The 84,045-nt window shown below is 66.8% G+C and carries 73 protein-coding genes, 1 tRNA gene and 1 pseudogene (1 of these 75 running past the window's edge); 34 read left to right on the top strand and 41 right to left on the bottom strand.

What is annotated here, in order from left to right:
• The first annotated feature begins 419 nt into the window (after window positions 1–419).
• Window positions 420–1,517, top strand: coding sequence for an adenosine deaminase (locus tag ACFWUP_RS21120; RefSeq protein WP_379236764.1), 1,098 nt, complete (start codon window positions 420–422; stop codon window positions 1,515–1,517).
• A 44-nt stretch (window positions 1,518–1,561) separates the two neighbouring features.
• Here the strand turns inward: ACFWUP_RS21120 and ACFWUP_RS21115 are convergent, their stop codons facing one another.
• Genes ACFWUP_RS21115 through ACFWUP_RS21095 form a run of 5 tightly spaced genes read right to left on the bottom strand, consistent with a single transcriptional unit; the run spans window position 1,562 to window position 4,968 of the window.
• The gene (locus ACFWUP_RS21115) at window positions 1,562–2,794 is read right to left on the bottom strand and encodes a primosomal protein (protein WP_379236762.1); all 1,233 of its coding nucleotides are present in this window, start codon (window positions 2,792–2,794) and stop codon (window positions 1,562–1,564) included.
• Between the two features lie 14 nt (window positions 2,795–2,808).
• Window positions 2,809–3,168: a YbaB/EbfC family nucleoid-associated protein gene (locus tag ACFWUP_RS21110; RefSeq protein ID WP_379236760.1), complete on the bottom strand. Its 360-nt coding sequence runs from the start codon at window positions 3,166–3,168 to the stop codon at window positions 2,809–2,811.
• Window positions 3,165–3,518, bottom strand: coding sequence for a hypothetical protein (locus ACFWUP_RS21105; protein WP_379236758.1), 354 nt, complete (start codon window positions 3,516–3,518; stop codon window positions 3,165–3,167). Before ACFWUP_RS21105 ends, ACFWUP_RS21110 begins: the two co-directional genes overlap by 4 nt.
• On the bottom strand, window positions 3,515–4,654 hold the full coding sequence (locus ACFWUP_RS21100) for a C40 family peptidase (RefSeq protein WP_379236756.1): 1,140 nt from the start codon (window positions 4,652–4,654) through the stop codon (window positions 3,515–3,517). Before ACFWUP_RS21100 ends, ACFWUP_RS21105 begins: the two co-directional genes overlap by 4 nt.
• Window positions 4,651–4,968 (bottom strand): hypothetical protein, encoded by a 318-nt coding sequence (locus ACFWUP_RS21095; RefSeq protein ID WP_379236754.1) that lies wholly within the window; start codon window positions 4,966–4,968, stop codon window positions 4,651–4,653. Before ACFWUP_RS21095 ends, ACFWUP_RS21100 begins: the two co-directional genes overlap by 4 nt.
• 146 nt (window positions 4,969–5,114) lie before the next feature.
• Between ACFWUP_RS21095 and upp the strand changes: the two genes are divergently transcribed.
• On the top strand, window positions 5,115–5,738 hold the full coding sequence (gene upp / locus ACFWUP_RS21090) for a uracil phosphoribosyltransferase (protein ID WP_379236752.1): 624 nt from the start codon (window positions 5,115–5,117) through the stop codon (window positions 5,736–5,738).
• Between the two features lie 53 nt (window positions 5,739–5,791).
• Here upp and ACFWUP_RS21085 read toward each other — a convergent pair whose 3' ends face one another.
• A complete protein-coding gene (locus ACFWUP_RS21085; protein ID WP_379236750.1) occupies window positions 5,792–7,291 on the bottom strand; it encodes a phospho-sugar mutase in 1,500 nt (499 codons plus the stop codon).
• Window positions 7,292–8,071, bottom strand: a complete 780-nt coding sequence (locus tag ACFWUP_RS21080) for a purine-nucleoside phosphorylase (protein WP_379236749.1) — start codon at window positions 8,069–8,071, stop codon at window positions 7,292–7,294.
• Window positions 8,072–8,164: 93 nt separating this feature from the next.
• Between ACFWUP_RS21080 and ACFWUP_RS21075 the strand changes: the two genes are divergently transcribed.
• The 3 genes from ACFWUP_RS21075 to ACFWUP_RS21065 all read left to right on the top strand — a co-directional run bounded on the left by ACFWUP_RS21075 (window position 8,165) and on the right by ACFWUP_RS21065 (window position 11,420).
• Window positions 8,165–8,866, top strand: coding sequence for an enoyl-CoA hydratase-related protein (locus ACFWUP_RS21075; RefSeq protein ID WP_379236747.1), 702 nt, complete (start codon window positions 8,165–8,167; stop codon window positions 8,864–8,866).
• 50 nt (window positions 8,867–8,916) lie between these two features.
• Window positions 8,917–10,119 carry a M20 family metallopeptidase gene (locus ACFWUP_RS21070; RefSeq protein WP_379236745.1) on the top strand — a complete coding sequence of 401 codons (1,203 nt, stop codon included), beginning with the start codon at window positions 8,917–8,919 and terminating at the stop codon, window positions 10,117–10,119.
• 128 nt (window positions 10,120–10,247) lie between these two features.
• Complete coding sequence (locus ACFWUP_RS21065) at window positions 10,248–11,420, top strand: M20 family metallopeptidase (protein ID WP_379236775.1); 1,173 nt, start codon at window positions 10,248–10,250, stop codon at window positions 11,418–11,420.
• A gap of 217 nt (window positions 11,421–11,637) precedes the next feature.
• Here ACFWUP_RS21065 and ACFWUP_RS21060 read toward each other — a convergent pair whose 3' ends face one another.
• Entirely contained in the window at window positions 11,638–12,099 is a 462-nt protein-coding gene (locus ACFWUP_RS21060; protein ID WP_379236743.1) for a gamma-glutamylcyclotransferase, read from the bottom strand.
• Between the two features lie 223 nt (window positions 12,100–12,322).
• On the opposite strand from ACFWUP_RS21060, the gene ACFWUP_RS21055 reads away from it, so the two are divergent.
• From ACFWUP_RS21055 to ACFWUP_RS21035, 5 genes are all read left to right on the top strand, one after another.
• Window positions 12,323–13,723, top strand: a complete 1,401-nt coding sequence (locus ACFWUP_RS21055) for an NAD(P)H-quinone dehydrogenase (RefSeq protein WP_379236742.1) — start codon at window positions 12,323–12,325, stop codon at window positions 13,721–13,723.
• A gap of 288 nt (window positions 13,724–14,011) precedes the next feature.
• On the top strand, window positions 14,012–15,010 hold the full coding sequence (locus ACFWUP_RS21050) for a hypothetical protein (RefSeq protein ID WP_379236740.1): 999 nt from the start codon (window positions 14,012–14,014) through the stop codon (window positions 15,008–15,010).
• A gap of 424 nt (window positions 15,011–15,434) precedes the next feature.
• Window positions 15,435–16,598, top strand: a complete 1,164-nt coding sequence (locus ACFWUP_RS21045) for a hypothetical protein (RefSeq protein WP_379236738.1) — start codon at window positions 15,435–15,437, stop codon at window positions 16,596–16,598.
• Window positions 16,599–16,689: 91 nt separating this feature from the next.
• Complete coding sequence (locus ACFWUP_RS21040; protein ID WP_379236736.1) at window positions 16,690–17,868, top strand: PLP-dependent aminotransferase family protein; 1,179 nt, start codon at window positions 16,690–16,692, stop codon at window positions 17,866–17,868.
• Between the two features lie 41 nt (window positions 17,869–17,909).
• On the top strand, window positions 17,910–18,380 hold the full coding sequence (locus ACFWUP_RS21035) for a hypothetical protein (protein ID WP_379236735.1): 471 nt from the start codon (window positions 17,910–17,912) through the stop codon (window positions 18,378–18,380).
• A 433-nt stretch (window positions 18,381–18,813) separates the two neighbouring features.
• Here the strand turns inward: ACFWUP_RS21035 and glpK are convergent, their stop codons facing one another.
• The gene (gene glpK / locus ACFWUP_RS21030) at window positions 18,814–20,310 is read right to left on the bottom strand and encodes a glycerol kinase GlpK (protein ID WP_379236733.1); all 1,497 of its coding nucleotides are present in this window, start codon (window positions 20,308–20,310) and stop codon (window positions 18,814–18,816) included.
• Between the two features lie 203 nt (window positions 20,311–20,513).
• Between glpK and glpD the strand changes: the two genes are divergently transcribed.
• Window positions 20,514–22,304: a glycerol-3-phosphate dehydrogenase gene (glpD, locus tag ACFWUP_RS21025; protein ID WP_379236731.1), complete on the top strand. Its 1,791-nt coding sequence runs from the start codon at window positions 20,514–20,516 to the stop codon at window positions 22,302–22,304.
• Between the two features lie 3 nt (window positions 22,305–22,307).
• Here glpD and ACFWUP_RS21020 read toward each other — a convergent pair whose 3' ends face one another.
• From ACFWUP_RS21020 to ACFWUP_RS21010, 3 genes are all read right to left on the bottom strand, one after another.
• Complete coding sequence (locus tag ACFWUP_RS21020; RefSeq protein WP_379236729.1) at window positions 22,308–22,688, bottom strand: VOC family protein; 381 nt, start codon at window positions 22,686–22,688, stop codon at window positions 22,308–22,310.
• Window positions 22,689–22,805: 117 nt separating this feature from the next.
• Window positions 22,806–23,579, bottom strand: a complete 774-nt coding sequence (locus tag ACFWUP_RS21015; protein WP_379236727.1) for an Fpg/Nei family DNA glycosylase — start codon at window positions 23,577–23,579, stop codon at window positions 22,806–22,808.
• A gap of 4 nt (window positions 23,580–23,583) precedes the next feature.
• On the bottom strand, window positions 23,584–28,509 hold the full coding sequence (locus ACFWUP_RS21010; protein WP_379236725.1) for a DEAD/DEAH box helicase: 4,926 nt from the start codon (window positions 28,507–28,509) through the stop codon (window positions 23,584–23,586).
• 10 nt (window positions 28,510–28,519) lie between these two features.
• Here ACFWUP_RS21010 and ACFWUP_RS21005 point away from each other — a divergent pair, with 10 nt between their 5' ends.
• On the top strand, window positions 28,520–29,179 hold the full coding sequence (locus ACFWUP_RS21005; RefSeq protein ID WP_379236723.1) for a histidine phosphatase family protein: 660 nt from the start codon (window positions 28,520–28,522) through the stop codon (window positions 29,177–29,179).
• 41 nt (window positions 29,180–29,220) lie between these two features.
• Here the strand turns inward: ACFWUP_RS21005 and ACFWUP_RS21000 are convergent.
• Both ACFWUP_RS21000 and ACFWUP_RS20995 read right to left on the bottom strand, forming a co-directional pair.
• Window positions 29,221–29,294, bottom strand: a tRNA-Met gene (locus ACFWUP_RS21000).
• 52 nt (window positions 29,295–29,346) lie between these two features.
• The gene (locus ACFWUP_RS20995) at window positions 29,347–30,864 is read right to left on the bottom strand and encodes an aldehyde dehydrogenase family protein (RefSeq protein ID WP_379236721.1); all 1,518 of its coding nucleotides are present in this window, start codon (window positions 30,862–30,864) and stop codon (window positions 29,347–29,349) included.
• A gap of 118 nt (window positions 30,865–30,982) precedes the next feature.
• Between ACFWUP_RS20995 and ACFWUP_RS20990 the strand changes: the two genes are divergently transcribed.
• The 3 genes from ACFWUP_RS20990 (at window position 30,983) to ACFWUP_RS20980 (ending at window position 34,199) form a co-directional block, all read left to right on the top strand.
• Window positions 30,983–31,435, top strand: a complete 453-nt coding sequence (locus tag ACFWUP_RS20990; RefSeq protein ID WP_056818059.1) for an Lrp/AsnC family transcriptional regulator — start codon at window positions 30,983–30,985, stop codon at window positions 31,433–31,435.
• A 66-nt stretch (window positions 31,436–31,501) separates the two neighbouring features.
• Complete coding sequence (lat, locus tag ACFWUP_RS20985; RefSeq protein ID WP_379236719.1) at window positions 31,502–32,842, top strand: L-lysine 6-transaminase; 1,341 nt, start codon at window positions 31,502–31,504, stop codon at window positions 32,840–32,842.
• Window positions 32,843–33,083: 241 nt separating this feature from the next.
• Window positions 33,084–34,199, top strand: coding sequence for a hypothetical protein (locus ACFWUP_RS20980; RefSeq protein WP_379236717.1), 1,116 nt, complete (start codon window positions 33,084–33,086; stop codon window positions 34,197–34,199).
• A gap of 22 nt (window positions 34,200–34,221) precedes the next feature.
• Here ACFWUP_RS20980 and ACFWUP_RS20975 read toward each other — a convergent pair whose 3' ends face one another.
• The 5 genes from ACFWUP_RS20975 to ACFWUP_RS20955 form a co-directional block, all read right to left on the bottom strand.
• On the bottom strand, window positions 34,222–34,566 hold the full coding sequence (locus ACFWUP_RS20975) for a hypothetical protein (RefSeq protein WP_379236715.1): 345 nt from the start codon (window positions 34,564–34,566) through the stop codon (window positions 34,222–34,224).
• A gap of 51 nt (window positions 34,567–34,617) precedes the next feature.
• Window positions 34,618–35,580, bottom strand: a complete 963-nt coding sequence (locus ACFWUP_RS20970; protein WP_379236713.1) for an SMP-30/gluconolactonase/LRE family protein — start codon at window positions 35,578–35,580, stop codon at window positions 34,618–34,620.
• A gap of 111 nt (window positions 35,581–35,691) precedes the next feature.
• Window positions 35,692–36,663, bottom strand: a complete 972-nt coding sequence (locus tag ACFWUP_RS20965) for a patatin family protein (protein WP_379236711.1) — start codon at window positions 36,661–36,663, stop codon at window positions 35,692–35,694.
• Window positions 36,664–36,870: 207 nt separating this feature from the next.
• Window positions 36,871–38,670, bottom strand: coding sequence for an acetyl/propionyl/methylcrotonyl-CoA carboxylase subunit alpha (locus ACFWUP_RS20960; protein ID WP_379236709.1), 1,800 nt, complete (start codon window positions 38,668–38,670; stop codon window positions 36,871–36,873).
• 189 nt (window positions 38,671–38,859) lie between these two features.
• Complete coding sequence (locus ACFWUP_RS20955) at window positions 38,860–39,738, bottom strand: sulfurtransferase (RefSeq protein WP_379236773.1); 879 nt, start codon at window positions 39,736–39,738, stop codon at window positions 38,860–38,862.
• 148 nt (window positions 39,739–39,886) lie between these two features.
• Between ACFWUP_RS20955 and ACFWUP_RS20950 the strand changes: the two genes are divergently transcribed.
• A complete protein-coding gene (locus ACFWUP_RS20950) occupies window positions 39,887–40,651 on the top strand; it encodes a helix-turn-helix transcriptional regulator (protein ID WP_379236707.1) in 765 nt (254 codons plus the stop codon).
• Here ACFWUP_RS20950 and ACFWUP_RS20945 read toward each other — a convergent pair.
• The 3 genes from ACFWUP_RS20945 to ACFWUP_RS20935 all read right to left on the bottom strand — a co-directional run bounded on the left by ACFWUP_RS20945 (window position 40,577) and on the right by ACFWUP_RS20935 (window position 43,314).
• Complete coding sequence (locus ACFWUP_RS20945) at window positions 40,577–41,218, bottom strand: Maf family protein (RefSeq protein WP_379236705.1); 642 nt, start codon at window positions 41,216–41,218, stop codon at window positions 40,577–40,579. The two genes, ACFWUP_RS20950 and ACFWUP_RS20945, sit on opposite strands and share 75 nt — an antisense overlap.
• Complete coding sequence (locus ACFWUP_RS20940; RefSeq protein ID WP_379236703.1) at window positions 41,215–41,544, bottom strand: acyl-CoA carboxylase epsilon subunit; 330 nt, start codon at window positions 41,542–41,544, stop codon at window positions 41,215–41,217. Before ACFWUP_RS20940 ends, ACFWUP_RS20945 begins: the two co-directional genes overlap by 4 nt.
• Before the next feature lie 129 nt (window positions 41,545–41,673).
• Window positions 41,674–43,314: an acyl-CoA carboxylase subunit beta gene (locus ACFWUP_RS20935; protein ID WP_379236701.1), complete on the bottom strand. Its 1,641-nt coding sequence runs from the start codon at window positions 43,312–43,314 to the stop codon at window positions 41,674–41,676.
• A gap of 123 nt (window positions 43,315–43,437) precedes the next feature.
• Here ACFWUP_RS20935 and ACFWUP_RS20930 point away from each other — a divergent pair, with 123 nt between their 5' ends.
• Entirely contained in the window at window positions 43,438–44,226 is a 789-nt protein-coding gene (locus ACFWUP_RS20930; RefSeq protein WP_379236699.1) for a biotin--[acetyl-CoA-carboxylase] ligase, read from the top strand.
• 35 nt (window positions 44,227–44,261) lie between these two features.
• Here ACFWUP_RS20930 and ACFWUP_RS20925 read toward each other — a convergent pair whose 3' ends face one another.
• Entirely contained in the window at window positions 44,262–45,230 is a 969-nt protein-coding gene (locus tag ACFWUP_RS20925) for an acyl-ACP desaturase (protein ID WP_379236697.1), read from the bottom strand.
• 128 nt (window positions 45,231–45,358) lie between these two features.
• On the opposite strand from ACFWUP_RS20925, the gene ACFWUP_RS20920 reads away from it, so the two are divergent.
• Genes ACFWUP_RS20920 through ACFWUP_RS20910 form a run of 3 tightly spaced genes read left to right on the top strand, consistent with a single transcriptional unit; the run spans window position 45,359 to window position 47,931 of the window.
• Window positions 45,359–45,892: a PH domain-containing protein gene (locus ACFWUP_RS20920; protein ID WP_379236695.1), complete on the top strand. Its 534-nt coding sequence runs from the start codon at window positions 45,359–45,361 to the stop codon at window positions 45,890–45,892.
• Window positions 45,893–45,921: 29 nt separating this feature from the next.
• Entirely contained in the window at window positions 45,922–46,620 is a 699-nt protein-coding gene (locus ACFWUP_RS20915) for a response regulator transcription factor (RefSeq protein WP_056818039.1), read from the top strand.
• Window positions 46,621–46,623: 3 nt separating this feature from the next.
• Window positions 46,624–47,931, top strand: coding sequence for a sensor histidine kinase (locus ACFWUP_RS20910; protein ID WP_379236693.1), 1,308 nt, complete (start codon window positions 46,624–46,626; stop codon window positions 47,929–47,931).
• Window positions 47,932–47,946: 15 nt separating this feature from the next.
• Here ACFWUP_RS20910 and ACFWUP_RS20905 read toward each other — a convergent pair whose 3' ends face one another.
• Window positions 47,947–48,483 carry a GtrA family protein gene (locus tag ACFWUP_RS20905; protein ID WP_379236691.1) on the bottom strand — a complete coding sequence of 179 codons (537 nt, stop codon included), beginning with the start codon at window positions 48,481–48,483 and terminating at the stop codon, window positions 47,947–47,949.
• A gap of 39 nt (window positions 48,484–48,522) precedes the next feature.
• Here ACFWUP_RS20905 and ACFWUP_RS20900 point away from each other — a divergent pair, with 39 nt between their 5' ends.
• Together ACFWUP_RS20900 and purE are read left to right on the top strand one after the other, a co-directional pair.
• Entirely contained in the window at window positions 48,523–49,746 is a 1,224-nt protein-coding gene (locus ACFWUP_RS20900) for a 5-(carboxyamino)imidazole ribonucleotide synthase (RefSeq protein ID WP_379236689.1), read from the top strand.
• Window positions 49,747–49,849: 103 nt separating this feature from the next.
• Entirely contained in the window at window positions 49,850–50,356 is a 507-nt protein-coding gene (gene purE, locus ACFWUP_RS20895) for a 5-(carboxyamino)imidazole ribonucleotide mutase (RefSeq protein WP_379236687.1), read from the top strand.
• A gap of 46 nt (window positions 50,357–50,402) precedes the next feature.
• On the opposite strand, the gene ACFWUP_RS20890 is transcribed toward purE, so the two are convergent.
• The 5 genes and pseudogenes from ACFWUP_RS20890 to ACFWUP_RS20870 all read right to left on the bottom strand — a co-directional run bounded on the left by ACFWUP_RS20890 (window position 50,403) and on the right by ACFWUP_RS20870 (window position 53,157).
• A complete protein-coding gene (locus ACFWUP_RS20890) occupies window positions 50,403–50,714 on the bottom strand; it encodes a hypothetical protein (RefSeq protein ID WP_379236772.1) in 312 nt (103 codons plus the stop codon).
• Window positions 50,654–50,926, bottom strand: a complete 273-nt coding sequence (locus tag ACFWUP_RS20885; RefSeq protein WP_379236685.1) for a hypothetical protein — start codon at window positions 50,924–50,926, stop codon at window positions 50,654–50,656. The genes ACFWUP_RS20890 and ACFWUP_RS20885 overlap by 61 nt, the downstream gene beginning before the upstream one ends.
• Complete coding sequence (locus ACFWUP_RS20880) at window positions 50,926–51,384, bottom strand: excisionase family DNA-binding protein (protein WP_379236683.1); 459 nt, start codon at window positions 51,382–51,384, stop codon at window positions 50,926–50,928. Before ACFWUP_RS20880 ends, ACFWUP_RS20885 begins: the two co-directional genes overlap by 1 nt.
• A 140-nt stretch (window positions 51,385–51,524) precedes the next feature.
• Window positions 51,525–52,211: pseudogene (locus ACFWUP_RS20875) on the bottom strand (alpha/beta fold hydrolase); the annotation flags it as partial.
• Window positions 52,212–52,224: 13 nt separating this feature from the next.
• Entirely contained in the window at window positions 52,225–53,157 is a 933-nt protein-coding gene (locus tag ACFWUP_RS20870; protein ID WP_379236681.1) for an alpha/beta fold hydrolase, read from the bottom strand.
• A gap of 85 nt (window positions 53,158–53,242) precedes the next feature.
• Here ACFWUP_RS20870 and ACFWUP_RS20865 point away from each other — a divergent pair, with 85 nt between their 5' ends.
• From ACFWUP_RS20865 to ACFWUP_RS20850, 4 genes are all read left to right on the top strand, one after another.
• Window positions 53,243–53,818, top strand: coding sequence for a TetR/AcrR family transcriptional regulator (locus ACFWUP_RS20865; RefSeq protein ID WP_379236679.1), 576 nt, complete (start codon window positions 53,243–53,245; stop codon window positions 53,816–53,818).
• 35 nt (window positions 53,819–53,853) lie between these two features.
• The gene (locus tag ACFWUP_RS20860) at window positions 53,854–54,513 is read left to right on the top strand and encodes a TetR family transcriptional regulator (RefSeq protein ID WP_379236677.1); all 660 of its coding nucleotides are present in this window, start codon (window positions 53,854–53,856) and stop codon (window positions 54,511–54,513) included.
• A gap of 164 nt (window positions 54,514–54,677) precedes the next feature.
• Window positions 54,678–55,835 carry an acyl-CoA dehydrogenase gene (locus tag ACFWUP_RS20855; RefSeq protein WP_379236675.1) on the top strand — a complete coding sequence of 386 codons (1,158 nt, stop codon included), beginning with the start codon at window positions 54,678–54,680 and terminating at the stop codon, window positions 55,833–55,835.
• A 312-nt stretch (window positions 55,836–56,147) separates the two neighbouring features.
• Window positions 56,148–56,774, top strand: coding sequence for a hypothetical protein (locus tag ACFWUP_RS20850; RefSeq protein WP_379236673.1), 627 nt, complete (start codon window positions 56,148–56,150; stop codon window positions 56,772–56,774).
• A 1-nt stretch (window position 56,775) separates the two neighbouring features.
• Here the strand turns inward: ACFWUP_RS20850 and ACFWUP_RS20845 are convergent, their stop codons facing one another.
• Complete coding sequence (locus ACFWUP_RS20845) at window positions 56,776–57,060, bottom strand: GNAT family N-acetyltransferase (RefSeq protein ID WP_379236671.1); 285 nt, start codon at window positions 57,058–57,060, stop codon at window positions 56,776–56,778.
• Window positions 57,061–57,080: 20 nt separating this feature from the next.
• On the bottom strand, window positions 57,081–58,454 hold the full coding sequence (locus ACFWUP_RS20840) for an FAD-binding oxidoreductase (protein WP_379236670.1): 1,374 nt from the start codon (window positions 58,452–58,454) through the stop codon (window positions 57,081–57,083).
• 351 nt (window positions 58,455–58,805) lie between these two features.
• On the opposite strand from ACFWUP_RS20840, the gene ACFWUP_RS20835 reads away from it, so the two are divergent.
• Window positions 58,806–59,117: a hypothetical protein gene (locus ACFWUP_RS20835; protein WP_379236669.1), complete on the top strand. Its 312-nt coding sequence runs from the start codon at window positions 58,806–58,808 to the stop codon at window positions 59,115–59,117.
• 66 nt (window positions 59,118–59,183) lie between these two features.
• On the top strand, window positions 59,184–59,684 hold the full coding sequence (locus ACFWUP_RS20830) for a GtrA family protein (protein ID WP_379236667.1): 501 nt from the start codon (window positions 59,184–59,186) through the stop codon (window positions 59,682–59,684).
• Here the strand turns inward: ACFWUP_RS20830 and ACFWUP_RS20825 are convergent.
• The 3 genes from ACFWUP_RS20825 to ACFWUP_RS20815 are packed head-to-tail and all read right to left on the bottom strand — an operon-like array spanning window position 59,674 to window position 61,603.
• Window positions 59,674–60,315: a Type 1 glutamine amidotransferase-like domain-containing protein gene (locus ACFWUP_RS20825; protein ID WP_379236665.1), complete on the bottom strand. Its 642-nt coding sequence runs from the start codon at window positions 60,313–60,315 to the stop codon at window positions 59,674–59,676. The genes ACFWUP_RS20830 and ACFWUP_RS20825 overlap by 11 nt on opposite strands.
• On the bottom strand, window positions 60,315–61,157 hold the full coding sequence (locus ACFWUP_RS20820; RefSeq protein ID WP_379236663.1) for a maleylpyruvate isomerase family mycothiol-dependent enzyme: 843 nt from the start codon (window positions 61,155–61,157) through the stop codon (window positions 60,315–60,317). Before ACFWUP_RS20820 ends, ACFWUP_RS20825 begins: the two co-directional genes overlap by 1 nt.
• Window positions 61,154–61,603 (bottom strand): HIT family protein, encoded by a 450-nt coding sequence (locus ACFWUP_RS20815; protein WP_379236661.1) that lies wholly within the window; start codon window positions 61,601–61,603, stop codon window positions 61,154–61,156. Before ACFWUP_RS20815 ends, ACFWUP_RS20820 begins: the two co-directional genes overlap by 4 nt.
• A gap of 407 nt (window positions 61,604–62,010) precedes the next feature.
• Between ACFWUP_RS20815 and ACFWUP_RS20810 the strand changes: the two genes are divergently transcribed.
• From ACFWUP_RS20810 to ACFWUP_RS20790, 5 genes are all read left to right on the top strand, one after another.
• On the top strand, window positions 62,011–63,129 hold the full coding sequence (locus ACFWUP_RS20810; protein ID WP_379236659.1) for a Re/Si-specific NAD(P)(+) transhydrogenase subunit alpha: 1,119 nt from the start codon (window positions 62,011–62,013) through the stop codon (window positions 63,127–63,129).
• Window positions 63,129–63,431 carry an NAD(P) transhydrogenase subunit alpha gene (locus ACFWUP_RS20805; RefSeq protein ID WP_056818017.1) on the top strand — a complete coding sequence of 101 codons (303 nt, stop codon included), beginning with the start codon at window positions 63,129–63,131 and terminating at the stop codon, window positions 63,429–63,431. Before ACFWUP_RS20810 ends, ACFWUP_RS20805 begins: the two co-directional genes overlap by 1 nt.
• A 17-nt stretch (window positions 63,432–63,448) precedes the next feature.
• Window positions 63,449–64,867: an NAD(P)(+) transhydrogenase (Re/Si-specific) subunit beta gene (locus ACFWUP_RS20800; RefSeq protein ID WP_379236770.1), complete on the top strand. Its 1,419-nt coding sequence runs from the start codon at window positions 63,449–63,451 to the stop codon at window positions 64,865–64,867.
• A gap of 165 nt (window positions 64,868–65,032) precedes the next feature.
• Entirely contained in the window at window positions 65,033–66,862 is a 1,830-nt protein-coding gene (locus ACFWUP_RS20795; RefSeq protein ID WP_379236657.1) for a hypothetical protein, read from the top strand.
• Window positions 66,859–67,635 carry an ESX secretion-associated protein EspG gene (locus ACFWUP_RS20790; protein ID WP_379236655.1) on the top strand — a complete coding sequence of 259 codons (777 nt, stop codon included), beginning with the start codon at window positions 66,859–66,861 and terminating at the stop codon, window positions 67,633–67,635. The genes ACFWUP_RS20795 and ACFWUP_RS20790 overlap by 4 nt, the downstream gene beginning before the upstream one ends.
• On the opposite strand, the gene ACFWUP_RS20785 is transcribed toward ACFWUP_RS20790, so the two are convergent.
• A complete protein-coding gene (locus ACFWUP_RS20785; protein ID WP_379236653.1) occupies window positions 67,615–68,160 on the bottom strand; it encodes a hypothetical protein in 546 nt (181 codons plus the stop codon). The genes ACFWUP_RS20790 and ACFWUP_RS20785 overlap by 21 nt on opposite strands.
• Before the next feature lie 141 nt (window positions 68,161–68,301).
• On the opposite strand from ACFWUP_RS20785, the gene ACFWUP_RS20780 reads away from it, so the two are divergent.
• Entirely contained in the window at window positions 68,302–70,359 is a 2,058-nt protein-coding gene (locus tag ACFWUP_RS20780; protein ID WP_379236651.1) for a hypothetical protein, read from the top strand.
• 23 nt (window positions 70,360–70,382) lie between these two features.
• On the opposite strand, the gene ACFWUP_RS20775 is transcribed toward ACFWUP_RS20780, so the two are convergent.
• The 6 genes from ACFWUP_RS20775 to ACFWUP_RS20750 all read right to left on the bottom strand — a co-directional run.
• Window positions 70,383–70,928: a hypothetical protein gene (locus tag ACFWUP_RS20775; RefSeq protein ID WP_379236649.1), complete on the bottom strand. Its 546-nt coding sequence runs from the start codon at window positions 70,926–70,928 to the stop codon at window positions 70,383–70,385.
• A 190-nt stretch (window positions 70,929–71,118) separates the two neighbouring features.
• On the bottom strand, window positions 71,119–71,454 hold the full coding sequence (locus tag ACFWUP_RS20770) for a hypothetical protein (RefSeq protein ID WP_379236647.1): 336 nt from the start codon (window positions 71,452–71,454) through the stop codon (window positions 71,119–71,121).
• 241 nt (window positions 71,455–71,695) lie between these two features.
• Window positions 71,696–72,601: a hypothetical protein gene (locus tag ACFWUP_RS20765; protein ID WP_379236645.1), complete on the bottom strand. Its 906-nt coding sequence runs from the start codon at window positions 72,599–72,601 to the stop codon at window positions 71,696–71,698.
• Window positions 72,602–72,683: 82 nt separating this feature from the next.
• A complete protein-coding gene (locus ACFWUP_RS20760) occupies window positions 72,684–73,046 on the bottom strand; it encodes a hypothetical protein (protein ID WP_379236643.1) in 363 nt (120 codons plus the stop codon).
• Window positions 73,047–73,181: 135 nt separating this feature from the next.
• Window positions 73,182–74,087: a hypothetical protein gene (locus tag ACFWUP_RS20755; protein WP_379236641.1), complete on the bottom strand. Its 906-nt coding sequence runs from the start codon at window positions 74,085–74,087 to the stop codon at window positions 73,182–73,184.
• A gap of 34 nt (window positions 74,088–74,121) precedes the next feature.
• Window positions 74,122–84,045: the 3' portion of a toxin glutamine deamidase domain-containing protein gene (locus tag ACFWUP_RS20750; RefSeq protein ID WP_379236639.1), read on the bottom strand. It continues 321 nt past the right edge of the window; only the last 9,924 of its 10,245 coding nucleotides appear in the window; the start codon falls outside the window, past its right edge; the stop codon is at window positions 74,122–74,124.

Raw genomic sequence — 84,045 nt, 5'->3', positions numbered from 1 at the left:
GTTAGCCGCCGTTGCTCGCGCTTCGCGCATGCGCAACGGCGGCTAACTCGCGGCCGGGCCGCTACCGCCGCTGCGCGGCGGACCCTCCCCAGGGGTCGGGTGTGCGGGGCGGGAGTGTGGTCATGGCGGAACCGGGGTGTGCGGGGCTGGTAGTGCGGTTATGGCGGAACCGGGGTGTGCGGGGGCTGGTAGTGCGGTCATGGCGGAACCGGGGTGTGCGGGGCTGGTAGTGCGGTTATGGCGGAACCGGGGTGCGCGGTGTGGCTGGGAGTGCGGTGGGGCTGCGGCCTTGGGGTGTGTGGCGGGTGTGGAGGCGGCGGGTGACCCGTAGTAGTCCTTCTTGGGGCGGTTTATCAACGAGACGGTTGCCACGTGGGGACTTCGCTGCCGGGATCGGCTCGGAGAGCTACCGTCTGTACATGACTGGACCGGCGCCCTTAGACCTTGCTTCGATCCGACGCGCACCGAAGGCATTGCTGCATGATCACCTCGATGGTGGTCTGCGGCCCGCTACGGTGCTGGAGCTGGCCGCTGATTGCGGCTATGACGAGTTACCCGCTTCCGATGCCGAGAGTTTGGGGGCGTGGTTTCGTGACGCTGCCGACAGTGGGTCGTTGGAGCGGTACCTGGAGACGTTCGCGCATACCGTTGCGGTGATGCAGACCCCGGAGGGGCTGCGCAGGGTGGCGCGGGAGTGCGCTGTCGACCTCGCCGCTGACGGGGTCGTGTATGCGGAGGTGCGGTTCGCGCCCGAACAGCACCTCGAAAAGGGCCTCACGCTCGACGAGGTTGTCGAGCACACCCTTGCGGGGTTCCGGGAGGGGGAGGCGATCGCGGCGGAGCAGGGCAATGTCATTCGGGTGACGTGTCTGCTCACGGCGATGCGGCATGCGGCCAGGTCGCGGGAGATCGCGGAGTTGACCGTGCGGTTCCGGGATGCGGGTGTGGGCGGGTTCGATATCGCGGGTGCCGAGGCGGGATTCCCTCCCACCCGGCATCTGGACGCCTTCGAGTACCTGCGAGCCAACCACGCGCACTTCACGATTCACGCGGGTGAGGCGTTCGGGCTGCCGTCGATTCACGAAGCACTGGCCTTCTGTGGCTGTGATCGGCTCGGTCACGGGGTGCGGATCACCGATGACATCAGCGTCCCCGGCGACATCGAGGACGCGCAGCTGGGCCTGGTCGCGAACTATGTGCGCGATATGCGGGTGCCGCTGGAGCTGTGCCCCTCGTCGAACGTGCAGACCGGCGCGGTGCCCTCGCTCGACAAGCATCCGTTCGACCTGCTCGCCCGCCTGCGCTTCCGCGTCACCGTCAACACCGACAACCGCCTGATGAGCGACACCTCCATGAGCGAGGAGATGCTCAAGCTGGTCGACACGTTCGGCTACGGATGGAGCGACCTGGAACGCTTCACCATCAACGCCATGAAGTCGGCCTTCATCCCATTCCCGGATCGGCTGAAGATCATCGACGAGGTGATCAAACCCAGGTACGCGGTACTTGTCGGCTGAAACGAAATCAGGGGTGGCGCCTTGTCGGTGCCACCCCTGAACTCTTATTCGCTGACGAGCCGCGCTTCGAACGTGCGCTGCATGTCGCGGAACTGCTGGGCCTCCGACGCGTACGGCGGGTTCGGCGCCATCCGGTTCGGGTCCGGGTTGAGCAGGTACGAGACGTACCAGCCGAGCGGGTTCGACGGCGCGAGCGCTGTTTCCACACTGTCGTCATCGGCGTAATCGGCTGCGTCGCTGAACAATTCGACCGCGAGATCGAGCTGTTCGGTATCGACCGCCTCCGGTCCCTCGGCCAGATCCTCGACCAGGCCGGTGAGCACGTAGACGTTCTCGTCGGTCACCTCGACCTCGAGCGAACCGTCCACCGCCGCGGTCTGCACCTCGGCGAAGGTCGACACCCGGGCCAGCTCGTGCTCGTGATCGTCGGCCAGGTAGCGGGCCAGGGCACGCTCGGAGCCGAAGACGGTGATGGTGGTGCCGTTGCCGAGGAAGATCGGCTCGTCGTCGAGGTAGCAGCGCAGGGTGAAGTGCTCGCCGTCGGAGGTGACGATCTTGACGGGGTCGATGCCGACCTCGTCCCAGAACGTTTCCTCTTCGTCGGGGGCGTCGAGATCGACGGTCTCGAACTCCTCTTCCTCCTCGGCGACATCGTCGGCGTCGACTTCGTTCTCCTCGGCCGCCAGCAACTCCGCCTCGGCGACCGCGACCGCGGCCGCGTCGACCTCGGGCGTGCTGACGACGCTGTCGATCGCGTCGAGCACATCGTCCCAGCCCTTGACGATCGCGGCACCGACCTGATCCCACAGCTCTTCACCATCGCGGCCGACGAACGTCGAAGCTCCGCTGGCCAGTGCGCCGAGCACCGGGTTGTTGCCGAAGAACTTGGTCACCACGTCGAGCTCGCACACCTCGGCGATATTGCGCACCATCGCCAGGGTGTCCTCGAGCTCGCCGACGACCTCGCCGTCGGGATCGCCCGCGGCCAGTTCCGGCACGGAGACCAGATCGAAGCTGAAGTTCTCCTCCGGCTCCAGCTCAGCGGCCGAAAGTCCGGCGATGACCGCCCAGGACGGGTGGTCGACGAGGTCGTTGTCGGAGTTGGTGCGGATGAACGCCGCCAGCTCCGCAACGGACTCGAAACCGTAGAGGTCGTCCTCGTGACCGAGGAACGCCTCCCACTCATCGTCACCGTCGCGCCAGCGCGGTGCCCACAGGGTGACGAGATCGCCATCGGTCAGACCGAGCTCGATCGGGACGATGTCTCCAGAAGCCATGACGCGAAGCCTAGCTAGCTCGAGCGCCGCGCACTATCCGGCCCGGGTGCTAAGTGCCCGTCGGGCTGTGCACTCGGGCCGGCGAGCGATTCGTTCAGTGTCGCAATGATGTTGGAACGCGCCTCACCGGCGGTCGTGGTGGCCTGTTTGCAGGCCGCCAGGATGAGCGCGGCGGCCTCGGGGGGAGCCAGCGCGGTGATGCCTTCGTCGAGCCGCAGGGCGACGAGGGCGCCGTCGCTGTTCACCTCGGCGGTGACCAGCCCGTCCTCGGTGGTGAACTGCCCGTTGACCTGCTTCAACCCGTACAGCGCCGCCTCGAGCGCTTCGAGCTTTCCGGTGACGCCCGCGACCAGGGCATCCATTTCCGCACTCACAGTGGCCTCATCCAGCTCGTCTGACCGGTGTCGGCGTCGTCGATGCGGTCGAGTTCGTCGACCGCCTGGCGCCGGGTTGGCAGGTTCATCTTGTCGAGCAGTTCGTCAGGGATCTGCGCCTGCTCGCTGTAGACCTCGCGCAGTTTGGCGGCGGCGGCGATGGTCGAGCGCCTGGTCAGGCGCAGGATCTCATCGGCAAGCGCCTGCGCGCCGAACTGGTACTCACTGCGCTCGAACTTGAGCGCGATCGGCAGACCCATGCTGGTCGCGCGGACCGAGATGGTGCCGGAGCGGTTGGTGCTGACCGCGGACTCCACATTGGGCACCTCGGGGATCGGCGTGCCGCTCATTCGGTGGGCCTGTAGAAGCCGTAGAACTCCATGCCACTGTTCTCCGTTCGAATGGAACTGATCGAAACCGGATCGCCGGCCTCGACGAGCTGCCCGTTGCCCACCACCATGGCGACATGGCCGTCCCACACGGCCAGATCGCCCGGCTGCAGGTCACCGGGGGAAACCTGGGGATTGCCGATGTGTTGTTCCTGGGCGAGGCGGGGGAGTTCGACTCCGGCCTCACCGTAGGCGTACTTCGTGAGCCCACTGCAGTCGATGCCCGACTGCGGGTCGTTGCCGCCCCACACGTACGGGGTGCCGCAGGCGCTGATCGCCGAGCGGACCGCTGTCGCGGCCTTCTCGTTGGGCGCCTCGACCACGCTGCCGTCGGGCAGGGTGATCTTGACGCCGGTGCCCCCGGCCGAGCCCGTCGAAGACCCGGCGTCGGTCTTGCCGCCGGTGGTCCCGCCGGTGGTTCCACCGGTCTTCGAACCGCTGCTGGTGCTGCCGCCCATCGCGGTCGACATCGCCGACCCCACGGAGCTGAGCACGGTGCTACCGGTGCTCGCCGCCGTCGACAGCAAGCCCGAACTCGACGCCGAGGACAACAGGTTGCTCGCGCCGGACGACACGCCCGCCAGCGACGTGCTCGACGGGGCCGGGGTGAGTTCCTGGATCGCGGCGGTCTGGGTGCCCAGTTCCTCCTGCACCCGGCCGACCACGCCCATGCCCTGACCGATGTGGTCGATCGCCGAGGCGATCACCGTGGTCAGACCCACGGGTGTACTCACGGCGGGGCCGAGCGCGGACACCTGCGACACGAACGAGTTGACGATCCCGTCGAGTTCCTTCTGCCCGGTCTGCACATAGGCGGCGGCCTGGTCGACCACGGTCGCCATCCCGGTGCCGTTGTCGGACAGGGTGGCCGAGGAGTTCTGCACGCGCAGGGCCTTGGCGGTGACCGCGTCGACGGCCTGACCGTCCCACGCGGTGTTCACGTTGTTGATGCTGTTGCGACCCTGTTCGTAGATCTGGTCGAGATTGGTCGAGGTCGAGCGCAAGCCGTCGGACGGGCCGCCGGTGGCGAGTACGCCGGTGCCGAAGCTCGACAGCAGATCGAGGAGGGGCTGAGCCAGCCCGCTGAGGTCGATCATGCGTCGTCACCGAGCGCGGTGAGGGGTGCGGCGTTGTTCAGGTCGGTCTCGACCAGGGTGGTCGCGGCGCTGGCGGTGGCCGCGCCCATGCTGCTCATGACCGCGGACAGCTGGGCGATCGACGCCACGTGACCTGCGTGGGCGGCGGAGTACGCGGCGGTGAAATCGCCGCCGATGAGGCCCATGACGGGGCCGAGCAGGGTGGGGTCGGAGGCCACTGAACCAGCCGCGGCCGTGGCCAGTTCCGTCGACATCCCCACGGCAGCCGCGCTGTACGCGGTGATGCCCTCGGCATCGGCTGACATTTTACGCATCGAACTTCCCCCAATCCTCGAGTTCCCGGGCAGAGTACGTCCCTCATTGTCTTGGACGCACCGGCTCCGCATTCGGTTCCCTGCTTCCGCGAAAATTTCCCCAGCGGTCGTAGGCGCGAAGCGCCAAACGACCCTATCGTCTTTTCATGCGCACCGACACCGTCGACCATCCGCTCGCCGCGACCCTGCTGAGCACCATGCGGGACGTCCGTACCGATAACGCCACCTTCCGCAATGCTCTTGCCGACCTCACCGGCATCCTCATCTACGAGGCCCTGCGCGACGCGCCCGTGGTGCGCACCCCCATCGACACGCCGGTCGCGGTCACCGACGGCGTCCGATTGGCCGCGCCGCCGCTGCTGGTTCCAGTCCTGCGGGCGGGCCTCGGGATGGTCTACGCCGCCGCCGAACTCGTCCCCGAAGCCCGCGTCGGCTTCGTCGGCATCGCCCGCGACGAACAGACCCACGAGCCGGTGCCCTACCTCGAATCCCTGCCCGCCGACCTGAGCGGCCTTCCGGTCTTCGTCCTCGACCCGATGCTGGCCACCGGCGGTTCCATGCGCCACACCATCGAACTCCTCGTCGCCCGCGGCGCCACCGACATCACCGCGATCTGCGTGGTCGCGGCCCCGGAAGGCGTTGCCGCCCTGGCCGACTCGGGCCTACCCGTCCGCCTGATCACCGCCGCTGTCGACGAGAAACTCAACGACAACGCCTACATCGTCCCCGGCCTCGGCGACGCGGGCGACCGCCAGTTCGGCCCCCGCTGAATCGCCGAGCCGCGGAAACGGTGTCGGACCACCCGCGGTGTCCTCAGCTGGATTCAGTCCGCGAGCGATCGGCAGTAGTCGGAGATCGCGGCGAGCCGGATTTCGGCGTCGGCGCGGGCGGCCGGAAGGGTAGCGGAGTCGGCGACGGGAGCGACTACTTCGATGTAGCACTTGAGCTTCGGTTCAGTGCCCGACGGGCGGACGACGATGCGGAAGTCGTCGGCGTCGAAGATCAGTGCGTCGGTGCGTAATCGACCGCGTACCTGCGCCTGATCGGTGAATTTCACCGGGGTACCGGCTATTTCGGTGGGCGGGTTCGCGCGAAGGCCTGCGACCAGCAGACTCGCGGCGGCCTGGTCGGGCAGGCGCAGAGACACCTGGTCGCCGGCGTGCAGGCCGAATTCGATGGCATAGGAATCGAGTTCGTCCTGCAACGTCGTGCCCTTGGCCTTCAGCAGGGCGACGAGGTCAGCGGCGGCGACGGCGGCGGAGATGCCGTCCTTGTCGCGGACCTTCGTGGGATCGACGCAGTGTCCGATGGCCTCCTCGTAGGCGTACACGAGACCCTCGCCCGCCCTGGCCAGCCACTTGAAGCCGGTGAGGGTCTCGGCGTAGCGGGCCGAGCGCGCGGCGGCCAGCTTCGACAGTAGCCGCGAGGACACGATGGTGGTGGCGACCAGGGGATCGTTCGGCGAGGTGCGCAGCACGTAATCGGCAAGCAGCACACCGGTTTCGTCACCACGCAACATGTGCCAACCATCGGGACCTGCTACGCCGAGAGCGCACCGATCGGCGTCGGGGTCGAGCGCGATCGCCACATCGGCATCGATCCGCGCAGCCAGCGCGAGCAGCAGATCGGCTGCCCCGGGCTCCTCCGGATTGGGAAAACTCACCGTCGGGAAGTCGGGATCGGGCGCGAACTGCTCGTCGACCACATGAACATCGGTGAAACCCGCCCCGGCCAGCGCGCGCACCGCGATCGCACCGCCGACGCCGTGCATCGCGGTCAGCGCGATCCGCACCGGCGCTCGCTCGCCGGGTCCACCGAGCAGACCGGGCAATTCGGCGACCCGCGCGACATACCGATCGACCAGATCATCACCAGATAGCGAAACAGCTTCCCGCGCAACAGGTTCGACAACCGCCTCGATGCACTTCTCGATCTCGCTGTCGGCAGGCGCGATCAACTGCGAACCACCGTCGAGATACACCTTGTACCCGTTGTCGGCGGGCGGATTGTGCGAGGCGGTGATCTGCACCCCCGCCACCGCACCCAACTCCCGCACCGCGAACGCCACCACCGGCGTCGGCACCGGCTCGGGCAGCAACGTCACGGGAAACCCTGCCGCCGTGAAGATCTCAGCGGTCGCGGTGGCGAACTCCGCCGACCCGTGCCGAGCATCGCGCCCGACGACCACGGCCCCACCGCCTAGGCACCTCTCCCGCAGCCAGTCGGCCAGCCCGGCCGTGGCCCGTGACACCGTGGTCACGTTCATCCCGTCCGGGCCATCGCGCAACGGTCCACGCAGGCCCGCGGTCCCGAAGCGCAGCATCTACACGCGCTCCAGAATGCCGCGCAGCAGCTTGCCCAGCCGGGGCGCCGCGGCCTGCCCTTCGGCAAGTACCTCCGCGTGCGAAAGGTGTTCGCCGGTCACGCCCGCGGCCATATTGGTGACCAGCGAGATGCCGAGCACCTTCGCGCCGAGCGAGCGCGCCTGGATCACCTCGAGCACCGTCGACATGCCGACCAGATCGGCGCCGATCGTCGACAGCATGCGGATCTCGGCGGGCGTCTCGTACTGCGGACCGGTGAGCCCGGCGTACACACCCTCGGTCAGACTCGGGTCGATTTCCCTGGTCAGCGCGCGCAACTCGGGATCCCAGGCGTCGACGAGGTCGACGAACCGCGCACCTTCGAGCGGTGTGCGCGCGGTGAGATTGATGTGGTCGGCGATCAGCACCGGTTCGCCGACGGTCAGCCCCGGCCGGAGCCCGCCCGCGGCATTGGTGAGCAGCACGATCTCGGCGCCCGCCGCGATCGCCGCGGTCACCGGATGCACCACCTGCTGGGGTGTATAGCCCTCGTACAGGTGCTGGCGACCCATCAGCAGCAGCACGTTGTTGTCGTTCACGGTGATCGAATGCACCATGCCCCCGTGCCCCTGCGCACTGGGTTTGCCGAAGCCGGGCAGCTCCGTCATCGGGATCGAGGCGTGCGGCGCGCCGATCTCGGCCGCTGCCTCCTGCCACCCCGATCCCAGCACCACGGCCACGCGATGACGCGGCACTCCCGTACGTTCGGCAATCGCCGTAGCGGCCTGTTCGGCAGTCATGTGGAGAGTGTATTGCGGCCGGCCGACAAGTGCGGATCCGCGCTCGCTACCCGCGAGTAACGGTCACCGGCGACCGCGGTTTATTCTCGCTGCATGCCGTATTTGGAGCGCTCTGGTGATGTTTTCGTCCTGTACCTCGGCAACGAGGGCGAGACCGACAACGAGAACCGTTTTTCGCCGGACTGGATCGATGCCTTCCACGGCGCACTCGACGAGGTCGAGGCGTCCGAGGGTGCTGCCGCGCTGGTCACCGTCGCGACCGGCAAGTTCTACAGCAACGGCCTCGACACCGATTACGTCTTCGGCAACCTGGACAAGATCCACGGCTACCTCGACCGCGTGCACTCCCTGTACACCCGCCTGCTGACCTTCCCGATGCCGACGATCGCCGCCGTGAACGGTCACGCGTTCGGCGCGGGCGCCATGCTGGCCACCTCCCACGACTTCCGCGTGATGCGCGGTGACCGCGGCTTCTGGTCGCTGCCCGAGGTGCACCTGGGTATGCCGTTCACGATCGGCATGAACGGCTTGCTGAAGGGTCGCCTGAGCAACCAGGTGTGCGTGCAGGCCATGACCACCGGCCACCGCTTCGGCGCCGACGAGGCCATCGCCGCGGGCATCGTCGATGCCAAGGCCGACGGCGACGAGGTGCTGCCCACCGCGATCGCCCGCGCCGCCGCGCTCACCGGCCTGCGCAAGCCCATCACCCCGATCATCAAGACCGCGCTGCACGCCGAAACCCTCGCCGCGCTGGCCACCCCGGTCACCCCGGAGAACCTCCCCTTCGGCAACTGAGCTGGCTCGCCGGTGCGCCGCTGTCGGGCTCTGATGCAAGACTGGGGGGTATGGCACCCTCGCGCACCGGCGAACTCACAGCCACCGCCTCCGACGCCGCGATCGTGGCGGCCACCGGCGAGCTGATCGGGCTCTCGCACGTGATCCACGCCGAGCCCGAACTGGCCTTCGCCGAAACCCGTAGCGTCGCCAAGGTGCTCGCGCCGCTGGTCGAGCGCGGATTCGCCGTCACCACGGGCGTCGCCGGGCTCTCGACGGCCTTTCGCGCGGTCTACGGCAGCGGCCCGCTGACCGTGGGCATCTGCGCCGAATACGACGCGCTCCCCGAGATCGGGCACGCCTGCGGCCACAACATCATCGCCGCCTCCGCAGTCGGCGCCGCGATCGGTCTTGCCGCGGTGGCCGACACCCTCGGCCTGACCGTCGTCGTGCTCGGCACGCCGGCGGAGGAGAGCGGCGGCGGCAAGGTGCTGATGCTGGAAGCGGGCGCCTTCGACGACATCGCGATGGCGATGATGGTCCATCCCGGTCCCGCCGATATCGTCGGCGCGCGTTCCCTCGCACTGGCCGATCTGGCCATCACCTTCCACGGCCGCGAAGCGCATGCCAGCGCCGCGCCCGAACTCGGCCGCAACGCAGGCGACGCGGTAACCGTGACCCAGGTAGCTGTCGGCTTGCTACGTCAGCATTTGCGCCCCGGCCAACAGCTGCACGGTATAGTGTCCGACGGTGGTGTAGCCCCCAATATCGTGCCCGGACGCGCGGAGTTGCTGTACTACCTCCGCGCTGCCGATTCCGGCTCACTCGACGACCTGATGCGCCGAGCGAAAGCCTGTTTCGAAGCGGGCGCCCTGGCGACCGGCTGCACCCACGACATACGGACGCTCGCGCCCACCTATACCGAGCTCACCCCCGATCCGGTTCTTTCCGCTGCCTACCGCGCGCAGATCACCGGGCTGGGACGGGTGCCGATCGCGCCCGAGCTCGAGGTGCTGCGGCCGCTCGGGAGCACCGACATGGGCAACGTCACCAACGTGATCCCCGGTATCCACCCGGTGATCGGCATCGATGCCGGTGGCGCGGCGACGCACCAGCCCGCGTTCGCCGCGGCCGCCGTGAACGCCTCGGCGGACCGCGCGGTGCTCGACGGGGCACTGGCGTTGGCACGTACCGCTGTCGCCGTAGCAGGCGATGAAGTACACAGGGACAGGTTGTTGCAACGGCTGATCGACCGACAGGAGGATATTCGGTGACCATTTCCGGCCATCCGGGCACCGCACGCGCAGGCTCCGAGGCGCTATCGATGAGTGTGGGTACGCACTCGATCGCGCGGGAGAACGCGGCGTGTCCGACGATGCCGGACACCGAACCAACTCTGATGATGTCGGGAACCGAGATCGTTGACGCTTGGCTGGCCGAGCACACCGGTGACCTGGTGCAGTGGCGCAGGCACATCCACGCCAACCCCGAACTGTCGCGCGCGGAGTTCGCCACCACCGAGTTCGTCTCCGGCTGGCTGACGAAGGCCGGGCTGAGCTGGGAGGTACTGCCGGGCGGCACCGGGATCCTCTGCGATTTCGGGCCGACCGACCGTCCGCGCATCGCCTTGCGCGCCGACATGGACGCGCTGCCGATGCAGGAATTCACCGGGCTGACCTTCGCCTCGACCGTGCCGGGGGTGTCGCACGCCTGCGGTCACGACGCGCACACCACGGTGCTGCTCGGCGCCGGGCTCGCGCTCGCCGAAGCGCAGGACAGGTTACCGGTGGGCGTGCGTTTGGTGTTCCAGCCCGCCGAGGAAGTGATGCCAGGCGGTGCGCTCGATGTGGTCGCGGCCGGGGGGATGACCGGAGTGGACCGGATCTTCGCGCTGCACTGCGATCCGCGCCTGGAAGTCGGCAAGGTCGGGGTGCGGACCGGGGCCATCACGTCGGCCGCGGACACTGTCGAGTTGGTGCTCGATTCGCCCGGTGGGCACACCTCGCGCCCGCATCTGACCAGTGATCTGGTCTACGCGATCGGGACCGTGATCACGGGGCTGCCCGGTTTGTTGAGTCGTCGGGTCGACCCGCGCACGAGCACGGTGATGGTCTGGGGTGCGGTGAGCGCGGGCAAGGCGCCCAACGCGATTCCGCAGACAGGCATGCTCACCGGCACCGTTCGCACCGGCGATCACGCCACCTGGCTGCTGCTGGAACCGCTGGTCCGCGAGATCATCGACGGATTGCTCGCGCCGACGGGCGTGCGGTATCAGCTCAACTACAAACGTGGCGTGCCGCCGGTCGTCAACGATCCGACCTCGGCATTGATGTTCGAGAACGCGATCCTGGCGATGGGTGAGGACGCACTGGCCGACACCCCGCAGTCGGGCGGCGGCGAGGACTTCTCCTGGTATCTGGAAGAAGTGCCCGGCGCGATGGCACGGCTCGGCGTCTGGTCGGGGGTCGGGGAGCAGCTGGACCTGCATCAGCCGACTTTTGATATCGACGAGCGCGCGTTGGCGGTTGGGGTGCGTACGTTGACGAACATCGTGCTGCAGAGCTCCGGGGTTTGAGTAGTCCCAGGCAGGTTTGACGCTGTGTTTATTGGAGCGCTGGCGCGCTCGAGCGCGGCCCCCTTGGGGCCGCGAGTTAGCCGCCGTTGCTCGCGCTTCGCGCATGCGCAACGGCGGCTAACTCGCGGCCGGGCCGCTACGCCGCTGCGCGGCGGACCCTCCTCGAGGTCGGGTCGTACGTGGCCGGGAATGCGGTCACGGCGGAACAGAGGTTCGGCTATGCGCCTGGGCCTACGTTCTTGCTGTTGCGGGTGCGTAGGGCGTGGACGTAGTCCTCTGGGGCGCCTGCTTTTTCGGCCGCGTCGGCGATGACGCCGATGTAGCGGGCCGAGGGGAGACCGCCTTCGTAGGCGTCCAGGACATACAGCCAGGCCAGGCGGGACTCGCCCTGGGTGCCGGTGACCCGGAGCCGGATCTTCTTGTGGATGCCGAAGTCGGACCCCTCCCAGCGGTCGAGGCTGTCCTCGTCTTCGGGGGAGACGTCGTAGAGCACGACGAACACCCGCGAGCCGGGATCCTCGACGACGGTCGCTAGGGGCCCTTCCCAGCCGATGTCGTCACCGGCGAAGGTCAGGCGCCAACCCTCCAGCCACCCGGTCCCGGACATGGGCGAATGCGGGCAGCGTTCCAGCATCTGCGTCGAGTCCATGTTGGACCCGTAGGCGGCATAGATCGGCACCATGGAACTGTAGCCAATAACCCCGGCGGTTTTCCTGTCTCCCACCCAGATCGGCTGTCCGTCACACTCGACGGCATCAGATGACGTGGCACAGAACACGCGCACTGTTGTTCACCGATCCGACCCGGCAACGTCACGGCCCACCTGAAATGATGGGTCGACAAGCACGGACGGGCCCTCACAAGGGGCACCTTCGATCAGGCGAGCACAAGGAGCGTGACTGGTGGCACGGATTGCGATCATCGGCGGTGGACCGGCCGGATACGAGGCGGCACTGGTAGCCGCCCAGCACGGGGCCACGGTGACCCTGGTCGACGCCGACGGCATCGGCGGCGCCTGTGTGCTGTGGGATTGCGTGCCGTCGAAAACGTTCATCGCCTCGACGGGCCTGCGCACCGATCTGCGCCGCGCCCGCGACCTCGGCATCAATATCGATGCCGATCAGGCGAAGGTGCATCTGCCCGAGGTGAACGCGCGCGTCAAGGCGCTCGCGTTGGTGCAGTCCTCCGATATCCGTGCCAAGCTGCAGGCCGCGGGCGTGCAGATCATTCCGGGCTATGGCGAATTGGTCGGGCCCGCACCGGGTTTGGCGCATCGCGTGCGCGCGAACCTGGTCGACGGCAGCTCCGAGGAGTTCGAAGCCGAGGTGGTGCTGATCGCGACCGGCGCGAGCCCGCGCGTGCTCCCCGGCGCCGAGCCCGACGGTGAGCGCATCCTGAACTGGCGTCAGCTCTACGACCTCGAGGAACTGCCCGAGACGCTGGTCGTGGTCGGATCCGGTGTCACCGGTGCCGAATTCGTGTCCGCGTACACCGAGATGGGCGTCCAGGTGAAGCTGGTGTCGAGCCGCGACCGTGTGCTGCCCGGCGAGGACGCCGACGCGGCCCTCGTGCTCGAGGAAGCCTTGGCCGAACGCGGCGTCGAGCTGGTCAAACACGCCCGCGCCGACGCCGTGGAGCGCACCGCCGACGGCATCGTGGTGAAGCTGTCCGACGGCCGCACCGTCACCGGTTCGCATGCGCTGATGACCGTCGGTTCCACCCCGAACACCAAGAACCTCGGCCTGGACCGGGTCGGTATCGAACTCGATCGCGGCGGATACCTTCGCGTGGACCGGGTTTCGCGCACCTCGGTGCCCGGCATCTACGCCGCGGGCGACTGCACCGGCCTGTTGCCGCTGGCGTCGGTGGCCGCCATGCAGGGCCGGATCGCGATGTACCACGCGCTCGGCGAGGGCGTGAGCCCGATTCGGCTGAAGACGGTTGCCTCTGCGGTGTTCACCCGCCCGGAGATCGCGACGGTCGGTGTCAGCCAGACCTCCATCGACGAGGGCGAGGTCCCCGCGCGCACAGTCATGTTGCCGCTCAACACCAATCCGCGCGCGAAGATGTCGGGGCTGCGGCGCGGTTTCGTCAAGATCTTCTGTCGACCGGCGACCGGCGTGGTGATCGGCGGCGTGGTGGTCGCGCCGATCGCCTCGGAATTGATCCTGCCGATCGCGTTGGCGGTGCAGAACAATCTGACCGTCACCGACCTCGCGCAGACGTTCTCGGTGTATCCCTCGCTCACCGGATCGCTCACCGAAGCCGGGCGTTTGCTGATGCGCCACGACGACCTGGACTGAGCCTCGACACGCCAATTGTGAAACGAATCACAGGGCTCGCGGGTTTCGAATTGTGTTGGTCGACAACGCCGCTCGTCGATTCCCGGCGTCCGCCACGCCCGGTGTTTGCGCAGGCGGGGCCAAGGGAACGCGAAACCTACTGCTGCGTTGCCTGTCCCGCGCTCATGTGGTTGACTCACCGCCGAGGCGTGATCGAATGCGATCACGTGGTGGAGCAGTGGGGGATTCCCTCCGGGAAAGGGATTACGAAAAGTGAAGCATCGTAAGCCGAGTCGGGCGCAGCGAGCGATGGCAAGCACGTCGTTGCCGTTGGCTGCCGCGGCAGCAGTGGCAACTCTCCTCGCGGCTCCGGCCGGCGCGGTCCCCAGCGACCAGCCGACCACACCCGCCACTCCGGCTCCTGCGCAGCCGGGCCAGCCTTCGGGTGAAGCACAGGCTCCGGAAACCCCGGAGAGCGTCAAGCCGGGCGAGACCAAGCCGACGCCTGCCCAGCCGGGTGTCACCAGCCCCGCGCCGGGTCAGCCGGAACAGGCCACCCCCGCCAAGCCGACGCCGAGCCAGCCCGGTGTCACCAAGCCGCGTACCGCGCCGCTGCCGGTGCCGGGACAGGCCCAGCCCGCGGTCCAGCCGGAGCGTGAAGGCGCCACGTCGGACCAGCCGGGCACCACCAAGCCCGAGACGGGCGCCACGCCGAGCCAGCCGGGCACCACGCCGACCCAGCCGGGTCAGCAGACGCAGCCTTCCGTGCCGTCCGATCAGGGCACCGGCACCGATACCGAGGTCGAGTCCCCGGACACCCTCATCCAGGAGCCGAAGGAACCGGCCTGGCAGGCACCTCGCCTGGAGAACGCGCCCGCCGCGCCCGTCGTCGAGATGGAAGGCCCGCACCAGGAAGTCGGCGCCACCATCGACGGTGCCGGCATCCTGGCCAACACCCACCACTACAACAACGCGTCGGGCTACGTCGGCACCGTCGGCTACCGGACGCCGGGTGGCGGTTTCGGTGACGCCGGTGTGTCGGTCGAGTACATCGGCGCGAACGAGGTCAAGGTCACCACCTTCAACGGTGGCGACGGCCGTGCCGACAACACCACGGTGACCGTGCTCGACACCACGCAGGCCAACCTGGCCAAGGCCGCGGTGGAGAACTGGATCAAGGCCCAGCCGGGCGGCACCGCCGCGCTCGATGCGGCCGCGAAGGCTACACTGCCCGTGCCGGGGGAGCTGCTTCAGACGGTGAACGTCATGGGTGTGAACACCCAGTGGGGTGGCTCGCTCCAGTACTGACACGCAGTACGTCGTGTGGGGCGGTCGCCTTCGACCGCCCCACACGTGTGTCCTGGGGAAAGGATTGGACTTGGGCACCGAGGGCGACGACAACGAACGTGGCGAGTCACGACCCGCCGCGGGATTCGGTCCTCCCGTAAGCGATTTCGGGCCGCCGATCGACGACGCCGGTTTCGGTGGGCCCGTTCCCGCCACGCCGCCACCCCCGCCGTCCGGGGTTCCCGAGCGGGGTTGGAAGCCGGCCGGTCCGCCTGCTCCCGCGCCGGGGCCTTTCGGTCCTGCTTCCACTGCGCCGGGTCCGTTCGGTCCCGCCTCCGCTGCGCCTGCACCGGGTCCGTCAGCCGGTGCGCCGAGTCCGTTCGGTGGGCCCGTCGCCGGTCAGCCGCCCGTTGCTCCGCCACCTGGCGCTCCGTTCGGTGGATCGGTGCAGCCCGGTCCGGCGACCCATGGTTCGGGCCCGAGTGCCGGTCAAACGCCGCCTCGGCTGCCCGACGGGCGTCGTTCCGCACCCACGTCCGTCTTCGGCGACGCCGTAGCGACACCGCCGCCCGCCGCCCCGTTCGGTGGTCCCCCACCGGGTGGTCCGTCGGCCGCCGACCCGACGGTGCGTTTCAGCGCCGAGCAGCCTCCCGGCGCGCGTGGCGCCGCCCCGTTCGGTGGTCCCACGCCGGGTGGTCCGCCCGCTGCCGACCCGACCGTGCGTTTCAGCGGCGAGTCGCCGCGTAGCGAGGGTTCGGTCTTCGGCGATTCCGTGCCGGTCACGTCGGGTCGCGAGCTCACCGAGGTGATCCGTCGGGGTCGTCCCGGTTCGAAAGACTCTGTGCCGCAGGCGAAGTCACCTGATATCAAGCCCGCACCGGATATCGAACGCCCGCCCGAGGGCTCCCGCACCCCGCTGCGCCCCGAGCCGCCGAGGTCTGTGGGCGAGAAGTGGTGGGACGCCTCCGACGACGACGAGATTCCGAAGCCGCCTGCCGAGCCCGGCCTGTCCTGGGCCGACGACCCGATCGCCCGCCGCCTCGCGCCGAAGAATCCGGTCACCCCCGCGCCGGTGGAGAAGGAAACCGACAACACGCGCCTGCGCTGGATCATCGGCGGGGTGGCCGCGGCGGTGCTGCTCGTGGTGGCGCTGGTCCTGACGATCGGTCTGGTCAAGCGTGGTGGTGGTGCCGACCCCGGTGTCACCGCCGCGCCCGTCCCCTCCGTCTCGTCGGGCACCGAATGTCAGTCTGTCGCAGAACAATCCGTCACCGTCGGCAACGGTCCCGGTGACACCACCACCGGCGCCAGGGCCATCCTCGGTTTCCAGTACGCCTTCTATACCGACCGATCCGGTGCGAAGGTGCGCGAATACGTCGCGCCCGACGCCGAGAACATCTCCCCGGCCGAGACGATCCAGCAGGCGATCGACGGCCAGATCCCCGCAGGCACCACGCACTGCGTGAAGATGCGCGAAACCACCGTGGGCCGCTACGACGTGGAACTGCGCGAAATGCATCCCGACGGCTCGGCGGTGGTCTACAAGCAGGAAATCATCACCACCAACACCGACGGAAAGTGGCAGGTCAAGTCGATCACCGCTCGGTAGCATCTCACTGTATGAGACCATAATTTCACATTCTGGCGGACGCTGTGCAATCGTAGGATGATTGCTTCCCTTGGCGTCCCCGGAGGTTCCCATGTCGCTGACCACTCCCGCACTGGCGGGCAAGCTCGCAGGTCTACAGAGCTCAGCGATCAGGGACCTGCTCAAACTCACCGCCCGCCCCGACATCATCAGCCTCGCAGGCGGCCTCCCCGACGTCACCCTGATGCCGCGCGACCGCATCGCCCGAGCCGCCGAAACCGCCCTGCGCGACCCGGCCGTCCTGCAGTACACGGAGTCATCCGGCTGGCCCGCCCTGCGCGAGGTGATCGCCGCCCGCGAATCCGCCAAAATCGGCCGCCCCGTGCCGGTCGCGGAGGTCTTCATCACTCACGGCTCCCAACAAGCACTGTCGCTACTGGCCGAAGTCCTCCTCGACCCTGGCGCCCTCGTCATCGTCGAAGACCCCGCGTATGTCGGTGCCCTACAAGTCTTCCGAGCTGCAGGCGCCCGAATCATCGCCGTCCCCTTGGATTCCAACGGCATGCGCCTCGACATCCTCGAAGACCTCCTAGCCGCAGGCGAACGCCCCGCAGTCGTCCACACCGTCTCGAATTTCCACAACCCAGGCGGCGTCACCCTTGCACCGGAGCGCCGTGAACGCCTCGCGAAACTAGCTGAGGCCCACGGCTTCTGGATCATCGAAGACGACCCCTACGGCGAACTCTGGTTCGACCAGCCCTCGCCCGCGCCGGTGGCCTCGCACTCACCCCAGGTGATCCGACTCTCCAGCGTCTCCAAAATTCTGTCCCCCTCCCTCCGCGTCGGCTGGCTGATCGCCCCCGAAACAGTCTGCCGCGCAGTCGAACTCCTCAAACAGGGCGCGGACCTCTGCGGCTCAGCCCTCACCCAGCAGATCACCACCGACCTCCTGTCGGACGCTGATTGGCTCGCAGCCCACATCAATACGATCCGAACCACCTACGGCACCCGAGCCCGAGCCCTCGTCGCCGCCGTCCACACCACTTTCGGCGACCGAATCCACTGCACGGCCCCCACCGGCGGCATGTTCATCTGGGCCGATTTCACCGATAACACCAACACCACCACCCTCCTCCCCAAAGCCCTGGAATCCGGCGTCGCCTACGTCCCCGGCGCCGCCTTCGCCGTCTCCAGCACCTCCGACAACGCCCTCCGTCTCTGCTTCACCACCTCCGACGAACCCACCCTCACCGAAGCAATCACCCGCTTGGCGAAAGCATCGCAGACCTGAACGGCGGCGGATATCTGCCATTATCCTGCTAGAATCGTGGCATGGTGATGTTTCAGGTCAGTGATCTGGCGGGCGCGCGGCGCCGTGAGTTCCTCGACGAAGCCAAGCGCTCGTCGGCCTCGCTGCGCGATACCGATGGTTCCGTCCTGATCATGCTCGCGGCGCAGCGCATCGCTGCCCTGCACGAAGCGGTTGCCGTCACCACGCAGCTGTTCACGGCTGAGGCTGTGCTGGCGAGGACCTCCGCACCCACGCCGGTCGAGCTCGGCGGGCTCGCATGGCTCGCGGAATTCGACGCCGACGACCGAGCAGAAGCGTTGGCCGAGATCCGGAATGCCGTTGTCCTGACGGTAGCGTCGGAAGACCCGGCGCCCCTGCGGGAAGCATTGCACGCGTGGGTCACAACAGCGGCGGTCATGCGCGATTCGGCCCGTCGCGCGGTGCACATCGGTTCGGTAGAGGATTCAGAGTTCGTCGAGGTGGATGCGCCCCGTTCGAGCAACGATGGCTGACCCCGAGCCCGGTGCCTACGGCCCTATGTTTCGGCGCGCTCGCCCGGCGACCGTCCCGACGCCAAACCTGTCTACCGAGTTCTGGTGCATCGCCAATATCTCGACGTGTGGAACGGGCTCGCCGACCGAGTCGGCATCACCTCCGCCAGGCAGTTCTGGGACCACGTTTCGGCGACACCGGGCAGACCGCCTGCGGTCGGATCATCGACCGTTCTGCGGGGCAAGCACCACGGCCCGAAGTGGGCGGGGGTATTCGCGCACCGTCCACTACGAGATCAGTGGCGCGGGACGAATCGACTACCAGTACTGCAATGACACGACAGAAGGCGGCAACGGCGACGCCCACCCGGTGGTCAAGATCTTGACGATCGATCTCGGAAGTCACTGAACCCCAGTTGCTTCAACAGCGGATTTCGGGATTTCCGCGGGTTCTTCAGACCCAGTTGTAGGTGCGTTCTACGGCCTTGTTCCAGTCGGCATAGCGGTGGTTGCGTTCTTCTTCGGACATCTCGGGGGTCCAGGTTTGGTCGGCTATCCAATTGGCTCGGAGGTCTTCCAGGTCGGACCAGTAGCCGACTGCTAGGCCTGCGGCGTAGGCGGCGCCGAGGGCGGTGGTTTCGCGGACTACCGGGCGGACTACGGGGACGTCGAGGATGTCGGCTTGGAATTGCATGAGGAGGTTGTTGCCGGTCATGCCGCCGTCGACTTTGAGGGTGGTTAGTTCGAGGTCGAGGTGTTGGGCGGCGGCGTCGGCTCGCATGGCGTCTACTACTTCGCGGGTTTGGAAGGCGGTGGATTCCAGTGCGGCTCTTGCCAAGTGGGCTTTGGTGACGAAGCGGGTGAGGCCGGCGATGACGCCGCGGGCGTCGGGGCGCCAGCGGGGGGCGAACAGGCCGGAGAAGGCGGGGACGAAGTGGGCGCCGCCGTTGTCTTCGACCGAGCGGGCCAGGGGTTCTACTTCCTCGGCGGAGGAGATGATGCCGAGGTTGTCGCGTAGCCATTGGACCAGGGAGCCCGTGACGGCGATGGAGCCTTCGAGGGCGTACACCGCTGGGGTGTCGCCGAGTTGGTAGCAGGCGGTGGTGAGGAGGCCGTGTTTGCTGAACACGGGCGCGGTGCCGGTGTTGAGAAGCATGAAATTGCCTGTGCCGTAAGTGTTCTTGGCTTCGCCGGGGGACAGGCACGCTTGGCCGAAGGTGGCGGCTTGCTGATCGCCGAGAATTCCGGCGACCGGGATGCCTTCGAAGGGGCCGGAGGTGATGTCGGCGTAGACCTCCGACGAGCTGCGGATCTGTGGCAGCAGCGACATCGGGATGTCGAAATCGGCGCAGATCTGTGAATCCCATTGCAGAGTACGGAGATCCATCAGCATGGTGCGGGAGGCGTTGGTGACGTCGGTGAGGTGCTTGCCGGTCAGCTTCCACAGCACCCAGCTGTCCATGGTGCCGAAACACAGGTCACCGGCGTCGGCACGTTCGCGGACGCCGTCGACATTGTCGAGGATCCAGCGCAGCTTCGGACCGGCGAAATAGGTCGACAGCGGCAGGCCGGTGCGGTCCGCATAGCGTTGCGGCCCTTGGTCTCCCGCGAGTTCGGTGCACAGTTGATCGGTGCGGGTGTCCTGCCAGACGATCGCGTTGTACACGGGCTCGCCGGTCGCCCGATCCCACACCACGGTGGTCTCGCGCTGATTGGTGATGCCGACCGCGGCCAGATCCCCGGCCGAACACCGGCTGGTGCCCAGCGCCGCACCGAGCACCGCCTCGGTATTGCGCCACACCTCCGCCGGATCGTGCTCCACCCAGCCGGGCTTCGGGAAGATCTGGCGATGCTCCCGCTGCGCGGTCCCGACGATCCGACCCTGCCGATCGAAGATGATGCACCGACTCGAGGTCGTCCCCTGATCGATGGCAGCCACATAGCGACGCATTGATGCAGGTTACCGAAACTGGAGCCGGCGTCCGCAACCTTTGGCGTCGGCGACGAATTTCGCGCACACGCCTCGCCGGACACGTCCCGAGCGCCGATCGGCCGCTAGGTTTAGCGTGTACGCAGCGGCGCCCGGAACGCGGCGTTTGCCCCCAACTGTCGACTGGGACCGGCCGGAATCGGTCGGCGGCGAGGAGTCGAAGAATGTCGCAGACACCGGAGTTTCCGTTCCTGCATCCGGGTGAGTTGGTCGCGGGCGGGAAGCGGGACCGGCTCGGGCCGGGTGACCTGGGGCCCGAACATCGGCGGACCGCCTGGGAGCGGCTGGGTAAGGATCAGTTCGACGTGCTGGTCGTCGGCGGTGGCGTCGTCGGTGCGGGCATCGCGCTCGATGCCGCGACGCGCGGGCTGTCGGTCGCGCTGGTCGAGGCCCGCGATCTCGCGTCGGGCACGTCGAGCCGGTCGTCGAAGATGTTCCACGGCGGCCTGCGCTACCTCGAGCAGCTCGAGTTCGGCCTGGTCAGGGAAGCGCTGAAGGAACGCGAGCTGGCGTTGTCGACGCTCGCGCCGCATCTGGTGAAACCACTGCGCTTCCTCTACCCGCTGACCCATCGCGTGTGGGAGCGGCCCTACGTCGCCGCGGGTCTCACCCTGTACGACACCATGGGTGGCGCGAAATCCGTTCCGGGACAGCATCATCTGACCCGTCACGGCGCACTACGTCTGGCTCCCGGCCTGCGCCGCGATTCGATGATCGGCGGCGTCACCTACTACGACACCGTCGTCGACGACGCCCGCCACACCATGACGGTCGCCCGCACCGCCGCCCACTACGGCGCCGTGATCCGCACCTCCACCCAGGTCGTCGGATTCCTGCGCGAAGCCGACCGGGTCGTCGGGGTGAAACTGCGCGACACCGAGGACGGGCGCACCGGCGAGGCGCGCGCGAGCGTGGTGATCAATGCGACGGGTGTGTGGACCGACGAGGTGCAGAGCCTGTCGCGTCAACGCGGCCGATTCCATGTGCGAGCGTCCAAGGGCGTGCACATCGTGGTGCCGCGCGACCGCATCGTCAGCGATGCCGCGATCATCCTGCGCACCTCCACCTCGGTGCTGTTCATCATCCCGTGGGGCGCGCACTGGATCGTCGGTACCACCGACACCGACTGGAATCTCGACCTCGCCCACCCCGCGGCGACCAAGGCCGATATCGACTACCTGCTCGACCGGGTCAACGAGGTACTGGTCACCCCGCTCACCCACGCCGACATCGACGGCGTCTATGCGGGCCTGCGTCCACTGCTGGCGGGGGAGAACGACGAGACCTCGAAGCTCTCGCGCGAACACGCCGTGGCCAGGGTCGCGCCCGGATTGGTGAGTATCGCGGGCGGCAAGTACACCACCTACCGGGTGATGGCGGCGGACGCGATGGACGAAGCGGCACAAGACATCCCGGCCCGAGTCTCGCCGTCGATCACCGAGAAGGTGGCGCTGCTCGGCGCTGACGGCTACTTCGCGTTGGTGAATCAGACCGTGCAGCTCGCCGAGCACTACGGCATCCACCCGTACCGGATGACCCACCTGCTCGACCGCTACGGATCCCTCGTCGACGAGGTGCTCGCCATGGCAGCGGGCAAACCCGAACTGCTGCAACCCATTACCGACGCCCCCGCCTACCTGCAGGTCGAAGCGGTCTACGCGGCCGCCGCCGAGGGCGCGCTGCACCTCGACGACATCCTGGCCCGGCGCACCCGCATCTCGATCGAATACGCCGATCGCGGCGCGAACAGTGCCGAGCAGGTCGCGCACCTCGTCGCACCCGTACTCGGTTGGGACACAGACGATATCGACCGCGAGGTGTCCACGTATCAGGCGCGGGTGCGGTCCGAGATCGAATCGCAGACCCAACCCGACGACAAATCCGCCGACGCGCTGCGTGCTGCGGCGCCCGAGCCGCGGCCGCAACTGCTGGAGCCGGTGCCGCAGGACCGCTGAGGCTCAGACCGGGTCGATGCGCGCCTTCAACAGGCAGAACTCGTTGCCCTCGGGATCGGCGAGGACGTGCCAGTTCTCCTCGCCGGTCTGGCCGATGTCGGCCGGGCGCGCCCCGATTTTCAGCAGGCGCTCTAGCTCGGCATCCTGATCACGGTCGGTGGCGTTGACGTCGATGTGCAGGCGGGATTTCCCGTGTTCTGGCTCTTCCCTGCTGCTGAGAATGATCGTCGGCTGCGGGCCGCCGAATCCTTCGCGCGGGCCGATCTCGATGGTGCCGTCGTCCTCTCGATCGAGGACGACGAAGTCGAGTACCTCGCACCAGAACGTGGCAAGGACCTCGGGGTCGCGGCAACCGAGTACCAACTCGCTGATCCGACACGCCATCACGAAACCTGCTTTCTACCTGGGGATATGTCAGGACACCGCCGGACCGGGTAGGTCCTTAGCGGTGAAAACAATTTCGCGATCGTATCGGAGGGCGTAGCGCCTCGCATGTCGAATTCAGGGTGGCGGTTGGCAGCGCGGGCAGAAGTAGATGCCGCGTTCGCGCTGGGTGATGCGGTCGGCGGGGTCGTCCTCGCCCAGGAGTTGGGAGGCGATGGTGGCACCGCAGCGGGGGCAGGGCCGGCGGGTTCGGCCGTAAACCATGGGACGCCACGGAGGTTGGTGCGCGGCTTTGCCGAGGACACGGTGAGCTTCGTCGACGAGCGCAGGGAGATCGGGAATCTCGCCGACGGGAGTGGTGGGGTGGACGCGGCGGAGGAAGCAGATCTCGCTGCGGTAGATATTGCCGATGCCTGCCAGATTGCGCTGGTCGAGGAGGGCGAGACCGATGGCACGGCGGGGGTATTCGGTGAGTCTGCGCAGGGCCTCGGGCGGGTCCCAGTTGGGTCCGAGGAGGTCAGGACCGAGGTGGTCGATGACGGTGTGTTCGTCGGCGCGCGGCAGTACTTGCACCTTGCCGAGCGAGAAACCGACGGCCTCGACCTCGTCGTTGCCGAGCACCAGTCGTGCGGTGACGCGCGGTTTGGTCCAGCGCTGGCCGCAGTGGAACACCCGCCACTCGCCTTCCATTTTCAGGTGGGTGTGGATGCTCACGCGGTCGGTGCGGATGAACAGGTGTTTGCCGTAGCTGGCGACCTCCTCGACGAGATCGCCGACCAGATCGACCGTGGCATAGCGCGGTACCCGGAAGTCACTGCGGGTCAGGGTCTTACCGGCCAATGCCGTGCGGAGGCGTTCGGCGGTGCGGAAGACGGTGTCGCCCTCGGGCATTCGCCTACACCTGCCTGCGCAGTCGCAGACCGCTCGGCGTCATCGAGAAACCGGCTTCGGTGAGGATTTCGGCGAAAAGGTTGCCGTGCACGGTATCTCCATTGATCTTGTCGATCACCAAACTGTCGACCCTGCGGTCGCGCACCAGACCGGCCAGCGCGATCGCCGCCGCCCGGCGCAGACCGATGTCCTCGGTGAAGCTGAGCAGGGTTTTGCCGCCGCGCTCCGAATAGAGCACGAGTTCGCCGCCGACCAGCACCACCAGGGCGCCCGCTTTGCGACCTGGTCGATGACCGCCTTCGGCGTCGCCCTTCGGCCAGGGCAGTGCGGCACCGTAGGGGTTGGCCGGGTCGCATGCCGCCAGGGCCAGCGCGACGCCCGCTCTGGGGTTGTCGCGGTCGGTGTCGAACGAGCGCAGACGGTCAACGGTGTCGGTGGTGGAGAACTGCGCACCGCCGAGCGTGTCGACGAAATAGCCACGGCGGCAGCGGCCGCGATCCTCGAACTCGGTGAGCACCCGGTACATCAGCTGGAAACCGCCGGAGATCCCTTCGTTCTGCACCGAACCGCGAGTGAGCACACCGTAGCGTTCGATGAGTTGATCGGCGGTGGCGTGGGCGCGAACGGTGTTGTCCTGCACGCGTTCGGGCAGGATCGACCAGCGGCCGGCCAGGGTCGGTGGGCCCGACCGGGTCGGCATCGAGGGGCGCGGGAGGTAGGCACGTCCTCGGGGAGCGCGGCGTGGGGTGCGGTGCGCGGTGGTGGATTTGGCGGTGCCGGAGAGCAGGGCGCGCACCGGGGCGAAGGTGTCGCCGGAGACGTATCCGGCCCAGACCAACTGCCACAGGGCGTCCCCGGCGGCCTTGTCGTCGAGTAGACCGGCGGCATCGGAGAGCTGGCGGAAGAAGTAGGCGCCGCCGCCGCTCAACGTGGCAGGCAATCGCGTGGTGCCAGCGAGATCGGCGGCCGCAACGTGTTCGGAATCAGTGGGCGCGGCGTCGAGGTCGATGACCTTGTCGGTGGCCGCCTTTCCGCGGGCAGCCTTCGGTCGCGCACCGGGTGCGTCGGAGACAATCGGCACGGGTCCGGGCTCCAGCGTCGCGCCGAGGGCAACGAGCAGGCTGAGCTGGATGTCGGTGGCGTCGATCTCGTCGGCGGGCGGCAGGGTGAACGGAGCCTGTTCGGCCAGGTGCAGGGCGATCCAGCCGTCGCGGGCGGTGATGGCGCCGTGGCCCGACCACACCACCTCGCCGGTCGCCATCAGCTCGTCCAGCATGGCGGGGGAGTAGTCGCGGACTCGCATGGGCAGGATCAGCGACTCCCATGCCGATGCCGGAATCGGCACGCCCGCAAGCTGTTCCACCACCGTTGCCACGCCGTCGACGCCGCGCAGCTCGCCGGATCCGACGTGTTGCCAGGACGGCAGGAACCGAGCGAATGCGGCAGTGGACACCGGCTCGACTTCGTGCCGGGCGGCCGCAAGCGAACGTCGGCGCAAGCGGCGAAGGACCTGGGCGTCGCACCACTCACCACCGGCGGCATCCGGCGTGAATTCACCCTCCACCACGCGTTTTTCGGCGAGCAGGCGGTGCAGCGAGGTCGCGGCAACAGCTGTGCCCAGGCCGAAGCGTTCGGCGACCGCGGCGGTGGTGAACGGTGCGTGGGTGCGCGCATACCGCCCGACGAGATCACCGAGCGGATCGGGCACCGGTTCGATGAACGCCGCGGGCACCCCGATCGGCAGGGGCACCCCGAGCGCGTCCCGCAGCCGAGCAGCGTCCTCCACCGCCACCCACCAGGTCCGCCCCGCGAACGAAACCTCCAGCGCACGCCGCGAATCGCGCAGTTCCGCGAACCACGCTGGCGCATCGGAATCGGCGAGCAGATCGTCGCCGAAATCGAGTCCGGTGTCCTCGGTGGGTACCCCACCACCGAATGCCTCAGCTCCGTCCCGAGCGGCGAGTTCGCCGGATTCCGAGGCGCGCTCGTGGGTTCGGTATTCGTCGGGAGCGCGGCTTTCCATGGCCGCCGCGTGATGAGCGGCGGATGGTGTGCCGAGGCGAGGCACGCAGCGGGCTGCGGCTTCGGTGGGGGTGAGGGGGCCGAGGAGGCGTAGGAGGTCCGCCAGGCCTTCCGCGTCGCGGGCGTGGCGTTCGGGGGTGAGGCGTTGGAGTTCTTGTTCGGTGAGGGTGATGACGGCGGGGTCGAGGAGTTCGCGCAGTTCTACGCGGCCGAGGAGTTCGGCGAGCAGACTGGAGTCCAGCGCCAGTGCGGCGGCGCGGCGTTCGGCCAGTGGGCTGTCGCCGTCGTAGAGGAACTGGCCGATGTAGGAGAACAGCAGGGCGCCTGCGAAGGGCGACGGGCTCGCGGTTTCGACTTCGACGAGGCGGATCTCGCGGCGGGCGACCTTGGTGAGCAGGTCGCGCAGGGCGGGCAGGTCGTAGACGTCGCGCAGGCATTCGCGGACTGTTTCCAGCAGGATCGGGAACTGCGGGAATTTGCGTGCCACGTCCAGCAATTGGGCCGAGCGCTGCCGTTGCTGCCACAGCGGTGCGCGCTTGCCGGGGTCGCGGCGGGGCAGCAGCAGTGCCCTGGCGGCGCATTCGCGGAAGCGGGAGGCGAAAAGGGCTGAGCCGCCGACCTGTTCGGTGACGATGTCGTCGATCTCGTCGGGCTCGAAGGCGAACAGTTCGGCACCGGGTGGTTGGTCGGTGGTGTCGGGCAGGCGCACCACGATGCCGTCGTCGGAGGCGGTCGGTGCGGCGTCGATGCCGAACTGTTCCTGCAGTCGCGCACCGACCGCCAGCGCCCACGGCGCGTGCACCGGGGTGCCGTAGGGGGAGTGCAGCACGAGTCGCCAGTCGCCGAGTTCATCCCGGAATCGCTCCACGACCAGCGTGCGATCGGTCGGCAATTGTCCGGTGGCGCTGCGTTGTTCCTCGAGCAGACTCACCAGATTCGCCGTCGCGTTCTGGTCGAGCCCAGCCGTTCGCACCAGTTGCTCCAGCCGTGCGGCGGACTTGCCCTGTTCGCCGGAGAGGGGCTCGGCCCCCATGTTCGCCACGATCCGGCTCAACTCATCCGCAGGCACCTGACCTGCGGTCCGCACGAATTCACCCAGCGCAGCGCCCAATTCGGCCGGGCGGCCCAACCCGTCACCATGCCAGAACGGCAAACGACCCGGCATTCCGAACGCGGGCGACACGAGCACTCGATCGAAGGTGATCTCCTCGATCCGCCAACTGGTCGCACCCAGCGCGAACACATCACCCACGCGGGATTCGTAGACCATCTCCTCATCGAGTTCGCCCACCCGAGAAGCTTTTTCGCCCACCATGAACACCGCGAACATGCCACGATCGGGTATCGCGCCACCGGAGGTCACTGCAAGACGCTGTGCACCGGGGCGGCCGGTGATGGTGCCCGCGTCGCGGTCCCACACCACGCGCGGACGCAGTTCGGCGAACTCGTCGGAGGGATAGCGCCCGGCCAGCAGGTCGAGTACCGATTCGTAGGCCGAGCGGGGCAGGTTCGCGTAGCTGCCGGTGGAGCGGACGATATCGAACCAGGCGTCCACGTCGATCGGTTCGAGTGCGCAGGCGGCGACGGTCTGCTGGGCGAGGATGTCGAGTGGGTGCGCGGGGATCTGGAGTTTTTCGATCTCACCCGCGAGCATGCGCTGGGCGGCGACGGTGCAGTGGATGACGTCGGTGCGATGCTTGGGGAACAGCACGCCGCGCGAGATCTCACCGACCTGATGCCCGGCGCGCCCGACTCGCTGCAACCCACTGGCCACCGATGGTGGCGCCTCCACCTGGACCACCAGGTCCACCGCACCCATGTCGATGCCGAGTTCGAGGCTGCTGGTGGCCACCACACACCGCAGGCGACCGGTCTTGAGGTCGTCCTCGATGATGGCCCGCTGTTCCTTGCTGACCGATCCGTGATGGGCGCGGGCAAGGAGGTGTTCGGCCCCGTGGATCACCTCGGTGGACGGCCCGAGTTGGGCGGGTGGTTTGTGCTCGGTCTCCACCGGTTCGCCGAGGCGGGCGGCGTAGGTCTCGTTGAGTCGCGCGGTCAGCCGTTCGGACAGCCGCCGTGAGTTGGCGAACACGATCGAGGATCGGTGCTCGAGGACCAGGTCGACGATGGCCTCGTCGACGTGCGGCCAGATCGACCCCGGCTGATCGGAGTCGCCGCCGGGATCGGTCATATCGGCCACGGGCACCCGCACCGACAGGTCGAAGGTCTTCGGCGCGGGCGGGCGCACGATGGTGATCGGTGCGTTCCCGACCAGGAACCGCCCGACCTCCTCGGGTGGCCGCACCGTCGCCGAGAGCCCGATCCGCTGCGCGGGCTTGTCGGTGAGCTGATCCAGTCGTGCCAGCGACAACGCCAGATGCGCGCCACGCTTGGACCCGGCGATGGCGTGCACTTCGTCGACGATCACCGTGTTGACCTGGGCCAGCGTCTCGCGAGCGGCCGAGGTCAAGAGCAGGAACAGAGACTCGGGCGTGGTGATGAGAATGTCGGGCGGTGTGCGCAACATGGCCCGGCGCTGCGCGGGCGGGGTGTCGCCGGAGCGCACGCCGACCGAGATGTCCGGCGGGTCGAGCCCCAACCGTTTCGCCGTCTGCGTCACTCCCACCAGCGGCGCCCGCAGGTTGCGCTCCACGTCCACAGCCAGGGCTTTCAACGGCGACACGTACAGCACGGAAGTGCCGCGGACCTTCTCCGAGGAGGGCTCCCGCTGCGCCAGCTGGTCGATGGCCCACAGGAACGCCGACAAGGTCTTACCGGACCCCGTCGGCGCGATGACGAGGGTGTTCTCCCCGGCGGCGATCGCGTCCCACGCGCCGAGCTGGGCCGACGTCGCGCCGGGGAAGGCGCCGTCGAACCACTGGGCTGTCGCGGGGGAGAACCGATCCATAGCACCAAGTGTGCACCGACCCACCGACAACTTCGCCGACCGCACGCACCCCGACCTGCATCGATCGGCCGCTGACCGGGCCGGGGTGCGGCGTGGGTCGCACTCCTGGCTACCCTCGACTCTCGTGCAAACGGTGCTGAGAGTCGACCTTGTCGGCCATGGCCTTACCGAGGCGGTACGTAAGGCGCGTTTTCCTGTCGATGAACCCCTTGACGAGTCGGGGCGGGCCGCGGTGCGGGCCTGTGTGCCCCTAGATGACGCGCTGGTGCGCACGGGCCCGGAGCGGCGGGCTCGGGAGACGGCGGAGGAACTGGGCCTCGCCGGCGAACAGGACGTGCGATTACGGGATCTGGACGCGGGGTCGTGGCGGGGCGTGGAGATGGGCAAGCTCGCCCAGGACCAGTTGTTCGCTTGGCTGACCGATCCCGAATTCCGTGCGCACGGTGGGGAATCGGTGACCGATCTGGTCGATCGGGTGCGGTTCTGGTTGGCCGAGATCGCGTCGTCGGGACGTGACACCGTGGCGGTGACGCATCCGGCCGTGGTGCGGGCGGCGCTGCTGGTGGTGCTCGACGCACCCGCGAAGTCGTTCTGGCGCATGGATGTTCCGCCCGCGAGCGTCACGCGACTGCACTATCGGGGGAACTGGACGCTACGGCTCGGACAATAGAAGAAGGCCCCGGAATCGAAATTCCGGGGCCTTCTCCGTAGTAGCGGGAGCAGGATTTGAACCTACGACCTCTGGGTTATGAGCCCAGCGAGCTACCGAGCTGCTCCATCCCGCGTTGCAAAGACAACTTTACACGGGGTGGGCCCAAAGACGAAATCGCCCCCTGATCAGCCGAAATGGATGCCCTGAGCGAGGGGGAGCTCGGTGGAGTAGTTGACGGTGTTGGTGGCCCGGCGCATGTAGGCCTTCCAGGAATCCGAGCCCGACTCACGGCCGCCGCCGGTGTGCTTCTCCCCGCCGAACGCGCCGCCGATCTCCGCGCCCGAGGTGCCGATATTGACATTGGCGATGCCGCAGTCCGACCCGGCGAGGAACTGTTCGGCCTCCCGTTGGTCGAGGGTGAAGATCGACGACGAAAGCCCCTGCGTAACACCGTTGTTGAGTGCGATGGCCTCGTCGAGTTCGTCGTAGGTCAGCACGTACAGGATCGGCGCGAAGGTCTCCTCGCGCACGAGTTCGGTCTGGGCCGGCATCCGGACGAGGGCGGGTCGCACGTAGTAGGCGTCGGGGCCGAGGATCTCGACTCGCTCACCGCCGCAGATGATGTCGCCACCCTCGGCTACCGCACCGACCAGTGCCTCCTGCATCGCGGTGAAGGCGCGTTCGTTGATCAGCGGCCCGACCAGCACCCCGTCGTCGAGCGGATTGCCCACGGGCAGTTGGCTGTACGCGGCGGCGAGTCGTTCCACCAGCTGGTCGGCGATCGAACGATGCACGATCAACCGCCGCAGACTCGTACACCGCTGGCCCGCAGTTCCCGCCGCTGAGAAGACGATGCCGCGCACCGCCAGTTCCAGATCCGCACTCGGAGCGACGATCGCGGCGTTGTTTCCGCCCAGCTCGAGCAGGCACCGCCCGAACCTCCCCGCAACACGCGGGGCGACAGTGGCGCCCATCCGCACAGACCCGGTCGCGCTCACCAAAGCGACCCGGGGGTCGTCTACCAAAGCCGAGCCGACAGCCGCATCACCTTGAATCAGTTGGTGCACTTCGGGATCCGCACCCACATCAACCGCAGCGCGCCGCAGCAACGTGTGACACGCCAACGCCGTCAACGGCGTGGTCTCCGACGGCTTCCACACCACGGTGTCACCGCATACCAACGCGATCGCCGTGTTCCAAGCCCACACCGCCACAGGGAAATTGAACGCCGAGATCACCCCGACCACACCGAGCGGATGCCACGTCTCCATGAGTCGATGGCCGGGACGCTCGGAAGGCATTGTGGCGCCGTAGAGTTGGCGCGACAGCCCGATCGCGAACTCGCAGACGTCGATCATCTCCTGCACTTCACCCAGCGCCTCGGGCCCGATCTTGCCCGCCTCCAGGGTCACCAGCTCGGCCAGCTCGTCCTGATGGGTCACCAGCAACTGGGCAAGCCTGCGCACCAACGCCGCCCGCACCGGCGCGGGCAAGGTGCGCCACGCCTCGAAGGCCGTCGCGGCGCGGCCGATCGCGGCGTCGACGTCGGCAGGGGAGTCGGTAGTCAGCGGCAACAGCACACCCCCGGAAATCGGCGTGCGCGCGAGCAGTGGGCCGGGCTCGGGCACCTCGGCACCGAGGGTGTGCAGCAGCGCCCTGGCGCGCAGGGAAAGCTGCTCGGAGAAGTTCACGGTCTGCGTCATCGGTACTCTGCTCACCTTCTGCTGTTTGGTACGAATCACGGAAAAGTTCGGGAGAATTCAGAGGGGAACGGAAAGAAGTTTTCCCCGCGCGAGACCCGCGCTGAGTTAGCCTTCGCTGATGGCGGATACACCGGCTCGACCCCAGCTCGACGACATCGATCGACTACTGATCAAAGAACTGATGGCCGACGGTCGCGCCACACTGTCGAACCTGGCCGAGAAGGCCAGCCTGTCGGTCTCCGCGGTGCAATCGCGGGTGCGCAGGCTCGAAGCGCGCGGCGTGATCCGCGGATACGCGGCGCAGGTGGACCCCGAAGCGCTCGGGCACTTGTTGTCGGCGTTCGTCGCGATCACTCCTCTCGACCCGTCCCAGCCCGATGACGCGCCAGCATTGTTGCAGCACATCCCCGGCATCGAGGGCTGCCACTCGGTGGCGGGCGAGGAGAGCTACGTGCTGCTGGTGCGGGTGGCCTCGCCCCGGCATCTGGAACATCTGTTGCAGGAGATCAGAGCCACGGCCAACGTGCACACCCGCAGCACGATCATCCTGCAGACATTCTATGACAGGTAGCGATCCTTCGTAATTTGATTCGCGAATCCGTAGAACTTCCGTAAATATTTGCGTATCGTCGATTTCGTGACCATCGAACTGGAGCGCCCCGGCGCGGCGGTCATCCCCGCCAACCGGGTCAACGAAATCCTGTCCTCGCACATCCTCGCGGACGGCTTCGACCTTGTGCTCGACCTGCGCAAGTCGCACGGCCGCACGCTCGTCGACGAACGCGACGGCACCAGCTATCTCGACATGTTCGGCTTCTTCGCCTCCAACGCGCTCGGGATGAACCATCCCGCGCTGGCAGGCGACGAGGATTTTCTCGCCGAACTGGCCACCGCCGCCGTGAACAAGCCGAGCAACTCCGACATCTACACCGTCGAGATGGCCCGCTTCGTCGACACCTTCGCCCGCGTGCTCGGCGACCCCCACCTACCGCACCTGTTCTTCGTCGACGGTGGTGCGCTCGCGGTGGAGAACGCGCTGAAAGTCGCCTTCGACTGGAAGAGTCGGCACAACGAATCACACGGCCGCGCACCGGAACTCGGCACCAAGGTGCTGCACCTGACCGGCGCCTTCCACGGCCGCAGCGGCTATACGATGTCGCTCACCAACACCGACCCGGTCAAGACCGCGCGCTTCCCGAAATTCGACTGGCCGCGCATCGACACCCCCCACACCTTCGCCGGGCCCGATATCGCCGCACTCGAAGCGCGCGCGCTGGCACAGGCTGAACAGGCCTTCGCCGACAACCCGCACGACATCGCCTGCTTCATCGCCGAGCCCATCCAGGGTGAAGGCGGCGACCGCCACCTGCGACCGGAATTTCTCCTGGCCGTGCAGCGGCTGTGTCACGCCAACGACGCGCTGTTCATCCTCGACGAGGTGCAGACCGGCGTCGGCCTGACCGGAACCACCTGGGCCTTCCAGCAATTGGGCGTGCAGCCCGACGTGATCGCCTTCGGCAAGAAGACCCAGGTCTGCGGGATCATGGCGGGCGGGCGCGTCGACGAGGTGCCCGACAATGTGTTCAACGTCAGCTCACGGCTCAACTCCACCTGGGGCGGCAACCTCACCGACATGGTCCGAACCCGGCGCATTCTCGAAGTGCTGGAACAAGATCGGCTGATCGAAGGGGTCGCACCGCTCGGCGCGTTCCTGCTCGACCGGCTCGGCAAGCTCGCCGCGGCACATCCGGATCAGGTGAGTGAGGCGCGGGGGCGCGGCCTGATGTGCGCGATCACCCTGGCCACCCCGGAACTGCGCGACCGTGTGGTGACGGAACTGCGCGAACGGGAGCATGTACTGCTGCTCGGCACGGGCGAACGCAGCATCCGGTTCCGTCCGGCGTTGACGGTCACCGAGGATGAGTTGAGTCGGGCCGTCGACGCTCTCGACGCGGTGCTCACGCGAGTATCGGTGTAGCACACAGTAAGCCGCTCACGGCCACGGTGTGTCGAACGGCGACGCACCGTGGTTGTGAGCGGCTCGCTGCCCGAATTGCTCGCTTTTAGCTAGTTGGGGTTCTAGGCTTCCGAAGCATGTCATTCGGACGTCACCCGGGGGTGGAACTGTGCTGCGAGTGAGTCAACAGATGCCGCGCATCGGAAAATTTGCCGCTGCCTTGCTGATTGCGGTTACCGCGGGTTGCGCGAACGGCGAAGCGGTGACAGTCGAGACCACAGCAGCACCCCCGCCGACGCCGTCGCCGACCGTCATGCCGCCCCACATGACCGACCTGCTGCCCGGCATGCCCCCGCCGCTCTCACCCACCGATATATACGCCGCCAATCGGGAACTCAGCCCCTCGGTCGCCGATCACCGGCCGCTGGTCTACGTGCCCAACAGCAAGTCCAACACCGTGACAGTGATCGACCAGAACACCTTCCAGGTCGTCGACACGTTCTCCTCCGGCGGCTCCGAGCCCCAACATGTGGTGCCGTCCTACGACATGCAGATGCTCTACGCCACCAACGACCTACCGATCGGCGGCGGCAGCCTGCTGCCCATCGACCCGCGCACGGGAGCGCCTGCGGGACCGGCCTTTCCGGTCCGCGACCCCTATAACATGTACTACACACCCGACGGAAAATTCGCGCTCGTCGTCGCCGAGGCGGACAAGTCCCTGGACTTCTACGATCCGGTGACCTGGCAGAAATTGCACGCGCTCGCGGTCCCGGAGTGCGCAGGCGTCGACCACATGGACTTCACCGCTGACGGACGCTTCGCCCTGGCCAGTTGCGAATTCATCGGGCGCATGGCGGTTTTCGATGTCGCGCAACGCACGCTGATCAAGATGATCGACCTGCCGGGCGGGCGCGGTGGGATGCCGCAGGACGTGAAACTCTCCCCCGACGGTCACGTGTTCTTCGTCGCCGACATGATGGCCGACGGTATCTACACCTTCGACGCGCACACCTTCGCCAACACCGGCTTCATCCCCACCGGCAAAGGCGCACACGGGCTTTACATCACCCGCGACTCCAAGCAGATGATCATCACCAACCGGCACGAAGGCAGCATCTCGGTCTGGGATTTCGCCGCGAACGGGTTGGTACACAAGTGGTTCATCCCCGGCGGCGGCAGCCCCGACATGGGCAACATCACCGCCGACGGCAAGGTGTTCTGGGTGTCGGGGCGGCACAACAACGAGGTGTACGCGGTCGACATCGTCAACTGGAATCTGTTGGCGCGCATCCCCGTTGACCACGGCCCGCACGGATTGACAGTGTGGCCTCAACCCGGTCGATACTCCACCGGGCACACCGGGGTGATGCGGTAGGGAGCGCGTCGAAACGGGCGGCTCAGGCCGGTACCGGCGTCAATCCCAGTGCGCCCGCGACGAATCGGTGAACCGAGGCAAGTCCGGCGGCCAACGCCTCGTCTTCGCCGGGACGAGCCCACCCCGTGACGGTCGCGGTGTCGTCGGCGCCCGGCGTCACCCCGATCTCGGCGACCATTTCGGCCGTCGTCGGCACACAGACCGCCCAGGAGAAATGCGACTCATCCGCCCACTGCGCCGACCGCGTGGCCACGTACTCGGGATCGGTGATGCCGCCAGCCGCCAGCGCGGGACGATCATCGATGCGCTCGTCGGCACGCAGCGCGCGCAGATACCAGGATCCTGCGTTGATCTCGATCGGTTCCACGCCAGCAGCCTAGTCGCCCGGATCGTCGCGGCCGACCGCGCAACGGCGCTGTCAGGCCGGAGTCAGATCGACGCCGCTCGGCGGACGCAGACGATACAGCGACCCGGTCGACGCGGTGACGTACAGTGCGAGCCGGTCGCCGTCGGGAGCGATGCGCACCGAGGTCGGGCCGGGCGGGATGTTCACCGTGTACATGCCGGTGCTGAGATCACAGGTCTTCCCCGAGGCCGGGTCGTACCGTGAAACCTTGCCGGAGAAATTGACGGCGACGTAGATCTGGTCGGTTGCGGTTGCCTGGAGGTCGTCGGGGGCCTCGATGATCGCGCCGAAGCCGCCGGGCAAGGTCGTGTATTCGCCGGGAGCATCGAGGGGGACGCGGTAGAAACTGCCGGTCGTCGAGTTGCTCACATACACGGCGGTGCGGTCGGGGGTCAGTGACAGACCGTTGGAGCTGGGCACGGGCGCCCAATTCGGCGTGTAGGTCCCCGTCGCCGGGCTGTATCGAGAGACCCCGGTGCCGGGGCCGACGACGACAGCCCAGCTGAACAGCAGGTCGCCGTCGGGGAGCAGGAGCAGGCCGTTGGGGGCGGTGAGGCCGTCGACCAGCACCTCGACCGTGCCGGTGGTGAGGTCGAGCCGGTTGAGCGCGCCGGTCGGCAGATTCAGCAGGTTGGCTTCTGGGCTGTCGCCGGAGATGAAGTACAGCGTGTCGCCGACCAGTCGTATGCCCGCAGGCGAGTCGATCCCGGACGCGACAGTGGTCACCCTGCGCTCGGCGTCGACGTGGTAGATCACGCCGCGCTCGAGGCCTGCCAGATAGAACCCACCCGCACCATCGGGTTCGAGGTTCTCCAGGACGCCGAGGCCGGAGACAACCTCCGACGACTCCCACCCGTCGCCGCAGGTGGTCGGCGGCTGGGCCGAGACCGGCGCGAGGGTGATCATGGGTAGCGCCGCGAGGGCGGCAACCAAGATCGACCGCACTGACAAGTTCCCGCGAACTCGCTTGTTCATGATTGAAACGCTATGTCGCGCAACGTGTATCAAACAATGCTCAGATGGCACACACAAAAGCGCAGGCGCCGCGTCGGCATCCCAGTTCGTGAACTCCGGGTAAGGAATCGGTCAGGCCGTGCGAAGAGTGCCGCCGCCGAGGACCGAGTGGACCGCTGTGCGGCCGATGTCGAGGGCGCGGGTGAGCAGGTCGGTGTCGCGGGCCGCGCTGTCGATCGCGGGGGAACCGGCGGGCGGGTGAACCTGCAGAACCTGATCGCCGAGACCGGCCAGGTAGCTGTCTTCCATCGCCTGCTGACCCGGCCGCTTGGTCCAGGCACGGAAGGCACCGGGCGCGATGGCACGCATGTAGCCGCCGCCGACCACGCGGTGCAACAGCGAAGCGGGCGGGCGGAATTCGTCGGTGCGGCGGGTGCGCAGAACCAGCGCGTGGGTGATGCCCGCGGTCACGGCGGTGCGAATCGGGACGGTTTCGGTGAGGCCGCCGTCGAAGTAACTGCCGCCGCCGAGGGTGACCGGCGGTCCTGCCAGCAGGGGAAGGCCCGCCGAGGCCCGCAGCGCCGTCATCAGGGACTGTTTATCGGTGATGTAGGGCCCGAGGTCCACCGACTCCCCGGTGCGGATGTCGGTCGCGATCGGGTGAAAAGTGGTGGGGTTGGCCAGGATAGCGGGAAAATCCATCGGCTCGATGCCGTCGTACACGCGATTCACGAGATAGTGCAGATCGAAGACCGGTCGGCCGCGCAGGATGCGCACCGGGTCGACCACGCGGCGCATGATCGCCGGATCGGTCCACGAGCGCATCCCGGTCGCCGCGCGCCCGCACAGCAACCAGGCGCCGTTGATCGCCCCGGCCGACGTCCCATACACGGCGTCGAACACCTTCGCCAGACCCAGTTCCTCGAGCGCCTGGACCATGCCGCTGGAGTACACCCCGCGACTGCCACCGCCCTCGATCACCAGCGCGAGGCGATTGCCGTCAGCGCGATGACCGGCGTCGCGGCGGCCCTGGATGACCTCGGCCACCGTCGCCGAACCGGGCGTAACGAGCGGGTCCGGATCGGTGTTCGCAGTGGTGGTCACCCGATAACGATAAACCTGAAAGCAAAAGACCCGCTGCCTGAGGCAGCGGGTCTTCAGTCTCCGTTCACTCACGTACCAACTGATCTCGGTGGTACATGGGTAACTCACCGGGCACGTCCAGCCCGCAACCATAGACCTTTCAGGCGGCCCGGTCGCTAACGAGCTCGGGCCACACGACCGGCAAAAGTCGCGGGGAGGCGGGGGAGCCTACTTGATCTCCGCCAGGACGGTGCCCTGGGTGATCGCGGCACCGGCCGCGACCGACAGCCCGGTGACGACACCGGCCTTGTGCGCGTTGACCGGGTTCTCCATCTTCATGGCCTCGAGCACCACGATCAGATCGCCCGCCTCGACGGCCTGGCCCTCTTCGACCGCGACCTTCACGACAGTGCCCTGCATCGGCGCGGTGACCGCGTCACCGGAGGCCGCACCGGCACCGGCGCCACCACGCTTGCGCGCCTTCGGCTTCTTGCGGATCACACCGTTACCGGCAGAACCGGCCGCACCGCCGCCGAGGGTGAACTGACCGGGCAGCGACACCTCGACGCGACGCCCACCGACCTCGACGACAACCTTCTGCCGGGGCAGATCGTCGTCATCGTCGTCGGCAGCGCCCGCAGCCGTGTACGGCTCGACGGTGTTGTTCCACTCGTTCTCGATCCACTTGGTGTAGACGTCGAACTTCTCGCCGTCACCGATGAACGCCGGATCCTCGATGACCGCACGGTGGAACGGGATGACCGTCGCCAGGCCCTCGACGTCGAACTCGGCGAGCGCGCGGCGCGCACGCTGCAGCGCCTGCTCACGGTTCTCGCCGGTGACGATCAGCTTGGCCAGCATCGAGTCGAACTGACCGCCGATGACACTGCCCTGCACCACACCGGAGTCGACGCGCACACCGGGACCCGAGGGCTCGCGGTAGACGGTGACCGGGCCGGGCGCGGGCAGGAAGCCGCGACCGGCGTCCTCACCGTTGATCCGGAACTCGAACGAGTGCCCACGCGGAGTGGGATCTTCCTTGATGGTCAGCTCGTCGCCGTTGGCGATCGCGAACTGCTGACGCACCAGGTCGATACCCGCGGTCTCCTCGGTGACCGGGTGCTCCACCTGCAGGCGGGTGTTCACCTCGAGGAACGACACGGTCTCGCCCTGCACCAGGTACTCCACGGTGCCCGCACCGTAGTAGCCCGCCTCGCGGCAGATGCGCTTGGCCGAATCGTGGATGGCGGCGCGGACGCTGTCGGACAGGAACGGCGCGGGCGCCTCCTCGACCAGCTTCTGGAAGCGACGCTGCAGCGAGCAGTCGCGGGTACCGGCGACAACGACGTTGCCGTGCTGGTCGGCGATGACCTGGGCCTCGACGTGACGGGCCTTGTCCAGGTACTGCTCGACGAAGCACTCGCCGCGACCGAAGGCGGCGATGGCCTCACGGGTCGCCGACTCGAACAGCTCGGGGATCTCCTCGATGGTGTGGGCGACCTTCATGCCGCGCCCACCGCCACCGAAAGCGGCCTTGATGGCCACGGGAACGCCGTATTCCTTGGCGAACGCGACGACCTCGTCGGCGTTCTTGACCGGGTCCTTGGTACCGGCGGCCATCGGCGCCTTCGCCTTCTCGGCGATGTGGCGCGCGGTGACCTTGTCACCGAGGTCGCGGATGGACTGCGGCGAAGGGCCGATCCAGATCAGCCCGGCGTCGATCACGGCCTGGGCGAAGTCGGCGTTCTCGGAGAGGAAACCGTAACCGGGGTGGATCGCGTCGGCGCCGGACTTGGCCGCGGCGTCGAGGATCTTGTCGAACACGAGGTACGACTCGGCAGAGGTCTGACCGCCGAGGGCGAACGCCTCGTCGGCGAGCTTCACGAAGGGAGCGTCGGCATCGGGCTCTGCGTACACCGCGACGCTGGTGATTCCCGCGTCCTTGGCAGCCCGGATCACGCGAACCGCGATCTCGCCGCGGTTAGCTACGAGTACCTTCGTGATCCGTGCGCTGGCATGGCTGGGCACTGAGCCTCCTGTTGTGCAATCTTTGGTCGCGTCGGGGAACGGGTCGCCGGTTAGGCCCCGTGCCCGGTATCGACAACTTTCGTCTCGGGCGAGTGTAGGCAGTGTGCCAACCCTGCTCGAACTCGGCTAGCCCTACTGTGCAGTAGGTCGCAGGTCACACTACGCGGCGTCGGGTGATGTGAACATGTTTCAAATGATCTGATTCGCGGCACCGGGTTCGGTGCCGGTGACTATCGGCACGCGCACCGAGTTGCCCCATTCGATCCACGATCCGTCGTAATTACGTACCGACCTGCGGCCGAGCAGAAATGTCAGGACGAACCAGGTGTGGCTGGAACGCTCGCCTACCCGGCTGTACACGACCAGGTCCTCGGCGGGCAGCGCGCCGTAGACCTCGTCCAGATCGGCGCGCGAGCGGAAACGGCCGTCGTTGGTGGCGGCCGCGGTCCACGGGATGTTCAGCGCGGTGGGCACGTGGCCGCCGCGCAGGGCCGCGTACTCCTGAGCGAGTTCCTCACCCGAGTACTCCCGCGCCGAACGCACATCGACCAAGGGCTTGCCGAGCCTACCGAGCACCGCCTCGCGGAACGCGCGCGCGGTCGAGTCGTCGCGCACGACCTCGGGATAGTCGCTGGGCGTGGGGACGGGCTGGTCGAAAGTGGTATCGCGTTCCTCGGAGATCCAGGCGTCGCGGCCGCCGTCGAGCAGGCGCACGTCCTCGTGCCCGAACAGCGTGAAGATCCAGGCGGTGTGCGCGGCTTGGGCATTGCCGCGATCGCCATAGATCACCACGGTGTCGTCGCGCTCGATACCCTTGGCGCGCATCAGTTCGGTGAAGCGCTTGCCGTCGACATAATCGCGGGTCACCGGGTCGCTCAGATCGCCACGCCAGTCGATCTTGACCGCGCCCGGGACATGGCCGATGTCGTAGAGCAGGATGTCATCGTTGGACTCAATGATTCGTAAACCACGCACGCCGATGTTTGCGGACAGCCATTCTGTGGTTACCAATCGTTGCGGGACTGCGTAGGAACCGAAGGCGGGGTGCGGATCCGGGGCGACGGGCACGGTGTGGTCCTTCACGCGAGTTGGGTGGGTGCGAACACTGTGTGGTCGCTCCCGATGGTAAGTGTGTGGTGGCACATCACGAATCGACACAATGGGCGAATAAAGCGCACGGATGTCCGATAAAGTCTCTGGAGAGGAGGGGTGAGCTATGTCCGATTCTTGGCCGCGACGGCGACTGCTCGCGATCCTACGTGGCGCCACCGAGCCCCTCGATGCCCAGGAACTGGCCCGCATCACCGGACAGCACGTCACCACCGTCCGATTCCACCTCGATGTCCTCACCCGCGAATCGCTCGTTCGCCAGTTCCAGCAACCGCCGCGCGGCCGCGGACGCCCACGCATCGGCTATCGCGCGGTGCAGCGCTCGGTGGGGTACCAGGAACTCGCGCAGGTGCTCGCCGACCATCTCGGCCCCGATCCGATCGCCCGATCCGCCGCCGCCATGGCCGCGGGCCGCGCGTGGGGTGCGCGGATGGACATCGGCGCCCAGCCGGTGGAAACCCTCGCCGATGCCAGAGACATCACTATGTCGTTGATGTCGGAACTCGGGTTCGCGCCCGAGAAGGAACCGGCCGGTGAGACGCCGGAGCACGTCCAGATCAACCTCACCGCCTGCCCGCTGCGCGAACTCGCCCGCTCACACGCCGAAGTGGTGTGCGGAGTGCACATGGGGCTCATGCGGGAGGTGCTCGAACGCAACGGTGCTCGTGGCCGGGTGGACGTGCAGCTGCATCCGTTCGTCGAACCCGAACTGTGCACAGCTCGCCTGGATCTGACCATGACCGCGCCCGATCGGACCCCGGCCAAGGAGCCGGGGGAGCAGCACGTGATCGCGCCGTCAGTCCCTCGGGTCCCGCCACAGCTGCGTGACACCGACGCCGACGTCTTCGAGCAGTCGGCGCAACAGCGGTAGACCGATCCCGATGACGCTGGACGGGTCGCCCTCGATCCGGTCGACGAACCAGCCGCCGAGGCCGTCCAACGTGAACGCGCCCGCGACCTTCAACGGCTCGCCCGAGGCGATATAGGTATCCAGCTCGTCCGGCGTCGGCTTCGCGAAATGCACGGTGGTACTGCTGCATTCGGCCGATTCGGCGACGATCGCACCGTCGCGTAACCGCAGCACGCAGTGCCCGGTGATCAGGTCCGCGCTGCGGCCCGCCATTGTGGCCCAGCGCTCCCGCGCCACCTCTGGGGTGTGCGGTTTGCCTTGCAACTGCCCGTCGACGAGCAGCATCGAATCGCAGCCGACGACGACACAGTCATCGCTGAGTTCGGGAATCGACGCGGCGACGTCGGCCGCCTTGGCGCGAGCCAGGGCGACGACGACATCATGCGAGGAGGTGCCGACGGGCAGTGCCGCCGACACCGCGTCCTCGTCCACGCCCGAGACCCGCACCACGGGATCGATGCCCGCGGTGCGCAGAATCCCGAGTCGTGCGGGTGACGCCGATGCCAGAACGAGTCTGGTCGAGGTCAACGCAGGTGCGACAGCATCGGGTACACGTACGGCGAGAACGGGTTCGTGCCCCGATGCATCAACGTCTGCGCACCCCAGGCGTCGGCCGGTCCGTTGGAGCCACCGGCGGGCGCGTTGGCGGCCGCCGCGCTCAGGACGGCGACCAGTGCCGCGATGTCCTGATCGGTGGGCGAACCCTTGAGAATGCGGAACAGCGGCTCGCCCGCGGCGTCGACGGGGGCCTCGACCACCGCGTCCACCGTCAGTTGCGCCTCTTCGACGAGTGGTTCGACGACGAGCTCGAGCTCGGCGACTGTCAACACGTCTTCTTCTGCCACAGTTGTCACAGTGCCAGATCCTTCCTGCACTTACGTCGCTTCACAGCGCGGTTGCCGCGATCATTCCCGGTGTCACCGCGCCGATCAATAGTTGCTTCCCACAATCAGTGTGCGCGGGTCTTCGGGAATATCGCGTTTTCAGAGCGGAATGTTGCCGTGTTTCTTCGGCGGCAAGGTCACCATCTTCCGCTCGAGCAGCCGCAGCGCCGACACGATCTGGCCACGCGTGTGCGAGGGCGGGATGACCGCGTCGACGTAGCCGCGCTCGGCGGCGACGTAGGGGTTCACCAGAGTGTCCTCGTACTCGTTCTGCAGCTCGAGGCGCAGGGCATCGACATCGTCACCGTTGCGGGCGGCCTCGGCCAGCTGCTTGCGGTAGACGAATCCGACGGCGCCCGAGGCGCCCATCACGGCGATCTGCGCGGTCGGCCACGCCAGGTTCACATCGGCGCCCATGTGCTTGGAACCCATGACGTCGTAGGCGCCGCCATAGGCCTTGCGAGTGATGATGGTGATCTTTCCCACAGTGGCCTCACCGTAGGCGTAGAGCAGCTTCGCGCCACGGCGGATGATGCCGTTGTATTCCTGGCCGGTGCCGGGCAGGAAGCCGGGCACGTCGACCAGGGTGATGATCGGGACGTTGAAGGCGTCGCAGGTGCGCACGAAGCGCGCGGCCTTCTCCGAGGCGTCGATGTCGAGGCAGCCTGCGAACTGGGTCGGCTGGTTGGCGACGATGCCGACGCTGCGCCCGTCCACGCGACCGAAGCCGCAGATGATGTTCATCGCGCGCTCGGCCTGGACCTCGAGGAACTCGTCGTCGTCGAGCAGACGGCGAATGACCTCGTGCATGTCATAGGGCTGGTTCGGCGAGTCCGGGATGATCGTGTCGAGCTCGATGTCCTCGGCGGTGAGGGCGTCTTCGATCGCACCGTCGATCGGGTCGGTGGGCGCGTGGCGCGGCGACTCGGCGCGGTTGTTGCTCGGCAGGTAGCTGAGCAGGTCCTTGACGTAGTCGAGGGCGTCCTGCTCGCCGGAGGCCACGTAGTGGGCCACGCCGGACTTCACCATGTGGGTGTGCGCGCCGCCGAGGTCCTCCATCGAGACCTCTTCACCGGTGACGGTCTTGATCACGTCGGGCCCGGTGACGAACATCTGCGAGGTCTGATCGACCATCACCACGAAGTCGGTGAGCGCGGGGGAGTACACGTGACCACCCGCGGCGGCGCCCATGATCAGCGAGATCTGCGGGATCACGCCGGAGGCCTGCACGTTGCGGTGGAAGATCTCGCCGTAGAGCCCGAGGGAGACGACGCCTTCCTGGATCCGCGCGCCCGCGCCTTCGTTGATGCCGACCAGCGGACGGCCGGTCTTGATCGCCAGGTCCATGACCTTGACGATCTTCTCGCCGTAGACCTCGCCGAGGGAGCCACCGAACACGGTGACGTCCTGGGAGAAGATGCAGACGTCGCGGCCGTCGATGGTGCCGTAGCCGGTGACGACGCCGTCGCCGAGCGGGCGGTTGCTCTCCAGGCCGAAGTTCACGCTGCGGTGCTTGGCGAGGGCATCGAGTTCGACGAAGGAGCCTTCGTCGACCAGGGCCAGGATGCGCTCACGCGCGGTCATCTTGCCCTTGGCGTGCACCTTGTCGACCGCGGTCTCACCCATCGGTTGTTGCGCTTCTTCCAGCCGATTCCGCAGATCAGCCAGCTTCCCGGCGGTGGTGTGGATATCGGGGGTGCCCGCCGATTCCGATGCGGGCTGCTGCTGGACACTCGTCATGGGTTGCGAGTGTAACGAGTGACACCGTTACGCACTACGGCAGTCTCGCTTACCGGTCAGTAGAGAAACCCCAGCTAGGTATGGTCGTGACCATTAACAGAACACTCCAGTAACCTCCCGAGAATGAACCGGGCACCCTTGGATGTTCAGCGTCTGCGCAGCTCGACGGGAGTGTCGTTCTTCGACCGGATAGATGTGGTCGAGTCGACCGGATCTACCAACGCCGATCTCGTCGCCCGCGCTGCCGACCCCGCCGTCGACCGTCAAGCCTTGCTCGCCGAGGAACAGGTGAGCGGTCGCGGTCGGCATGCCCGCGCCTGGGTGAGTCCGCCCCGCGCGCAGATCTCGCTGTCGATGCTGGTGCGCCTGCCCGGCATCGATCCCACCGCGCTCGGTTGGTTGCCGTTGCTCACCGGCATCGCCGTGATCGACGCGCTGCGTGGCACGGCCGGGGTCTCCCCGGAACTGAAGTGGCCCAACGATGTGCTGCTCGACGGCCGCAAGCTGGCGGGCATTCTGGCCGAGGTCGCCCAGACCGGGATCGCGCCCGCTGTGGTGGTGGGCATCGGTATGAACGTCGACCTCGACGAGTCGGAACTGCCTGTCGCCCATGCGACTTCGCTGTCACTGGCCGGAGCTTCCACCATCGACCGCACCGCCCTGGTCGCGGCGATCCTCACCGAATTCGCCCGCCGCTTCACCGCGTGGGAGCGGTCGGGCTGGGACACCACCGATCTGGTGGCCGAATACCGCGAGCGGTGCGCCACCATCGGGATCGAGGTGCGCGCCGAACTGCCCGGCGGGACGGTGCTCACCGGGCTGGCGTCCGGCGTCGACGACACCGGACGGCTGCTCATCGGCGAGCGGGCGGTGTCCGCGGGCGACGTCTCCCACCTGCGCGGACAGTACTGAGGACGGGCCCGTCTCGGACCCGTCCCCGGCGCAGATCAGCGTGCGGCCGCACCCGCGGTCGCACGCTCGGCCACCTCGCGCTCGCGCGCCAGCAGCCGATCGCGCTGTTCCTCGAAGCGCAGCACGTCCTTCTCCAGCTTGTCGATGAACAGGGCGAGCTCATCGCGCGCCGCTTCGCCACGCGCACCGAAGTCATTGCGCTCGAAGATGTTCCACTGCTTGAGCACCGGTCGCACCACCTCGTCGAGGTGCTGGCGCAGGTCGTAGATGCCGTGCTTGGCCATCAGTACGCCGTTGCGCCGCCAGTTGGGCATGCCCGCGCCCGGCATCTGGAAGTTGGTGAGCACCTTGGTGATCGCGGGCATCGCCTGATCGGGGGCGAGGTCGAGCGCCGCCGCGCACAGGTTGCGGTAGAAGATCATGTGCAGGTTCTCGTCGGTGGCCACGCGCGCCAGCATCTTGTCGGCGACGGCGTCGTCACACACGCGTCCGGTGTTGCGGTGGCTCACCCGGGTGGCCAACTCCTGGAATGTCACATACGCGACGTTGACCAGGAATCCACCCCAGTTCGCCGGCGCGTGCGCACCCTGGGTCATGTGGACCATCCGCGCTTCTTCGAGGGCCACCGGGTCGACGCCGCGGGTCACCACGAGGTAGTCGCGGATCACGATGCCGTGGCGGTTCTCCTCGGCGGTCCAGCGGCCGACCCAGGTTCCCCACGCGCCGTCGAGGGAGAAGTTCTCGGCGATCTCGCGGTGGTAGGACGGGAGATTGTCCTCGGTGAGCAGATTGGTGATCATCGCCGCCTTGGCGACATCGGTGAGCCTCGATTGCGAAGGCTCCCAATCGGTTCCGCCCATCGCGGCGAAATTGCGGCCTTCCTCCCACGGCACGTAATCGTGCGGATTCCAGTCCTTGGCGATGGAAAGGTGCCGGTTGAGGTTCTGTTCGGCCACAGGTTCGAGGGCCGTGAGGATTTCGAGCTGAGTCAGATCTTTGGTCACGCGTGCCTCCACTGTCGGTGTCGAGCAAGCAGATATGGGCAAAACCTGGCATCTAGCGTGTAATCCACAGTATCGCCTCGGTCGTGGCATCGAGAAATGCGGTGTGCCATCGCGGTACTGTTCGGGGCATGGGTTACCCGGAGGATGTCCTCGCGCCCGACGAGCAGTTGATCCTGCACCGCCACCCGCATTGGAAAATGCTGGTGTGGCCCATCGTCTTTCTCATCGCGGTCACCGCGCTCGCCGGCTTCCTCGGCGGGCTGGCCTACCGCAACACCACCGGCAGCGTGCGTACGGTGCTGCTGCTGCTGATCGGTCTGATCTGGGCGGGGCTGATCGCCTGGCGGGTCGTCGCGCGGGTGATCGCCTGGAAGTCCACGCATTTCATCGTCACCGGGCGACGGGTGCTGGTGCGTCAGGGCGTGCTCACCCACACCGGCATCGACATCCCGCTCAGCCGCATCTCCAGTGTGCAGTTCCGCCACGGACTCTGGGACCGCGTGCTCGGCACCGGCACGTTGATCATCGGATCCTCCTCGGAGGAGCCGCTCGAATACGATGACGTGCCGCAGGTGCAGCAGGTCCACTCGCTGCTCTACCACCAGGTGTTCGAGGCGGGCCGTTCCGCCAACGAACAGCACTGGGGCGGCGGCTACCGGTGACCCTGGCCGGAAACCTCTAACCTGTGCAGATGACCGCAGTACTGCTGGCTGAAGACGACGAGGCGATCGCCGCACCCCTCTCGCGCGCACTGGGGCGTGAGGGCTACACCGTCACCGTCGAACGCTTCGGCCCCGCGGTGTTGCGCCGCGCCCTCGAGGGCAACCACGACCTGCTCATCCTCGACCTCGGCCTGCCCGGCATGGACGGGCTCGAAGTGTGTCGCCAGGTGCGCGCGAGCGGCGCTGATCTGGCCGTGCTCATGCTCACCGCCCGCACCGACGAGGTCGACTTCGTCGTCGGCCTCGACGCGGGCGCCGACGACTACGTCGGCAAACCGTTCCGGCTGGCCGAACTCCTCGCCCGCGTGCGAGCCCTGTTGCGGCGCAGCGGAATCGGTGACGACGCGGTGGAGGTCGGCGCGATCCGGCTCGAACCCGCCGCGCGCCGCGTGCTGGTGAACGGCGCCGAGGTGAACCTGGCCAACAAGGAGTACGAGCTGCTCAAAGTGCTCATCGACCGGGCCGGTCAGGTGGTGGCGCGCGAGACCATCCTGCGCGAAGTCTGGGGCGACGCGGATCTGCGCGGTTCCAAGACCCTCGACATGCACATGTCCTGGTTGCGTCGCAAGATCGGCGACGAGGGCCCGATGGCGGAGCGCCGGATCGTCACCGTGCGCGGTGTCGGGTTCCGGCTCAACACCGACGGACCCACCTCGCACCGAGGCTGACGGGTGCGCCGCCGCATCCTGCGTTCGATCCTCACCGTGTTGACCATCACCACGGTGGTGCTCGGCGTGCCGCTGATCTACACCGCCTGGCTGTGGGTCGAGGACATCACCCGCAACGACCTACAGAGTCGCCTCGAACGGATCTCGACCGAGGTGATCGCCCAGGAAGGCGACGACGGCACCGTCCCCAACGGTCTCGACGTGCGGGCCATGAGCGCGCTGGTCCCGGAGGGCGGCAAGCTCACGATCGTCTACCCGGCCCCACACGACAATGCCGCGCGCACCGATATCGGCGCAGACGAGGTCACCGACCCGCTGGTCGAATCGCTGTCGATGGGCACCTCCGGTTCGCTGCGACTCGAGGTGCCTGCCGGGCCGATGCATTCGCGCCAGGAGCAGGCGGTGGCCGCGGTGGCATTGGCCGTGCTCGCCTCGCTCGGTGCGGCCTTCTCGGTCGCCGTGGTGACCGCGCGCCGCGTCGCCGACCCCTTGCGCGATGTGGCCGCCAGGGCCGCCCGGCTGGCGATGGGCGACTTCCGACCCGATCCGCGCCGCCACGGCATCGCCGAACTCGACCGGGTCTCCGACGTCCTCGATTCGGCGACGGTGGAGATCGCGGGCCGCCTGCAACGCGAGCACGCGCTGGTAGCCGACGTTTCCCACCAGCTACGCAGCCGCCTGACCGCCGTTCGCCTACGCCTGGACGAGTTGTCCACCCACGCCGATCCCGAGGTGGTGCACGAGGCAGAGGAGGCGATGGCGCAGGTCGACCGACTCACCGAGGCCATCGACGACCTGGTCCGCGCCTCCCGCGACGAAGACGCCACCGACCGCGATCCGCTCCCGGTGATGGCGGAACTGCGCGGTGTGGTCACCGAGTGGACCCACCCGTTCCACGAGGCCGGGCGTGAACTGCTCCTGCTCGGCGACGAATCCCTACAGGCCCCGATCAGCGGTTCGCGACTGCGTGAAGCGGTCGCGGTGCTGGTCGACAATGCCCTGATGCACGGCGGCGGCACCTGCACGGTCTCGGTTCGCACGGTTCCGACGATGAGTTCGCGCGACCCGCTGATCTGTGTGGAGGTCTCCGACGAGGGGGAGGGGGTGCGCGATGAGCTGGCACCGCACATCTTCGATCGGGGGTTCTCGGCGGGCGGGTCGACCGGTGTCGGTCTCGCGCTGGCCCGCGCCCTGGTGGAGGCCGATGGTGGTCGGCTCGAACTGCAACGTCGGCGGCCTGCCCTGTTCGCGGTGTTCCTCGGCTCCAAACCCAACCGCCCGCAGAACGCGACGTTGACCGAGCCGCGCTGAGTCAGCTGCGGTGGCTCAGCTGCGGTGGCCCTCTTCGACCAGGTCCTCGAAGTCCTCGACGATCTCGTCCATCTCGTCGGGGAACACCCAGCGCCGCATCGCCCAGAACCGGAACGCCATCTGCAGCAGGTTGCCGATGATGAACGCGCTGAAGAAGTCGGCCAGGTTCTCGACCAGGAAGCTCACATGCGGCTGCCGCAGATCGAGCACGTAGATCGAGATCCAGAGCGGGATATTGGCCAGGACCACCCCGACCCCGCTCACCCCGAAGAACAGCAGCGCCTCGTGATGCTTTTCCCGCCCGCCCCGGTTCTTGAACGACCATTCCCGGTTGAGAACGTAGGACGCGATCACCGCGACCACGCCGGAGATGATCTTGGCGGTGATCGGCTTCTCCGAAAGGATCGTCCATTTCAGGAGGTAGAACAGGCCGCTGTCGATGACGAACGTGGTCGCTCCGACAATGGCGAACTTGATCAGCTCTTTATGCTTGATCGCAGTCGCACGCATGCGCGGGGGTAGGACGTTGACCACGTCGTCGACGATTGACACGAGTTCTGAGTGTACCGGTCGCAAACATTCGCTTTCGACATGACAACATTGTCCGACGTGAGTGCACGTTCATTCGATCCGTCAGCCATGCCCACCGTCACGATGGTCGGTGGGGGCCAGCTCGCGCGCATGACGCACCAGGCCGCGATCGCCCTCGGCCAGCGTCTACGGGTGCTCGCCGAGCGGCCCGACGACCCGGCCGCCCAGGTCACCCCCGATGTCGTGTTCGGCAGCCACGACGACCTGTCGGCGCTGCGCAAGGCCGCCCACGGCTCGCACGCGCTGACCTTCGACCACGAGCATGTGCCGACCGAGCACCTCGAGGTGCTGGCCGCCGAGGGTGTGAACGTGGCCCCGCCGCCGCAGGCGCTGATCTTCGCCCAGGACAAGCTGGCCATGCGCAACAAGCTGTCCGCGCTGGGTCTGCCGGTTCCGGCGTTCGTCGAGGTCACCGCTGTCGCCGACGCCGTCGCCTTCGGTGACGAGCACGGCTGGCCGTTCGTGTTGAAGGCGGTGCGCGGCGGTTACGACGGTCGCGGCGTGTGGATGCCCGCGGATGCCGCCGAGGCCACTCAGCTCGTGACCGACCAGCTCGCGCACGGGGTGCAGTTGCTGGCCGAGTCGAAGGTCTCGCTGAAGCGTGAGCTGTCGGCGATGGTCGCGCGTTCGCCCTTCGGACAGGCCGCGACCTGGCCCGTGGTGGAGACCGTGCAGCGCAACGGCCAGTGCGCCGTCGTGATCGCCCCCGCCCAGGACCTCGACGAGGACGTGGCCGCCCGCGCCGAGACCATGGCGCTGGAACTGGCCGCGGGTCTCGGTGTGGTGGGTGTCATGGCCGTCGAGTTGTTCGAAACCAACGACGGCGAACTCCTGGTGAACGAGCTCGCGATGCGCCCGCACAACTCGGGCCACTGGGGCATGGACGGTGCCCGCACCGGCCAGTTCGAACAGCACCTGCGCGCGGTCCTGGACTACCCGCTCGGCGACACCAGCCCCCTCGCCCCGGTGACCGTGATGTCGAACATTCTCGGTGCCGCCGAGGCCCCCGAGATGTCGATGGACGAACGCCTGCACCACCTGTTCGCCCGCCTGCCCGAAGCCAAGGTCCACCTCTACGGCAAGGGCGAGCGCCCCGACCGCAAGATCGGCCACATCAACATCCTCGGCGACGACGTCGTCACGGTCCGCGAAAAGGCCGAGCGTGCGGCCCACTGGATGTCGCACGCCGTCTGGACCGACGGCTGGGACCCGCACGGAGAGTGAGATCCCTTCGCCCGCAACAGGTTTCGAGCGGGCGCCCAGTAGAGCCCCTCGGGTGCGAAACTGCCGCGTCACCCGTCACACCCGACAACCCTAAGGAACTCACGTGAGCACCAACGGACCTCAGGTCGGCCTCATCATGGGCAGCGACTCCGACTGGCCGACCATGGAAGCCGCCGCAGAAGCCCTCGCCGAATTCGGCATCCGCTTCGAGGTCGGCGTCGTCTCCGCCCACCGCACCCCCCAGCGCATGCTCGACTACGCCCGCGAAGCAGCAGACCGCGGCCTCAAAGTCATCATCGCCGGCGCAGGCGGCGCCGCCCACCTCCCCGGCATGGTCGCCTCCGCCACCCCCCTCCCCGTAATCGGCGTCCCCGTCCCCCTCAAATACCTCGACGGCATGGACTCCCTCCTCTCCATCGTCCAAATGCCCGCAGGCGTCCCCGTAGCCACCGTCTCCATCGGCGGCGCCCGCAACGCAGGCCTCCTCGCCACCCGAATCCTCGCCACCACCGACGAATCCCTCCGCACCCGCATGGAACAGTTCCAGGCCGGCCTCGAACAAATGGTCCTCGCCAAAGACGAAGCTCTCCGCAACAGACTCCTGGGCTGAGATTATGTCGCCCCGTCGCGAGCCGACGAGCGGGGCGCATCAGAAGTCAAGCACCACGACGTCCTTCACGTAGAGCTGCCACGGCCTCGACCAACCCTGCGCGTTCGAGTTCGTCGAGCACGTCCTCGGCAGTCTCTGGCGGATTTCGTCTGGAATACGCGATCTCCTGGACGCAGCCCCAGACAACTCGATCGTCGAGGTCGATGAGGTCCAGCAAGAAATCATCCGGACTCTTCGCTGCGATGTTCCAGCCCGCGATGTACTCGTCGGGAAAGTCTTTCAGGTTGGACGTCACGATTATCTGAGCGCCTGCTCTGATCGCGGCGGCAAGTACATGGCGGTCGTCAGGATCCGGCAGTCGGGAACCGCAGTGATGATCATCTGCCGCAATTGTGCGATCTTCTCGGCAGCGATGTCGGGCCGCTTGGCGGCGAGGCTACCCAGCGCCTCGTCGAGGATCCGGTCCGTCCATTGGGCCCGGACAACTTTTGCGCGAGCCAAGCGGATGAATAGATCGCGAACTGCGTTGCCATACAGGACATTCGCGTCATAGACCACGATGAATGCCATCAGAGGTTGAGTTCCTGCCCAAGGCGGGTCAACTCATCTGCGGCCGCGCGGCTGGTGGCCTCGCTGCGCTGGGCGTACACCTTGAGGTCATCGAATCGGACCCGGCGGTGCCTGCCGACGAGGCGATAGGGGATCTCGTCGTTCTCCAGCAGTCCCACCAGATACGGCCGCGAGACGTTCAACATGTCGGCGGCCTGCTGCGTGGTCATCTCCGCATGTGAGGGGACCACCGAAACGCCGCGGCCCTCTGCCGCCTGCGCCAAGATGAACGCCAGCAGGCTGACAGCTTCCCGCGGCAGTGCCAGCGCCTCGTCACTACCGATCTCTCCGGTGACCGGAATGATCTCCTCGTCCGGGTGGCGCATGAGGTAGTCCTTGATCCGCCGCATCGCTCGGTCGGCGACGGCCGCATCGATCGCACCGGGTTCGGTGCGTTTGGCCGATTGGATCCCTGACATCGTTGCCTCCTTCTCGGTAAGCCGTGACGTTCCGACACCGACTGAACAGCTATTCGCAGTGTACGAAATATTCGAAGCAAGCGAAACTTATCCGGCTGGATCAGTCGAGGAAAATCCCGCGGGATGACGGCGACGGCTTCCGGCACCTCCACGTGTGGGGAATGGCCTGCGTTTTCGATGATGGCGGTGCGTGCGCCTGCGGCGGAGTAGCGCGCGATCGACGGTGCACAGGCGTACATCTGTTCTCGGCGGCCGTGTATTGCCATTAGGGGCACGTCGAGGCGTTGATCCGTGCGTCGAGTGGGTCGGCGGCCAGCTCCCGCGCGCGGTCGACGAGTGCGAACCTGCCTATCGACGGGGTGAAGGCGCGGAAGTCGCGCACGGCAATTTCGGCGAAGCCGGGTATCGAATCGAACCGGAACCCCGGGGCGAATCCCTGTTTCGAACCTGGTCTGATGGCGAATGCGGGCGCTCGTTGAGCGGCCGTAGCCAAATCGATGGGGATGTCGGGTGCTGAAAGAATGTGCCACCGCGGAGATTTCGGCGATTCCGAGGTGATCGAGCACCTCGGTGACCATCGCGACCTGGTCCATGCGCCCGAGCCGTTCCCGCCCGCCGGTTGCGCCGTGTCCACGCAGGTCGATTCGCACAATGCGATAGGTGTCGCACAGCAGCGCGGTGAGCTGGGCGAACCATTCCAGCGAACACGGTGAGCCGTGGATGAGGAGCAACGGCGGACTCTTCGATGGTCCATCCAGTCGCACGCGCACCGGCCCGTGCTGCAGGTCAAGGATCCGATCGGTCGATTCGTCGACCGTGAAGCTCATGGTGACAGTCCTTTCACGGTGTCAGGAACTCGACGAGGGTGGTGACGACCGCGTCGGGCCGGTCGACCTGGACGAAATGGGAGGTGCGGTCGACGCGCACCATTCGCGCGGACGGCAGGCGCTCTGTGAGCGCGTCGGCCACCCGCGGCGACACGATCGGGTCGGGTTCGGTGCCGTAGACGGCGAGCAGCGGTACCGGGAAACTGGCCAGGTCGGCGAGCCTGCGTCCGAGGGCGGCGAGGTCGGCGGGGCGAAGACCGTCGCGCAGGTGTCGGACGAAGGCCCGCGAGCCTGCGGAGCTCGCCAGCGCCGATCCGTACTCGCCCGCCTCTTCCAGCGACTTCACTGGCTCGTCGAAATAATGCGTTCGATGGTGCGCCCATCGGTACGGCTGTCGTCGGATGTACGCCGCGAGTCCGGCTGCGACACCGGGCACCGCCAGCACGGCGGCGAGCGCGCGGTGCTTGACCTCCGGCAACAGTGGCGAATGCAGGACCACTACCTTCCGAAACGAGTCGGTGGCGTCCAGCGCGCGATGCATCACGGGCAAACCGCCGAGCGAATTTCCCACCACCGCACAGCCTTTGATACCCAGCGCATCCTGGAACTCGCCCAGCCAATCACCGATCTCGGCGCAACGATACGTCGCATCCGGGGGAGCTTCGCTGCCGCCGCAACCGGGCAGATCGACCGCCACGACCCGAAAGTGTTCGGCGAGTTCGGATATCACGTATCGCCATGAGTAGGACGTGGTCATCAGCCCGTGGACGAGCAGCAAGGGCGGCCCGGTTCCGCTGGTGCGGTAGCGGATTCGAATCCGCCCGTACCTGGCAGAGTCCATCGGCAGGTCCATCGCGGGTAGCTGGAAGAACGAATGTGAACGAGCGGGCCGGGCGGGCAGATCCCGAAAGCGCGCTTGGCGAAAGGGGGTGGGCTGGACGGCCATCGAAGGTTCCGATCCTCTGCTATCGTTCGTTCGAACGAACGAGACAACGATAGCGCGATTCGAGTCGCCGAGGGAAGCGAGACCCATGTCACAATCGGAGCCCACCCGGGACCGCATCATCCGAGCGGTCGTGCGAATCATGGGAACCGACGGCGCGGCAGCGGTCACCAATCGGCGGATCGCCACCGAGGCAGGCATCTCGTTGGGCACGCTCACCTATCATTTCGCCACCCAGCGTGACCTGGTCGAAGCCGGCATGGCAGCCTTCGTCGCCGACGAAACCGTCAAGTTCACCCAGCTCGCCGACCGCGCCGCCGCAGGCGAGCTCGACCTCGCCAAGGCCGGTGAAATCCTCGGCGGCATCGTCACCGACACAGGCTTCGGCGGCGACCACATCGCATGGTTCGAACTCTTCGTACAGGCCGCCAGACACCCGGCCCTACATTCCGCGACCGCCGAATTCTTCGACACCTACGACCGCCTCGCGGTGTCGATCCTGCGCGCCCTCGGTGTCGCCGATGCCGAATCGGCGGCCCCACTGGCAGTCGCGACGTTGGTCGGCCTCCAGCTTCGTCGTCTCGCGGGCGGTGGGTCGCCCGACCAGGTCGTCGCGGGCATGACAGAACTGGTCGCCGGCTTCGCAGGGCGGCCGACTGCCTGATCCGCGCCGAAGACCGGTGACTACGGTTGACCCCCGTGGCACATGATGACGCGGCGCAGTTTCGGCTTACGGTGGTTGATCAGGCGTTGCGGTTGTTCGCCGAGCGGGGGTACGAGGCGACGACGGTGGATGAGATCGCGGTGGCGGCGGGGATTTCCCGGCGGACGTTCTTTCGGCAGTTCCGGTCGAAAGAGGATGTGATCTTCGCTGATCACGAGTTCCAGCTCGCTTCGGCGCAGGAGTTCCTCGAAGGGGTCGAGGGTGATCCGTGGGAGGCGATCTGTGAGGCCGTGATCGGCGTGTTCGAGCGGTTCACGCAGTGGCGCGATATCGCGGCACGGCGGTATCAGGTGGTGCGGCGGGTGCCTGCGTTGCGTGAGCGCGAGATCGTGACGGTGTTCCGGTACGAGCGGTTGTTCACCGAGTTCCTGCGCGGCCGACTGCCGGAGGTGCCCGACCTCGCGCGGGTGCAGTACACGGCCGCTGTCACCGCGACGCACAACTATCTGCTGCGCCGAATGGTGCGCGGTGAGTCGGGTGCCACGGTGGCCGATCTGCGCACCGAGCTGGACATGATCCCGCGTGGCAGGCGGGCCCACGTCGAGCCCGAGGACATGGTGCTCGCGGTGTTCCCGCGCGACATGCCGCCGCGCAAGGTGGCCGATCTACTCACCGCTCGCCTCGGTAACCTGTGAGTGCCGCTCATGCTGCCGAGCGCGGTGACACTGAGTGCCACCCGCATATCCGCATGTAGCGCTAGAGTGTCGCGCGTATAATCCTCACTAGATTGGCACTGCGTGCCGACGCACCACGCGCTGTGACCGCAGCGATCACGACCACGACCAGGAGTGTGCCCCCGATGGCCGGTAACCCCGATTTCGACCTGTTCAAGCTCGAGGACTTCCACGACGAGCTGCGCGGCGCCATTCGCGGCCTCGCCGAGAAGGAAATCGCTCCCTACGCCAAGGACGTCGACGGCAACTCCCGCTTCCCGGAGGAGGCGCTCACCGCGCTCAACGCCGCGGGCTTCAACGCCGTGCACGTGCCCGAGGCCTACGGCGGCCAGGGTGCCGACTCGGTCGCCACTTGTATCGTGATCGAGGAAGTCGCCCGCGTCTGTGGCTCCTCCTCGCTGATCCCCGCCGTGAACAAGCTCGGCACCATGGGCCTGATCCTCAACGGTTCCGAAGAGCTCAAGACCAAGGTCCTGGCCGACATCGTCAACGGCGAGATGGCCTCCTACGCGCTGTCCGAGCGTGAGGCCGGCTCCGACGCCGCCGCCATGCGCACCCGCGCCAAGGCCGACGGCGACGACTGGATCCTCAACGGCTCCAAGTGCTGGATCACCAACGGCGGCAAGTCTTCCTGGTACACCGTGATGGCCGTGACCGACGCCGACAAGGGCGCCAACGGCATCTCCTCGTTCATGGTCCACAAGGACGACGAGGGCTTCGTGGTGGGCCCGCTCGAGCACAAGCTGGGCATCAAGGGTTCGCCCACCGCCGAGCTCTACTTCGAGAACTGCCGCATCCCCGGCGACCGCATCGTCGGCGAGCCCGGCACCGGTTTCAAGACCGCCCTGCAGACCCTCGACCACACCCGCCCCACCATCGGCGCGCAGGCCGTCGGCCTGGCCCAGGGTGCGCTCGACGCCGCGATCGCCTACACCAAGGATCGCAAGCAGTTCGGCAAGACCATCGCCAGCTTCCAGAACACCGAGTTCATGCTGGCCGACATGGCGATGAAGATCGAGGCCGCCCGCCTGATGGTCTACACCTCCGCGGCCCGCGCCGAGCGCGGCGAGAAGAACCTCGGCTTCATCTCCGCCGCCGCCAAGTGCTTCGCCTCCGACGTGGCCATGGAGGTCACCACCAACGCCGTCCAGCTCTTCGGCGGCGCCGGCTACACCACCGACTTCCCGGTCGAGCGCATGATGCGCGACGCCAAGATCACCCAGATCTACGAAGGCACCAACCAGATCCAGCGCCTGGTCATGGCCCGCAACATCCTGCGCTGATCCCCACCGCACCACGCGTTTTCGCGGTCCCTCGAAGTCTTCTTCGAGGGACCGCCCCCGTTCTCGGGTCGAACCGTGCGTCGGCCTTCCGGGCCGGGCGAAACTTGTGCCCGGCGAAACTGGGCTGCTGACGTCGATATTTCGGGAATCTTTGGTAGATGGCATGACTCGGCGCGAGGGGCCGGAATTGGAGGGCGGGGGCCACTAGCGTGATCGGCCGAGTGGCTCGGAGATGCTGGGCCGTGAGGTGGTTCGAGGATGACGTTGGTCTCTGCGGTGCGGCGTGGTTGGGGTGCGGTGGTGCTGGTTGGGGTGGTGCTCGCCGGTGCGGGGTGTGCGCAGGAGCGGCCTGCGATTGTCGCGTTGAAGTCGTTGCCGCGGCTGGTGGAGTATCCGGCGGGGTATGAGATGCCGAGTAAGCCGGAGAGTATTTCCGCGGATCAGCCGGGCACGGCGGTGCCGCTCACGTTCACCGATGACAGTTGTCGGTCGCTGATCGAGAATCCGGTGGGGGCCGGGGCGAAAGAGTCGGTTACCTCCGGGACCAACCCGGCTGTTTTCCTCGTGCAGATCGTCGAGTCCGATCTGGCGGTGGCCGAGTTGACCACGCTCGCGCAGCGGTGCGCCGATGTCGAGGCGCGCACCGGGACCGGCAATACGTTGCGCATGAAGGTGACTGCCATAGATCCGCCGAAAACCGTTGCCGCGGAGAGTGTTGCGATTCGAACGGCGGGAACTCAGGAGACGCGTGTCGGCGACGCGCCTCCGAAGCAGACCCAGATCGGCCAGCAGCGCTACGTCGCCCGCGTCGGCAAATACGTCGTCTCGGCGCTGGCGATCCTGCCGCCGATGCCCGAGGAGGGTTTGGCTGCCGAAATCGGCGTGTTGGGCAACGTCTTTCAGATCGCAGTCGACCGACTGACGCAGGAGACCCGCTGAATTACGGGACGAGTCCGGCGTATTCGGGGTTCTCGGCGATGTACTTCTCGACGTACCAGCAGGTGGGGATGACCTGGTAGCCGTGTTCGCGGGAGTCGTCGAGGCCGTATTTCACGACCTCGGCCGCCACGCCGCGGCCCCGGAATTCGGGGAAGGTCATGGTGTGGTGGAAGTCGCGGACCTTGGGGTCTTCACGTTCGGCGTAGTCGGCGTATCCCGCGAGGACGTCGTCGTGGTAGATCTCGTAGCGGGTGTCGTCGACGTTGTGCTCGAGCCTGGTGGTCATATCCACCGATGCTAGTCGGGCTACAGGACCGCGCCCGGATTGAGGATGCCTTCGGGGTCGAGGGCGTCTTTGATGCGGCGGGTCAGGGCCATGACGTCGGGGCCGACCTGGTCGGGCAGCCAGGCCTTTTTCAATCGGCCGACGCCGTGTTCGCCGGTGATGGTGCCGCCCAACGCGATGGCCAGGTCCATGATCTCGCCGAAGGCGCGGTGGGCGCGGGCGGTGTTGTCGGGGTCGGTGGGGTCGTGCACGATCAGCGGGTGGGTGTTGCCGTCGCCCGCGTGCGCGATCACCGACACGAGCACATCGTTGCGTTCGCCGATGGCGGCGACACCGGCGATCAGGTCGCCGAGGCGGGGCAGCGGCACGCCGACGTCTTCGAGCAGCAGTGGCCCGATTTTCTCCACCGCGGGGATCGCGAATCGTCGTGCGGCGGTGAAGGCTTCACCTTCCGTGGCGTCGGCGGTGTGGAAAACCTCTGTGGCTCCGGCCTTCTCGCACAGGCCCACCATCACTTGTGCTTCGTGCCCGGCGAATTCGCCCGGCGCGTCGGAGCGGGCGACGAGCAGGGCGGCGGCGGTGCGGTCCAGTCCCATGCGCATCTCGTCCTCGACCGCGTTGATCGCGACGGTGTCCATGAATTCGAGCATCGCGGGGCGCAGGGTCGAGGTGATCGCCAGGATCGCGTCGGTCGCGGCGGTGAGCGAGCCGAAACTCGCGACGACGGTCGACTGCGGCGGCTGCGCGGGCAACAGTCGCAGCGTGAGTTCCGTGATCACCCCGAGCGTGCCCTCGCTCCCGACGAACAGTTTCGTCAGCGACAACCCGGCCGAATCCTTGAGCCGCGGTCCACCGAGACGCACCACGGTCCCGTCGGCCAGCACCACTTCCATGCCGAGCACGTAGTCGGTGGTCACGCCGTACTTCACGCAGCACAGCCCGCCCGCGTTGGTCGCCGCGTTGCCGCCGATCGAGCAGATCTCGAACGACGACGGGTCCGGCGGATACCACAGCCCCTCGGCCGCGACGGCCCGCTTCACCTCGGCATTGAGCAGCCCTGGCTGCACCACCGCGATCCGGGTCACGGCGTCGACGCTGATCTCGCGCATCAACTCGGTACTGAGCACGATCCCGCCGTCCACCGCGGTCGCCCCACCGGACAACCCTGACCCGGCCCCGCGGGGCACCACTGGCACCCGATGCGCGTGCGCCCAGCGCACGGTCGCCGCAACGTCCGCGGTACTGCGCGCCCGCACCACAGCTAGGGGCGTCCCCGCGTCGGGATCGCGCGCCCAATCCTGCCGATACCCCGCCAGCAGATCGGGGTCGATGACGACCGCCCCGTCCGACACCGCCGAAATCAACGAATCGAGGTCACCGCTGCGCTCGTCCACCCGTCCACGCTAACCCGCCCACCCCCGCCCGCGCGGGCACTTCGTCCTGGTCAATTGATCACCACGCACTCACGCAAGCATCGCCCGAGAGCGATCCTGCACAGGAACATGGTGATCACTTGACCAGATCTGATGTGTTTCCGAACAAGTGAATTTCCGCATGACTGTGATTTGGCGCGTCCGGTTGGTGTATACGCCGTCCAATCCGCGACAATGCCTGTACCGGGTGTGTTCGATGGCTGAATTGCCACGCGGCCCAGCGTGTTTCGAGTTCTGCTCCACGGTGCGTTTGTCGCGCATCGATCACGCGACGCTGTTGCGCCGCACCGTTTTTCGCAGGGAGGACTGGCGATGATGCAGGAACCGCGGAACCGCGCTGAGATGGTCGGTGGGCTGTTGGCCGTCGAGTTCGCCGAGGCGGGCATCGATACCGACGTGATGCACCGGGTCTACACCGGTGCACACGCCGAATGGCTGCAGGCGCTGGAAGCGAGCGGCATGTTCGGTGTCCGCGCGCTGGCCGAGATCGCCGAGCAGTGGATCGCGGATCCCTGTCTGCTCCGCGATGCCCTGCTCGCCGAGGCTGACGAGCTCACCCGCCGCCGCTGCCTCGCCGCATGGACCTCGTTCGACACCCGGCCGATCGCCGCGGTCGGTCGCTGAGGCAACCGGTCCACCCGTTTGCCTCTTGCTCACCCTGACTTCACCTGCCGCTGGCAGGCTGGCGGCGTGGAGCATCAGGCGAGTGTCACCGAGTCGGTGGCCGACCGGTTCACCCGTTGGTGCGAGGCGGTCGTCGCGCGCCTGCCGTGGGGGCTTGACCGGTATGTGCCCGCGACGTTTCTCGGCTTCGCGCTGATCAACACCTTCACCTTCGGTGTCGACCTGCTGTTGCTCACGTTTCTGCGCAGTGGTCTCGGCCTTGCGGTCTGGTTGTCGATCACCCTCGCCTACATCGTCGCGTTCGGGCTCGCCTTCGTGCTCAACCGCACCTTCAACTTCCATTCGCACGCTCCGATGGGCAAGCAGGCGGCGGTGTACGTGGTCGTGGTGCTGGTGAACTATCTCGCGTTCATCCTCGGCGTCGGCTCCGGTCTGGCCGCGCTCGGCCTGCAGTATCACGTAGCCAGGCTGGTCGCGGGTGCGTGTGAGGCCGTGTACATGTACAGCGCGATGCGCTGGATCGTTTTCCGACGCAAGCCCGCCGTCGTCACTGCGGTCAGGACCTGAGTACCTCGGTGCGATCACCGTCGACCAGGACCACATCGTTGTCGGTGAGTGCCCAGTGCGGAATACCTTCGGCCACACAGTGCGCCAGCATCACCGCGGCATCACCGTCGGGATCGGTGGGGGAGTCGAGATGGACGATCAGTCGCCGATCGACCGATCCCAGTCCGTCCCACTGCGGTTCGATGCCGGTGGCGGGTAGTACTTCGGCGGGGTCGTCCATGGTTTCCAGCCCGTGCAGATCGGGCCCGAGCAGGCAGGCCCCCGCGCTGTAACCCGCGTAGACCAGTGCGTCTTCGCGCAGCAACGCGGGAAGCACGGAATCGGCTCCGCTGCGGGCGAATTGGGCACGCAGGACGAAAGTGTTGCCGCCGCGCACCCAGACCATCGGAAACCCGCGCAGATGTCGCTCCAGCCGCTCCGGTTGCCCCACGTACTCGCGCAGGTCGAGCACCTCCGGCGAATAACCCTGCTGTTCCAGAGGTTTCACGTCGCTGGTCACCGCCGACGACCACGCATCGGGCCACGCGTCGCACGCGTTCGGAATCACCGCGACCCGCCCCGGCGCCCCGACGAGCCCGGCCAGCCGATCGGCGAAACCCCCGAACCTGTACGACGCCAGGAAGAGTCGCATCAGATGGTGAACGCTAGATTCCGCGCGAGCCGCTCACCGAGCGCCGTGTCACCCTCGACGACAACCTCGTCGAGATGCCGGTCGATCGTCGTCCGTCCACCCCGCAGTCGCGCGAAAAGCCCTGAGTCCAAACGGATCACCGCCGTCGGATCACCGTCGGCCGAGTCGAGCACCGACCCGCGCCCGCCTGCCACCGACAGATGCACCTGCCTGGTCACCGGCCCGGTCAGTTCCAGGGTGATCAGCGAACCGTCCGGCGCCTTGGCGCCCTTCACCACCGCGCGGCCGAGGCCGAGGGTCAGTTCGGTGAACGCCGCCTCCGCCCGCGCGCCGCCCTCGGACACGCTGCGCCCGATCCCGTCGGCGAGGTCGAGTTCGTGCATCCAGCAATCGAACAGCCGGACCCGCATGAACCGCCCGTAGGGCACCTGCCCGACCGGTGAGACGGTCGAGGCCTGCCAGGCGTCGTCGTCCATGGCGGCCAGCGCGGCGCGGCGACGCTCGGTGGTCTCGTCGAACAGCGCGAGCAGTCGCTTGCCCGACAGCGGGCGCAACCGGTCGACCCAGATCTCGTTGAGCACAGCCACTTCGTTGCGGACGTGCGGCAGGGTGCGCACATCGGTCTTGGGGCGCAACGGATCATGCGGCGGCGGTGTCTCGCCGAGCAGCCACGACTCGGTGCCGATCACGTGGGCGACCACGTCGAACAGGGTCCAGCCGGGCAGCGGAGACGGTCGGCGCCACGCCTTTTCGTCGAGGTCGGCGACCAGCAGGCCGATGGTTTCCCACTGCTGCGCCAGCAGGTCGGTGAGTTGTTCGCGGCCCGGCGTCGGCTCGGTCATCCCTGTGCTCCTTCTTCGCTCTGATCGAGCGCGGTGATGCCCGCGCGGATCGCCGCTGCGGTCGAATTCGGTTCGTGTGGCCGACGCAGCAGGAAGCCCTTGGCGAAGCTGAGTTTGTCACCGTGTTTGCGTGGGACCACGTGGAGGTGGACGTGGCCGACGGTCTGGAAGGCGGCGGTGCCGTCGTTGAGGATGAGGTTGGCGCCGTCGCTGGCGAGTCCGCTCACCCGCAGGGCGCGGGCGAGGCGGTGGCCGGTGCGAAAGAGCTGGGCGCCGAGTTCGGTGTCCAGATCGTCGAGTTCGGTCGCGTGGACCTTGGGAACGATCAGGGTGTGGCCCCGGGTGATGGGACGAATATCGAGGAACGCGCACACCGCGTCATCGGAGTAGACCATGGTCGCCGGTGCGGTACCCGCCACGATCCGGCAGAAGACGCAGTCGTTCACAGCCTCGACCCTACGGTGTGAGCTGGGTCGCGCAACAGCCCGACGGTGCGGGGTAAATGAGCCGCGTCACGTATCGTCCGATTCGACGGAGCGCGACCAGGAGTCGGACGTCGAGGTTAGTAACCGACCATCATGTGCGGTCTTGTGCGCCCCTACCAGCGGCGACGAATCTGAGTGCGGGCGCCGATCGGCGCCCGCCGGGTCGAGAGCCCGTTGTCACGGCTGATCAGGGCCGAGGTGTCCGTTTTGTGGTCCTGCGTCCAGTTAGCGGTTGTGACGGGCATCTCGGCTAGGCTCACCGCGAGCCGAGTACAGTTGCCAGGATTTCAGTTGAACTTACTCATGGGTAACGTCGGCTGACCTGTTGTTCCCAGGCTCGAAGCCAGCACGAGAAGGAAGTCTGACTAGTGGAGACAACGCAAAACGTGGGCGAGGGTTCGCCGCGCGGAGCGCGTGTCGGAGTCGTTCGCGAGTCCGGCCCGGGTGAGCGGCGAGTCGCCTTGGTGCCCAAGATCATCCCCACCCTGTCCAAGCAGGGTGTCGAGGTGATCGTGGAAGCCGGCGCGGGTCTCGGCGCGCTCATTCCCGACGCTGCCTATGTAGAGGCAGGCGCGACCATCGGTGATCCGTGGTCGGCCGAGGTCGTCGTCAAGGTCGCCCCGCCCAGCGACGCCGAGGTGGCCAAGCTGTCGTCCGGGCAGACCATGATCGGTTTCCTCGCCCCGCGCAATGCCGAGAACCAGATCGGTGCGCTGAAAGCCGCCGGTGTGCAGGCTTTCGCGGTCGAGGCGATTCCGCGCATCTCGCGCGCGCAGGTGATGGACGCCCTGTCCTCGCAGGCGAACGTGGCCGGTTACAAGGCCGTGCTGCTCGCCGCGTCGGAGTCGACCCGCTTCTTCCCGATGCTGACCACCGCAGCGGGCACCGTGAAGCCGGCCACCGTGCTGGTGCTCGGTGTCGGTGTCGCCGGTCTGCAGGCGCTGGCAACGGCCAAGCGTCTCGGTGGCCGGACCACCGGTTACGACGTGCGTCCCGAGGTCGCCGATCAGGTGCGCTCGGTCGGTGCGCAGTGGCTCGACCTGGGCATCGACGCCGCCGGTGAAGGCGGGTACGCCCGTGAACTCACCGACGAGGAGAAGGCCCAGCAGCAGAAGGCACTCGAAGACGCCATCAAGGGCTTCGACGTCGTGATCACCACCGCGCTGGTGCCGGGTCGCCCCGCACCCCGCCTGGTCACCGCGGCCGCTGTCGAGGGCATGAAGCCCGGCAGCGTGATCGTCGACCTGGCCGGCGAGACCGGTGGCAACTGCGAACTCACCGAGCCCGGCGAGACCGTGGTCAAGCACGAGGTGACCATCGCCTCGCCGCTGAACCTGCCCGCCACGATGCCCGAGCACGCTTCCGAGCTGTACTCGAAGAACATCTCGGCGCTGCTGGAACTGATGCTGGTCGACGGCAAGCTCGCCCCCGACTTCGAAGATCAGGTCTTGGCGGATTCCTGCGTCACCCGTGAGGTGGAAGCCTGATGTACACCGAACTTCTCGCCAATATCGCGATCCTCGTGCTGTCCGGCTTCGTCGGCTTCGCGGTGATCTCCAAGGTCCCCAACACCCTGCACACCCCGCTCATGTCGGGCACCAACGCCATTCACGGCATCGTCGTGCTCGGCGCGCTGGTGACCCTGGGCAATGTGAAGGACCCCTCCCTGCTGGTGCAGGTGATCCTGTTCGTCGCCGTGGTGTTCGGAACGCTGAACGTCATCGGTGGCTTCGTGGTCACCGACCGCATGCTCGGCATGTTCAAGGGTAAGAAGAAGGCGGCCGAGTGATGCACGCAGTCGACAATATGACCTACCTGGTCAACGGCCTCTACATCGTGGCCTTCTCCATGTTCATCTACGGCCTGATGGGTCTCACCGGCCCGAAGACGGCCGTGCGCGGCAACCAGATCGCCGCTGTCGGTATGGCTTTGGCCGTTGCCGCCACGCTGATCTCGGTGCGCCACGCCGCCCTGCTCAACTGGATTCTCATCGCCGCCGGTCTCATTGTCGGTGTGGCACTGGGTGTTCCGCCCGCCATCCGCACCAAGATGACCGAGATGCCGCAGCTGGTCGCGGCGTTCAACGGTGTCGGTGGTGGCACCGTCGCGTTGATCGCGTGGGCCGAATTCGTCGACAGCGACGGCTTTTCCGCGCTGCACTCCGAGCCGACGATCCACATCATCATCGGTTCGCTGTTCGCCGCGGTGATCGGCTCGATCTCCTTCTGGGGCTCGATCATCGCCTTCGCGAAGCTGCAGGAGATCCTGTCCGGCAAGCCGATCGGCATCGGCCGGCTGCAGCAGCCGCTGAACCTGCTGCTGCTCGTCGGCGCGATCGTGTGCGCCGTGGTGATCGGCCTCGGTGCCGACAACGGTGGCGTCTCGCAGCTGTGGATGATCGCGCTGCTCGTGCTCGCCGGTGTGCTCGGCCTGATGGTCGTGCTGCCCATCGGTGGCGCGGACATGCCCGTCGTCATCTCGCTGCTCAACGCCCTCACCGGTCTGTCGGCCGCGGCCGCCGGTCTGGCGCTGAACAACACCGCGATGATCGTCGCGGGCATGATCGTCGGCGCGTCCGGCACCATCCTCACCAACCTGATGGCCAAGGCCATGAACCGCTCCATCCCCGCGATCGTGGCCGGTGGCTTCGGTGGCGGCGGCGCGGTCGCCGGTGCCGGTGACGGTGAAGCCAAGACCGCGAAGGCGACTTCGGCCGCCGACGCCGCGATCCAGATGGCCTACGCCAACCAGGTGATCGTGGTCCCCGGCTACGGCATGGCCGTGGCCCAGGCCCAGCACGCGGTCAAGGAGATGGCGCTGCTGCTCGAGGCCAAGGGCGTCGAGGTCAAGTACGCGATCCACCCGGTCGCCGGTCGCATGCCCGGTCACATGAACGTGCTGCTCGCCGAGGCCGAGGTCTCCTACGACGCGATGAAGGAAATGGACGACATCAACGGTGAATTCAACCGCACCGATGTGGTCCTGGTCATCGGCGCCAACGACGTCACCAACCCGGCCGCGCGCGACGACAAGTCGAGCCCGATCTACGGCATGCCGGTCCTGAACGTCGACCAGGCCAAGAGCGTCATCGTGCTCAAGCGCTCGATGAACTCCGGCTTCGCAGGCATCGACAACCCGCTGTTCTACGCCGACCACACCTCGATGCTGTTCGGCGATGCGAAGAAGTCCGTCGGTGCGGTCACCGAGGAACTGAAAGCGCTGTAAGACAAGCGAATTCCCGGACCAGGGTCCTGTCGTTCCTCGGAACGGCAGGGCCCCTTGTCATTTCGCCGACCGAGCGCGTCGACGCGAGGTCTCGTAGGATCGCAGCGGATGGAGCGAAGGCGCGCGGGTCGGATCGGCCGTGTGCTCGGAGGCTAGGGGGCCGTGGTGACGACGGATGGGGCTGCGTCGGGCCTGATGACCGAGGCATCGAGCGGCAGGCTGTACTACGAGGTGGGAACTGCGGCTCAGTGCGCGCAGGCGTGCGCACGGTTCGTCGCGATCTTCGATGCCATTCTGGCCAGGATGACCGTTGTGCAGTACGTCAACTGGATCAATGATCTGACCTGCGGGCGGGCGCTCTCGTCGCAGTTCAATCTTGCCGGCGATGATCTCGAGAAGCGGATCCGGGAACACCAGCAGGCTGTCACGGATCTCGGCGAGACCTTCGTGCAGGCGGAACGGCGGTACGTGTCCTCCGATGAGAGCGCGGCCACCGAGTTCGCGCGGCTGCGCAATGCCGCGCTGAGCGGAGCCGACGGCAGCAAGGTCACGATGACCGAGCGCGTTGTGAACGCGCCGAAAGTTGTCGAGAAGGACACGAGGGGCCGCGAAGTTCCGAGCTCTCGGCCGCAGAAGCCGGAGCCGAGTCAGGAGCTGAAGGATCTGGCGAACAAGCAGGGCCAACGCTACCCCAGCATCGCCGCACCAACGACCGGCAGTTCGTTGACATGGGATGACCTCCACCGGAACCGATATGTGATCTCCGGTTCCGTCAGCTCCGTCCAGCAGGCCGCCTCGGCCTGGGGTACGTTCTCGGACACCCTCGATGGCGGACTGTCGACGTTCAGCAACGAGTTGCAGCGGACGACCTCCACCGGAATGGACAGCCCGGCAGGTGCTCGTGCGCAAGCCGCGATCTTCGGCTACGCGGCTTCCGCGAAGCAGTTGGTCGGCGCGATGGACTTGATGAGCGACAATCTGGCCCTCGTCCACGGCTCGATGGCCGGGCTCTATCCGGGCCTTCCGGTGCAGAGCGAGAAGACCTACCGAGCCAAACACCAGAACGATGAACGCGCCTTTACTCAGCAACTGAACAACTATCGGACGACCTGGGACAACTGGTATCCCGAAAATGCCGAGACGGCAAGCAATTCGATACCGTTGATGCCCTCGGTCGCCAGCCCGGTCGCGACAGCGCCCGCCGACCTTCCCGCAATAGAGCAACCAGGGGCGGGTCTCGGCAATGGTGGTGGCTCGTCGGCAGGCGCTGGTGGTGGCGGTGGAGACAACTCAGGCGCTCCGGTGACGCAACCGACCGAGACCCCGGCGGAGACGCCGACGACTCCGGAGACGCCGACTACCGAAACGCCGACCACGCAAACCCCTACTACGCAGACCCCGTCGACAACCACCGACGACTCCGCCTCCGACGATCAGACCTCCGACACCACCCCGTCCACCTCGCCCACCGAGTCGACCAGTCCGACCACAGCCGGCACGGACACCTCCGATTCGTCCTCACCGTCGACCACGCCGACGACGTCTACTCCATCGACATCCCCCACGGCGACCTCGCCGGTGTCGGCCCTCGCCAGTTCACCGAGCTCGTCGAAGCCCGGCTCGACTTCCCCTGGTGGTGGTGGCGGTGCTCGAGGTGGCGGCGGCGCAGCTGGCGCGGCGGTCCCGTCTTTGCGGGCAGGCGCCCCGTCGAACCTTTTCCCCCGCGCGGGTCTGGCAGGATCGGTGTCCCCGACTGCCGGTGCGGTCTCGGCGAGCAGTGGAGCCGGGATGCCAGGTGCCATGGGCCCCGCGGGTGCCGGTGCCGGACAAGGGAATCGGCAGGACTCCCATCAACGGGCCAAATACCTGGATTCGGCGACGCACCTGGACGACGGATTGGGCGAGGCGCAGGTGGTCGTGAACCCCGTGATCGGCGAAGACCCCGAAGCGTTCCAGGAACCGGACGCCCCGACCACGACGGCCGCTGGCCGATGAACAGATCCTGGCGATTCACCGAGACCGAGTTCTTCGCCCTGTGGCAACACGTGACCACCGACTACCACCCGGCCCCGTTCCTCTTCACGACCCGCACTTCGGCCCACCGCGAGTTCGAGGAGGAGAAGAGGCAGGCGCTCGCCGATCTCGACCACCGCCTCGGCCCGGACTTCCGGGCAGGAATCGCGGAGATGGCGCGCCCCGACATCCGCATCACCGCCTTCGGTGTGGACGAGACGGTGCGCGGCGAATCGCCCGCGGTCCGTGTTCGCGTCCTGGCGACCCGCAAAGGGTCCCGCGGGTACACCATCGTCCAGCATCCGGGCGAATCCTATTGGTATGGCGGTGGATACACGATCACCGAATGCGAAGCGGTGAGCATCGGCAAGGCAGTGGTCGACCTGTTGCCCGCCTGCGAACCCGGACGCCACAGCGAAATCCCGCTGCCGTCCGCGCCTGCCCCCACCGAACAGAATGCCCCCGCGCGAATCTTCGCCGCGGCGGGCGCTTCCGCATCCAGGCTCCACCGGGACTTCATGAGCCCCTCGGCGTGCGCGGGGACGATCGAAGTGGCCCAGGGAGATTCGATCTACGGCCCCGACGGCCTGATCAGCAGAACCCTGACCTGGCGTGATGTCCCCGGTGACGGCCGCTACGCCGTCAACGACACCACGGCGCGAACAGCGACCCCCGTGACCGCTGACCGTCTCGTTTCCATGGTCAATGCCCGAGTCTCCACGATCGTGAAAGCCCTACGCGCCGAGCGGTCCTAGCACTGTCCCGCTGGTCGGCCACACGCTATCTGTCTCGAATGACGTTGTCGCCCAGTCGAAGATCGTTGCCGATGCCGCATCGGTGGGTTCGAAGTGTCCGGTCTGCTTGTTGATGGTCAGAATGAAGGCGGGTCGGGGTTCGCCGTTTACGACATCGTGAACCTGGGCGAAGTATTCGATCGCGGTCGGTGTTTCCTCCAGCCGGTGAACGTGGATTTCGGTGCGGTGGGGATAGATCTGGATGCCCGACATCGGCGTGCCGTCTTCGACGAAGGCGCTGTACTGCCTGATGGCTTCGGTGGGCGAGGCGCCGCTGCCGAACTCGGTGATCACGCCGGTACGCGCGTCGATGATCCGCTGGGTGTAGCCGAGCATCCAGCTGCCAGCGGCCTCTTCCTCCGGGCTGGGGCAGGGTACGACCAGCCAGCCGTACGGGAACGAGTCGATGTCGAAGTGCGGATAGATTCCCACGGTTCTCGTGAGGTAGTCGATGGCTTCCTCGGTGGAGTGAGGCGGTGCGCTCATCTTTCGAGGATGGCACGCCCAGCGACGAAATGTGTGACGGCGCTGGATCGCTACGACCGCCGCACGGCCTTAGGATGGGATCGTGGGGCGGGACAACTCCGCGCCGGATCCGGGCAACGATGGACGGAACACAGTTCTCGAATGGCAGACGACGATCTATTGTCCGTGGCGCCGGGCAGCGTGCTCCGTGACGCGGTAATCGAGTTCGTACGGCAGTGCGGCGAGAAGACCCCGCCGGTGCGGACCGTCGACATTGTCGACTCGGTATTCTCCGCGTTTCAGGGCGCGGTGGTCGGGCCCTTACCTGGGCGCGTTCCGATCGATCCCGGTCGCCAGATGATGTGGGGGACGGTGAATGGTTCGCCGATCGAGCTGTTCGACATTCGCTTCCTCGAGAGTGCTGCGAACGTGCGGGATGTTCGACTGACAGCTCTCCAGGTAACCATCGTGGCCGATCTGCTCCGCGAGCTCGCCGCACGACTGCGTCCGGGCGCCGCATTCGGGTTGTCCGCCACCGGTGTGGCCATGGCGGACTTCACCGACCGAATCGCCGAGGACCTTTCCGCGCGTGCACCACGGCCGAGGCCCGCTTCCGATCTCGACGATTGGCAGTCCTGGCTGGAAGGTGTCGAACAAGTGCGGGATTCGGACCTGCGTAATGCGGTGGTCCGCCTGCTGGATTCGCTTGCCGAACAGGGCATGGGCACCGAGCCGGTCGACGAGGAATCCGTGGTCGAGGCATTCGAGGCGTTGGCCGGTGTCGTCGAGTCGGACCGGCCTGCTGGTGTGCCGCACGGTGGTGATCCCGGCCTCTTCCTCCGCAGCGTCGCGGGCCGAACCCTGCTGGATGAGGCCATCGACATCCGTGCGCGGCTGGCTGCCGAGGCAGAAAGCGCCGAATCAGGTGACAGCACACCAGATCTCGTCGTGCTGACAGCACAGGTCGCTTTCGCGGCTGGGATTCTGCTGAAGGAGCTCGCGGCGAGGCTCCGTCCCGGCATTACCTTCGGCTTGCTGCCGATGGCATCCGAACTCGGAATCATCGCCGAGGATTTGGCAGCCGAACTACTCGCGCACACCGAATACGGTCGCCCCACCTTCTACCCGGGCCCGACCAGGCTGTATGTCACTGCTCCGGATCGCGTACACCCGGCTCCCGGTCATCCCGGCGTGATGGCCCCCATCGATCATCTCGTATCGACCGATTCGACGTATATCGTTCCAGTGCAGCCACTTTCGCTGGAGTCGATGCGCGAGTACCGAGAACTGCGCGAGTCGGTGCTTTCGCTGTGCGAGGTGCTCGATGATCCGAATGGCTTCGGAGCCGACTGCCTGACTGCCGCGGAAGACATCCAGCACCGGATTCGCGGCACGCTGCCCGCTACCTCCTCGGCCGATCCGGCGCGGCACTTCCTGCATTTCGGGACGCTCACCCGCCACCGAACCGAGCCCTACGGCCTGACCGAATTCGGCCGCTACGTCGAGGAATCCCTCGTTGATCCTGCCCGAACCCCCTACCGCCCGCTGGAGCTCTCCCCGGTCGAAGCTGCTGTGGTCGCCGATCTGCTGGACGAGCTGTCGGCAAGGCTGTTGCCCGGTGCCGCGTTCGGGATCGACAGCGGCGGAGCGCCGCTCGCCGCGGTCGTCGCCGATGCGGCGAGTGCGTTCCGCGCTCGCACGGATTTCCGGCGCGAAATTCCCGCGATTCCGTCGGGCGTTCCCGACACGAAGTACCAACGGCTCCGCGACGCCGGCATCCGGTGGCTCGACACGTTCGACGAGAACGGGAACGGTCTGCTCACCGACCCGATTGCCACCACCGCACTGATCGACCTCTATCTCGTGGCGCGCGATCGGCCACCTCGAACAGATCCGAGCCGAACCCACCCGGTCAGAGACCCGGTGTCGCACTTGCGAAGTCGGCTCGCCCACCTGGACGGCCGCATGCTTCCGGTGACCTTGGAGGGGGAGGCGTCAGCGATCGAAAGCCTCCTCGCGACAGACTCGTTCGATGAACGGCACCCGGCCATCCGGTGGCCCGGCCTGAGCGGCGTTCACGTCAGCAGCATGCTCGGCGAACTCGCCCTACGCCTACGCCCGGGCCCCGCGTTCGGACCGTCGAACAACGGCCGAGCCTTGGCCGACATCGCGCACCGCCTCAGCGAAAAGATCTGGAACCAGGTATCTCCCGCCACCTGACCGACTGTTCTGGCCGGTGCTGGTCATTGCCCGATGATGACCCCGAGCGCGCGCTGTCTGGTTGCCTCATCGACTTCGGTCAGATGGAATTCGTTGCCGACGATATGGTCGACGAGGGCGGAGTCGGGACAGAATTCATACTTACGGAAATAGTGGGGGACTGCGCCGGCCCAGATCCACGCACCATCGCACCGGTAGTTCAATGGGACGTCGAACTCGCCGAGCGCGAATTCGTCTTCACCGAATCCGGGTTCCGACCAGATAATTGGCGCGGACTCCAGGTAATCCAACAAACGCTGGTGAAGTTTCTTTATCAGTGGGCGGCGGTTGAGTGGGTGGCCTTCCTCGTCGTATCCGTCGACGACTGGGGCGACACGGGGATCCTCGGTAAGGGCCCTGCGGAGCGTTTCCCTTATGCCACCCTTTGTGAGCAACTCGGAGTCCAATACCACGTACTCGCAGTAGTAATCCGTATCGAGATCCTCTGGCCATTGGGTACGGTCGAGGCCCAAGTCATGCCTGTTGGCGAAGGATACGAAATGATCGGAGAGGGCCTTCTCGCGCTCCATTTCGAATTCTCGGTCCTCAGGTAACATCTTTCAACTCGATTCTGCCCCACCATTCGGAGCCTCGCATCAGTTCGCATCGCGAGGGCTTGGCCCAGCGTGCGACTCCAAGTGATGTTTGCACTCGTCACATGTCGCCATTTAGTCGACACTTGGTCACCCGGCGCGTGACTCAGGTCCCCCGGGTTCCCGGCTATTGTTCCGGGCTATCTCGGATAGTTGCGGAAAACCCGGTAGATTCAACTCCTGCGATAATTTCGGCCTGCCACCGATTCAATTCCTCGGCGGTTGGGATGTTGTCGTTTGAGTATGAAACTGTCAGGTGCCACGGTGCATCGTCTGCGCGCCACAGAACAAGTTTGACGGCTTGGACGCCGGTATCCTTAAGGTATTTGTACCCGAATTCGTAGTTCCAGTCGTCATTCAGCCTGCCCCGTGGGTGCAATCCCAAGACCGCGCGCAGGTTATTCAGTCCTGTCTGGTCGACCGGTTCGGCGAGGAAAATCTTGTATGCACGCAGTCTTTTCATTGTAATCCTTGCGTCAAAGCCCAGTCGGTCTGTGTGGTCCAGCGCCTGAGAATAATGCCGGAACTATCTCTCGACGATGACCAACAAGGCCGGTCACCCGATTCTTGGCCGACGCCTTGCCACGTGATTCCGGCGAAGGCCGCTGACCCGGGCCCGTTTTCGGCGATGAGGGCCCGCAGGTCTTCCTGATATGTCTCCCGGTATGTGACCGACGATTCGGGCTGCCGGTGTGCGGTGTTGATTATTGTCCGGTGATGACCCCGAGCGCGCGTTGTCTGGTTCTCTCGTCGACTTCGGTGAGCTGGAATTCGTTGTCGATGATGTGTTGGATCAGGTCGGGTTCGGGGGCGAGTCCGTGTTTGCGCAGGTAGTGGGGGACCGCACCCGCCCAGATCCAGGTGCCGTCGGTGCGGAAGTCCGGTGGGACGTCGTTGTCTCCGGTGGTGAATTCGTCTGTGTCGAAGCCGCGGGCGGACAGGATGATCGGGGCGGATTCGAGGTAGGTAAGCAGAGGTGCCTGAAGGTCTGGCGGCACTGGCGGACGGTCGACGATGGGTCGGCCGTTGGCGTCACGGCCGTCGTAGACGTGGGCCAAGCGCGGGCTCGGCGGTGCCGCGTCGGTGATCCTGGCGATCACTTCGCGGGCGAGTCGCCTTCTCTCGTCGCTGAGTTCAATGGGTGGGAATTCACTGCCGACGATGTGGTCAACGAGTGCGGAGTGGGGACAGAATTCATGCTTACGGAAATAGTGAGGAACGGCGTCGGCCCAGATCCACGCGCCGTCGCAGCGGTAGTTCAACGGGACGTCGAACTCGCCTGGCGTGAATTCATCTTCGCCGAATCCGGGTTCCGACCAGATGATGGGTGCTGACTCGAGGTAGGTGAGCAGTAGTTCGTGCAGCTTCTTCATCAGCGGAAGGCGATCGAGTGGACGCCCGGCTTCGTTGTATCCATCAACTACGGGAGCGATCCGAGGAGGTTCGCTGAAGGCTCTTATGCGTTCCTCGAGGATGTCGGCCTTGTGGTGCCATTCGGATTCTAATTCGACCCGCTCGCAGTAGTAGTCCAATTCGGCGTCTCTTGACCACTGTGTGCGGTCTGCGCTCAGGCCGTGTCGCGTGACGAAGGCGGTGAAATGGTCCGACATCGCCTTCTCGCGATTTCTGATGAAGTCTTGATGTGTCAAAGCCACGATGTCAGATGCCCCCCACCGGCGCCTGGCGCAGTTGTCAATTTCGGATTGTTGCAGAAAGGCCGGCAGCTTCGACTCCAGTGATAATTCTGGCCTGCCACCAGGCCAGTTCCTCGGAGGTTGGGATATTGTCGGTCGAGTATGAAACTGTGAGGTGCCACGGCGCATCGTCTGCTCGCCATAGGGTCAACTCGACAGCCTGAATGCCGTCGCCCTTGAGGTCCTTGTATCCAAATTTGTAGTCCCAATCGTCATCCATTCTGCCGCATGCACGTAATCCCAGGGTCTTGCGTAATAGTGTCAGGCGCGCAAGGTCTAGCGGTTCGTTTATTGTAATCTCATACGCTAGCTTAATTGTCATTCCAGTCCTGGTGTCGGCCACCCAGTTCTTGGCCGACACCTTGCCGCGTGAATTCGACGAAGTCCGCTGATCCGGGCCCATGTTCGGCGATGCGGCGATGAAGGGCCCGCAGGTCTTCCTGATATGCCTCCCGATACGTAACCGACTATTCGGGCTGCCGGTGTGCGGTGTTGATTATTGTCCGGTGATGACCCCGAGTGCGCGCTGCCTGGTTCTCTCGTCGACTTCGGTGAGATGGAATTCGTTGTCGATGATGTGTTGGATCAGGTCGGGTTCGGGGGCGAGTCCGTGTTTTCGTAGGTAGTGGGGGACCGCACCCGCCCAGATCCAGGTGCCGTCGGTGCGGAAGTTCAGTGGGACGTCGTTGTCTCCGGTGGTGAATTCGTCTGTGTCGAAGCCGCGGGCGGACAGGATAATCGGGGCTGATTCGAGGTAGGTCAGCAGCGGTGCCTGCAGGTTGTGCGGCACTGGCGGACGGTCGGCGAAGGGTCGGCCGTCCGCGTCGCGGCCGTCGTAGACGTGGGCCAGACGCGGGATACCACCTTCCGATTCTCGTATCCCGGCGATGATTTCTCGGGCGCGCAGACTTCTTCGGTCGCCGACTTCTATCGGCGGAAACTCGTTGTCGATGATGTGGCGTTTGAGATCGCGGGCCGGCGGGAAACCATGCTTTCGGAAATAGTGCGGGACGGCCCCGGCCCAGATCCAGGCTCCATCGGTGCGGTAGGTCAGTGGAACGTCGAATTCGCCCGGGGCGAATTCATCTTCGCCGAATCCCGGCTCCGACCAGATGACCGGAGCGGACTCTAGATAGTTCAGCAGACGCTCGTGCACCTTCTTCATCAGCGGGCGGCGGGCGAGCGGGCGGCCACCTTCATCGTATCCATCGACAACCGGGGCGACCCGGGGATCTTCGGAAAATGCTCTGCGACGTTCGTCGCGGATGTCGGCCTTCCGGTGCCAGTCGGATTCCAATTCCACACGCTCGCTGTAGTAATCCAGCTCGAAATCTTCCGGCCATTGCGTGCGGTCCGGGCTCAAATTATGCCGTTCGACGAATGTGCTGAAATGATCTAACATCGCCTTCTCACGTTCAGTGATGAAGTCCCGATCCTCAGGTAGCATTTTTCAACTCGATTCTGCCCCACCATTCGGAGCCTCGCAGTATCCGTTTTCCCAGCGCCCCATCGTCGCCTGCCAGGTCGGCGATCTCTCTCGGCTTGGGATATTCGTCCACGTCGCCGGTGAGCCGACTGGCGATCTCATCCAACGCTGTGCGCTCGTCAGTTGAGCAATGCGGGTACTCGGTACGGATTCGTTTCAGGATATTGTGTACCGAACTCCTCAGTTTGTCCGGTGAAGGGTTGAACAAGAAATTTTGGCGTGCCCATGCGTATCCGCCCCCGCTGAGTCCTGCTTTTATTTCGACGAAATCGATTTTGGAGCGGACATAGTAATCGTTCATCGCGAGGGCGTAGTGGGCGGCGAAACCCTGACCCTGGGCGGATGTTTCCAATTTTATGAGCTGATGGAAGAGAACCAGGTTGCCGTCGTCATCGAGATATATGAAGTATTCGATCTTGCCGACTTTTCCTGATTCTGGGTCATGTACCGTGGCCTTCACATCGAATCGCGCCTCCAGATCGGCCCGGTCCTCGACATCATAGTATTCGGCCTTGTCGATCCGTACATCGAACGGTCCGTACCGCCCGTTCATAGCGGAGAGGATGTCCATGAGCTCGGCGTCGCTGGATCCGTTGATGAAGTCCCGCAGCGGCGGCATCGCGGACAGGTCGGGAGCGATGAACTGAGGTTGTGGCGGATCGACGGCGGTCGGAATCGCTGAGTCGGATGGACTGACGGGTGCGTCGACGGCTGGCTGCTCGGTCGTGGCGGCCGGCCGGGTTGGGTGGGTCGGCGCGGTGATCGGCTGCGGATCCGGGTGTGTGGCCGAGTGCTCCGCAGGGGCAGTCGCGGTCGGTCGGGCGGACTCCGACGACGGTGTTTGCGTCCCGGCGGCACGTTCGCCCCGTGATTCGGTGCGGAAACGGTCCCGCCAACCGCGATCTCGGGCCCTGTTCGGGTCCAGCGACGACCGGTCGATCGCCGAGGTGCCGGGAGCGAAGGCGTCCGGTCCGGTCTGCGACGTCGTTCCGTCGGGGTGGTGGGTGATCCACTGGCCGTCGGGTGGGATGCGTGGCCGTCGATTGCCGTTCGAGTCGATCTCGACACCGCTGGTGTAGACGCGGCCGTGTCCGTCGGTCCAGGCGCGGGCGGTGGGGGCGAGGACGTCGGTGCCCAGGTGTGCGGCGACGCGGGCGGCGAAGGAGACCGTGGCGGCGTCGCAGCCGATGAGACGAATGGGTTTTCGGCCGTCCCAGTTCGTGTGCTGACGGAGCAGATCGCCGTATTCCTCAGCGGTGTACCGATGCCCGCCGATCATCGCTTCGCCGTCGTCGCTGAGATGGACGTCGGCGGTGAAGTAGTTGTCGTCGCGTCGAACTCGCTGGGCGAGATCGTTCAGGTCCGCGTCGTCCGCGTGATGGGCGACGCCGGCGACGGTTTCGGTTCCGTACCGGGCGTGGGCATCGGCGATACCCGGTCGGCTCGGCGCGAGGTTGAGCGTGAACGGTTTGTCGGGGGATCCTGTCGTCGCGTCCTGGGGCTGCCCGTGCGATGGGCTGTCGACCACGGCCTGGATGGCCGGGTCGGTCGACGGAAATGCGGTCCACGATTGTGTCGCGGCGATGCGATGGTTGGCGGCGAATGCCACGGCGTCGATGGGAGCGAAGATCGAGCCGTCCGCACGGACGATCCCGACCTGTAGGGCTCCTGCTTCGCGCAGCATCTTCGCCGGTGGATGATCGGTCGCCGTCAGTTCCTGCGTGTCCCACCACACGGGAGTGTCGGCATCTCGCGGATGCACGACGAGTGTGGCGTGACCGCCGGTCAGGCGTGCCGAACCGTCGGGCCGGAAGACGCGGTTGCCGTCCTGATCGAGTCGTTGCCAGCGAGTGGCGACGTAGACGGCGGTACCGGGGCCGAGCTCGGCGACCAGATCGTGCAGGGCACGGTACTGGTCTTCGATACTCATCGCCGGGTCGAACTGCAGCCAGTCGGTACCGAGCCAGCGGCTGATGTATTCGCGATCGAGGCCGCCCTGATACACCGCCGTCCCGTTGGGGCCGAGGACCGGCAGCATCCTCGGCGCCACCCTCGGATCACCGAAGAACGTGGACATCCCCGCCATCGCCGCCCAGCCGCAGTTGTTGAGCCGTCCCGGACCGCCGGGTCCCTCGCCATTGACGTGCTGCGCGGCCGGGTGGGTCCTTGGGTCGAAATGTGTTTCGAACTCTCCCCTCGGCGTCCTGAGCAGCGCCTCCATGGACTGCTGCAGTGCTGGATCCTCGTGTTCCTGAACAGGATTCACCGAGAACTCGTAGTCGACCTGGCTGAAATCGGGCAGCAGCCCGCGCGGGATGTTCTCGGGTGGTGGCGGATTCGCGGGTCGAGCGGTTGAATCCGGCTGGGCTGCCGGATCTGGGAATCCCTGCTCCGTCGAAGGGCCGGCGAGGTTGACCGGGCTGCTCGGCGGCACCCGCGGATCCCCGAGCGGACCGGAGGTCGGGTCGCCACCGCCACGGAGTCGCAGATCGACGACATGAACTTCGCCGCGCTCGCCGATCAGCACCCGCTGGAAGGTCACCGCGACATTCGCCTCGAGCAGGCGTCGATGATCGTTCGCCGACAACGTGCGGCGGTGCGGGTCCGAATCACCGGTTACCGCAAGCACATTCGCGGCGGGTGCCGGTAGCGTTCCGACGCCCTCGTGGTGATCGACGGCGCCCGCTGCTTCGAGTACATCCGCAGCGGCGCGAGCCAGCAGCTCCGTGCGGAGGTCGTCGACCCGATCCCGGGCCCGTAGGTAGTCGAACATGAGTCGGTCGGCATTGTGTTGGTGGCGCCGCGATTCCTCGCGTCGGAGGCCGAGGTGGTCGGTGATCGCCTGCCACGTCTGGCGGGGTCCGCGGATACCGAGGCCGAGGTCGCGGGCAATCGCCCCGAGCGCGTCTGCCGAGGAATCGCGCTGTGTCGCAGCGTGTTCGACCTGTCCGGCGAGGTCGGCGAGCGCGTCCGCTACCTCGGGAGTGGTCGCCTCGTGGCGGCGTGCCGGACCGGCTGGTTCCCAGGCGACATCGTCGGCCAGTGCCGTATCGGCGCGAGCATCGAGGGCGCCGACGTGCTGTTGGAACTCCTCGACGATCGTGGTGGCGGCTTCGGTGAAGCGACCGACGAGCTGGTGCGCGGTGTCCGCCAGTGGGTGCCCGGTGCCGGTTGCCACCGCGGGATTCGGGTCGGTGTTGCGCGGGGACAGGCCGCTGCGGATCGTGCGGTCGGCGAGCGCTTCGATTTCCGCCGCGCGGAGGGTAATCTCCGCGCGAATCTCCTGATGGGTCTGTGTGATCCGCTCGGCATCGGGCTTGCTCGTCGTCGCGCGAAGGGTGGCGAGCCAGTGTTCGCGCCGCGCGATCTCGGCCCGAAGTCGATCCGCTGTTCGCGTCGGGTCGGGTACCACAAAACCCGACTCCAGCTGAGCCAGGCGATCGGTCAGCACGGCGATATCGGCTCGGACGACGGCGGCGACGGCGTCGACCTCGTGTGACTTCAAGTTGGTGTCGTAGACGAGGGCGAAGCGCAGCCAGTCTGCGTTCGGATCGATGGTGGTCAGCGCCGATTCGAGCGCGGTCGCGATATCGTGGCTGCCGATGATATCGCGCAGGAACGCATCGGAATCGACCCGATTCGGGACCGGGAACGGCCGGCCCGGTTCGATGACCGGCATCGGCTGGTTGTGTTCGGTCTCGGACTTGTTCGCCGCCACCGCGGCGGCCCACGCGATCTGGTGATGGGCGAGCGCGGCAATGGCCTCGACTCTGCCGGCACGAATGATGTTGTCGCGGCGTAGTGATTGGAGTGTCTCGCCGATTCGCACGGGGTCGAGTGCGGCGCGATCGATGCCCAATCGCCCCGCCAGCTCGACGACAGCGAGGTCGATATCGCTCGCGAGTCCCAGTTCCGACGGATCCAGCCGCGCGGGCGCGCGGGCGGATTCCACCGGCGCGCGATCGATGCCGGTGAGGGCGTCCAGCCTGGCTTGGACCCGCAGATACTGTTCGGATCGCTGGACGAAGTCCGCGAACTCTCGGATGTCGGAGGCCAGTCGGTCACGAAGAACCTGCTCCAGAGCTCGTGCGTCATCGAGCGCCACGACCTCGTCGACATCGAGGTAGGCCGCCCACGCCGCCGCCTCGTTGCGTAGCGAGGTCCTTCTGGCCGCTTCCGCTTGCCAGACGGCTTCGTCCTGGGGTGACGGGAATTCGGGACCGCTGCCCATATTCGATGGATTGGCCACCGACCGGTCGACGAAAGATGCTTGCTCGCCCGCGATTTCACGAAGCAGCCGAGACCCGGAGTTCGTTCGGGTGACATCGATTTCACGGGCGAACGGGATGCGCGTGTCTTCGCCGCGCAACCGCTGCCAGGTGTCGACGGACGCCTCGACAGCACCGGCGAGACGCACCGTGCGCGCGTGTAGTTCGGCGGTGGCCTGCCGTAGTGCGACAGGGCCGAGATCGGTCAGCGTGAGATCAAGCGCTTCGGCTCGTCGTTGCAGGAGCGTGGCGTGGCGCAGGGCATCGGCATAGGCCGCGCGGGCTTCGGGCTCGAGCTGGGTGGAATCGACCGGGTTGGTCTCGGCGAACATGGTGTCGGCGGCGGCGGGTGCGGCGGCACGCTGCAGGCGGCGAACCAGCTCGGGGTTCTGCGCGACGGTCTCCTGATCGATGTCCGAACGGGCATCGGGATCGGCTCCGGCAGGCTGCGTGATCTGCCTCCAGATAGCAGCTGTCCGTTCGGATTCGAGTCGGACGAACTCCTGGTCATCGGCATTCTCGACGGCACCTTCGTTCCAATACCGATACGGAGTACCGTCCGAACGGCGAGTTGGCGGCGTATCGGTGCTGGCTTCGGTCCATCCGACATAGTTGCGCCAGAGCAGCTTTCGGTTCTTGTACAGGACCGCTGCCTCGTGCAGTATTCGCGCGGCGTTGGGGGCTTGGATATCTGCGAAGGTCTCCTGCTCGGCGGGGAGGCGATGTTCGTTCGCGGCGTTGACGCGAAACGGCGTGTGGAAGAGCTCGTTCTGGCCCTTGCCGTCGATGCCGGAGCCGGACGGGTGTTTGGCAGTCGCGACGGCCCGGTTCAATTCCGCCACCTGCTCGCGAATCCTGGTCACGACCTGACGTAGTCGCTCGCGCGTCCCGGTGCGCACGGCGGGCACCGGGGGTTGGCTCGGTGTCGGATCGGGCGTCGGTGCGGATGTCGGTTCGCCGAGTCGTCCGAGTGCCTCTCGCGTGGCGTTGTCGAGTTCGGTCGCCATCGCTCGATGGGTCTGCCGGATGCGCTCGAGCGCCTCCACCCGGGCTCTGTCGATTCGCTGCGACACCGCTGGGTCGCGTTGGAGCGGCGACTCGGGTCGGGTCTCGCCGGCGAATCGGCGGTAAGCGTCCCCCAGTTGTCCGACCGCCCGCTGCCGCGCCGTCTCCAGCGCGCGATCGCCGGCCCGGTAGTGGTCGCCGAGGTCTGTCTCGGGTCCGGGGATTCGCGCCGGTGTGGTGTGGCTCGGCGAGCTGGCGAGGTCGAAAACATGCACGTTGCCTGCGTCGTCGATGATCACTCGGCGGTACTCGATGCCGATCCCGGCGTCCTGGAGTTCGCGCCGACGGCTGTCGTCCAGCAGCGAGTGCGGGTCGGTGGTCGACACGGCGAGGGCATGCGGCGGGCGTCCGGGAACGACACCGAACCCCTCGGATCGGACGTCTGCTCCCGCCGCGGTGAGAATGTCGGCGACCGCGCCCCGTCCTGCCTCCGCGCGTAGCTCGCTCTCGATCGTGCGCGCCTGGAGGTACCGGTCCAGTTGCCGCTCCGCCCGGTTGTTCAGCGTTGCCAGTGCGTCGATCGTGCGCTCGGCCGCGTGACGCCGGTAGATATAGTGGACCATCTCTCCCGGAGTGCTCGGTTGCTGCTCGTAAACCCGTGCGGCGGTATCGATTCGTGCTTGCGCCGCGGACCGGATCTGGTCGGCCAGCGTTCGTGGGCCGCTCCTTCCCGGATCGATGCCGAGCTCTCGCGCGAGCGTCGAGAGTTGCCGTCGGGCCGAATGCTGCTCCGTCGCGGCGGCGGTGATCTGCCTGCTCAACGTTCGAAGCCGTTCGCGCACCACCGAATTCGTCGGCACGTGCGGTGTCGCGTGATCAGGAGCCGGCGGTCCGGTCAGATCCCCACTGTCGTCCGGTACGGTCGGCGCCTGCCGATCCGGTTGTAGGTGCGAATCGTCGTCCGACATCCAGTCGGTTGGTGCTGCAATATCGTCGGCGCTGTGGTCTCGCGCGGCTGGGTGCGCACCCTCGCCTCGATCGGGGAATGAAGCGAGGGTCGGGTCGAGGTCTACTCGCTCGGGGGCTCCAGGCCCGCGGCGCGGTAGGCGGCTATCTCCTTGGCTGACGGCGGGATCGGTATCCCCGTCAACTCGGCGGCTCGGCGTCGACCCTCGGTCATCTCGTGCGGTGGCACCGGCGTCCGACTCATCTGCACTCCGTCGCGCTGCGCTCCCATCGGTATCACCTTCGCTGGTGTCGAGAAATGGCAGATCGTGGAGTGGGTCGGGTGGTTGCGAATCGTTGTCCGACATCCAGTCGGTGTCGCGGTCCGCTGCCGGGTGGGTGTCGGGATAGGCGGTGGAAACCAGGCGCGGGCGCAGCGGGTGTTCGTCGTCGGCGGTGCGGGCCACGTCGGCGTGGCTGATGTGGTCGACTTTGGGCGCGCCCTCGTCGATGATGTGGCCTGCGGTGCTCTCGGTCCCGATCAGAACACGGGTGCAGTTCGCGCAGCACGGCGCCTCCTCGGCGATCTTCGGCACGAACGGGGAGTTGAGGATCGATGCGAGGCCGTCGTGGTCGGTGGGGTAGCGCCCGGCATGCTCGGGTGCGCTGTTGAGGAGTTCGCGGTCGTGCATGGCGGCGTTGGTGGTTCGGATCTCGGCATGGCCGAGGGGGTGATCGGCGTGGGGGAACGCGGGGTGGTCGACCGGGTTGTTCGCGAGCTCACTGGGGTTTTGCAGTCGCGCGACGTTGTCGTAAAGCGTGCGATGCAACATGTCGGGATGGATCGTGTACTTCGATGGACCGTTGGCGGCCTCGTAGACGCGGCCAGTGAGGCGGTCGATGGTGATCGCGGTGACAAAGCCACGCTGCGCGGCAGACAGCCCAGCCTTCTTTGCCTGTTCGTAGGCAGTTTTGGCCGTGGCCAGCTGGTCGCGCGACTGGAAGCCGTCGAGCCGCAGTTGGGCCTGTTTGGCGGTCTCGATCGCTGATTGCATCGACGACTCCGCCGCGCGCACGCGTTCCTCGGCCGTAGGCCGCCCGCGTTCCGTCGAGTCGCGCAGTGCGGCTTTGGCCGTTGTCAGGGCCTCTCGTGCGGTGTGGACTTCGGAACTTGCTGCGATCTTCGCGCTTTTCAGCTGAACGACGGTCGCCTTGGCCGCCTCGTAGGCCGCAGTGACGGCGGGATCGACCTCGGCGGCGCGCACATAAGCCGCACCGCGCTCGGCACTGAGTCGCCGGGAGAAGTCATCGACATGTTCACCGTCGATATGGGTGATCGCGGGTGGATCGCCGTCGTCGGTGGTGACGGCCGGGTCGGACAGATCCAGTGACCCCAGCATTCGGGCATCCACCCCGGGCTCGGGTAGTTCCGTCATACCTGGTGGTGGTCGTACCTGTGCGGCGGCTGGTGCGCGGGGTGGGCCGTCGTCGGACATCCAGTCCGTTCGGCCCGAGTCCGGTTGTGTCGTCGCACCATCAGCGACATCGGCGCCGTCACGAGTCAGCTGTGGCGTGAATTCCCTACTGTTCGGCGGTGTTTCGTCAACCCGCTGAGGACGGAAGCTGCGCCACCGACCGCCGTTGTCGATCACCGCGGCGGAATTGGGCTCGCGCGGGACGCCGACCCGGTCGGTAGGTGCGGTGACGACCGCGCCGAGTTGATCGGCGACGTACTGCGCCCAACCGTTGGCCGCGTGGCAGGACACCAGGCGCACCGGCGTGCCGGGACGGTAGTGCGGGTTGGCGCGGATCGCGTCGACGATCTCCTGCGGATGGACGGGGACTCGCTTACCCGGCATGGGCAGGCCGTCGGCTCGACCGTGCACGACCACGTCGTGGGCACCGTCGTTGTTCAGATTCTGGGTGGCCCGGTGGGTATGGGCGTCTTCGCCGATGGAGGTGCCGGTCGGTCGGTGGCGGACACCTTCGCCACTGGGCAGCCTGGCGTCGTAGGTAAGTGCAGGGTCAGGGCGGCGCTGCGTGGCTGGGTCTGTCCTGGTGGTGTCGGGAACAGCGTCGGCACTGCCGATCTCCGCGTTCACGCTGCGGTGCGATGCCGCATCGACAACGTGTGCGGTTGTGTCGCTCTCGCTGGGCGACGCGCGTGCGGTCGCGACTGTTTCGCTGCGTTGGGTGCCACTGACGGTGCTGGGTTCCGGCCGCGATGTCGACGCTGGTGCCGGTATGGGTCTCGGTGTCGATATCCCCGCCGGGACTGCGGTCGAGGGCGGAGTGGTCGAGCTCGGGCCGGTCAGGTGGCCGCGGGGGTCCGGTGCGTGCGCGGCAGGCACCGCGGTGGCCGATGTGGTCGGTGCTGGTGACGTCGATTCGGCGACCTGCGATTCCGCCGAGTGCACTGAATTGGATTGAGCGACAGCGTGATCGGAATCCGTGGTCGACTGGGAGGTAACAGGCTGGTCGATTGTGTCCGGTTCGGTGACGGTGCTCGATGGTGCGGCGGGCGGGCCGGCCGTCGTGGCGACGTCGGCGTTCGTCACCGAGGTCGCGGTGCTGTCGATCGTCGCGGCGATCGTCCCGGTCGAGGCGGCCGACAGCGGTGCCGTGTCGGGGGAATTCATCGCCGAGTCCGCCAAACCGGCAGCGGGCGTCGGCGTGGAGGTGGCTGAACTCGTCGATACCGATTGTGCCGCAGAGGGTATCGAGTTCGATGTGCTGGTCGTGGCACCGATGGAAGACGAGCGGGGCGGTACCGGTGCGCTGTTGCTTGTGGTCGATGTCGATGTCGATGTCGATGTGATGTTGGTGGCGGCCGACGATACGGCGGGCGCACTATCGGTGCTCGCGGTGACGGAATTCGCCGGGGCCGATGCCTGGGAAACGTCGGACTGGCGCGTGGTCGGCCCGGCCGTCGAGGCGGTCGCCGCTCTCGCACCTGCCGACGTGTCGCTGGTCTGTGTTGCGAGACCCGGGGCGGTCGAGGGGGTCGTCGGGGAGGTCGGTGGTCGGGAACTGCTGCCGTCGACGGTGTTCTGATACCCGTTGACAGCGCCGGGTCCGGCACCCGAAATGGCACCGCTGGTGATCGAGCGCGGGTCGAATTCCCAGTTGTGGGCGATGAGCCCGGTGGCGACGTAGGCAGCGCCACCACCCGCGACACCCGCCGTGGCACCGATCCTGGCCCCTTGCGCCGCGGCCGCCCATTTACCGACCGGTTTCGTAGCCGCGTTGTTGAGGATGCCGCCGGTGAGGCCACCGGCGGCGCCCGCGACGGCCGAGATCTTCGCGTTCTGCCACACTGTGGCGCCGTCGACCTGGTCCAGGTGCCCTTGGCTGACCTGGAACCGTTGGATGCCGTACTCCTGGGCGGTGCCCTGGAACACTTCTTCGAGTGACTCCTGCACGGTTTCGTACAGCAGCGCGCCCGCGATGATGCCGACGCGCTCGGCGGCCGCCTTGCTCAGTTGCCTTCCTGCCAGCGCCGCCATCCGTTGCAGCGCGGCGCGGGCGACCCGCTGGAAGAAAGTACGGGCCATGGCGATGACAGTGGACTGGTAGGCAAGACCGCCAGGACCCATCAGTGCGGCGGCGGCCATCTCGGCCACGAACCACATCAGTCCGGCGTGGTAGTTGAGTTT

Source organism: Nocardia sp. NPDC058658 (assembly GCF_042716665.1).
Taxonomy (GTDB): Bacteria; Actinomycetota; Actinomycetes; order Mycobacteriales; family Mycobacteriaceae; genus Nocardia.
This window is presented reverse-complemented; position numbering and strand designations above follow the sequence as displayed.

What these genes read in the sequence shown, in the direction of transcription:
- ACFWUP_RS20885 (WP_379236685.1), bottom strand. Translation starts at nt 50,926, where the DNA reads ATGGCATTCATCGTGGTCTATGACGCGAATGTCCTGTATGGCAACGCA.
- upp (WP_379236752.1), top strand. Translation starts at nt 5,115, where the DNA reads ATGCGCACCGACACCGTCGACCATCCGCTCGCCGCGACCCTGCTGAGC.
- ACFWUP_RS20855 (WP_379236675.1), top strand. Translation starts at nt 54,678, where the DNA reads ATGGCCGGTAACCCCGATTTCGACCTGTTCAAGCTCGAGGACTTCCAC.
- ACFWUP_RS20935 (WP_379236701.1), bottom strand. Translation starts at nt 43,314, where the DNA reads ATGACGAGTGTCCAGCAGCAGCCCGCATCGGAATCGGCGGGCACCCCC.
- ACFWUP_RS21100 (WP_379236756.1), bottom strand. Translation starts at nt 4,654, where the DNA reads ATGATCGACCTCAGCGGGCTGGCTCAGCCCCTCCTCGATCTGCTGTCG.
- ACFWUP_RS20915 (WP_056818039.1), top strand. Translation starts at nt 45,922, where the DNA reads ATGACCGCAGTACTGCTGGCTGAAGACGACGAGGCGATCGCCGCACCC.
- ACFWUP_RS20805 (WP_056818017.1), top strand. Translation starts at nt 63,129, where the DNA reads ATGTACACCGAACTTCTCGCCAATATCGCGATCCTCGTGCTGTCCGGC.
- ACFWUP_RS21065 (WP_379236775.1), top strand. Translation starts at nt 10,248, where the DNA reads ATGTCGGGAACCGAGATCGTTGACGCTTGGCTGGCCGAGCACACCGGT.
- ACFWUP_RS20775 (WP_379236649.1), bottom strand. Translation starts at nt 70,928, where the DNA reads ATGGAGCGCGAGAAGGCCCTCTCCGATCATTTCGTATCCTTCGCCAAC.
- ACFWUP_RS20785 (WP_379236653.1), bottom strand. Translation starts at nt 68,160, where the DNA reads ATGAGCGCACCGCCTCACTCCACCGAGGAAGCCATCGACTACCTCACG.
- ACFWUP_RS20800 (WP_379236770.1), top strand. Translation starts at nt 63,449, where the DNA reads ATGACCTACCTGGTCAACGGCCTCTACATCGTGGCCTTCTCCATGTTC.
- ACFWUP_RS21040 (WP_379236736.1), top strand. Translation starts at nt 16,690, where the DNA reads ATGTCGCTGACCACTCCCGCACTGGCGGGCAAGCTCGCAGGTCTACAG.
- ACFWUP_RS20950 (WP_379236707.1), top strand. Translation starts at nt 39,887, where the DNA reads ATGTCCGATTCTTGGCCGCGACGGCGACTGCTCGCGATCCTACGTGGC.
- ACFWUP_RS20765 (WP_379236645.1), bottom strand. Translation starts at nt 72,601, where the DNA reads ATGTCGGACCATTTCACCGCCTTCGTCACGCGACACGGCCTGAGCGCA.
- ACFWUP_RS21075 (WP_379236747.1), top strand. Translation starts at nt 8,165, where the DNA reads ATGCCGTATTTGGAGCGCTCTGGTGATGTTTTCGTCCTGTACCTCGGC.
- ACFWUP_RS20990 (WP_056818059.1), top strand. Translation starts at nt 30,983, where the DNA reads ATGGCGGATACACCGGCTCGACCCCAGCTCGACGACATCGATCGACTA.
- ACFWUP_RS20780 (WP_379236651.1), top strand. Translation starts at nt 68,302, where the DNA reads ATGGCAGACGACGATCTATTGTCCGTGGCGCCGGGCAGCGTGCTCCGT.
- ACFWUP_RS20970 (WP_379236713.1), bottom strand. Translation starts at nt 35,580, where the DNA reads ATGAACAAGCGAGTTCGCGGGAACTTGTCAGTGCGGTCGATCTTGGTT.
- ACFWUP_RS21020 (WP_379236729.1), bottom strand. Translation starts at nt 22,688, where the DNA reads ATGGCGTGTCGGATCAGCGAGTTGGTACTCGGTTGCCGCGACCCCGAG.
- ACFWUP_RS21115 (WP_379236762.1), bottom strand. Translation starts at nt 2,794, where the DNA reads ATGGCTTCTGGAGACATCGTCCCGATCGAGCTCGGTCTGACCGATGGC.
- ACFWUP_RS20820 (WP_379236663.1), bottom strand. Translation starts at nt 61,157, where the DNA reads ATGACCGAGCCGACGCCGGGCCGCGAACAACTCACCGACCTGCTGGCG.
- ACFWUP_RS21015 (WP_379236727.1), bottom strand. Translation starts at nt 23,579, where the DNA reads ATGCCCGAGGGCGACACCGTCTTCCGCACCGCCGAACGCCTCCGCACG.
- glpD (WP_379236731.1), top strand. Translation starts at nt 20,514, where the DNA reads ATGTCGCAGACACCGGAGTTTCCGTTCCTGCATCCGGGTGAGTTGGTC.
- ACFWUP_RS21035 (WP_379236735.1), top strand. Translation starts at nt 17,910, where the DNA reads ATGGTGATGTTTCAGGTCAGTGATCTGGCGGGCGCGCGGCGCCGTGAG.
- ACFWUP_RS20825 (WP_379236665.1), bottom strand. Translation starts at nt 60,315, where the DNA reads ATGCGACTCTTCCTGGCGTCGTACAGGTTCGGGGGTTTCGCCGATCGG.
- ACFWUP_RS21120 (WP_379236764.1), top strand. Translation starts at nt 420, where the DNA reads ATGACTGGACCGGCGCCCTTAGACCTTGCTTCGATCCGACGCGCACCG.
- ACFWUP_RS21080 (WP_379236749.1), bottom strand. Translation starts at nt 8,071, where the DNA reads ATGACTGCCGAACAGGCCGCTACGGCGATTGCCGAACGTACGGGAGTG.
- ACFWUP_RS20920 (WP_379236695.1), top strand. Translation starts at nt 45,359, where the DNA reads ATGGGTTACCCGGAGGATGTCCTCGCGCCCGACGAGCAGTTGATCCTG.
- ACFWUP_RS20930 (WP_379236699.1), top strand. Translation starts at nt 43,438, where the DNA reads ATGAACCGGGCACCCTTGGATGTTCAGCGTCTGCGCAGCTCGACGGGA.
- ACFWUP_RS20790 (WP_379236655.1), top strand. Translation starts at nt 66,859, where the DNA reads ATGAACAGATCCTGGCGATTCACCGAGACCGAGTTCTTCGCCCTGTGG.
- ACFWUP_RS20755 (WP_379236641.1), bottom strand. Translation starts at nt 74,087, where the DNA reads ATGTTAGATCATTTCAGCACATTCGTCGAACGGCATAATTTGAGCCCG.
- ACFWUP_RS20880 (WP_379236683.1), bottom strand. Translation starts at nt 51,384, where the DNA reads ATGTCAGGGATCCAATCGGCCAAACGCACCGAACCCGGTGCGATCGAT.
- ACFWUP_RS20845 (WP_379236671.1), bottom strand. Translation starts at nt 57,060, where the DNA reads ATGACCACCAGGCTCGAGCACAACGTCGACGACACCCGCTACGAGATC.
- ACFWUP_RS21085 (WP_379236750.1), bottom strand. Translation starts at nt 7,291, where the DNA reads ATGCTGCGCTTCGGGACCGCGGGCCTGCGTGGACCGTTGCGCGATGGC.
- ACFWUP_RS20770 (WP_379236647.1), bottom strand. Translation starts at nt 71,454, where the DNA reads ATGAAAAGACTGCGTGCATACAAGATTTTCCTCGCCGAACCGGTCGAC.
- ACFWUP_RS20865 (WP_379236679.1), top strand. Translation starts at nt 53,243, where the DNA reads ATGTCACAATCGGAGCCCACCCGGGACCGCATCATCCGAGCGGTCGTG.
- ACFWUP_RS21105 (WP_379236758.1), bottom strand. Translation starts at nt 3,518, where the DNA reads ATGAGCGGCACGCCGATCCCCGAGGTGCCCAATGTGGAGTCCGCGGTC.
- ACFWUP_RS20995 (WP_379236721.1), bottom strand. Translation starts at nt 30,864, where the DNA reads ATGACGCAGACCGTGAACTTCTCCGAGCAGCTTTCCCTGCGCGCCAGG.
- ACFWUP_RS21010 (WP_379236725.1), bottom strand. Translation starts at nt 28,509, where the DNA reads ATGGATCGGTTCTCCCCCGCGACAGCCCAGTGGTTCGACGGCGCCTTC.
- ACFWUP_RS21070 (WP_379236745.1), top strand. Translation starts at nt 8,917, where the DNA reads ATGGCACCCTCGCGCACCGGCGAACTCACAGCCACCGCCTCCGACGCC.
- ACFWUP_RS21050 (WP_379236740.1), top strand. Translation starts at nt 14,012, where the DNA reads ATGGCAAGCACGTCGTTGCCGTTGGCTGCCGCGGCAGCAGTGGCAACT.
- ACFWUP_RS20835 (WP_379236669.1), top strand. Translation starts at nt 58,806, where the DNA reads ATGATGCAGGAACCGCGGAACCGCGCTGAGATGGTCGGTGGGCTGTTG.
- ACFWUP_RS20870 (WP_379236681.1), bottom strand. Translation starts at nt 53,157, where the DNA reads ATGGCCGTCCAGCCCACCCCCTTTCGCCAAGCGCGCTTTCGGGATCTG.
- glpK (WP_379236733.1), bottom strand. Translation starts at nt 20,310, where the DNA reads ATGCGTCGCTATGTGGCTGCCATCGATCAGGGGACGACCTCGAGTCGG.
- ACFWUP_RS20900 (WP_379236689.1), top strand. Translation starts at nt 48,523, where the DNA reads ATGACAACATTGTCCGACGTGAGTGCACGTTCATTCGATCCGTCAGCC.
- ACFWUP_RS21095 (WP_379236754.1), bottom strand. Translation starts at nt 4,968, where the DNA reads ATGCGTAAAATGTCAGCCGATGCCGAGGGCATCACCGCGTACAGCGCG.